Origin of the sequence: Kribbella sp. VKM Ac-2571, assembly GCF_004362255.1 — a bacterium.
Classification (GTDB): Bacteria; Actinomycetota; Actinomycetes; order Propionibacteriales; family Kribbellaceae; genus Kribbella; species Kribbella pratensis.
Map to the genome: position 1 here is coordinate 1 of NZ_SNWS01000007.1, position 113,005 is coordinate 113,005.

Consider the following 113,005-nt stretch of genomic DNA (forward strand, 5'->3'; position numbering starts at 1 on the left):
ATCCACATCGCCACAACGCACGTTCACAGCCACACCCGAGTATTTCGCACCACCCCAGCCCCACCCGCCCGACACGCGATTCATGCGACAGCCTCAAGAGCACGAGGTTGGAGGTCTTCGTCTCGCCACCGTCGATCCAGGAGCGCAGATGATGCGCGTCGCACATGATCGGCGGGGCGCCACAGATGACGCAGCCCTGGTCCCGGGCGTTCAGTGCGCGACGCATGGCCCGGGTGACCAGGCGTTCGCTGCGGCCCACGTCCAAGGGCGCGGAGTTCGTGCCGAGGACGAGCGGGATGATCCGTGCGTCGCAGGCCAGCCGTCGGACGGTGGCGGCCGACAACCCGTCACCGTACACCAGTTGTCCGCTCGCGTTCGCGCTGGCCGCCTTCAGGTCCTCGAAGTCGATGGTGACGGTCAACTGCGCCTTCGCTCCGAACCCGGGCACCCCGTCCGGCGCGGAGCCTGCGGTGGTTGAGGCGAGGTCCGTCTTCTGCGCGGTGTCGGTCGCTGCGGCGGCGATGCTGAGGGTGGCAGACAGAGCGTCGGCCTGGCGCTTCTCACGGGAGCGCGGGTCGTGTTCGCCGTCGGCGGTCTTGTGGGGGCGGGCGCCGGCGTGGATCAGGGCACGGAAGAGTTCGGCGTTCTCGTTGGCGAGGTAGCCGCGGAACTTCACTCCGCGATCCGCGGCGGTGAAGGTCAGCGACTCGCGGCCGTAGGCCTTGTCTTCTTCCGGCTCGGGACCGTCGGTGTCCAGGATGTCCCGCATCTGCTTGCCGGCCTGGCGAAGCTCGCTCGGTGAGAGGTGGGCGGCGAGCTTCACCAGCTGACGCTCAGCGGTGTCGCGATCAGCGACCGGCACGTGCGACGGAACCCGTTCGAGCGCAGCGACGATCGCATCCGCTTGCGCCGGCCGCAGCAACCACTCACTCTCATCGTCCTCAGGGCTGTCGTCGAGGGCGCTGGAGACGGCGGGGTACTTCGGCAGCGCCTGGGCGAGCCGGAGCGCTCGGCGGGCCACCGGTGCGTCCTGGCGGTACCGGAACTGCAGGAGCTCCGCGGTGTCACGAGCGCCGAGCTCGGCGGCGTACCCGGTGCTCTCGATCGCCGCGATCACCTTCAACCGGTACGTCTCCCGGCGGGCGGCCTCGGCTTCCAGCGCGTCGAGAGTCGACAGCAGTTCGCTGCCGCTCATCGACCACACCGGCCGCTCGCCCAGGAGTTCCATGGCATCGACCCTAGAACCCCCGAGCGTCGACCGGCGAGCCAGAATCCCCTTATCTTGCGGGCAATTCGTGGGCCCACACAGCCCACACCTCGTCCGCATGGAGGGACGGGAGGGAGTGGTGGGTTGCGGTTTCGAGTTGTACGACGGTTGCGGCGGGGGAGAGGGCGGTGATTCGCCGGGTCAGGTGGGCTGCGTTGTGGCTCTTGCTGCGGCCCGCGACGAAGACCAGGGGAGCGAGGTCGCGCAACTGGTCGTCCGTGGGGCGTTTGGTGCGGACGAACGGGGTTGAGGGCTGCTCTGCGGCCAGTCCGGCCAGTTCCAGGACCTGGGGATCGATCGGAAGCCCCTGCGTCTCCCAGCGCAGGAACGACACCGTGCGCTTCCGGGACGGCCGCAGTAGGCCCGGCAGAGCTCTGAGGATGTAGGGCACACGGAGGCCGACGTAGCAGTCCGTCGGGTCGAGCAGGGCCAGGCGCTCCACGCGCTCCGGATGCTCGATCGCGTACGTGAGTGCGATCCAGGCGCCGTACGAATGACCGCACAGCACTGCCCTGCTGATGCCGAGTCCGTCGAAGGTGTTCGTCAGCCACGTGTGCAGGTCGGACGGCGTCTTCGGCGTCCGGCCGCTGTTCGTACTGCGGCCCGCATCGACGATCAGGTCGATCGCGTAGACGCGGTGCCGCTCAGCAAGCAGCGGCGCGAGCGCGAACCACACCGGTGACGTCGCGCCGTGCCCCGGAAGCAGTACTACGGGTGGCCCGTCAGCGGGACCGCACGCGTTGACATGGGTCGTACCGAACTCGTCGGTCAGTGCGAGTTGCTCGACCGGCACGTCCCACCGGGCGAGGAGAGCGTCGTACGCGTCCTGAAAGCTCATGCTCCCGAGAATAACTCACTCAGTGAGGTAAATTGTCGGGCATGCGTGAAGGAGTGACACCAGCCGACCCGGAACGGGCCGCCGCACTGGACGTGGTGCACCTGCTGCGGGAGGTCGCCTTGCGGTACGACCGAGCGGTCGGGGAGTTCGCCCGTACGGCGGGCTTGCACGGGACCGACGTACGCGCGCTGGTGAGCCTCCTGGACGCCGAACGCGCTGGAGTGGAGGCCACGCCTACATGGCTCGCTCAGCAGCTTGGAATGACGTCTCAGGCGACGACAGCGGTCATCCACCGCCTGGAGGCCGCCGGGCACGTCGAACGCCTCAGAAGCCGCACAGACGGTCGCAGCGCCCGCCTCCAGGTCTCCGACACCGCTGTAGCCCTCGGCTGGCAGTTCTTCGGCCCGCTCCTGGACCGGCTGATCATCACCACCCAGGCACTCGACCCTGGTCAGCAGACGCTGGTGAAGGACTATCTCACTGCGGTCACCGACGCGCTCGGATAAACGAAAGAGCCCCGGCCGATCGGCCGGGGCACTTCAGTACGACGTCAGGAGCGGTCGCTGGTGACCTCTCGATAGGTCTCCGTGTCCTCCGTCAGCTCGTGGATCTCGTCGGCGTCGTGCGCGTGCTCGTGCGCCGCCTCGAGCTCCTGAGTGGTCGGCTTCTGTACGGCGTCGGCGTAGTAGAAGCGGGAGAGTGCGGCACGGGCCTTGTGCAGCGCCCGACGCGGGGCGCGAACGCCGTTCTCGTCGGTCTCCGGGCCGATCTCGTGTGGCACCAGCCGGTCCCGCGCGGTGATCGAGTACGCCTCGTACGTCGAGATCGGCTGGTGCTTCTCGGTGTACTTGCCCTCGGGGGAGCGCATGATCACACCGGTCTCCAGACCGTGCATCAACCGGTCGTGGTCGGCCCGCTGCAGCGAGATCGCCCAACGGCGCGCGACCCAGAAGCCCAGGATCGGACCGAGGATCACCGCGAACCGCAGGAACCAGGTCACGTGGTTCAGCGACAGGTTGAAGTGGGTGGCGATCAGGTCGTTACCGCCGCCGATCCACAGCATCGCGTAGAAGACGATGAACGCGACGCCGATACCGGTCCGGGTCGGCACGTCCCGCGGCCGGTCCAGCAGGTGGTGCTCGCGCTTGTCACCGCTGATCCAGCCCTCGATGAACGGATAGAGCGCGACCAGCGTGACGAACGCCGGTGGCACGATCAGCGCCGGGATGATCAGGTTCCAGCTGAGGGTGATGCCCCAGAAGTGCGACTCGAAGCCCGGGAATATTCGTACCGAGCCTTCCAGCCAGCCCATGTACCAGTCAGGTTGCGCACCCGCGGTCACCTCGGCCGGGTTGTACGGCCCGTACAGCCAGACCGGGTTGATCTGCATCAACGCGCCCATCAGCGCCGTGATACCGAAGACCACGAAGAAGAAGCCGCCGGCCTTGGCCGTGTACACCGGGAACAGCGGGTAGCCGACCACGTTCTTCTGCGTCCGGCCGGGACCGGCGTACTGCGTGTGCTTGTGGTACACCACCAGGAACAGGTGGGCCGTGACGAGCGCCAGGATGATGCCCGGGATCAGCAGCACGTGGACGATGAAGAATCTGGCGACGAAGTCGTCGCCGGGGAACTCACCGCCGAAGATGAAGAAGTTCATGTACGTGCCGACCACGGGTGACGCCTGGATCATGCCGTTGGTGATCCGCAGACCGGTACCGGACAGCAGGTCGTCGGGGAGGCCGTAGCCGATGAAGCCCTCGACGATGCCCAGGAACAGCATCCCGAAGCCGATCAGCCAGTTCAGCTCCCGCGGCTTGCGGAACGCGCCGGTGAAGAACATCCGCAGCAGGTGCACCATCATCGCGGCGATGAACAGCACGGCCGCCCAGTGGTGGATCTGCCGGACCAGCAGACCGCCGCGGACGTCGAACGTGATGTCCAGCGTGGAGGAGTACGCCTCCGACATGTGCAGACCCTTGAGCAGGCTGTACGAGCCCTGGTACTCGACCTCGGCCATCGACGGCTTGAACCAGAACGTCAGGAAGATCCCGGTCAGGATCAGGATGATGAAGCTGTAGAGCGCGATCTCGCCCAGCATGAAGGACCAGTGGTCCGGGAAGATCTTCCGCAGGTTCTTCTTCCCGATCTTCGCGATGCCGAGGCGATCGTCGACCCACTTGACCGGTCCAGGGAACTCTGTGCTTGTTGACACTGTTGTCACCCTCGTTCGAAGAAGCTCGGGCCGACCGGCTCGGTGAAGCCGCTCTGCGCAACCAGGTAGCCCTCACTGTCCACTGCCAACGGTAGCTGAGGCAGCGGCCGAGCAGCAGGGCCGAACACGACCTTGGCGCTGTCGGCCAGGTCGAACGTGGACTGGTGGCACGGGCAGAGCACGTGGTGCGTGGTCTGCTCGTACAGCGAGATCGGGCAGCCGACGTGGGTGCAGATCTTCGAGTAGCACAGGATGCCGTCGACGCCCCAGTTCTCCCGGCCCGGCTTGGTGCGGATCTCGCTCGGCTTGATCCGGACCACGATCACCGCGGCCTTCGCCTTGGCGTTCTGGTACTCGACCGCGCTCTGCTCCTGCAGCGGAGCCAGGTTGGCCGGCGCCGCGTTGACCAGCTGACCGACGATCAGGTCGGACGGCTTGATCGGGCGGTCGGTGACGTCGTTGACGACCCGGATGCCCTTCGCCCAGATCGTGTTGTAGAGCGCCCGGCCCGGCAGCGGGCCGAGGTCGCGGAGCAGGATGACGGCGGGCAGGCCGAGGACGCCGAGCGCGCCGATCAGCGAGTTGCGGATCATCTTGCGGCGGCCGAAGCCGGACTCCACCGTCCCTTCTTTGAAGGCCTCGGTGATCTCGGCGATCTGCTGCGGCGAGGAGTGCGCGGGGTGCCGCTCCTCGGAGATCTCCTCGTCGACCATCAGCTTCTTGGCCCACTGGATCGCGCCGGCCCCGATCAGGAACAGCGCGAGCCCGATGCACAGGCCGATGATCATGTTGTTCGCGTTGCCGGACAGCGGGCCGAACTCGAGGATCGAGTCCCGCGGTACGGCGAAGTACGCCACGCAGGCGCCCAGCACCAGCAGCGTCGCCAGGCCGAACATCCCCGACACCTGGCGCTCGACGCGGTCGGCGGCCTTCGGGTCGATGTCGGTGATCCGCGGCTCGTGCGGCTCCAGACCCGGGTCCGGGATCGGTTCGGCCACCTCGACGGCGCCGTGCTCGTCCTCCGGCTTCACCGGCAGATTCTTGTCGCTCATTCGGCCTTCGCTCCCTTGGCCTTGACGCCCTTGGCGCCGATCCAGACCGCTACCCCTACCAGCAGGCCGATGCCGACGAACCAGCCCCACAGGCCCTCGGACACCGGGCCGAGCCGGCCGAGTCCGAAGCCGCCCGGGTCCTTCTGGGTCTGCAGCGCCTTCAGGTACGCGATGATGTCGCGCTTGTCCTCCGGCTGCATGACCTGGTCGGAGAAGACCGGCATCTGCTGCGGGCCGGTCAGCATGGCCTCGTAGATGTGCTTCTCGCTGACGCCCATCAGCGACGGCGCGTACTTGCCGTTCGGCAGCGCGCCACCACGACCGGCGAAGTTGTGGCAGGCCGTGCAGTTGGTGCGGAACAGCTCGCCGCCGCGGGTGACCTGCTCGTCGGTGGCCTTGCTCACGTCGTACGACTCCGAGCCCGGGACCGAGGGGCCGGGGGCCAGCGAGGCGACGTACGCGGCCAGGGCCTCGATCTCCTCCTGCGAGTAGGCCGGGGCCTTGCGCGGGATCTGCGCGCCCGGCTGCATCGCCGGCATCCGGCCGGTGCCGACCTGGAAGTCGACCGCGGCCGCGCCGACGCCGATCAGCGACGGGCCGGCCATCTTGCCCTCGCCGTTCCCGCCGCCCTCGGCGTTCAGGCCGTGGCAGCTGGAGCAGCCGACCGCGAAGAGCTTCTTGCCCTCCTCGATCTGCTGCGACTGGGCCGAGTTGTCCGCCACCGCGTTGTCAGGGGCGAAGGCGGCGTACGCCGACCCCACTGCCAGGAGGCCGAACAGGAGCACGACGAGGCCGGCGGACCGGTGCCGTCGTCGCGCGGAGAGAAAGCGCGCCGGTGACAAGGAAGGTCTCTTCTCACTCATTTGAGCAGGTAGATGGTCGCGAACAGGGCGATCCAGACCACGTCGACGAAGTGCCAGTAGTACGACACGACGATCGCCGTCACGGCCTGTTCGTGGGTGAACTTACGAGCCATGTACGTCCTGGCCAGGACGAACACGAAAGCGATGAGGCCGCCGGTGACGTGCAGCGCGTGGAACCCGGTGGCCAGGTAGAACACCGAGCCGTAGGCGGTGGACGAGATCGTCAGGCCCTCGTGCACCAGCCCGGTGTACTCGGTCACCTGGCCGGCGACGAAGACGGCGCCCATCAGGTACGTGAGGATGAACCACTCACGCATGCCCCAGTTCCGCGGGTTCGCCAGCGAGCCGACCCGGCCCACCTTGCCGTGCTCGGCGGCGAACACACCGGCCTGGCAGGTGAACGACGACGCGACCAGGATGAACGTGTTCACCGAGGCGAACGGGACATCCAGGAGCTCCGTCGAGACCTGCCACAACGTCTCCGTGCCCGGAGCGGCTGCGGCGGTCGTCACCGACCGGATCGTGAAGTACGCCGCGAACAGGGCGGCGAAGAACATCAGTTCGCTCGAGAGCCAGACGATCGTGCCGACACTGACCATGCTGGGACGGTCGTGGTGTCCGTGTTCACGAGACGCTGGGAGCGCGGTTGCAGTGGCCACGCGGTCATTATGTCGGTCCTCGTATCAACTGACACGACCACCCCCATGCATGTCGGCAACTAATGGTTTCTACTGTGGAAGCGTGCTTCCCCTTCACGCCACGCCCGGCGACCGGATCGAGCCGCTGACGCCGGTCCGGTTGCTGACGGCATGGACGTTCGAACCGGTGTTACTCGCCGTGATCGTGGTCCTCGCCGCGGTCTATCTGTACGGCGTCCACAAGCTGCGCAAACGCGGTGACAAGTGGTCCCGCGGCCGGACGTTCACGTTCGTCGGCGTCGGGCTGGGAAGCGCCGTGATCGCCACCCAGTCGGCGATCGGCACCTACGACACGGTCCTGATCAGCGTGCACATGGTGCAGCACATGATCCTGTCGATGCTGACGCCGCTCGCGATAGCGCTCGGCGCGCCGGTCACGCTGGCGCTCCGGACGCTGCCGCGGCAGCCGCGGAAATGGTTGCTCTCCGTGTTGCACTCGCGGTTCGCGAAGGTGATCTGCTTCCCGATGATCGGCTTCACGCTGTTCGTCCTGAGCCCCTGGGTGCTCTATTTCAGCGGCTGGTACGACGCCACGCTCCGGTCGACCGTGCTCCACGACCTGCTCCACGTGCACTTCATCCTGGTCGGATCGCTGTTCTTCTGGCCGCTGCTCGGGCTCGACCCGGTGCCCGGCCGGGTGATCTACCCGTTCCGGCTGATCCTGACGTTCCTCACACTGCCGTTCCACGCGTTCCTCGGCATCACGATCATGTCCGCGGACAAGCTGATCGCCGAGGACTGGTACACCAGCTTCGGTCGCGCCTGGTCGCCGTCGCCGCTGCGTGACCAGTACATCGCGGGCGGTCTGCTGTGGGGCTCCGGCGACATCGTGGGCGTGGTGTTCTTCGCCGTACTGTTCGTCCAATGGGTGCGTGAGTCACAGCGTGAGGCGCGCCGTGAGGACCGCCGCCTGGACCGGTTGGAGGAACAGGCTCGCCGGACCGGACAGGCGCCCCGGTAGCATTCCGGGTGTCCAGTCGTCTTTTGAACAAGCTTGGGATGGATCGATGAGTTCAGAGCGTCCGCTGAAGGTCCTGGTCTACAGCGACGACCGTACGACGCGGGAGTCCGTCCGGCTGGCCCTCGGCAAGCGGCCGACGGCCGATCTGCCCGAGCTCGAGTACGTCGAGTGCGCCACCGAGCCGGCCGTCATCAAGACCATGGACAAGGGCGGGATCGACCTGGCCATCCTGGACGGCGAGGCCGTCCCGGCCGGTGGCATGGGGATCGCCCGGCAGCTGAAGGACGAGATCTTCCAGTGCCCGCCGGTGCTCGTCATCACCGGCCGTCCGCAGGACGCCTGGCTGGCGACCTGGTCGCGGGCCGAGGGCGCGGTGTCGCACCCGATCGACCCGCTCAAGCTGGCCGAGGTCACCGCGGACCTGCTCCGCCAGCGGCTTGCCAAGCTGCCTGCCACCACCGCCTGACGCGCCATGTCCGATCCAGGGGCCGCCTACAGCTGGCCCCAGGTGCTCAATCCGCTGCTGCGGCACGAGGACCTGGAGGCGTCCGCCACCGCGTGGGCGATGGAGCAGATCCTGTCCGGCGCGGCCTCGCCCGCGCAGCTCGCCGGGTTCGTGATCGCGCTGCGCTCCAAGGGCGAGACGGTGACCGAGGTCGAGGGACTGGTCGCGACGATGCGCGACTTCGCCACCCGGATCTCGGTGCCCGGCCGGACGCTCGACGTCGTCGGCACCGGCGGTGACCAAGCCCACACCGTGAACATCAGCACGATGTCCGCGATCGTCGCCGCGGGCGCCGGCGCGAAGGTGCTGAAGCACGGCAACCGCGCGGCGTCGTCGGCCTGCGGTGCGGCCGACGTGCTCGAGGAACTGGGCGTCCCGCTCGACCTGACCGCGGAACAGGTGGCCGAGGTGGGGGAGCGGGCCGGGATCACGTTCTGCTTCGCTCCGGCGTTCCACCCCGCGCTGCGGCATGCCGCCGTACCGCGCCGTGAGCTCGGGGTGCCGACCACGTTCAACTTCCTCGGTCCGCTGGCGAATCCCGGCAACCCGTCGGCGCAGGCGGTCGGCGTCGGCGACAGCCGGATCGCCGGGCTGATGGCCGGCGTACTGGCGCGGCGCGGGATCGACGCGCTGGTGTTCCACGGCGACGACGGGCTGGACGAGCTGACCACGCGTACGACGTCGCAGGTGTGGGTCGTCGGCGACGGCAAGGTCGAGGGACCGGTCACGCTGGACCCGCGGGAGCTGGGCATCGAGCCGGTCTCCGCGGACGCGTTGAAGGGCGCGGACGCGGCGTACAACGCGAAGGTCGTGCGCGCACTTGTCGACGGCGAGCCGGGGGCGGTGCGGGACGTCGTACTGCTGAATGCCGGCGCGGCGCTGGCGGCGTACACGCCGGAGGCAGGCAGTGTGACGGAGCGGATCCGGACCGGGATGGACCGTGCGGCCGCGGCGATCGACTCCGGGGCGGCGAAGGACGTGCTGGACCGGTGGATCGCTGCTTGCGCCGAGGTTCGCGGCTGAGGTTGCTACAGCAGAAGGGCCGGCGGATGATTTCTCCGCCGGCCCGTTCTACTTGCTCACCTTGATCTGGGAGACCTTGTAGCGCCAGACGTTCTGCCAGGCCGGGGTGGAGCCGGCGATGTCGGCGATCGACACCGCGGCCGTACCGTCACCGCGGTCGACCACCGCGATCATGATCGTGGAGAACGTCTCCGGCAGCTTCGGCACCTTGACGGCGACCTTCGCGACGAGCTCGTGGCCCGGGTGGCCGTTGACCGTGATCGGCTTGTGCGTGGCGCTGCCCTTGATGACCTGCGTGTCCTTGTCGTACAGGTTGTAGATCGCGCGGCCGCCGACCTGGATCGCCGCCTGCTTGAGGCCGGCCGGGGTGTTCGTGTACGTGATGTCCGGCGGGAGTTGGCCGAAGGCGACGTAGTTGCCCCAGCTCTTGCCCTTGTCGTAGTTGCTGTGCACCGTCAGCCAGATCGCGGCTCCGCCCCACAGGCCGGCGCGTTCGTAGTTGTTGCCCCAGGCCGAACTCATGATCGGCATCGTGTCGTTGTTCGCAGCAACAATTTCGGTCCCGAGGACCTTGCCGAACGGCGTCGGCGTCTTCGTCGGCTTCGCCGATGGGTCGACCGTCTCCATCGGCTTCCCCACGGTGGGCAACGGTACCGGGGAAACGGCCTCGGCCTTGGTCCAGACCCATCCCACACTCAAGCCGGTCGCAGCCAACGCCGCCACCACCAGAACCACAGCCCCAATAGCCCGAGCCCGCCCATTACCCCCCAGGGCAACCGCTCCAGCAGCAGGCCCGGCCGCGTGCGCCCCGGCCGTCCCCGCACCGTGACCACCGGCCGTACTTGCGCGGTGTCCAGCTGAATGCGCTCCTGCACCCTGTCCACTTGCTTGCCCGCCCGCCGACCAGAGCCCCTGCCCGCCGGACTGACCGGCACCGTGCACACCGGCCTGCCCACCGACCGCCCCAGCACCTTGGCCAGTGCCATGCCGGCCCGCGGAAGCACCTTGCCCACTGGGCGTTCCAGCACCTTGTCCGGCCGTTCCCGCACCCTGCCCGGCAGCTCCGGCACCCTGCCCGGCCGTTCCCGCGGCGTACGGTCCAGCCGCCCGTGAGATCACCTCGGTGAACGCCACCGGCCCACGCTGCTGAGGACCCTGTGGCCCAGCCTGCTGACCGCCCTGTGGCCCGCGCTGCTGAGGAGCCTGCGGTCCGCCTTGTGGTGGGTTCTGCTGACCGAACTGCGGCCGACCAGGCTGAGGCCCGGTCGCCTGCACCTGCCAACCACCCGGCTGCTGACCTTGCTGCTGCACACCCCACATCGGCCCCGGTTGTGCAGGACCCGGCTGACCCGGAGGTGACTGCGGTTGCTGCGGCTGCCCGGCCTGCGGTTGACCTGTCTGTGCCTGTGAGGGCGGACCCGGCTGACCCGGAGGTGACTGCGGTTGCCCGGGCTGTGGCTGCCCGGGCTGTGGTTGTCCGGCTTGCGGTTGACCTGGCTGTGCCTGTGACGGCCGAGGCGGTTGACCCGGTTGACCCGGCACCGGTCGCTGGCCGCCGTACTGCGGAGCAGCCGGAGGAGCCGCGTGCTGCGGCCGTACGTGCTGCCCACCAGCCTGCTGCGGGCCTGGCTGCTGGCCACCGGATTGCGGTGCGCCCGGCCGCGGTGCGCCGAACGGTTGCGTGCCCGGCTGCTGTGGCTGCTGGGGGTTCGCCGGTTGCGGCGGTTGGCTGGTCCAGTGCTGTTGCGGCGGGGCTGCGTGCTGCGGCCGGACCGGTGGCGGGGGAGGCGGCGCCGGGGCAGGCGACTGCCCGAACAGCGCATCCGACGAACCATCCTGTCCCGCGCGTGCGGAGCTGTCCGGCGTACCCTCCGGGGTGTCGGGGCGCGCGGAGTTCTGGTCTTCGTTCTCAGCCAACGTTGATTCCTAGGTAGGCCTGGTCCGCGGCCTTCTTCAGGTCCGGGCGGTTGTTCGGGATGCCGCTGATGTACGCGACCGCGGTCCCGTCACCGAGGTCGAAGACGGCCACCGTCAGGGTAAGCACCCGATCGGTCACCGCGGCCGTCGTCGCGGTCACGGTCTGCTGGAAGACCCAGCCCGACTTCTCCGTCCGCTTCACGGGGCCGTTGGCGATCGTCTTGAAGGTCACCGGGATGTTCCCGTACATGTTTTCGCGCAGCTTGATCGACAGCGACGCAGCGGTCGCCTTCGGGTCGCCGTTGAACCCCGACCCGGTGCCGAGCCCGCCGACGAAGATGTCCGCGCTCCAGTCGTCCCCTTCGACGACATCTTCCTTCAGCACGATGCGCTGGCCGTTCGAGTTGATCAGCTGCTCGACAAGGCGCTTGCGGTCCGACCACGGCGGGTTGCGGCGCGGGAACGAGATCGCGTCCGACGCGATCCGCCCGGCGCCTTCGTGCAGCTTCGGATCCTTCGACTGGCCGGGCTTGGTGCTGGACTGGTTCGTCGGAGAGGGCGAGCCGCTCTGCGTCGTCGTACCGGTCGGATCGGGGTTCGCCGTCGTGTCGTCGCCCTTGGTGAGCACTACGACCGCGGCGACGATCAGCAGCACGACCGCGACGCCGCCGGCGACGATCAACGGCATCTTCCCGCCGAACGGACCGCCACCGCCCGAGCTCTTGGACTTCTTCTTGCTCTTACCGTCCCGTTTGCCGACACCGGAACTCAGGTCGGTCTGGCCGCCCCAAGCCTCGCTCCCGTCGTCACCCCAAGCACGCTGCGTCTGCTGATCGCCCCACGCCTGCTGACCACCCTGCTGAACACCAGCACCCTGCTGATCGCCCCACGGCTGCTGACCGACCTGCTGCACACTGGCACCCTGCTGGGCGCCCCACTGCGGCTGGCCGGTCTGCTGCACGTTCTGCTGGATGCTGGGCTGTTCTACAGGCCAGGACTGCCCGCCCCACGACTGATCGCCGCCCTGCTGGCCCGTCTGGGCACCTGCGGTTGCTTGCGAGCCCCAAACCTGTCCCGGCTGCGCGGCGGGTGCTGCGCCGGTGCCCTGGCTGCCGGACTGCTGTCCGTTCCAGTTCTGGTCCTGAGCAGGCGTCGGCTGCTGCGGCTGGTCGCCCCAGAGCTGCACCGGCTGGTCCGGAGCAGTGTCCGGCGCTCCTGGCACGGTCCAGAGAGGAGCGGCCTGCTTCGACGTCTTCGCGTCCTCTTCGTCCGCAGTCTCGACACCCCACGAGGGGATGTCACTAGCCGCTTGGTCCTGCTCGTCGCCGGACTGGCTTCCCCAGTTCGGCTGCAGCTGACCGGCCACCTCAGCCTCGTCCGCCGCCTCCTCCGCAGCCTGCTCGTCCGCGGCCCGCTCCTCAGCCACCCGCGCCACTTGCGCATCCGCGACCTGTGCCACTTGCGCGTCTGCGGCTTGCGCGTCCGCGACCTGGGCGGCTTGCTCGTCCGCGACCTGCGCCGCTCGCTGGTCCGTTGTCTGAGCTGCTCGGTCGTCCGCGGTCTGTGCTGCTTGTGCGTTGGCCGTCTGCTGACCGGCTGCCGGTTCCGGGGCGAGCTTGAGGGTCCGGCCGCTGGACTGTTCCTCCGGCTGTACGTCGGCGTCCGCCGCGGCCTGTGCAGCTTCGAACTCCGAGATCTCGCGCTGCGTCCAGTGTTCCGGCGGCGCGGGAGCCAACTCCGGCGCACCCCAGGTCGCGCGGGCACGATCCGCCGCGCTCATTTCCTCAACAGATGCCGAGGACGCAGCCCCAGCAACAGATGCCGAGGACGCAGCCTCAGGAGCAGCCGCCGAGGGCGCAGGGTCACCAGTAGGAGCCGTGGGCGCAGCCTCAGTCTGCGTGGACGCGTCCGGCTGCGGCTGTGAGACCGCGCGCAGGCGTGGGCCGCCGGATGCGGGTGCGTCGTTGCCGGTGGAAGGTGAGTTCCACAGTTGCGGCGTGGGGGCAGGCTGCCACCATCCGCCTCCGCTCGCTTGGTCGGCCTGAGCCGCGTCGCCGGCGCCGGTCTCCTGCACCGCCCGCAACCCGGGCACCTGCGACTCACTCTGCACAGGCTCGACAGGCTGCACGGGCTGCTGCTCGGCACCCCAGTTCTGAGGGGTCGCTTGCTGCGGAGTTTGGTCCGGCGTGGGCTGGTCGTACGACGTGAACTGGTCGGCCGACCACGGCTGCTGGTCGGCTGACCACGGCTGCTGGTTCGCGGACCAGGGCTGCTGTGACTGGTCGGCGGGGGTGGACTGTTGCTCAGGCCATGGTTGTTGCGCGGACCACGGTTGCTGTTGGGTCTGCTCGTGGTCGGGCGCGCTCGGGTTGCCCTGCTGGGGCGAGGGCTGCGGCGTCGGCTCCGGTTGAGTAGGCCAGGACTGTTGCTGGGTTTGCTCGGTGTCTGGGTTGGGCTGGTCGTACGACGTGAACTGGTCGGCTGACCACGGCTGCTGGTTCGCGGACCACGGCTGCTGTGACTGGTCGGCCGGGGTGGACTGTTGCTCAGGCCATGGTTGTTGCGCGGACCACGGTTGCTGTTGGGTCTGCTCGTGGTCGGGCGCGCTCGGGTTGCCCTGGTCGTGGGGAGTGGCCGGCCACTGCTGGGTCTGCTCGGTGTCCGGGTCAGCCTGCTCGTAGGAGCTGAACTGGTCCGCCGACCACGGCTGCTGATCCGCCGACCACGGCTGCTGATCCGCCGACCAGGGCTGCTGGTTACCAGACCACGGCTGCTGCTGGGTCTGCTCGGTGTCCGGGTTGGGCTGGTCGTAGGAGCTGAACTGGTCGGCGGACCACGGCTGCTGGTTCGCGGACCACGGCTGCTGCGACTGGTCGGCAGGCCCAGACTGCTGCTCCGGCCACTGCTGTTGCCCAGACCACGACTGCTGAGCGGACTCAGGCAGCGCGTTCTGCTCCGCAGGCCAGAACTGCTGCTGGGCGGGCTCGGGGTCCGGCTGAGTCGGCCAGGACTGTTGCTGAACTGGCTCCGGCTCTGGCTGGGTTGGCCAGGACTGTTGCTGGGCCGGTTCGGGGTCTGGCTGGGTTGGCCAGGGCTGTTGTTGGGTGGGCTCGGTCGGCTGCGGAGAGGTGGGTTCCGCTGGGGGTGGGGTTGGTGTGGGGTCGGCCTTGGTCGTGGACTCTTCGGCTTCGGCGGCCAGGGCCGCGGCCTGGTCCTCCGGTGCGGTTTTGTTGGTCCACTTCTCCCCGTTCCAGAAGCGGATCGTGTGCGGCTGGCCGGTGGGGTCGGGGTACCAGCCGGCGGGCGGGTTGCTCATCCGCGTCCTCGCTTCGGCACCGGCGCGAAGGCGCGGACCTGCTCGGCAAGAAACTGACCCCGGACGTTCATGTGTTCACCGTAACTTCAGCTCGTGTCAGTCGGATCGGAAGTCCAGTCCCGGAGGACCTAGATCCCGTCCTCCTGGCCCAGGCTGAACGCGGCTTCCAGGTCGTGGCTCGAGTAGGCGCGGAACGCGATGTGCGTCTCGGTGCTCAGCACCCCCGGGACCCGGTTGACGTGCTCGGGGATGACAGTGGCCAGGTCGTCGTGCCGTGCGACCCGGACGAGGGCGATCAGGTCGAGCCCGCCGGTCACGGAGTACACCTCGCTGACGCCGTCGATGGCCGCCACCTGCTCGGCGACCTCAGGGATCCGTGCGACGTCGGCCTTGATGAACACGATCGCGGTGACCATGCCGTCCTCTCCTAACAACCCGTTCAGAACTCACACCTCAACGGCCTGAAGCATAGTGTGGCCGAGACGCCGCACCGCCCGCGCCTAACCAACTCGAGCAGGGCCCAGCGGGCGGAGGTTGCGACGGCGTTCGGTGGGGTGTTTGTGGTTGTCGGTGTGCGAGTTGTCGAGGCGCGTGAGGTGCCGCCCGGCGCCGCCGACCGGGCAGGTCCAGGTGCCGTCCATCTCGACCAGGCGGATGCCCGGGAGTTCGAGCCAGCGCAGGATCAGCTCGATCTCCTCCGGTGACGCCGCCGCGACCGGTCCGATCCCGGGCAGCACCGTCTCGGCCGAGGCGCGCAGCATCTCCAGGTGCGGCCGCGGGTCGGTCCCACGCGGGCTGAACCCGGCCGCCGCGAGTCGCCCGCGCCGGATCACGTGCAACTCCCAGCCGCCGTCGTCGGTCCGCCTGGCGGCACAGATCTCGGCGCATCCGGTGAGCGACGCCATCCGCTGCATCCGCGCCGAGCTCCGCACGAACGCGCTCAGCCGGTCCCGATGAACCGCGGCGTCCTCGAACCGCTCGTCGGCGGACAGTACGTCGATCCGCCGGTCGAGCGCGTCCACCACGGGTGTCGGGTCCACGGTCAGCGCCGACCGCAGCGCCTCGACGAACTCGCCGTACGAATCCATCGAGATCCGTCCGTCGCACGGCGCCACGCACCGCCCCATTTCCGCCAGCACACACGGCGACAACGAAGGGTGTTTCGACATCCGGGCGGTGCACTGCCGGATCGGGAACGCCTCGTGCAGTGCGGCCATCGCCCGCTCGGCCGTTTTCCGTGAGCTGAACGGCCCGAGGTACCCGGCGTCGTCGTCGCGCACCTGTTTGACCAGCGACAACCGCGGAAACGGTTCGACCGTGACCTTCAGCCAGTGCTGCCGCTCCGGGAACTTGGACCGCCTGTTGTACCGCGGTTTGTGTTCCGCGATCAGCCGCAGCTCCCGGACCTCGGCCTCCAGCGGCGTCCCGCACTCAATCCCGCGGACGGCCGTCGCGATGCCGACCATCTCGCCGATCCGGTTCCTGGTCTCGGAGGCGGTGAAGTACGAGCGGACCCGGGTGCGCAGGTCCTTGGACTTCCCGACGTACAGCACCTCGCCGCGGTCGTCGGTGAACAGGTACACACCCGGTGCGTGCGGCAACGACTCGGCCAGGTGGCGCTTGGCCCGGACAGCCGGCGCGACCCGGGACGAGAACGTCTGCAGGTCCTCCACCGTTTGCACGCCCAACGATCCGACCCGCTCGAACAGCCCGTGCAGCACGTCGACGGTGGCGCGGGCGTCGGACAGCGCGCGGTGGTTCGGCGTGGTCGTGGTCCGGAAGAGCTTGGCCAGCGTGCCGAGTTTGCAGTTGGGCGCCTCGTCCGGGGTGATCACGCGACGCGCCAGCAGTGCGGTGTCGACGACCGCGAAGTCGGGCCAGTCGTACCCGTGCACCAGACTCTCGTGTTTCAGGAAGCCCATGTCGAACGGCGCGTTGTGCGCGACCATCACGCAGCCTCGCGCGAACTCCAGGAACGCGGGCAGCACCGACTCGATCCGGGGGGACGTGGCAACCATCCCGTTGGTGATGCCGGTCAGTACGGCGATGAACGGCGGGATCGACTCCGACGGGTTCACCAGCGTCTGGAACTCGCCGATCACCTCACCGGCCCGCACCTTGACCGCGCCGATCTCGGTGATACCGCCCTCGCCGGGCGGATTGCCCGTCGTCTCCAGGTCGACGACGCAGAACGTGACGTCCCGCAACGGCGTACCCAGGTCGTCGAAGCTGTGCTGCACACCGCGGATCGGCAGCAACGGATGCTCTACGGAATCCTGGGCCGGCGCATGCCCTGGGTTGGTCATGGCCACGACGCTAAGAGCCGCCACCGACAATTCCGCAGGTGACACGCCTGCGAGTCGACTAGGCTCTCTGTATGCGTACACAGGCGATCACCGCGATTCCGGGCCGGATGCCCGTTCGCTGTGGTCTGCGTCACTGGCCCAGCAGCTGCTGCCAGCTCCTCGTTCCGGCCGGACTGCGGACCGGTGACTGAGGCCGGCACCGCCGCGAGCTCCGCCGCTACGACTTTGCCTGAACCGGTCCGGCAACGCGTCCTGACCCTCGCCGCGCACGCACTCGGCCAGCTGCCCGCGTCCGACATCCCCGCGCCGCTGCGCCGGTTCGCCAGTTTCGCGCCGGCGAAGCGGGCGAAACTGTCCGCCTCGGTGCTCGGGCCGATCCTGGAGACCGACGACCATTTCCGCCGGCTCACCGCCTTCGAGGTACGGCGGGAGCACCCGGAGCTCGGCGATGCGGTGGCAGACGGTGTCGCCGTACCGGCCGCGGATCCGGTGGAGGTCGCCGCGCTCGCGTACCTGTTGCGCCCGGACGACTGGGAGCAGCGCGTCGCCGCGGCCGCCCAGGTCCCGGTGGAGAATCCGCGCGCCGACTCCGAAACCGTCAACCGGCTCGCCGACCAGCTCGACCAGGCACGCACCGAGGCCCGGCAGGTCCGCGAACGGCTTCGTGAACAGGTCAACGAGCTCAAGGCCGAGAACGTCACGCTCCGGCGCAAGCTCAACGAGGCGCGGCAGCGGATCACCGGCCTGCAGACCGAGGTCGAGCAACGCACCAAGGAGGCCGAGAGCGCCGACGAACGTGTCGACGCGGCACGTGCCGAAGTCGAGCGTGAGCTGCGCAAGCTCCGCACACGGATCACCGAACTGGAAGCGGTCGAGCACGCGGCCCGGCGTACGGCGGGACAGGAGCGGGAGCTCGCGTCGACGCGCACCCGGCTGTTGCTCGACACGGTGCTCGAGGCAGCGAGCGGCCTGCGCCGTGAACTGGCGTTGCCGCCCGGGGGAGAGCTCCGTCCCGCGGACACCGTGGCCGGCTCCGAGCCCGACGCGGCCCCGGTCGGACGTACGGCGCCTGAGGACGACCCGGCGTTGTTCGACGAGCTGCTGGCGTTGCCGCAGGTGCACCTGATCATCGACGGCTACAACGTGACGAAGACCGCCTGGCCGAATTCACCGTTGCACTCGCAGCGTCAGCGACTCGTCACAGCTCTGGGCGCACTGGTCGCGCAACGCCGCGTCGAGGTCACTGTGGTGTTCGACGGCGCCGAATTGTCGGGGCCGGTGCAGCTGAATCCACCGCGTGGGGTGCGTGTGCGGTTCAGTCCGGCCGGGGTGATCGCCGACGAGGTGATTCGGCAACTGGTCCGCGCCGAGCCTCCCGGTCGCCCGGTGGTGGTCGTCTCCACCGACCGTGAGGTTGCCGAAAGCATCATCAAACTCGGCGCCCGCGCACTGTCCGCGAGCAGCCTGACCGCACGCATCGCACGCACGTAGGTCCTGTCCGGCAACAAAAACTGTCGGCGGGGTTCTCTAGCGTCCTTCTCAGCCGGATGCAAGTCCGGGTGCTTCCCCACTTGGAGGATGTTGTGCTGATCGACTGCGACGCTTGTGTGATGAAGGGCCCGGGCTGCCAGGACTGCGTCGTCACGGTGGTACTCGGATTCTCGGAGGAACGGTCCGGCAGCCTGCGCATCGACGACGACGAGAAGGCCGCCCTCGACGCGCTCGCGGACTCGGGCCTGGTCCCGCCGCTGCGCCTCGTGCACGCGGTCAGTAGTGTCGAGCCGGACATTGCTGCCGAATCGCCTGCCGGAGAAGACGAAACGGCCGTTGGGTCGGGGTGATCCTTCGTTAATTTTGGATCAAACCCGAGGGGCGAATTGCACTGGTCACGAAACGGTCACTACTGTTACCTCTCGTTGCCTCAGGGCGTCGGCCGCTCCGGCCGACCGGGCAGCAGCAAGCCGAGGGAGTGATCCGGCGGATCCGTGGACAGCTGTCCGCGGCAGGCCAGGTCAACGGGGACGGCGCGAGCAGAGGAAGGGACCGACCGGGCTGTGTCCATCGGACGCATCAACCGCACCAAGGGAATCGCCCTCGCCGCCATCACCAGCACCGCTGTCGTCGCGGGAGTGATCTTCATCCAGGGAGCGGCGGACGCCGACCCGAAGCCCACTCTGGAGCAGGCGAAGCAGCAGATCGCCACGCTCCAGCACCAGGCCGAAGAGGCAGGTGAGTCGGCGAACGACCTGCGCGGGCAGATCACCGCGTCGTCCGCCCGGGTGAAGGCCCTGCAGGCCGGTATCGCCAAGCAGCAGGCCCAGGTGGACGCGGTGAAGCGGCAGATCGGCTCCCTCGCGGTGGCGGGCTACCAGACCTCGGGCATCTCCACGACGGCGCAGCTGCTGCTGTCGAGCAACCCCGACCAGTTCCTCAGCCAGGCGTCCACCGCGCAGGCCTTCGCCGGCCAGCAGAACTCGGCGCTGCGTCGCTACCAGGTTGCGCAGGGCAAGCTGACCGACCTCCAGGCGAGCGCACAGACCGAGCTGGCCGCATTGCAGGCCGTGCAGGCGAAGCAGGACGCGCTCAAGGGTCAGCTCCAGTCCAAGCTCGACGCCGCCCAGAAGGTGCTCGACAAGCTCAGCGACGCCGAGCGCCAGCGGATCGAGCAAGAGAACGCCAAGGAGGCGGAGGAGGCGCGCAAGCAGCGCCCGACCCGTGACGGCGCCCGGACCGGCGACGACAAGAACCTCCCGAACGTTCCGGCCAGCGGCCGCGCGAAGATCGCGATCAACGCCGCCCTGTCCCAGCTCGGTGACTCCTACGTCTGGGGCGCCGCAGGTCCCAACTCGTACGACTGCTCGGGCCTGACCATGTACGCCTGGGGCAAGGCCGGCGTTTCCCTCTCGCACTCGTCGAAGGCGCAGGCCAGCGAGGGCCGCCGGGTCAGCAAGTCCGAGCTCATGCCGGGCGACCTGGTCTTCTTCTTCAGCCCGATCAGCCACGTCGGCATCTACCTCGGCAACGGCCGGATCGTGCACGCTCCCCGTCCGGGTAAGAGCGTGGAGATCGCCCCGCTCGACGAGAACCCGTACAACACCGCGGTCCGTCCGGGCTGACCTGCGACATTGACATACTCATCGGCTCCGGGGTTCTCCCCGGAGCCGATCCGTTTCACGGTGATGCCGTAATGTCGGAGGAGGCCGGGTGTCCCGCCTGACTGGGGCAGGTGAGCAGCGAGGGGCCGAGGTGATCGACGAGCACGGCGATACGGTTCCGCTGCCCGTGATCCCGTCGGCCAGTGACGCTGAGGAGCCGCTCGATCACCTGTCGGAGTCCTACGCCGACGGTCCGCAGCGCCCGCCGTTCCCGCCGATCCTGAAGAAGGTCGCGCTCGGTGTCGCCGTCTGCCTGGTCGCCGGTGCCGGGTACGCCGGGCTCCAGCGCATCGCCAACGCCCCGGCCGACCCGAACGGCGTCGCAGCGCACCAGCCGTCGCAGTCCTCGCCGAGCACGCCCGATCAGGCCCAGGCCGGCGTACAGCGGGCGGTCGCCGGCGAAGCGGTGCTGCAGAAAATGACCGACGCGGTCGAGAACGAGGACCGCACCGAGTTCCTGAACACCATCGACCCGAAGGCCACGGCGTTCCGGGCCAGCGCGCGGACGATCTTCGGCAACCTCAGCATGCTCCCGCTCGGCACCTTCCAGCTACGCTACGTGAGCGACGACAGCGCCGCCCTGACCCCGGACCGGCAGGCCGAGCTCGGCGGGACACAGTCCTGGCTGGCGCAGGTCGAGGTCTCCTGGCAGCTCTCCGGGTACGACGTGAAGCCCGCGCGCGAGACCCTCCCGGTGACGTTCGTCACCCGCGACGGGAAGACGTACGCCGCCTCGTTCTCGGAGCGGTTCGCGGCGGGGCAGCGTCGGCCGGTCTGGGCGCTCGGCCCGATCGCCCTGGCCAAGGGCAAGCACAGCCTGGTGATCAGCCTCGACTCGGAATCGGAGGCGAGAAGCTACGTTTCGGTCGCCGACAAGGCCGTCGAGTCGGTGACGAAGGTGTGGGGCAAGGGCTGGCGTCAGAAGGTGGTCGTCTACCTGCCCGCGAAACAGACCCAGATGGAAGGTGTCCTCGGCGCGCAGCCGAACACGTACACCCAGATCGCCGCCGTCACGATGGCCGAGCTGGACACGCCGGCCCTCGGCGCGCCGGTGCGGATCGTCGCGAACCCGAAGCTGTTCCAGGAGCTCGGCAAGCAGGGCCGGCGGATCGTGCTGACCCACGAGACCACCCATGTCGCGTCGACCGCGACCGCTTCACCGGTGCCGTTGTGGCTCGCCGAAGGCTTCGCGGATTATGTCGCGTTCACCGCCGTACCCGTGCAGGACGAGTCGGCGGCGAAGGAGTTGTTCAAGGCAGTGCGTGCCGGGAAGGTGCCGTCCACCTTGCCGACGCCGGAGGCGTTCGCGGCGTCGGCGACCGAGCTGCCGCAGGCGTACGAGTCGGCGTGGCTGGCCTGCAGGCTGATCGCTGAGCGCGAGGGACAGGACAAGTTGGTGAGGTTCTACCGGGCGGTGCACGCGTCGAAGACCTCGGCCGGGCTGCCGGACGCGTTCAAGTCGGTGCTCGGGATGACCGAGGCCGAGTTCGTCGCGGAGTGGCAGAAGTACCTCGAGCGGCTCGCCGGTGCCTGACAAAGCATCCAGTCCGTGGGCGCCGCGCGCCACGGGTGGACTGCTGGCGCTCGCGCTGGTCTTCACGATCGCGGTCACCACGCCGTGGCACCTGATCGATCTGCCGAAGCCGGACGCCGCGCTGGACTTCACGGCCGCGGAGATCGCCCGCCAGAACGCGTTCCGGCACGAGATCCTCCGCTGGTCGACGGCGTCCTGGATCATCTCGGTCGCGGTCCCGCTGGTGATCGGCTTCAGCCCGCTGGGCCGCCGGTTGTACGACGGTCTGCGCATCCGCTGGTGGTTCCTCGCCGTACCGGTCACGGTGGCCGGGATCGCCCTGATCACCAACCTGCTCACCGTCCCGACCGACGTACTCGCCCAGCGGGTCAGCCTGAAGTACGGGCTGTCCGTGGAGAACTGGCGGTTGTGGGTCTGGGACCGCGGCGTGAACTGGGCGATCACCTCGCTCGGGGTCGCGGTGCTCGCGATTGTCCTGGTGGCGTTGGCGAAACGCCTGCGCCAGCGCTGGTGGTTGCCCGGGGCAATCGCCGGAGCGCTGCTCGTGCTGGGCGTGTCGTTCGCCTACCCGGTCCTGATCGAGCCGCGGTTCAACGACTTCACGTCGATGCCGGCCGGTGCCCTGCGCAACGACTTCCTGAAGCTCGCGGTCGAGGACGGCGTACCGGTGAAGGACGTGCTGGTCGCGGACGCGTCGAAGCGGACCACCGCCCTGAATGCCTATGTGTCAGGCTTCGGCTCGACCCGTCGGCTGGTCGTCTACGACACGCTCCTGAAGGACACGCCGCCCGCGCAGGTCCGGCTCGTGGTCGCGCACGAGCTCGGTCACGCCGCCGAGGACGACGTACTGCACGGCACGTTGATCGGCGTGCTCGGTACGGCGTTCGGCATCACGGTGCTGTACTTGTTGCTCGGGGCCCGGATCGCGGACCCACGGCGTACGGCGGTCCTGGTCGCGCTGATCGTGGCCGGTACGACGCTGGCGAGCCCCGTCGAGAAACTGGTGAGCCGCAAGATCGAGGCGCGTGCCGACTACCACTCGCTCCGCCTCACGAACGACCCGCAGGACTTCGTCGCGATGCAGCACGACCTCGCCGTCCGGAACATCTCGGGACTCGACCCGAGCGCCTGGCGGTACTGGATGTTCGCCAGCCACCCGACCGCGCCGGAGCGGATCGCGATGGGCCGCGCCTGGGCCGCCGAGAACGGCGGCACGGTCCCACCCCTGGCCCGACGATGACCGTCCTGGTCGTCACCAACGACTTCCCGCCACGCCAGGGCGGGATCGAGACGTTCGTCCGCTCGTTGTGCGACGAACTGCCCGACGTCGTCGTCTACACCTCCCGCGAGCCCGGCGACGCCCAAGACATTGTGTACGACGCGACGCTGCCGTTCCCCGTGATCCGGGACCGGACGTCGATGTTGTTGCCGACGGCCCGCGTCACGAAGCGGGTCGTCGAGCTGATGCGCGAGTACGGCGCCGACCGGATCCTGTTCGGGGCGGCCGCTCCGCTCGGGTTGATGGGTCCGGCGCTGCGGCGGGCCGGTGCGCGGCGGATCGTCGCGATGACGCACGGGCATGAGACGTGGTGGGCCGGCGTACCCGGGGCCCGGCAGGCGTTGCGTCGGATCGGCGATGCGGCTGACACGGTGACGACGGTGTCGTCGTGGTGTGCCGAACGGATCGCTCCGGCGTTGTCGCCGGCGGCAGCGCAGCGGATGCGGAGGTTGACGCCAGGGGTCGACACGAGCCGGTTCGCTCCGGGCTGTGGGGGAGAGCAGATCCGCAAGGGGCTCGGGCTGGACGGTGTTCCGGTGGTTGCCTGCGTGTCGCGGCTGATTCGCCGGAAGGGGCAGGACACGCTGATCCGCGCGTGGTCGCGGGTCCAGCGGTCGGTGCCTGACGCGCGGCTGCTGCTGGTGGGCGGTGGGCCGGACCGCGAATACCTCGAGGAGCTGGCGGTGCGCGCCGGCGTGGCGGACGCGATGGTGTTCACGGGGCCGGTTCCGTGGGCCGAGATTCCGCCGTACGTCGATGCTGCCGATGTGTTCGCGATGCCGTGCCGGACGCGGCGGTTCGGGCTGGAACCGGAGGCGCTCGGCATCGTCACGCTGGAGGCGTCCGCGACCGGCAAGCCCGTGGTGGTAGGGGATTCCGGTGGCGCGGCTGACACGGTGGTGCACGGTACGACGGGGTTCCTGGTCGACCCCTACAACCCAGCTGCGGTAGGTGTCCGCCTGGTCGAACTGCTGACGAATGCCCAGGACCGTGCCGCGATGGGGGCCGCTGGGCGGAAGTGGATCGAGGACGAGTGGACCTGGGGGAGGTCGGGCGCCGTCCTGCGGGAACTGCTGGACGCCTGACCCGGGGGTGTCGGGAAAGGGTGGACAGCGGGTGGTGGAAATCGTGTACTCTGGCCGGCATGCACCGAATGTTCCGACTTGCCGCAGCCGTACGAGCTTCACGCTCTCCGGCTGCCGCGGCCTGACATTCTGAATCTTCCACCGGCGACCGGAAACGGTTCGCCGGTGTTTTGTTTGAGGTAGCCCGGTGGTCTGGTTCCGGTCCTGAATTCGACAAGGACGAGAACCATGAGCATCAGCAGGACTTTCATCGACTACTTCATCGACCGCGACCACGTCCCGACGACAGGGTCCACGCTCATTCCGCGGCTCGGCGATCCCGTGCTCTTCACGACCTCGGGGATGCATCCGCTCACGCCGTACCTGGAGGGCGAACCACATCCACTGGGACGCAGACTCGTGGGTATCCAGCGATGCCTGCGAACCACCGATCTCGACGAGGTGGGGGATCCGACCCACCTGACGGTGTTCGAGATGCTGGGCTCGTGGTCGCTGGGAGACTACGGCAGCAGCGAGACTCTCCGCTGGGGGTACGAGCTGCTCACCACCCGCTTCGGCCTGGACCCGCGGCGGATGTACGTGACCGTCTTCGGCGGCGACGATCAGGTGCCGCTCGACCAGGAGTCGCTCCGCACCTGGCAGGAGCTCGGGCTACCGATCGAGCTGACCACCGACGACAACTGGTGGTCGAACGGCCCGACCGGCCCGTGCGGTCCGGACTCGGAGATCTTCCTCTGGACCGGCGACGGTGAGCCGGAGGGTACGCCGACCACCGACGAGCGATGGGTCGAGGTCTGGAATCACGTGATGATGCGGTACCGCCGCCACGACGACGGCTCGCTCGAGGAGCTCAAGCAGCAGAACATCGACACCGGTCTCGGCCTGGAGCGGCTGACGATGCTCCTGGAGGGCCGACAGTCGGTGTTCGAGACCTCGCTGTTCGAGCCGTGGATGCGGATCATCCCGAAGCTGTGGACGCTGGACGAGCGCTCGCAGCGGATCGTCATCGATCATCTGCGGTCCAGCATCGTGATCATCGGCGACGGCGTGCACCCGTCGAACACCGGTCGCGGGTACGTGCTGCGCCGGCTGATCCGCCGATTGTTGACAATCCTCTGGCAGACCGACGAGTCGCGGTCGCTGTCGGACCTGCCGATCGAACTGTTCGAGCACACGCTCGGCCATTTCCACCAGGGCGAGACGGTGACGCTGATCCGGCGGATCCTCATCGACGAGGAGATCCGGTTCAGCAACCTGCTCGACCGCGGCCGCAAGGTGCTCAGCCACGAGCGGTTCCACAAGTCCCTCGACGACACCGACTACGAGTACCTGCACGAAACCCACGGCCTGCCGCGGGAACTCGTGGACTCGCTCAGATGACCCGATCCAGTACGTCGGTGGGGGAAGCGTCGGGAATCTCCGGAGCCGCGACCTTCCCCACCGACGACTGGGCCACGAACGCGCCGGCCAGCACGATCACGCCGCCGATGATCTGGTTGGTGCGCAGCGTCTCGCCGAGCAGGATCAGCGCGAACACGCAGGCCGCGACCACCTCGACGTACGCGACCGCACCCGCGATCGGCGCCGAGAGCCGCTGCACGGCGGCAGCGCCTGCCAGGTAGGCGACGACCGTGCTCACCAGGATCAGCCACGCGGCCATCACCCAACCGGGAGCGTGCCGCTGGCCGATCGCGATCGAGTCGACCAGCACGTGCCACGGCGTACCCCACGGAGCCGCGATCAGGGTCAGCACGACGGCGCCGACCACGCTGCCCGCCGCCGTCATCACGAGCGGATCCGCGGCGCCGGTCAGCTTGTCGATCAGGATGAAGTACGTCGCCTGGCACGCGGCGGCGCCGAGGCCGGCGAGCAGACCGATGAGGTCGATCCGCAACCCGGACCAGATCTGCGCCACCGTCGCGAGACCGACGACCGCGATACTCACCCCGATCGCGGCCGACCGCGGTACGGCGACCTTCTGGCCGAACTTCAGCCACGCGACGACCAGCACCGGCCCGGAGAACTCGAGCATCAGTGCCACGCCGACCGGCAACCGGCTGGCCGCGATGAAGAACAGCGTCTGGCAGCCGGCGATCCCGGTCAGGCCGTAGAGCACCAGCGCCTTCCAGGACGCCCGGGCCGAGCGCAGCCCGGCGCGGCCGCGGAAGACCAGCACGAGCGGAACCAGCACCGCGGCGGCGCCGAGGATCCGTAACCAGGCCGCCTGCTGCGGTGTGAAACCGGCGCCGATCAGGGCCTTCGCGAACGGGCCCGATCCGCCGAACGTGACCGCGGAGAAGACCGCGAACCCCAACCCCACCGACTTCGAGCTGTACATGGGCATAACGCTCTCATGCCCATTACACCGCTGTCGAGGGTGATCTCAGAGAACGTTCACCGCGCGGGCCGCGACGATCGCGACGGTGAGCAGCGCGATCGCCGACTGGATACCCATCAGCATCTTCGTCCGGGCCGTCAGCGGCATCGTGTCGGTCGGGCTGAACGCGGTCGCGGCGGTGAACGAGACGAACAGGTAGTCGGTGAACCCGGGCAGCCAGCCCTTCCACCCCGGCAGGTCGACGGTCATCTGCGGGAACAGCAGATCCGCGCGCTCGGTCTCACGCTCGTGCTCAGGTGCCCGGGCGAACGGGCCGCCGCGGTCGATCTCCCAGTACCAGACCGCGAACGCGACCACGTTCGTCACCCAGATCAGCAGAGCGCTCTTGACGAGGACCTTGCCGTCTCCTGCCTCTCCGTTGTTCAGGAAGAAGATCATTCCGGCGAGGTAGTACGCGTTCACCGCGACCAGGACCGCGAGGAGGACGACCTCCACCGACCGCAGCCAGGGCTCGTCGCGGCGCAGGTGGAACGGGTTCATCCACACCAGCGGCAGCAGCAGAAGTCCACCGAGCGCGGGCATGAGCCACCGCGGCAGCGCGTTGATCTGCGTCGGCACGAGCACCTGCAGCGCCAGAACCGCGACCACCGCCAGCGAGGCCGGCCAGCGCCGCGTGTGGCGGGTGCTGGGCGAAGGCACCTTCGTCGGCTTGTTCATCTCAGCATTCTCGCGCCGCGTGCCGGTTATCCGACGGAAGCGTCGATGACGGCCTGTCCCACTTCGGTACGGCGGTAGTGGACCTGGTGACCGGTACGTCGACGTGTCGCGAGACCCGCGTCGTACAACGCCGACAGGTGTTCGGCGACCGTGGCGAGGGCGAGGTTGTATTGGGCGGCGAGCGCGCTGGTCGTGGCGGGTGGGTCGAGCGCGACGAGGAGGGTCGCGCGAGTGCGGCCGAGGAGGCGGGCCAGCGGGTCCGGTGGAGCAGGAGCGTCGGACCACAGGCGGGCCGCGCCGCGGGCCGGATAGACGAGGGTCGGGTGGTACGCCGGGTCGACGACGATCACGAGGTGCGGCCAGGCGAAGACCCCGGGAACCAGGAGCAGGCCCTGTCCGGCGAGATCGCGGTCCTCGGAGCGGTACCGGGCGGCGATCAGGCGGTCGTCCTCCCAGTCCAGGGTCGGGTGCAGATCGTCGAACAGTCCGGCCAGGCCGCCCTCGGTCAGCTGCTGACCGCGGTAGGCGATGTCGTCCTCGAGAACGCGGCTGATCAACGGCCAGTCCGGCTTGATCAGGGTCTCCCAGGCAGCCTCGATCTCGTCGGCGAGTCGCGCGCGGGTGCCGGCCAGGTCGTCCAGCATCTTGTCGATCTCCGGCGCTCCGGGGTTCTTCAATTCGTCCCGAGACCGGATCAGTTCGGTGCGAACCTTCTCGAGCGGGGTACTACGGACGCGAGCGATCTCGGTGGCGAACTTCGCCCGGGAGGCCTTCGGCGGCGGGGTCAGGAAGTCCGGCGTGAACCCTACGCGGGGCTGCACCGCCTTCAGCCCGCGCAGGTCGAGTCGCGCTGCCGATTGCCGCTTCGCCGCGATCCAATCGGCGTACAACGGCCGGTGCTTCGATCCGTTCAGCACCCGCACCGCGGACATCGTCTCCCACAACGGCGACGCCCCGAACCGGCACCGCAGCGCGTCCGCCTGCGTGAACCGCAGTACCGTCACGAACCTGAACTTTCGGCCACAACCAAAACTCTACGCCGCCCGCCCCGGACGCGTGCACTCTCGCCGCGTGAGGTCCTACCGAGCTGTACTCAGCCTTCCCGGCCTGCCCGCCGTGTACGCCGCCCACACCGTCTCGATGCTGGGGACCGTGGCGGCGCAGGTCGCGTTGTCCATCCTGATCTTCGAGCGGACCGGATCGCCGTTGCTGTCGGCCCTCGTCCTGGCGTGCTCGTTCCTGCCGTACGCCGTGAGCGGCGTGCTGTTCTCGTCGATCGCGGACCGATTCCCGGCGCGCCGCGTCCTGGTCGCGTGCGACGTGGTCAGCGCTGCGGCCATTGGACTGATGCTGATACCGGGAATGCCGGTGGGCGGCCTGCTCGGACTGTTGCTGGTGACCGGGATCGTCGCGCCGATCTTCGCGGGCGCACGGGCCGCCAGTCTCGCGCAGCTGTTGCCGGCCGATCTCTTCCCGGTCGGCAGGTCCTTGCTGAGGGCAATCAGTCAGGTCGCGGTGCTGACCGGATTCGCACTCGGCGGGATCGCGGTCGCGATGGTCGGGGCGAACTGGCTGCTGGCGCTCGACGCGGTGAGTTTCGTCGCGTCGGCGGTGCTGATCGCGACGGGTACGCCGTACACGCCGCCGGGGGAGCGCACCAGCAACACGGTCCGCGACTCGTGGTCCGGGCTGCAGCTGCTGTTCGCCAACGCCAAACTCCGCAACCTGATCCTGCTGACCTGGGTGGCGCCGGCGTTCTCGTCCGTCCCGGACGGACTGGCCGTCGCGTACACCGCTCAGGTCGGCGTCGCAGCCGCTGCCGCCGGTGCGTTGTTCACCGGGTACGCCGTCGGCAGCGTGCTCGGCGAGCTCGTCGTCGCGCGGTTCACCCCTTCCGCGCGGCGACGGCTCGTCGTCCCGTTCCTGCTGACCAGCCAGCTGCCCGCGATCGCGTTCCTGACCGCACCGCCGATCCCGGTCGCCGCGGTACTCCTCGCGATCTCGGGCACCGGCTACGCCTTCAACCAGGGCATCGACCCGCTGATCCTGCAGCACGCCGAACCGTCGTACCGCGGCCGCCTGTTCACCGTCCAAACCAGCGGCCTGATGGCGATCCAGGGCGTCAGCATCGCCCTCGGCGGCGTCGTCGGCTCCTTCGTCGCCCCAAACCTCACCATGGCAGCAGCAGGCATCCTCGGCACCACGATCACCTTGCTGATCGCCCGTCAGGCGCTCACCACGGAGCCACGTCGGACAGCGACTCAGGTCCTCTGAAGGCGCCCGTCGGGCCGTCTGCTGGGAGTGTCGCGAGGGCGACCGGGACGGCTGCTCCGTCGGCCACGGTTCGCTCGCCGCGTGGTACCGATGCCTGCGAGTTCAGGTCGGTCGGCACGAGACCCGGTGTCGCGGCGTTCACCTTGATGTTGTCTGCGCGCAGGGCGCTTGCGTAGACCAGAGTCAGTGCGTTGAGTGCTGCCTTCGACGAGCTGTACGCGAGCAACCCTTGCGTCGCGAGGCGGCCGTCGAGTTCTGAGAGGAGGTTGACCGAGCCGAGTCCGCTCGACATGTTCACGATCCGCGCGTTCGGCGATTGCCGCAGCAGCGGTAAGAAGGCGTTGATCACTGCGACTACACCGAACACATTCACGTCGTACGCCGTTCGCACCTGTTCGGCCGTGATGTCTGCGACCGCCGTACCCCACTCGGACACGATGCCCGCGTTGTTCACCAGCGCATCGAGCCGGCCGGAGTCCGCCTCGACCTGCTTGGCGGCTGCCGCGACCGACTCCACGTCGGTCACGTCCAGCTGCACGAGCCGCACGTCTCCGGCCAGCTCCTCCGCTGCGCGAGCACCCAGGGCCGGGTTCCGCGCCCCCAGATACACAGTCAGGCCACGTGCCGCGAGTTGGCGCACGATCTCGTGGCCGATGCCTTTGTTCCCGCCCGTCACCAGGGCGACTTCGTTCTGATTCATGCCTCCAGTCCAGCGCGGACCCGCCCCCGCGGACCAACACCGGTCAGGTGGTCCGCCATACCCTGGAGGTATGCCGGAACCCGAGATCCGCGAACTGCGATACTTCCGCGCCGTCGCCGAGGACCTGAACATCACTCGTGCCGCCGAGCGTCTGGGTATCGCCCAGCCGCCGCTGTCCCGCGCGATGCGCCAGCTCGAGCACCGTCTCGGCGTCGACCTGTTCGACCGCACCGGCCAACGGCTCGCGTTGACGTCCGCGGGCGAGACCCTGCTCAAAGAGTCCGGGCCGGTCCTCGACGCCCTCGATTCCGCGGTACGTCGTACGCAGCGGGCCGGACTGTCGGCACGCGGGCTGATCGTGACCGCTAAGCCCGGTGTCGCGACGGAGTTGCTGCACCGGATCGTCACCGAGCTGCGGGACGAGCTGCCGGGCGTCGAGGTGGTGGTGAGCGGGTTCGGGGAGCAGGCCGACATGGTTCGGGACGGGCGGGCGGATGTTGCGCTCGTCAGTCGGCCGTTCGACGACCACGGACTGGAAACCGAGTTGCTGTACCGGGAGCCGCGGGTTGCCGCGCTTCCGGCGCGGCACGAGCTCGCGGCGCGGGAGGTGCTGGCGGCCGACGATCTGGCCGGGATTCCGGCGCCACGGTGGAGCCGGGCCAACGTTGCTGAGCGCAACTACTGGTCTGCGCGGCCGGACGATCCGGTGGACGGACCGATCGTCCAGGACTCGTCGCAGCTGCTGGAGGTGGTCGCGTTCGGGCAGGCGGTCGCGCTCGTGCCGCGGTCGATGGCCGAGCGCAACATCCGGCCGGACGTCGTCTACCGACCGGTGACCGACGTCGAGCCGTACCAGATGCTGGTGGTGTGGCCGGCCGGCAGCCGCTCCGCCGACCTCGCCAAGTTCGTCGAGGCGGCAGTCAGGCACTCAGTTGCTCCCTAGTGCTGCGGCACCTCCGCGGTGGCGGCCCAGCTGGCGAGGAGCTTGAGGCTGTCGGCGGTGGGAGTGCCGGCGGGTGCGACGTAGACCAGGAGAGTGAGCCCTGGGTGCGCGGGGAATTCCATCGCCTCGAAGGTGAGCTCCAGGTCACCGACGACCGGGTGGTGGAATTTCTTCAGGCCGGTGCGGTGGAAGCGGACGTTGTGGGCAGCCCAGCGGGTACGGAAGTCCTCGCTGCGGGTGGACAGCTCTCCGATGAGTTCGATCAGCAACTTGTCGTGCGGATTGCGCCCGGCCTCGGAGCGCAGCATCGCGGCGATGTCGTCGGCGGCGCGTTCCCAGTCCTGGTAGAAGTCGTGTGACGCCGGGTCGAGGTAGACGAGCGGGCGCTGTTCGCGGGACGCCGCGGATCCGCGAGCAGCGGAGCGTGCAGTGCGCGGGCCATCCGGTTGGCCGCGAGCATGTCGTGGCGGGCGTTACGGACCCAGGCCGGCGTATCGGTCACGGCGTCGAGCACGAGCTGGACGCTGGCCGGAATGGTCGCCGGCGCGGTCTTACGACTGCGCGCGGGAGTCGGTTCGGCGGCGCGGGCGAGATCGAACAGGTGAGCGCGCTCGGCGTCGTCCAGTTGCAGCGCGCGGGCAAGTCCTTCCAGGACGGTGTCGGAGGCCCCGGCCAGGTTCCCGCGCTCCAGCCGCACGTAGTAGTCGATGCTCATTCCCGCCAGCATGGCGACCTCTTCGCGGCGCAGCCCCTTGACCCGGCGGTTGCCGCCGTACGCCGGCAGTCCCGCCTGCTCGGGGGTGATCCGCGCTCGCCTCGAGGCGAGAAACTCGCGGATCGCAGCTCGGTTGTCCATGCCTCCACCGTAGACGGGCACCCGGACCTGAAGGAGGTACTGGCATTACCTGTAACGACAGTGACTCCCGCGGGCACGCGGCAGCCCGTTCACTGGCACACATGGAGAAACTGACGAAACCCGCGACCGCGAAAGGACCGGGGGACTGGTTCACCGGGGAGGTCTGGTTCGACCAGATCTAGCGGAGAGGAACCGTCTCGCGCCCGGGTGAACGCAGTGCACTTCGCACCCGGCGCCCACACGGCCTGGCACACCCACGCGATGGGCCAGACCCTGCACGTCACCGAGGGCGTCGGCCTGGTCGGCACCCGGGACGGCCAGGTGATCGTGATGCGTCCCGGCGACACCGTGCACACCCCACCAGGGGAGTGGCACTGGCACGGCGCGACCGCCGACAGCTTCATGACCCACCTCGCCATCTGGGACGGCACCGGCAACCCCGACGTACCGGAAACGACCTGGGCCGAGCACGTCACTGACACCGACTACGAACAGGCCCAGACCTCCTGAGTCAGAAGGATTCTGATGCGAGCCACTTACATGTACGGCGCGGGCGACGTTCGTGTTGTTGATGTGCCTGAGCCGATCATCAAGGAACCGACCGACGCGATCGTGCGCGTTGTGCGGGCCTGTGTCTGCGGGTCCGACCTGCATCCGTACCACTCGATGGCGGCGGACCCGGACGGCAGGTCCATGGGGCACGAGTTCGTCGGTGTCGTCGAAGACACCGGTAGCGATGTGACCAGCATCAAGACTGGTGACTTCGTGATCGCCCCGTTCGCCTGGTCCGACGGTACCTGCGACTTCTGCCGCGAGGGCGTGCAGACCTCCTGTCGGCACGGCGGTTTCTGGAACGCCGGCGACGTCGGCGGCGGTCAGGCCGAGGCTGTCAGGGTTCCGCTCGCGGACGGCACCCTCGTCGCCGTACCGGTCGAGGAGACCTCACCGCTGATCCCCTCGCTGCTCACGCTGTCCGACGTGTACGGAACCGGCTATCACGCGGCAATCAAGGCGAACGTCGGCCCGCGCACAAGCGTGACGGTCATCGGCGACGGAGCCGTCGGCCTACTGGCTGTCCTGTCCGCGAAGCGCCTCGGCGCCGAGCAGATCATCCTCATGGGCCGCCACACGGCCCGCACCGACCTCGGCCGCGAGTACGGCGCGACCGATGTCGTAGCCGAGCGCGGCGAAGAGGGCATCGCCCGCGTACGGGACCTCACCGGCGGCGACGGTACGCACGTCGTACTCGAAGCGGTCGGCCACCGGCCCGCCTATGACCAGGCGGTCGGCGTCGTTCGGCCCGGCGGCGTCATCAGCCGCGTCGGGGTACCGCAGTACACCGATGCTCCGGTCGGGTTCTCCAGCCTCTTCCGCCCCAACATCACCCTTACCGGCGGCCCCGCGCCTGCCCGCGCCTACATCGAAACCCTGCTCCCGGACGTCCTCGCGGGCACCGTCGACCCCGGCAAGGTCTTCGACAGCGAGGTCGCCCTCGCCGACGTGGCGGACGGATACCACGCGATGGACGAACGCACCGCGCTCAAGGTGCTCGTCAAGCCTTAGGCGCTCGAACGGATGACGAGCGGCGCCGTGACGAGCCTGCCCGGCTCGTCCGGCTCGCCGCTGATTTCGTGCAGGGCGCGGTCGAACAGGCAGGCGGCGATGTCCCGCAGCGGGATCCGGGCGGTCGTCAGCGGCGTGTCGAGCATGCTCGCGAACGGGAAGTCGTTGAATCCGGTCACGGCGACGTCCTGACCGACCGTGATCCCCCGTCGCTGCAGTGCCCGCATCGCGACCACCGCGAACGCGTCGTTGTCCGCAACGAAAACGTCCGGCGGGTCCAGCTCTTCGACGTACGCCGCTACCGCCTCGAGCGAACCGAACGACCGCGCCACCGTCGACGGGAACTCCCGGACGAACCCGTCCCGCCGCTGATGCACCCACGGCAGCGGACTGTCCGTCGCCAGGTACACCGCCCGCTCCCGGCCGGTAGCCCGCAGATGCGCGGCGACCCCGGCCATCGACGACTCGTTGTCCACGTCGACCCAGCACTGCCGATGCTCAGGCCCCGTCCGCCCGAACGCCACGAACGGGAACCGCCGGCGGCTGAGGAACTCGATCCGCTCGTCGTGCGGCATCGTCTCCGAGACGACGATCGCGTCCACCTGCCGCGCCGCGATCAGCTTGTCGTACAGCACGATCTCGGTCGCGTGGTCGACCGGGGTCTCGACAACATGGACGCCGTACCCTGAGACCGCGGCCGCCTTGACCAGACCGCCGAGCAGGCTGTGCAGGAACCCGCCCAGGGCCGGGTTGTCGTCGTCCACGAGGTCGTCCTCGAAGGACATCGGCAGGCCGATCACCTGGCTGCGTCCGGACGACAACGCGCGGGCAGCGTGGTTCGGGATGTACCCGAGTTCCTGGATCGCGGCGCGCACGGTCCGGACGGTCGGTGCCGCTACGCGGTGTGGCGCGTTGAGCACGTTCGACACCGTCATCGCCGACACCCCGGCCAATCGGGCGACGTCCGCGACAGTCGTACGCCGCGGCTTCTCGTCAGCCAACCGTTCCCCCTTAGTCCCACACGATCCGGGCCGACCCGCCCACCGGAACGTCGATCGTCCACACCTCAGGCGGAGTTGTCGTCTCTCGGTGCACCTCGCGGCCCGAACAGTCCGACACTACGAGGTCGACAAGCCGGTCGCACGCACCTTCGACGTACAGTCGCCGCTCGGCGCCACCGTTCACCACGACGGTGCACGACTCCTGTACCCGCACGACAGGATTCGTGTACACGGCAACCACCGTTTCCGTCGCACCGACCGCACGAACCTGCGTGTACCGCGCATCCGGTCGCGACGGCAGCAGTACGCCGTGCAGCAGCGCGTCGGCGTGATCGCGCAGGAACCCGAGCCAGTACCGGACCACCTGCTCGTGCCCGGGCGGCAGCGCGTCCAACTCCATCGACACCTGCGGCGTACTGAACAAGGCACCGATGAAATGCTGCGCGACGTTCTCCGCCGACGCCGACGAGTGCCACATCAGCATGTCGGAGTGCACCGCGCGGTCACCGGCGAGGAGACGGCAGTCGATCGTGCGGACACGGTTCTCCACCGCGTCGAGCGCGCAGTCGCCGGCGCGCAGGAACGTGCCGAACCGCCAGAGCCTCGGGTGCACGTAGTCCTGCCGGAACTCGATCAGCACGTCGGGCCGCAGCTTCCGCAGCTCGTCGGTGACGGCCTGCAAGAACCGCTCGACGCCTTCGTCGACTGACGAGCAGTCACCGCCCGGTGCCGGAGGGACGCCGGTCCGCGCCCAGGAATCGATGAAGTCGATTTTCAGGCCGTCGACGCCCCAGTCCCGCACTGGACGAACGCAGCACTCCAGGAGGTGTTCGCGGACCTCGGGACAGCGGGGGTCGAGGACGGCGGTCACCTCGCCGTCGGCAAAGCCGAGGGTGCGGTCCTTCAGCTTGTCCCAGGCTTTCGAGTGCACACCGATCAGCGGCGGCGCGATCCACAGCACGTACTGCTGCCCGAGCGCGTGCACGCGACGTACATGCTCGGCCATGTCGGGGAACTTGTGGCTGGTCGGCTCCCAATCGCCGCAGTACGCGTACCCGCGCCGCGTGTCGTCGGTCTGCCAGCCGTCGTCCACGATGACCGCCTGGGTGCCGTACGCCGAACCCGCGCGAGCGTGCCGCTCGACGGACCCGGCCGAGACGTGCTGGTGGTCGCTGTACCAGGTCGAATACATCGCCTGTAGCGCGACCGCCGGTACGTCGGCGATCCGGTCACCCAGCTCGGCCGCCCACTCCGCTGTCACGGCACGCAACGCCTCGGCGAAGTGCTGGGCCCGCACATCGATCCGCAGAGCGAAGCCTTCGCCCTCGAGATCCGTCACGGTCAGCTCGATCAGCTGCTCCGCGATCTCCTCGCTCACCCCGACGGCGAAGTCACACCCACGGACGTTCGACGACAAAGAGACTGTGGCGATCGCCCGGTCCTGTCCGTTGACGAGGGACGCGACCGGGGCCGAGCGGACGGAGCGGACCTCGCGGTGCGAGCCCCAGTCGGTGGGGAGGTTGCGCCGGGAATCCTGCAGCGGCCGCCAGAGCGTCACGGCGTCGTCGGCCGGCCAGGTCCAGCGCAACGTCACGGGCCCACCGGCAGCTGCGCCGGAAGTCACGTCGTACCGGAGCACACCGGGCTCGGCCGCCGGACGCGGCGTGATCGTGCCGGGGCCGGCCAGGCTCCCGGTCCGTACGGTGCGACCGTCGGGGGATTGGATCTCAAATGTCGTCACGGGCCGGACTATAGCGGTAAAACTGAATGCTCCGAAGTATTGACGGAATTGCCTGACGTCCCTAGGTTTTACCGCTAAATCCGCCTACTTCGAGGAGCCGCCGGGCCGGCTCTCAGCTCCGACCTCGCCGGTGTGGCCGTCTGCCGAAAACCGAACCAAGAGAAGGAGAACTGTCATGCCGATAAATGAAAGGCCCTTCGGGCGACCGATCACACGTCGTGGTTTCCTGGCCAGTGCGGCCCTCGCCGGAGCGGGGTCGAGCGCACTGCTCACCGCCTGCGCCGGCGGTAGCGCGGGCGGCACCTCGGCTTCGGCCGGCAAGGGCGGCGCCGGCGGTGCGGGAGGCACCGGCGGCAGCGTGACGTGGGCCTCCTGGGCGAACCCGGGCGAGGCCGAACGGTTCCGGCAGATCTCGAAGGACTACGAGGCCGCGCACGGGACCAAGGTCACCTTCCAGGTGGTCGTCGGCGACTACGGCGCCAAGCTGCTCACGCAGCTCGCCGGCAGCAGCGCTCCGGACGTCTTCTACGTGCAGGACTCCGGCATGCAACGGCTCATCCAGTCCAAGAAGGTCGCCGATTTCACCGAGTTCACGTCGAAGCCGGACTCGCCCGTCAAGATCGACGACCTGTACCCGAACCTCATGGGCTGGTGCAAACCTGCCGACGGCAGCCCGGGCACCTACGGCCTGGTCGTCGACTGCAACCCGATCGTGTTCTGGTTCAACAAGGACATGTGCGAGGCCGCCGGCATCACCAAGAACCCCGCGCAGCTGCACGAATCCGGCGGCTGGAACCGGGACGCCGTAGACGACTTCCTGACCAAGATCAAGGCCACCGGCAAGCGGGGCATGGTGCTGGAAGGCGGCTTCGGCCCCATGCTCAGCTGGATGACCGCGTTCGGAGGCAAGGTCGTCGAGGGCAACAAGATGATCTTCAACGAGGACGCGAAGTCGATGGAGACCCTCGAGTGGCTCTGGGAGGGAATGGCCAGCGGCAACATCACCTACGGCGGGTCGCTGCCGAAGGGGCAGGCCATCGACGCCCTGTTCTACAGCCAGCAACTGGCCAGCTGCCAGGTGGGACGCTGGATCCTCCCGAACCTCAAGAAGCTGAAGTTCGGCTACGACATCGCACCGTTCGCGTCCGCCGACGGGAAGACCGTGCCCCCGGCGATCGTCTACACCGCCGCCATGGCCGTGAACGCCAAGGCCAAGGATCCCGAAGCCGCGATGTACTTCGCCACCCGCTTCGTCTCCAAGGACGGCCAGAAGGCCCGGCTCTCCGGCGGAGGCAACGCCGTACCGGCCGTCGCCGGACTGGACGAGGTCGTGATGGAGAACAAGCAGCCCGAGCACTGTGCCTATTTCACGGAAGCCGCCAAGAAGGGGTACGCCATCCCGTCGGCCATCGCGTCCAAGGCCGAGGTCGGAGCCAACCTCGGCACCGAGATGGACAAGTCGATCAAGGCCGGCGACAGCGCGAAGGTGTGGGCCGACAAGATCTGCAAGTTCATCAACAACGGGAGCTGAGCCATGGCGCTCGCGCCCGATGTGAAGCGCAGACGGCGGACCGAAGCACTGTGGGGCTACGCCTTTCTCACACCTCAGCTCATCGGTCTGATCGCCTTCATGGTGGGGCCCCTGATCTTCGCCATCGTTCTGTCGTTCTCGAGCTGGGACGGCCTGGGCTCGCGCACGTTCGTCGGACTGCAGAACTTCACCGGTGTCTGGCAGAACGCCCAGCTGCGGCAGTCCTGGCTGAACACCGCGTGGTTCACCGCTCTCCAGGTCCCCGGACTGCTGATCACCGGCTTCTTCTTCGCGTTCTTCATCCAGAAGGCGGGGCGGTTGACGCCTTTCTACCGGATCTTCTTCTTCGCGCCGCAGGTCACGTCGACCGTCGCGGTGGGCGCCGTCTGGCTCTGGCTGCTGAACCCCGAGATCAGTCCCATCAACTCCCTGCTGAAGTCACTCGGGGTGCCCAACCCACCCGACTGGCTGCAGGACCCGGGGACCGCGATCCCCGCGATCGCCCTGGTGTCGATCTGGCAGGGCCTCGGCTACATGATCGTGATGTTCGTCGCCGGTCTGCAGAACATCTCGCCCACCCTGATGGAGGCCGCCGACATCGACGGCGCCTCGGAATGGCAGAAGCTGCGCAAGATCACCGTGCCGCTGCTGTCGCCGACCATCCTGTTCCTGTCGATCACCTCGATCATCGGGTCCTTCCAGGTGTTCGACTACATCTACTTCTTCTTCGACACCTCAGCACCTGCGAACGCCCACACGATCGTGTACGACATCGTGAACATCGCCTTCCGTGAGTTCAAGTTCGGGTTCGCCGCGGCCATCGCGGTTTACCTGTTCCTCGTCCTGCTGGCCCTGACCGGCCTCCAGTTTCTTGCTCAGAAGAGATGGGTGCATTACACCGAATGACTTCCTCATCAAGCGAGATCGCCGCCCGGGACCTCGAGGCGGCGCGTCGAAAGAATGCTTCTCATGGCCTGGGCGGGGGGCGGTTCAAGCCGTCCTGGATTCCGCTGCACCTGCTGCTGGTCGCGGGCTCGCTGGTGATGTTCGTGCCGTTCCTGTGGATGTTGTTCTCGGCCATGAAGCCGCTGGACGAGATCTTCGCCCAGCCGCCGAAACTGCTGCCGAAGCTCTGGCAGCCGCAGAACTTCGTCACGGCTTGGCAGGGCGCGGACTTCGCGCGCGCGTACTTCAACAGTGCCTATATCGCCGCCCTGGTCACGCTCTTCACCCTGATCACCTGCTCGATGGCGGCCTACGCCTTCGCGCGGATCCGTTTTCCGGGGCGGAAAGTGATCTTCGGCATCTTCCTGGCCACCATGATGGTTCCGTTCCAGCTGACCGTGATCCCGCTGTACGTCATCATGGGGCAGCTGCGCTGGATCGACACCCACCTGGCGCTGATCGTCCCGCCGGCGTTGTTCAACGCCTTCGGCGTCTTCCTGCTCCGCCAATATGTCCGTGGCATTCCGCTGGAGCTGGAGGAAGCCGCCTCGATCGACGGCGCGGGGCGGGTCCGGATCTTCACGACCATCATCCTGCCGCTGCTGCGTACGCCACTCGTGGCCCTCGGCATCTTCGTGTTCCTCGGGCAGTGGAACTCGTTCTTCTCTCCGCTGATCTTCCTGAACAGCGATCGGAACTTCACCATTCCGCTCGTGGTCAACCAGTTCAAGGGCGCCTACTCCTCCGACTGGACGAGCCTGATGGCGGCCACGACCATGGCGGCGCTGCCGATGCTGCTGATCTTCATCATCGCCCAGCGCCAGATCGTGCAAGGTATCGCTCTGTCCGGCTCCAAGACCTGACAGCTGTCGCACGTCCGGCATCAGCCCATCGGGCGATGCCGGACGTGCGAACTACGTGGCGGGGGAGGTGAGCCCGCTGATCGCCGGTCGGTACGCCGGGAGTGCTTCCGCCAAGGTGGGATAGTGATCGAGCGGACGGCTGGCGCCGGTGGCCCGGGTGAGGTCGGCCAGCCACTGGCCGGCTCCGGAGACGCGCAACCAGCCGCCGTGCCGGGCCGCGAGTTCGTGCGCGTCGGCGAGAACGTCGAGGCCGGTGGCCTCCATCGCCGTGACGCGCCGCAGGTCGACGACGAGGCGCGGCAGCTTGGTGGTGATGACGTGCTGGAGTTCGTGCGCGAAGGTGGGGGCGGTCCGGACGTCGACGGTGCCCGCCGCCCGGACGACCGCACAGCCGCCGACAGCACTCCAGCTACAGACGAATGGCGCGCTCACCTCTGCCGGTCGGTGGGCGGACCTGATCGCACGGGGTGGATTCATGCGTCCCAGTACCCCGCGGCTAACCTGCGCCGCGGGCACGGTGAAGTTCAAACGTTCGTCAGTCGCGACCGAGGATTCCCTGTTCGTAGCCTTTGGCAACGGCTGCGGCGCGATCGGTGACACCGAGTTTGGTGAAGACGTGGCTGAGATGGGTCTTCACCGTGGCCTCGCTGATGAACAGTTCGCGGGCGATGTCGCGGTTCGACGTACCCTTCGCGACCAGCTCCAGGACTTGCCGTTCGCGCGCGGCCAACGGGCTCGGCGCCGGCGAGCGGACTGCCGACACCAGCCGCGATGCGACCGCGGGGGAGAGCACCGTACGACCGGCAGCGGCCTGCCGGACGGCGTTGAACAACTCGTCCTGCGGCGCGTCCTTGAGCAGGTAGCCCGTGGCGCCCGCCTCGATCGCCGGCAGTGTGTCGGTGTCGGTGTCCCAGGTCGTCAGGACCAGCACCTTCGAGCGGATGCCGCGGCGGGTCAGTTCGGTGATCGCGTCGAGCCCGCCGCCGCCCGGCATCCGGAGGTCCATCAGGATCACGTCCGGGGTCAGGTCCGCGGCCAGCTCGACCGCCTCGACGCCGTTGGACGCCTCCGCGAGCACGGTGAATCCGGGCGTGGACTCGAACATGCCACGCAGACCGTTGCGAACGACAGGGTGGTCGTCGACGAGAAGGAGTGAGATCCCAGATGAATCAGCCATTGAGAACCAACGGTATGCGAGCAGACACCGCCGTACCGAACCCTGGCTCGGACTCGACCGTCAGGGAGCCGGCGATGCGTTCGGCGCGGGCCCGCATCCCGTCGAGGCCGAAGCCGCCGGTGCCGGTCCGGGCAGACAGCGCCAGCGGATCGAAACCCTTGCCGTCGTCGCGAATGTCCACCGTCACCTCGTCGTCCATGAAGCTGAGGGTCACGCCGGCGCGGGTCGCGGCGGCGTGCTTCGACACGTTCGCCAGCGCCTCCTGCGTGATCCGCAGGACGGTCGCCGAGAACTCACCGTGCAGGTGCTGCGCCGTACCGGTCAGGGTGAACTCGGCAGGTACGCCGGTCCGCTCGGACCACTGGTCGACGGTCTTGCGGAGTGCCTCGGGGAGACCGTCGGACGACAGGCCGGCCGGAGCGAGGTTCTGCACCGAGCGGCGCGCCTCGCCCAGGCTGTGCCGGGCGAGATCGGTCGCACGGCCGACATGCTCCTTGACGGTTTCCGGGTCGGACGAGTTCGCGACGACCTGGAGCTGCGCGATGATGCCGGTCAGCCCCTGCGCGATGGTGTCGTGGATCTCCGCGGCCAGCCGGCGCCGCTCGTCCGCGATGCCCGCTTCCCTTGCCTGCACAAGGAGCTGGGCCTGCAACGCGGCGTTCTCCTCGTGCGCCTGCTCGAGCTCGGCGATCGTCACGGCCCGCGCCGTCGACCGTGCCTCCTGCTGGTCGGCGAGGTGTTTCGCGACGGTCACCAAAGCGTTGTTCGCGACCAGCAGACCGGCGAAGGCCAGCCAGCCTGTGCGTCCCTCGGGAGGGAAGCTTCCGGTCTGCGCGCTGGCGATCGGGATCGAGCTGGCGAAGAATGCGAGTCGCCGCGCCTTCCGGCCGGGGATCACCTCGTCGGCGTCGTAGTATCCCGCCGCCACGTAGAACGCGAAGAAGCCGCTCAGCATCGTCAGCACGGCCGCGATCGCCCAGCGGATCACGTAGTACGTCACGGACACGGCATTCGGCCCGCGGTACAGGCGGCCGCTCCGGCTCCACCACAGCTGCAGGAGCAGAGCGGCGCCGACCAGAACGTACGCCGTGATCTGCTCCCGGCTCGACGGCATGATCTGGTCCGCGGTCGCCAGGGCCAGCAAGGAGCCGAGGCCCAGCAGGAAGTACGGAGCCCAACGATGGAACGCCGCCTCGTGCCGGTCGAGGTCGCTGTCCGCCGTTGTCACTTCTCCAGTGTGCACGAACGGGGCCTACTCCCACCGGAACCATCGTGCGGCCGCCGCCGTCAGGACTACCGCCCACGCGGTCAGCACGCCCAGATGGGACCAGTCGGGCCAGTGCCCGGCCGCGGCCTGCTCGAGCGCCTGCGAGGCGGCCCCGAAGGGCAGGAGTACGACGATCTCCCGGAGTGTGTGCGGCATCGACTGAACTGGAGCCCACAGGCCGGCGGAGAACAGGCTCGGGAAGAACACCACCATGCCGATGCCGGCGGCGAGCCGTGCGGTCGGAGCGAGCGCCGAGATCAGAGCGCCGAGGGCCAGCGCGGCGGTGACCGTGAGCAGGAACGCCAGCGCGTAGCCGACGGCCTGCTTCGGCAGCTGTACGTCGAACGCGAGCCGCCCGATCGTCAGGCAGACCAGCGCGGACAGCACGCCCGCGGCGCCGTTCAGTCCCATCTGCGCGGTGAGCAGCGCGGACGGCCGGACCGGGGTCAAGGACATCCGGCGCAGGATGCCGCGTTCGCGATAGCCGGTGATCACCGGCGGCATCGCCTGCAGGCCGGTGACGATCAGCGCGACCAGGACGAGGGTCGGAACGTACACGTCGATGACCCGCATCCCGAGCCCCTCGTCGAACTTCCGGAAGCTGCGGATCGACCCGAGGATCACCAGCAGCAGCGGCGGGAAGCCGAGCGTCCAGAACAGGCTGCCGGCCTCCCGGCGGAACAGTCGCGCCTCGGACCGCAGTACGGCGGTTCTCGGCGAAGGACGGCGTACCGCCGTGATCGTGCTCATTTGGTGGCTCCCGTGAGGTCGAGGAAGGCGTCGTCGAGGGTGGCGTCGGTGACGCGGAGCTGGTGCGCGGTGATGCGGTGCCGGGCGAGCAGCGACAGCAGCGCGGTGACGGTCTCGTCGGATCCGCCGAGGGTGATCCGGCCGTCCTTGTCCTCGACCGACGCGAGCGCCGGCAGCGCGGCCAGGTCCGCGTCGTCGAGCGGCGCCGACGGGGTGAACGAGATGATCGTGGAGCCCGCGGTCCGGCTGATCAGTCCCTGCGGCGTGTCGAGTGCGGTGATCCGGCCCTTGTCGATCAAGGCGATCCGGTCGCACAGCCGCTGCGCTTCCTCCATGAAGTGCGTGACCAGCAGGACGGTTACGCCGCCTGCGCGGACGTCCTCGACGATCTCCCAGGTGTCCCGGCGGGCACGCGGGTCGAGACCGGTGGTCAGCTCGTCCAGTACGACGACACGCGGGTTGCCGATCAGCGCGAGCGCGATGAACAGTCGTTGCTTCTGGCCACCACTGAGGGCACCGAACCGGGTGTTCAGCTTGCCGGTCAGACCGAGTCGCTCGGCGAGCGGCCGCCAGTCGGCCGGGTTCGGATACAGGGCGGCGTACAGCTCGAGCGCTTCGCGGACGGTGAGCTTGGCCTGCAGTTCGCTCTCCTGCAGCTGCGCGCCGAGCACCTGCGTGACCGCGGCATGATCGGCGACCGGGTCGAGCCCGGCGACGCGGATCCGCCCGCCGTCCGGGATGCGCAGCCCCTCGACGCACTCGACAGTGGTGGTCTTACCGGCGCCGTTCGGCCCGAGGATCCCGAAGATCTCGCCCTCGTCGACAGTGAACGACACGTCGTCGACGACAGCGCGCCCGCCGTACGCCTTGCGCAGGCTGCTGACTTCGACGATGGGAGAAGTACTGGTCATACGCCGAGCTTCGCGGACGGCGTACCGTCCGCACATCGCCCGACGAGCTGGTCCCGGCATCAGCCATTCGGGTGATGCCGGGCTACACCTACCTACTTCGCGTAGAGCGCCTCGACGTCGGCGCCGTGCTTCTCCATCACGATGTGGCGGCGCAGGGAGAGCTTCAAAGAGAGCTCGCCCGACTCCTGGGTCCAGTCGATCGGGAGGATCGAGAACTTCTTGATCGCCTCGGCGTGCGAGACCGAGGCGTTCGCGTCATCGACCGCCTTCTGCACCTCGGCGATCAGGTCGGCGTCCTGGGTCAGGGCCGCCGGGTCGGTCGGCTTCCCGCGCTCGGTCGCCCACGGAACGATGTTCTCCGGGTCGATCGTGATCAGCGCGGCGATGAACGGCTTGCCGTCGCCGACGACCATGCACTGGCTGACCAGCGGGTGCAGCCGGATCTGGTCCTCGAGCATCGTCGGCGCGACGTTCTTCCCGCCGGCGGTCACCAGGATCTCCTTCTTCCGGCCGGTGATCTTGATGAACCCGTCGACGTCGAACTCGCCCAGATCGCCGGTGTGGAACCAGCCGTCCGCGTCGATCGCGTTCGCGGTCGCCTCGTCGTTCTTCCAGTAGCCCTGCATCACCTGGCCGCCCTTGAAGAGCAGCTCACCGTCGTCCGCGACACCGACGGTCACACCAGGAAGCGGCCGGCCGACGGTGCCGATGCGGAGGTCGTCGGGCAGGTTCACCGATACGGCGGCGGTGGTCTCGGTCAGGCCGTAGCCCTCCAGGACCGGTACGCCGATACCGCGGAAGAAATGCCCTAGCCGGTCCCCGAGCGGGGCGCCGCCCGACACGGCGTACTGCACCTGGCCGCCGAGCACCGCCCGCAGCTTGCCGAAGACGAGCCGGTCGAAGAGCAGATGCTTCGCCTTCAGCCCGAACGACGCGCCGCCCTTGTCCTGTGCCTGCGAGTACGCGATCGCGGTCTCCGCGGCAGCGTCGAAGATCTTGCCCTTGCCGTCGGCGTGCGCCTTCTGGCTGGCCGAGTTGAACACCTTCTCGAACACCCGCGGCACGCTCAGGATGAACGTCGGCCGGAACGCCCCGAGGTCCTCGACCAGGTTCTTCACGTCGGCGGTGTGCCCGACCTTGACCCGCTTCATCACGCAGCCGACCTGGATGATCCGGGCGAACACGTGCGCGAGCGGCAGGAACAGCAAGGTGCTCGCGCCCGTGGTGTCGAACAGGTCGTCGAGGATCTTCACCGCGGGACCGAGCTCGTCGAGGAAGTTCGAGTGGCTGATCTTGCAGCCCTTCGGGCGTCCCGTCGTACCGGAGGTGTAGATCAGGGTCGCGAGGTCGGACGGCGCGACCGCGGAGCGGCGCTTGTCGAACTCGGCGTCCGTGACGTCCAGACCCAGCGCGGTGAGCTGGTCGACGGCGCCGGCCTCGATCTGCCAGACCTCCTGCAGCGCGGGCGCCTCGGCCCGGGACGACTCGACGACCGCGCCGTGGGTCCCGTTCTCGACGACGGCGACGACCGCCTCGGAGTCGGTCAGGATCCACTGGATCTGCGAGGTCGAGGAGGTCTCGTAGATCGGCACGGTGACCGCGCCGATGCTCCAGATCGCGTAGTCGATCAGGGTCCACTCGTACCGCGTCGCGCTCAGCAGAGCGACCCGCTCGCCGTGCTTCACGCCGGCCGCGATCAGGCCCTTCGCGACGCCCGTGACCTGCTGCGCGAACTCCGCCGCGGTGACATCGGTCCAGTCTGAATTTGCACCAGCCCCTGTACGGCGGCTGAACACCGCGGTGTCAGGATGAGAGGACGCGTTCGCCCACACCGGGTCGCTCAGGCTCCCGGTGGGCGGTTCTGTCACAGCAGGAACGGTGTACTCACGCATCCGCGTCTCCTCAGTCGGTCCCGAATTGTCGACTTCCGGCGCACGCTACAGTCACCTACCCACAAGTAGCCAGGTTTATGTGACCCACGGAACTAGGAACTAGGCATGCCATTGCTCGACATCAGTTGCGACGACCTGGTCGTTGCTGATCCAGCCTACGTCGCCGAGCGACTCGGTTCGGACACCCTGTGGCGTGAGTGGTGGCCGGACCTCACGCTGACGCCGTCCGAGCGGCGCGGTCGCGAGGGGGTCCGCTGGGTGGTCACCGGTGCCGCCATCGGTACGGCGGAATGGTGGCTGGAAGCGGTCCGGGACGGGGTCGTCGTGCACTGGTACCTGCGGGCCGATCCCGCGAAGCCGGTCCGCGGCCGCGGGGCCGAGCGCTTGAAGGAGCGGTACGTCGCGACGTACCGGGAGCGCCTGTGGGCGTTCAAGGACGAACTCGAAGCGGGCCGCGCGGCGGGCGAACGCCGTACCGGATCCGATCCCGCGATAGTCTCCGGGGAGGACACGGACCCATCGGGGGGTCCGGTCGTCCCGCAGACCCCGGGCAAAGCGAAGAGGTGAATCGATGGCGGAACAGACCACCTCGACCATCCAGGTGAACGCGACCCCCAAAGAGATCATGGCGGTGATCGCGGACTTCGCGGCCTACCCGGAATGGGCCGACTCGATGCGGGAGACCGAGGTGCTGTCCACCGACGAGGCCGGCCGGCCGAACAAGGTGCGGTTCAAGGTGGACGCCGGCGCGATCTCCGACGAGTACACGCTGGCCTACGTCTGGTCCCGCAACGAGGTGACCTGGACGCTGGTCGAGGCGAAGATGGTGAAGGGGATGGACGGCGCGTACGTCCTGAAGGATCTGGGCCCGGAAGGTGGAGTGGGGACCGAGGTGACGTACCGGCTGGCTGTGGATGTGGCGATCCCGATGATCGGCATGCTCAAGCGCAAGGCCGAGAAGGTCATCATCGACACGGCCCTCAAGGGCCTCAAGAAGCGCGTCGAGTCCTGATCCAGTGACTCGGGTACTGCTGTACACAGGTAAGGGCGGCGTCGGCAAGACGACCTCCGCCGCGGGGACGGCCACGCTCGCGGCACTGCGCGGGCTGCGGACGCTGGTGCTGTCGACGGACGCCGCGCACTCACTGTCGGACGCGTTCGACTCCGAGGTCGGACCGGAGCCGACCGAGATCGACGACCTGCTGTTCGTCCAGCAGATCAACGCACAGCGCAAGTTCGAGCGGTCCTGGGGCGACATCCAGGCGTATCTGCGGTCGGTGCTGCACATGGTCGGGGTCGACCCGGTCGAGGCCGAGGAGCTGACCGTGCTGCCCGGCGCCGAGGAAGTGCTCGCGCTGCTGGAGGTCCGCGACCACGTCCGTTCCGGCCGCTGGGACGTGATCGTCGTCGACTGCGCCCCGACCGCGGAGACGCTCCGGCTGCTGGCGCTGCCCGAGGCGCTGAACTGGTACCTCGAACGGATCTTCAACGCCGAGCGCAAGATGATGCGGACGTTCCGGCCGTTCTTGAGCCGCGGGTCGAGCATCCCGATGCCGGACGACACGGTCTTCGACGCGCTGCGGCGCCTGCAGGCCGATCTGTCCGACATCCGCACGTTGCTGGCCGGCCCGGACGCCTCGGTGCGGCTGGTGCTGACGCCGGAGGCGGTCGTGGTCGCCGAGGCGCGGCGGTCGCTCACCCGGCTGTCGCTGTACGGGTACCGCGTGGACGGTGTCGTGGCGAACCGGGTCTTCCCGGCCGCCGGGGCCGACACGTGGCGCCGGCAGTGGGTCGCGGCGCAGCGCGGGATTCTCGAGGAGGTCGCGGACTCGTTCCGGCCGTTGCCGATCTGGGAGTCGCCGTACCGCGTCTGTGAGCCGGTCGGCGTCGAGGAACTGGCCGCGTTCGCGGTGGAGATGTACGGCGGGGACGACCCGTTCGCGCGCGCCACGGACGACACGTCGCTCTGGGTGGATCGCCACATCGACACCGACGGGCGGACGTACACGCTGACGATGCCGTTGCCGTTGGCATCCGCCGACGAGCTGGAGCTGGCGCGGCACGGGGACGAGCTGATCATCACCGTCGGGTCGTACCGCCGGGTGCTGCCGCTGCCGGCCGCCCTGGCTCGTGGCGTGGTCGCGGGCGCCCGGCTGGACGAAGGCCGGTTGCAGGTGCGCTTCTCGCCGCGGGAGGTCGCGCGACCGGTCACTACCGAGGTCCCGAGCGGGTCAGGGCCGCTCGAGTCGGCCCAGGAGCTGGCACAGGGCCTCACCGCCGAGTACCACGAGCAACTCACCCGCCGCGAGGCCGCAAGGTGAGCAAGGAACCTGTCGGCTCGGTCGCTGAGGAGGCGGCGAAGCTGTTCGCCGTACTGCAGAACGCTGCCCGTGACGCGCCGCCTGCCGACGAGGCCGAGCACGACCCTGGAGAGCACGACCCTGGAGAGCACGGCACTGCAGAGCACGAGCACAAGTTGGGGCCCGACTGTGTGTGGTGTCCGGTCTGTCAGCTGATCCACCGGGTGCGGAACACCAGCCCGGAGACGATCGAGCAGCTGTCGACGGCCGCCGCGCTCGTGCTCGGCTCACTGAGATCTCTGCTGGAGGCCGCCGCGGACGCGGCCCGGCAGACGCGGGAGGACGCAGCGTCGCGCTCCTCGCCAACGGAGGAGGAAGCGGCCCAAGAATCGACCCGGTCCCGGGTGGACCGGATCGACGTGAGTGAGGACCCCGAACCATGGGACTGACGATCGGCATCGACGTCGGCGGTACGAAGATCGCGGCCGGCGTGGTCGACGAGCACGGCGCGATCATCGCCCGCACGCATCGCGACACCCCGGCCGACTCGGTCGACGCCACCGCGGCGGCGATCTGCGACGCGGCCGCCGAGCTGATCGCGAACCATGCCGTGGAAGCGGTCGGGATCGGCGCGGCCGGGTTCGTCTCCTCGGACCGGTCGACGGTGCTGTTCGCGCCGAACCTGGCCTGGCGGGACGAGCCGCTCGGTGCACGCGTCGCGGAGCAGCTGAAGGTCCCGGTCGTGGTCGAGAACGACGCGAACGCGGCGGCTTGGGGCGAGTTCGCGTTCGGCGCGGCCAAGGACGTCCAGGACATGGTCTGCATCACGGTCGGCACCGGGATCGGCGGCGGCGTGGTGATCGACGGCGAGATGCTGCGCGGTGCCCACGGAGTGGCGGCCGAGCTCGGCCACATGCGCGTCGTACCCGGTGGACACCGGTGCGGCTGCGGTTCTCGCGGCTGCCTCGAGCAGTACGCCTCCGGCAAGGCGCTGGTGCGCGAGGGCAGGGCGCAGGCCGAGTCGGGTTCGCTGGCGGCGGTGCAGATGCTGAGCGTGTGCGGGATCACCGACCCCGCCGAGCTGACCGGCCCGATGATCACCGACGCGGCGGTACAGGGGGACCCGTGCGCGGTCGAGTTGCTCGACGACCTGGGCCGTTGGCTGGGTGAGGGCGTCGCGAGCCTGGCGACGATCTTCGACCCGTCGCTGGTCGTGATCGGCGGCGGTGTGAGCGCGGCGAAGGATCTGATCATGAAGTCCGCGGTGCACGCGTTCGAGAAGGTGCTGCCCGCCAAGGCCAACCGCCCGCACGCGCCGTTCACGCTCGCCGAGCTGGGCAACGACGCCGGCCTGATCGGCGCCGCCGACCTGGCCCGCCGGCCCGTCCCGACGCTGTAGCCGTCGATGACGGTCATCACCTGGGATACTGGACCCGGGACACATCCTGGCCCGGCGGGGGTCGCGAGGAAGGTCGAACCTTGGCTCTGACGCAGGCACTGACAATCGGGATCGACATCGGCGGGACCAAGGTCGCCGCCGGAGTGGTCGACCCGGAGGCCAACATCCTCGACCGGCTGCGGCGGGACACGCCGACCACGGACCCGAAGGAGACCGAGGACGCGATCGCGGAGATCGTGCGCGACCTGGAGTCGCGGCACGACGTGATCGCGGTCGGCATCGGCGCCGCCGGGTTCGTCGACGGCACCCGGTCGTCGGTGCTGTTCGCACCGCATCTCGCCTGGCGGCACGAGCCGCTGCGGGACGCGGTCGAGCGCCGGCTCGGCCTGCCGGTCGTGGTCGAGAACGACGCGAACGCGGCCGCCTGGTCGGAGTGGCGGTTCGGCGGCGGTCAGGGCGAGAGCCACCTGGTGTGCGTCACCCTCGGCACCGGCATCGGCGGCGCGATCCTGAACGACGGCGCGTTGCAGCGCGGGAAGTTCGGGATCGCGGGCGAGTTCGGGCACATGCAGGTCGTGCCGGGCGGTCACCGCTGCGAGTGCGGGAACCGCGGCTGCTGGGAGCAGTACGCCTCCGGCAACGCGCTGACCCGCGAGGCCCGTGAGCTGGCGCTGTCCGGTTCGCCGGTCGCACACAACCTGCTGCGGGCGGCCGAGGGCGATCCGCGCAAGATCAACGGCCCGATGGTGACCGCGCTGGCCAAGGACGGCGACCCGGTCGCGGTCGAGCTGCTCGAGGACGTCGGCCGCTGGCTCGGCATCGGCCTCGCGAACCTGGCCGCCGCACTCGACCCGGGCACCTTCGTGATCGGCGGCGGCGTGTCCGACGCGGGCGAGCTGCTACTGGCGCCGGCGCGGGAGGCGTTCAAGCGGACGCTGACCGGTCGCGGGTTCCGCCCGGAGGCGCGGATCGTCCGCGCGGTGCTCGGGCCGGAGGCGGGCCTGGTCGGTGCGGCCGACCTCGCGCGTGAAGAGGCGACGTGGCTGCGCCGGGTCCGGGTGAAGACCACTGCCGTGACCGCGAAGACGGCTGCGGCGCGCGGACGGTCGACACGCCTCGAGCGGGCGGCCCGGAAGACCGCGGGACGGCGTACCGGGATGCGCGCCGCGGCGCAGGACGCCGACCTGCACCCGGCTGACCTGAACGGCGACCCTGAGGCATGAGTGACGGCGCCCTGCGGGTGCTGTCGTACAACGTGCACCGGTGGGGAGACGACCGCACGGCGCTCGCTCGCGTGGTGCGGGCGTGCGCGCCGGACGTGATGCTCGTGCAGGAGGCACCTACCTGGTTCGGCACCCGTCGCAAGCGCCGGGCCATGGCCGCCACCTTCGGCCTGCGGTACGCCGCAGGCTCCGCCCGCAACGCAATCCTGGTTGCCGAAGGCATCGACCTCGGCGAGCCCGTGCGCTGGCGCATCTGGCGGCCCTTCGTCCGCCGCAGGCTGAACTTCATCGCGACGCAGCTGCCCGGTGGAGCCGTCGGCGGTCACGTCCTCGTCGGTACCACCCGACTCGCGGTCGTCTGCTGCCACCTCGGGCTCCACATCCTCGGCCGTCAGCACGAACTCGAACAGATCCTGAACCGCTGCCGCACCTTCGGTACGCCGTACCTCCTGGCCGGCGACCTCAACGAAGAACCCGACGGACCCGTCTGGAAACGCCTGGCCGAGGAAGGCCTCGTCGACCTGGGCGCCGACACCGGCCCCACCTTCAGCTCCACCGACCCCCACAAACGGATCGACGGCGCCCTACTCTCCCCGACGGTCAACGCTCGGCTCCGCCACGTCCCCGCCACCCGCGACGACCTGGCCGCCGCCTCCGACCACCTACCGCTCCTCATCGAGCTCCAAGCCTGACCGCAGCCCGCCGCGAGGCTCCACTTTGTGCACCAGATCCGCGTGACGCGACCACCGGCGTACGGATCTCATGCACAAGGTGGAGCTCAGGCCCTGAACTCGAGGAGGGGCGTGGTGACGGCTTCACGCCAGTTCGCGCGATGCGTCGTGGTCCGGAGCCGGTAGTACAGGGTTTCCCGGCGTACGTCGTCCGCGCTGCCGGAGTGGCCGCCGATGTTGTGCGCCAGCAGATAGTGCGCGAAGAGGACGCTGCCGGCCGCTCCGGTGGTCTGGATCGGATCGCCGAGCGGGATGTCGGGGTAGGGGCCCGGATTCATCTCGTCGACCCGGGACAGCGCGTCGGCGCCACGGTCGGCAAGGTACTCGCCGAAGCGAAGGTGCGTCCCCGGCCAGAGGTAGAGATTGCCCCGGTCCAGCTCCTCGTGAGAGGTCAGCCACAATCCGGCGAGCATCGTGAACGTCCCCGGCGTGCCGTCCTCCAGGCACGGCGTGATCCCGTCGACGTGCGGTCCGCCCGGCCGGTGGGGCCACGGCGGGATCGTCGTCGCGACCTGGGCCTGGTCCGGCTCGAGAAGCTCCAGTTCCGGCCGCAGCAACTGGGCGGCCAGCTCTGCGATCCCAGCTGCGCGGTACAACGCCAGCAGCGGGTGTCCGTCGTCGAGGGCGGGCCACAGGAAGTGCGCGCCGACACCCTCCGGCGGCTGGCGTTCGAGCATCTCGCCGACAACGCGGCGAGCGGCGGCAATCTGGTCGGTGAGTACGCCGGGCACGACGACGTACCCATGGTTCCGGAACTGCGTGCGCTGTGCCTCGGTGAGCTGCCGCATGCCGCCAGTCCATCAGCGGCATGGATGTGCGGCAAACGAATTAGCTCTTCTTGCGGTTCAGGAACGCGAGCATGGCTTCTTGGGCGGCGGGGGACCCGAACAGGGATGCGGACAGCTCGGCGAGGTCTTTGCCGCGGGCATCTATGTCGGCGAGCAACTCGCGGTTGAGGAGCTTCTTGGTCTCGCGCAGGCCCTGTGGTGCGCCCTTCAGCAGCGACGTGAGCACCGTGTCGACGGCAGCGTCCAGGTCGGCGTCCGGCACCGTCAGCGTCAGCAGGCCGAGGCGTGCGGCCTCGAGGGCGTCGAAGGCGTTGCCGGTCAGGAAGGTGTACGCCGCCGCGCGGTCCGTGAGGCGGGGGAGGACCGTGAGCGAGATCGTCGCTGCCGCGAGCCCCAGCCGGACCTCGGTCAACGCGAACGTCGCGCTCTCCCCGGCGACGCTGATGTCGGCCGCCGCCACGATCCCGATGCCGCCCGCTCGCGCCGGGCCCGCGACGCGCACGACGACCGGCTTCGGGTTCGCCACGATCGCCCGCTGTACGTCGACCATCCGCTGCGCGCCGACGCCCATCCCGACGGTGGTCGCCTCGGACAGATCGGCCCCCGAGCAGAACACGTCCAGCGCCGACCGAATCACGATCACCCGCACCGCATCGTCCCCACCCGCCGCATCGAGCCGCGCCAGCAACTCGCCGGTCAACTGCTGCGACAACGCATTCTTGTTGTGCGGCGAATCGAGCGTGATCGTGGCAACGCCGCCATCGGTGTCCAGGTGCACGAGTTCCGTCATACGGCCATCCAACACGCTTCCGGTCCGGCCGTCATGTCCAGGGAAGCGGGACAGTGCGGACAGGTCGGCCCGATGACGTGAAAAGGTGCCGGGATGACGATTGACATCAGTGGCTCGAACGTCCGGCAGACGGTCCGGTTCGATCGGCCGATCAAAGGCAAGGATCTGATCGACGCGGTGCGGGCCACCTGCGCGGCGAAGGGTTCCGATTTCTCCGAGACCAAGCGGTACGACGACGGCTGGCTGCATGCCGTCGGTCAGAGCTCGCATGCGGAGCAGCAGCAGTTGCTGGTGGCACCGGATCGCGACAACGCGTTCATCAAGCCGGACAAGACCTACACGGAGGCTGTGGTCCTGCGGCACAACTTTCCGCGGGCGGGCACGAGGACCCTGGCCCGCAACGACTTCGACGTCGAGGACGAGGTCCGAGAGGTGATCGAGTTCGCCGACGCGTTGCAGCGGACGGTTCAGCACGGTCCCGACGCCGGCAAGGCAATGTCGCGCGGCCTGGACGCCGGCGGACCGGAAGTGCGGGCCGGCAACAGCCCGGAGTGGGGCCGCCGGGAGGGCAGCGGCTATCGCCCCGGCGGGCACCGCGACCTGGGCCGTTAAGGCCCCGACGGGGACGATGTCGGGTTGAGGGGGTCGGCGTGGCGGTGGGTGATCTTCCACGCGCGGTCCTCGGCCCGGAACACCATCGTCGTGCGCAGGAGGTGCGGCACCGGGGCCGGCTGGGTGACGTGCTGGACGGTGCCGCGCTCGATCGCGACCGTGTACGCCGTGTCCGCGCCGACGTGCTTGACGAGGTACTCGAACTCGATCTTCGCGCCGCTGGGGACGAACTGCGAGGACGCCCACTCGTACCGCGGCCCGATCTCGGACCAGCCGACCTCCTGCCCGCCGAACCCGCCGAAGATCGAGGTCTGTTCGCTGCGCGACACCAACGGCAACCACAACGACGGATCGCCGTTGACGAACGCGGTGTTGGCCTCCTCGAAACGCCGCAGAAACGACTCGAAGTTTTCAGTCACCAAACCAGTCTCTATGCCGACTGGGTCACTTGATGTCGGCGTACGACGGAGAGAGTTCGCGGGCCAGGTGCTCGATGAACAGGCCGACGTCGGTGACGATCCCGCGGGCCTGGGACGAGCCGCGGTCCGCGAGCTTGGTCACCGTCGCCGGGTTGATGTCCACGCAGGTCAGCGGGATCGACGCCGGCAGGATGTTGCCGGTGGCAACCGAGTGCAGCATGGTCGCGGCCATCAGGCAGTACCCGACGCCGTCCAGTTCGGCCCGCATCGCGCGCTGGCCCTCGAGGACGTCGGTGTAGACGTCCGGCAGCGGCCCGTCGTCACGCACCGACCCGACCAGCACGAAACTCTTCCCTTGCCGAACCAGCGCGTGCATCACGCCGGAGGTCAGCACGCCCTGCTCGACCGCCGCCGTGATCGACCCGGCCTTGCGGATCGTGTTGATCGCCCGGATGTGGTGCTCGTGCCCGTGCTCGACGCCCCGCCCGCGGGCGAGATCCACGCCGAGCGAGGTCCCGTACAGCGACGACTCGATGTCGTGCGTCGCGAGCGCATTGCCGGCGAACAGTACGTCGACGTACCCGGCCTCCACGATCGCCACCATCGCGGGCGCGGCGCCGGTGTGCACGATGCCGGGCCCGCCGACCCAGAGCACCTTCTGCCCGTTCGCCTTGGCCTCGCGCATCCCGTCCGCGACCTGCTTGACCAGCACCCGCTGCGGCTTCTCCGACGACACGTCCGACTCCATGAAGCCGAATCCGTCCGCGGTGCTCGTCACGATCGGGGGCGTGACCCGCACGCCCTGCGCGCTCGTGATGATCCTCATCCCGGCGCGGACCTCCGACATCGGGATGGTCCGTACGGTGCCGGATTCTGGGTCACCCTCGACGAGCAGGCCGCAGTCCATCTCCGGGTTCTGGACGGTGACCCAGTGGCCGCCGAGCCGGACGCTCGTCGGCAGGTTCGTGGTCGAGTAGAACCCGTCCGGGAACACCCCGTCCTGGCTGACCTCGGTGATCTCCGGCGTACCGGGATCGACCAGGTTCGCGCCCTTGGTCTGGATCCGCATCAGCAGCCGCTGCAGCGCCTCCTCGTCCTCCGCGCCGACCGTCATCCGGACCGTGGACGGGTCGTCCTTGTCGTAGCCGAGATCGAACTTGTCCAGCGTGTACTCGCCGCCGTACCCGCGAATGTCGTCGAGCACCCGGGACAGCAGCCCGGAGTCCATCAGGTGGCCGGTGATCTCGACAGTCTCGGTGACCTGCACGGGTGCCCTCCCAAACGAGTGATGTCGTCAGATTGTCCGACGATCCGCACTCTAACGCAGACGAAGAACCTCAGACGACCGCTCCGTCGTCACCGCCGTCGCCCGGAGGGAGCCGGTCCTTCATCCGGAAGACCAGCGTGAGGAAGCCGCCGATGAATCCGGTGACCGCGAGCGTGGTGATCCGGCCGGTGCCGAAGTCGAGCAGGGCGGCCAGGATGAGCAGCAGCGGGCCGCCCAGCAGCCCGAGCCAGGCGAGCCGGCTGATCCAGTCCAGGCGCGGGCCGCGCGGGGGCTCCGGCGGGACGTAGTGGTCGTGCGGGTCGTCGGCCTTCCTGGCGGGCGGCTCCGCGTCCTCGGTCTTCTTCTCCTCGACGGTGAGCCCGGCCGGTACGTCGATCAGCGGCTCGTACTTGTCGTCTATGTCCTCGCTCGCCGGCCAGCGCGCGACCGTCTCCTCGCCGCCGTCGTGCCCCGGCGCGGACGGCTGGTTGAACTGCTCCACCAGCGACTGCCACTCGGCGTCCTCGGTACTGCGGTCGATCACCGGGCGAGCCCGCTCCACCGCCTCGGCGTCGACGAAGATCTCGTCGTACCCGACCGGGATCCGGACCGGCTCCTCGGCCTCCTCCGGCGCCGCGACCTCACGCAGGGCCTCGCTCTGGTTCTCGCAGTACGCCGCGATACCGGCCGCCTTGAGCGCGTCGAGCACCGGCTCCGCGACCAGCGGATCGATGCCCCCGAGCGACGTGTACGACGTCGCGGTCAGTCCGTTGTCACGCATGGGTGTGCTCGCTCAGCCGGCTGATGAAGGCTGTCGAGTCCGCGAAGATCCGCGGTGCGTCGTTGTCCAGGGTTGCCACGTGGTAGCTGTCCTCGAGCAGGGTCTCGGTCACGTCGCGGGACGAGATCGAGGACAGCACTGCCCGCCCCGAGCTCGGCTCCACCACATGATCGACAGTACTGCGGAACAACAGCACCGGCTGCGTGATCTTCGCCAGATCGTCCCGGGTGATCCTCCACAGCTGCGAGAGCGAGTGCAGCGCCCGCAGCGGCATCCGGTCGTACGCGCCCTCGTCGACGCCGGGCTTCTTGATGTCGTTCGAGATGCCCGGGAACGACGGCACCAGCCTGGACAGCACCGGCAGCAGCGCGAGCCGCTTGTCGTCGGTGCGCACCGACGGGTTGATCAGGACCAGACCGGATACGTCCGCTCCGTGCTGCTCGGCAAGCCGCAGTACCAGGCAGCCGCCCATCGACAGCCCCACCAGGAAGACCCGGTCGTGCTCCTTGCGCAGCCGCTCGAACTCGTTGTCGAGTACGGCGTACCAGTCCGGCCAGCCGGTCTTGTTCATCTCCTGCCAGCTGGTCCCGTGACCGGGCAGCCGCGGTACCGCGACGCCGTACCCCTCGGCGGCCAGGTGCTCACCGAACGGCCGCATCGACTTCGGCGAGCCGGTGAATCCGTGGCTCAGCAGTACGCCGACGGCGGCGTTCTCCCCGGTGCCGGGACTGCGAAACTCCTCCGCGTGGGCTTGCACTGGCACGCTCGACTCCTCGCCGTTCACTGTCCTCACAACCGCGCTGTGAAGCGCGTGACAATCGTCGCATCTGGGCTGCGTCCAGTCTGCATCCAGGTGACAACACGGTGAGCGACACCCGCATTCCTGGCGGTGACATTGCCTGAGGGGGAAGCTGGAACGTAGTGTCCGCACCGGAGGGTGGCGCGCCGGAGTTGTCGCGTGACCGCCACCGGCGGGCACTGGTGCCGGACGCAGGTACGGGCCGACGATGGTGACGTGGGCTCTCGGTGAGTGCTGGTGAGTGTCGGGCGAGTGACGGAGGTCGAGGCGGATGCTGTACCTGTTCCTCAGACGGTTCTTGGTCGCACCACTGGTCAGGCTGTTCTTCCGGCCCAAGGTGACCGGGACGGAGCACGTGCCCACCGAGGGCCCGGCGCTGCTGGTCAGCAACCACCTCGCGTTCTGCGACTCGATCTTCCTGCCGGTCTCGATTCCGCGGCAGATCGTCTTCCCGGCCAAATCGGAGTACTTCACCGGTCCCGGCCTGAAGGGGAAGCTGGTCGCCACGTTCTTCCGGTCCGTGGGCCAGATCCCGATCGACCGCTCCGGCGGCCGCGCCTCGCTGGCCGCGCTGAACACCGGCCTGGGGATCCTGGAGAAGGGCGGCCTGTTCGGGATCTACCCCGAGGGCACCCGCTCGCCCGACGGCCGGCTGTACAAGGGCAAGACCGGCGTCGCCCGGATGGCGATCGTGGCCGGCGTCCCGGTGATCCCGGTCGCGATGATCGACACCGAGAAGCTGCAGCCGCCGGGCTCGATCCGGCCGAAGATGTTCTACCGCGAGAAGGGCCGGCTGCTGCCGCGGCTGGTGCGCCCGGGCGTGGCGTTCGGCAAGCCGCTGGACTTCTCCCGCTACGAGGGCATGGAGCGCGACCGCTTCGTCCTGCGCTCGGTCACCGACGAGATCATGTACGCCCTGATGGACCTGTCCGGTCAGGAGTACGTCGACATGTACGCCGACAAGGCCAAGGAACTGCTCAAGGCCGGCGAGTCGATCGACGAGCACGTCCGCCTCGGCGACACCAAGGCCAGCTGACCGCTTTCCGGCCGTCGTGCGGCGAGGATGGCCGTTATGGACAACGACCTGAACGTGCTCGGTGAGCCGCTCGAGGAGTGCGGCACCGATCCGGTGACCGGGTTCTACCGTGACGGCTGCTGCACGAGCGGTCCGGAGGATCTCGGCAGCCACACCGTGTGCGCGGTGATGACGTCGGAGTTCCTGGCCCACCAGGCCTCGATCGGCAACGACCTGATCACCCCGCGCCCTGAGTGGCAGTTCCCCGGACTGAACCCGGGCGACCGCTGGTGCGTCGTAGCGGCCCGCTGGCTCCAGTCGTACCACGCCGGCGCCCCAGCTCCCGTCGTACTCGCATCGACCCACGTCCGCGCGCTGGACACCATTCCGCTGACCGTCCTCCGCGCCCAAGCCGTAGACGTCCCCCAGGACCCCAGCTCCCTCACCTGAGACGCGCACGCAGCGTGCGCAGGGGGTCAACTAGGCTGAGGGCATGCAATTTGCGACGTTGACGGCGGGTGAGGTTCCCGGGGTTCCTACGCTGGACGAGTTGCGGGGGCTGAAGCCGCTGCAGCAGCCGGAGTGGCCGGATCAGGGTGTCCTCGAGCAGGTGATCAGGGAACTCCGGACGCTGCCGCCGCTGGTGTTCGCCGGTGAGTGCGACGACCTGACGACGAAGATCGGCGCGGTCGCCCGCGGTGAGGCGTTCATCCTCCAGGGCGGCGACTGCGCGGAAACGTTCGCGGGCGTGACCGCGGAGAACATCCGGGCCAAGCTGCGGGTGCTGCTGCAGATGTCCGTCGTACTGCAGTACGCCGCCAGCGTGCCGGTCGTGAAGATCGGCCGGATCGCGGGGCAGTACGCCAAGCCGCGCTCCTCCGGCGAGGAGACCCGGGAGGGCGTGGCACTGCCGTCGTACCGCGGTGACGCCGTGAACGGCTTCGACTTCACCCCCGAGTCGCGGATCCCGGATCCGCAGCGCCTGCGCGGCGTTTACAACGCGGCCGCGGCGACGCTCAACCTGACCCGCGCGTTCACCACCGGCGGGTACGCCGACCTGCACCAGGTGCACGCCTGGAACACCGACTTCGTGAAGTCTTCCCCGGTCGGCCGCCGCTACGAGCAGCTGGCCTCGGAGATCGAGCGCGCGCTCGCCTTCATGCGCGCGTGCGGCGCGACGTCGGACGAGTTCCGGACCGTCGACTTCTACGCGTCGCACGAGGCGCTCATCCTCGAGTACGAGCATGCTCTGACCCGGATCGACTCGCGGACCGAGCAGCCGTACGACGTGTCCGGCCACCTGCTGTGGGTGGGGGAGCGGACCCGGCAGCTGGACGGCGCGCACGTCGAGTTCCTCGCCTCGCTGTCGAACCCGCTCGGCGTGAAGATCGGTCCGACCACGACGCCGGAGTACATCCGGGCCCTCATCGACAAGCTGAACCCGAAGGGCATCGAGGGCCGGCTCACGTTCATCACCCGGATGGGCGCGGGCAAGATCCGCGAGGCGCTGCCGCCGCTGCTGGAGGCGGTCCGCGACCACGGCTCGCCGATCGCGTGGGTGTGCGACCCGATGCACGGGAACACCTACGAGACGCCGAACGGGTACAAGACCCGCAACTTCGACGACGTGATGGACGAGGTGCAGGGCTTCTTCGACGCCCACGAGCAGGTCGGGACCTGGCCGGGCGGAGTCCACATGGAGCTCACCGGCGACGACGTCACCGAGTGCCTCGGCGGCGGTGAGGAGCTGGTCGCGGAGGACCTCGTGAACCGGTACGAGACCGCCTGCGACCCGCGGCTGAACCGCCACCAGTCCCTCGAGCTGGCCTTCCTCGTCGCCGAACGCCTGCGCGGCGCACAGGCATGATCGATCTCCGCTCGGACACCGTCACCCGCCCGTCCGCGGACATGCTGGCCGCGATGACGTCGGCCCCGCTCGGCGACGACGTGTACGGCGAGGACCCGACCGTCAACGCCCTGGAGGAGCGGGTCGCCGGCCTGCTCGGGCACGAGGCCGGCCTGTTTACCGTCACGGGCTCGCTCGCGAACATCCTCGGCGTACGTTCCTTGGTGCCGCCCGGCGGTGAGGTGCTCTGTGAGGCGAGTGCGCACATCGCACGGGCCGAGCTCGGCGCACACGCGGCCGTGAGCGGTGTCACCACCCGTACGTGGAGCGCGCCGTCCGGGCAGATCGACCTCGAGCAGATCCGCGCGCTGATCGCGCCCGACCTCGGTCCGTACTTCGTCGTCACGTCGGCCGTCTCGGTCGAGAACACGCACAACTTCGGCGGCGGGTCGATCCAGCACGGGTACGACGTACTCGCGGACGAACTCGATGCCCGCGGTATCCCGCTGCACCTGGACGGCGCCCGACTGTGGAACGCTGCTGTCGCCACTGGACGGCCCGTCGCGTCTTTTGCCTCGCGAGCGGCCGCGGCGAGCGTTTGCCTGTCCAAGGGCCTCGGCGCGCCGGTCGGCTCCGTTCTCGTGGGCTCTGCGGAGCTGATCCGCGAGGCACGGATCTGGAGGAAGCGTCTCGGCGCCGGCTGGCGGCAGGCCGGCGTACTGGCCGCAGCCGGTCTGTACGCCGTTGAGCACAACGTCGAGCGGCTGGCCGAGGACCACGCGAACGCTCGCGCGATCGCCGAGGTGCTCGCCGACGCGGCACCCGGCTCGGTGAAGCCCGACCAGGTCGAGACCAACATCGTCGTCGCCGACCTGGCCGCGACTGGCCGCACGGTCGCCGAGGTGGTGGCCGGCGCTCGCGACGCCGGCGTACTGGTCGGTGGTGTCGGAGCGACGCAGCTGCGGGTCGTCACGCATCTCGACGCGTCGGCAGCCGACTGCCGTACGGCCGCGGAAAATCTCGCGCGGCTGATCGGTTAGGGTTCAGCTGTCGGGGTCGCAGCGTTCGGGGAGAGCCGTGCGAGAGATCGTCGTGTTCAGCGGAAGTGCCCACACCGAGTTGGCGGAGCAGATCTGCAAGGATCTCGGCGTACCGCTGTCTCCGGTCGAGATCCATCGTTTCAGCAACGACTGCCTGCAGGTCCAATTGCAGGCGAACTGCCGGCAACGAGACGTGTACATCGTGCAACCGCTGGTACCGCCGACGCAGGATCATCTGATGGAGCTACTGCTGATGATCGACGCCGCTCGCGGCGCCTCGGCGCAGCAGATCACCGCCGTCATCCCGCACTACGCGTATGCACGGTCCGACAAGAAGGACGCGTCCCGGATCTCGATCGGCGGCCGGCTCGTAGCCGACATGCTGACCACGGCCGGAGCCAACCGGGTCCTGACGATGTCCCTGCACGCGCCCCAGGTCCACGGCTTCTTCTCGGTCCCGGTCGACCACCTGACCGCGATCGGCATCCTCGCCGACCACTTCCGCGGACGCGACCTGTCCGACACCGTCGTGGTCAGCCCCGACCTCGGCAACGCGAAGACCGCAACGCAGTTCGCCCGGCTGCTGGGCCTCCCGGTCGCGGCCGGCAGCAAGCAACGGCTCGCCGACGACCGCGTGGTCATCGACACGATCGTCGGCGACGTCGCCGGCAAACGCGCGATCGTCCTCGACGACGAGATCGCCACCGGCGGCTCCATCATCGAACTCCTGGACCGCCTGAAGGACCGCGGCTGCACGTCAGCCGCCGTCGCTTGCACCCACGGCCTCTTCGCCGGCCCCGCAGTCGAGCGGTTGAAGTCGCATCCGTCCATCACCGAAGTCATCAGCACCGACACCGTCCCCCGCCCCACGGGCTTCCCCGACCTCCAGGTCACCTCAGTAGCCGGCCTCTTCGCCGAAGCCATCAAACGAATCCACGACGGCGAATCCGTCAGCAGCCTCTTCGACGGCGTAGACCCCACCCACGCCCCACCCCAACCCAAACTCCCCTTCTAGAAGTAACGAACCCCGCACGCCACGCAGGCGCCTACTTCATCGCTCCGCTCCTCAGCGCACCGGCTCCGCCCACCGCCGGCTTAGCGCCGTATTTCTGCTCGCTACCGCTCGCATGCGACTACCAATCCAACGCCCGCGACCAATCAACCCGGCCCGCCAGAGGAGCAAAGCTGGTGTCGAACGAACAAGGCCGGATCTTCCGCGAGGCGTGGATCGCAGGGGTGACGAAGCATTACCCCGGTGAACCAAAGCCCGGATACGTTGCGCCCTGGGAAGACACTCCCGACTGGGAGCGGGAGAGCGCCGCAGCCGTCTACGACCAGGTACGGGCGTTCGTCGAGATCTCCGAAGGAAACACAAGCAAGCTCACCCGAGTGCAAAAGGGCCGATTCGTCGCGCTGTGCTGGATCGCGCAGATCTACCGCCACCTCCCCGACCCCAAACCCAGCTACGTAGCCGACTGGAAAGACCTACCAGCCTGGCAACAAGAAACCGACGCGGACATCTTCGAGCGAATCGAAAGCGCGAGCTGACACCGACCAGGTCGAGCATGATGTCGTCCCCATCGGGTGGTGTGGCCACCGCCTTCACCAGCCAGTCGGCCCGCGATTCACCCAGCTCGAATGCGTCCCACTCATACTCGCCCACCACCTCTAGGCGTCCAGTCACCGTCACCCGAGACCCGGTCGGCACGTCACGGGCCCAGCCGTCGGATTGCGCCTGGTAACGGTCAGAACCGACGGTGAGGACGAACTCGGCGCCTGCGTGCCGCCCGCCCGCTCCGGTGTCCACGTCAAAGTCCTTCGGCTCACTCGCTCGGCCCGTCAGCCGGTAAATGACCTCATGTGGTTGCCCGCCCTGGGCCTCGACGATTCCATCTGGCGAGTCGGGTGTTGCAGCCGTCACGTCGCCGCGCGCTCGTAGACCAACACCGGTGAGCAGGGAGTCGACGTTTGGCAACCCAGGCTCCCCGTCGGCGATCATCCAGTGCATCAACCGAACCCACATAAGCCCATCATCGTGCGTACTGCGGATCGCCCGCACGTTGGCCGCGTGCATTGGTGGTCCTGCTCAGGTGGTCGCGAGGCTTGTAGCCCCTCGTACATCAGGTGACGGACATGTGTCGCAGATCAGTTGGCGGACCTCATGGATAGCGCACCGTTCCGGAGCACGCGGTGGCGGCCCTTGCCCACGAGACATCCCACGGTCGGGCTGCGCGCCGGAACGGCACAGATCGGTGGGGGCTGGCGTTGAGCGTCGAACGCTTTCGGCGGTGTGCCCGTGCCTCAGGGGTCACGTCGTACCAAGCTCTGCGACATTCGACGGAGGAGCGCGGGCCAGGGCTCTGTCGCCGTACTGGACGTGAACGCGAGGATGTCGAGGAGTGTCGCACTGCGCGGCGCCGCCCAGTTTCGATCCTCCGACGTGGACGGCTCCTTCAGGAGTCTGGCCAACGCCAGGTAGAGGTGGTACCAGAGCGCGTCGCGCTCGAGGGCGAGGTCACCGTCTCGGTCGTCGCCCGAGGGAGCGACCGCTTTTCGGTACCCGGACAGCAGGTCGGGCAGTTCCCGGATCGGCAGGCCGACGAGATCACGAGCCGGAGAACCCCATTCGGCACAGCCCCAGTCCAGCAGCGCCGTGACGCGCCCTTTGCGGTCGACCATCACATTGGACGGGATAACGTCGCGGTGGAGTAGCGCCGGATCCGCCTGCGACGGACCTTCGGGATGCAGGAGGGCGAATCGTTCGAGGAGCCAGTCGTGCTGGGTACTGCCGATCTCTCCCGCCTCCATGAGCCGGCCAAGCAACGCGGGTGGTGAGAACGTGAAGGGCGCCGGGATCGCGCTGACGGGCCCGACCTTGCTGAGCCGGACCTGGTGGAGTGTCACCAGGATTTCGCCGAGGGGTCCGAGCACGCGCCGTCGCCCGCTCGGATCGGGCGCCTGATACGCCAGGGTCGCGCCATGCACTCGCTGCAGGACCATGTACGGCACGCTCGCGACACGCAGGGTCGAGTCGTAGCTGACGAGTTCCGGAGTCGGCACGCCCGCGTCCTGGACCAGCGGAATGACCTCAGCCTCCTTCGAGAGCGACTCCGCTGCTCTGGTGGTGCGAGGGATGCGCAGGACGAGCTCACTGCCGAGGAAGATCGTCAGGTTCACCTGGCCCTGAGTGGGAGCCGGCACCACGTCCTTCTCCGTCACGCCATAGTGCGCAGCCACAGCGCGCACATCGTCAGCGAATGGACCTTCATTGATCACGTTCGTCGAGCTCCTCGTGGTCCGCGGGATCCTCGAGTCCCTGTACGGCGCCTGGCCGCCGTCGCGTTGTGGTCCGGTGGGTGTGTCGCGACTGAGCACGGCGATCGCGGGGCGCGCCCGACGTCGCAGCCTAATGCACGCGGCGCCACCGCCCCGACCGTCATCCAGCGTTTGCCTTCGGCAACCAATCCAGCAGCTGGCAGGAGAACTGCAGGTGAGCGGACGCTGGGGGTGGCTAGCGGGCCAGGTTGTCGACATTGATGCCGTTGGCGCTGAGGGTGGCTGTGATCCATTTGCGTTGGAGTGGGCTTGCTGTGGCTAGCAGGTATTGCATGGCGTCGGTTGCTCGGTGTTTACGGCCGTTGGCGACTGATGGGCGTAGGGAGGGTGGCAGGTTGTGGCAGGCGTCTGCGAGGGATCGGATCCATTCGGTGACGTCGACATCGATGGGGCCGATGTCTGTCGCTGACCGGACTTCGCCGAGGTAGGCGCTGCCTCGGATGGAGACGAAGGCCTCGTAGCAGAGCACGGTTACGGCTTCGGTCGCTTGGCGTTCGCGGCGGCGTCGACGGGAGAGCAGGAGCATGGCTGACATTGTGCATGGCACCGCTGCGGCGTCTTTGGCTGTAGGTGAAGGAGTTATTGTCGGGTTGTGGGTGGTTGGGACAGCTTGCGGGTGGAGTTGCGGCGGTTGCTGGCGGAAGCGCCAGGAGCGCTGGTGGAGTGGCCTGACCCGGATAGTGAGCAGCGGTACGAGAAGCGGATTTGGATTGGGCTGGCTGCTTGGGCGACGGAGATTGCGGCTTCGTTGCACGCGACGTACGGGGAACTCGTCGAGTTGCATGTTGGGGCGATGCGGTTTCCTGAGCGGGAGCTGTTGGGGAATGCGCACCTGCTCCAGGTGCACGGCGAGCCAGCTGAAGGCGCTGGGCTCGGCGTCGAACCGCTCGCTCCATTGACTGTCCGAAGTGGACGACACGCGCGCCGGGACCTGCTGATCACGAATCGCACCGAGCGCACGGAGGTGTTGATCACCAATGGCGAGTTGTCCTCCGCAGTGACCAACAGCTCTGGCGCCGTGGTCGGCCGCTTCGCCGGCCCGCACACCCTGGCACGGGTGGGCTTCGAGATCGCACCTCAGGAGACTCGTCCGGTCCCTGTCCTGATTGGGACGGCCTCGATAGTTCCTGAGCTGGGGTACGCCGTCCCGCCGGGCCAGTGGACGCTGGTCGTCGTACTGCAAACCGAGACCGGCAGCATGCTGCTGGCGCCACTGGACCTCACGGTCAGCGAATAGCCGGCTCTCTTGACGCACGGGTGGGTGATTGGGTTGCTTCGCCGCCCTTCGACCGCCGTACCGCAGTCACCCCAGCCCCTCGAGTCGTGGGTTTCGGTGGACAAACCGCAGCCGCGATCCACGACTCGCGGTTCCGGAGGCTAACCAAACGCCACGACTCGGTCAGTTCCTCCGGAAAAGGCAGTCGTTCCGAGCCGACACCCGGTCGGCCGTGCCGACGCTTGACCGCGTAGGCGTTCTGCGCGACCGCGGTTGGAGGAGCGCCGTCATAAGAGCTGGGTTATCCCTTCGGGTGCAGGGTTCTCCACTCGTGTATCAGTAGAGAACCCCCAATGAGAAGGGTTAACCCATCGTCTGCGCGCCGCGGGGGCGGGGCCGGGGTGATCGGGCGGGACGACGGTGGCGGGGCGACGGTTGGCGGGGCGACGGTGGCGGCGGTGGCGGCGGTGGCGGCGGTGGCGGCGGGGACGGCGGGGACGGCGGGGACGGCGGGGACGGGTGGAGAGTGGGGACAGGTGCTGGTGGCTGGGGACAGGCAATAGCAGGTGCCGACCCACCATTGCCTGTCCCGTGACCTCGGCTTGGGCTGATCTCCACCCACATCTCGGACAGCAGGGCCCAATAACCGGTTGCCTGGGCCCGGGTGGTCGCGCAGAGTGCGGTGGCGTGGACGATGCTGAGCTTGATGTGCTGCTGAGGAATGAGCGGTATCCGCGGGCTGCGGCGTACTCGGGGCGGTGGATGGTTGATGGGGCTATGGGGCCGAACCCGGTGTGGCAGGCGGAGGCGTTGACCGAGCTCATGCCGCTTGAGCCTGGGATGCGGGTGTTGGACTTGGGGTGTGGCACTGCGTTGAGTTCGGTCTTTTTGGCCAAGGAGTTTGGGATTGAGGTTTGGGCTGCCGATCTGTGGGTGCAGCCCGATGAGAACTTGCGGCGGGTGGTGGAGGCGGGGCTGGAGGGGCGGGTGTATCCGGTTCAGGCCGAGGCTCATGCGTTGCCATTCGCTGAGGGGTTCTTTGATGCGCTCGTCAGCATCGGCGCTTATCACTACTTCGGCACCGACGATCTTTACGTCGGTTACTTCTCACGGTTCGCGAAGCCCGGTGGGCGGATCGGCATCATTCAGCCTGGTCTCGCGGAGGAGTACGAGACGCTTCCGCCACCACACCTCGAGCCCTACTGGCAATGGGACTTCTGTGCCTGGCACAGTCCGGGCTGGTGGCGGCGCCATTGGGAGAAGACCGGTCTGGTCGCTGTCGAGGTCGCCGATCGCCTGCCCGATGGGTGGCGAGACTGGCTGCAGTGGAACGAAGCGTGCGACCTCGATAGCGGTACGCCGGGACGCGAAGAAGCCCAGATGCTCCACGCCGACGCGGGCCGGACCCTCGGCCTCACTCGAGTCATCGCCCGCCGCAACAGCTAGCTGGTAGCTTCAGCATCGTGTTGGAGGGGGCTGTTGAGCGCACTGGGTTTTCGGGTGTGGTTCGCGTGGATCGGGCGGGTGTGACTGAGTTCTGCTCGGCTTATGGGTGCGCCGACCGGGCGCATGGGATCCTCAACACGGTTGAGACGCAGTTTGCGACCGCGAGTGGGACGAAGAGCCTGACGGCGTTGGCTGTGATGAGTCTCGTCGAGCGCGGGACGTTCGGGCTCAAGACCACGGCCCGTTCGTTGCTCGGCAAGGATCTGCCGAGCATCGCCGATGACGTCACGATCGAGCAGTTGCTGGCGCACCGGTCCGGGATCGGCGACTACTTCCCTGAAGACGGCGACATCACCGACTACGTGATGCCGGTGCCGGTGCACGAGCTTGCGACGACCGAGCAGTATTTGCCCGTGCTGGACGGGCACAAGACCGTGTCCCGGGCCGGCGAGCGGTTCGCATACAACAACGGCGGCTACGTCGTCCTCGCCCTGCTGGCCGAACGGGCGAGCGGCGTCGACTTCCACCAGTTGGTTCGTACGCTGGTCTGCGAGCCGGCAGGCATGGTCGACACCGAGTTCCTGCGCTCCGACGAACTCCCGGGCCGCGCCGCCCTCGGCTATCTGTCCGTCGACGGCCTGCGAACGAACGTGTTCCACCTCCCTGTCATCGGCAGCGGCGACGGCGGCATCTACTCGACCGCTGCCGACCTCAGCGCCTTCTGGGACGCGTTGTTCGCTGGAAGGATCGTTTCCCCGGAGCACGTCGCCGAGATGGTGCGGCCGCGCAGCGACTGGCCGGAGGAGTCCAGGCGCTACGGCCTCGGGTTCCACCTCCACGCGACGGGCGACGCCGTCTGGCTGGAGGGGTACGACGCCGGCGTGTCCTTCGCCAGCCTGCACAAGCCTTCGTCATCGATCACCTACACGGTCATCTCGAACTGGTCCGACGGCGCCTGGCCGATCATCAAGATCCTCAACGACCAGCTCGGGATCACGCGCACGGCCGCGGGATCCGAGGATGACCAATAGCATTGCCGGTATGGCGGATTCTGTGCGGATCGGTGTTGTCGGCGCGGGGAGCATCTCGGTTCGCGGGCTCCTTCCGCACCTGAGCCAGCCGGATCTGGTCGGCCGGGTGTCGTTGGCAGCGGTGTGTGACCCGGTGCCGGGGCGAGCGGAGGCGGCGGCCGAGAAGTTCGGCGTCGAGCGGGCGTTCGTCGAGTACGAGGAGTTGCTGGCGCGCGGCGACCTCGACGCCGTGACAATCGCTTCTCCGATCGGATTGCACTACGAGCAGGGCAAGCTCGCGTTGCAGGCCGGGAAGCACGTGCACTTCAACAAGACGATGACGCTGACCGTCGCGGAGGCGACCGAGTTGATCGAGCTCGCGGCGGAGAACGATCTGCGAATCGTCGCGTCACCGGGGGAGATGCTGCGGCCGCATCATGTGCGGACGCGGGAGCTGATCGCCGAGGGCGCGATCGGGACGTTGTCGTGGGTGAGCTGCGGTGCGGCGTTCGGCACCTACCACGAGGACGAGTCCGTCCGCGGCGGGAACGACGTACTCACGAACATCGATCCGTCGTGGTACTTCCGCAAGCCCGGCGGCGGACCGTTGTACGACATGACGGTCTACGCGCTGCATTCCGTGACCGGGATCCTCGGCCCGGCGCAGCGGGTCGCGGCGATGTCCGGCGTACGCGTGCCTGTCCGCACGAGCGGAGGCGTCGACGTACAGACGGATGCCGACGACAACACCGTCATCCTGATCGACTTCGGCGACAACCTGTTCTGCGTTGCGACCGGGACCGCCGCGGGCGGGATGCGCGGAGGGTTCGGCGGCGCCTATTACGGTACGGCGGGAACGATCGACGGACTGCTGCTCAACGGCGAACCGTTCGACTTCCCCAACCGCGACCCGTCCGAACAGTCGCCCCGTGGGCCTGGGAACCAGGCGCTGCTTCCGCACGTGACCGGCGTACACCGGGAGATCGAGGAGCAGCACGTGTACGAGGACGTGATGCAGCTGGTCGACTGGGTGCGCGACGGCAAGCCCTCGATCGTCACCGCCGAACACGCGCGCCACGTCATCGACATCATCGAGTCCGCGTACCGCGCGGCAGCAACCGGCCAGACCCAAGACCTCACAACAACCTTCTGAGCAACCATCACCGCCCGAACCGTCACCGCAAGCCGCACAATGGCGTCCATGGGGAAATGGCACGCAGGTCTCGGCCGGCCGTCCGGCGAAGCGCTGCGTTGGGCGCTCGTCGCCATGGTGATGCTGCCGTTGGGCCTGCTGATCACCTCCCTCGATCGGGACGAGGATCGACTGCTCGCCGATGCTCCCGTCGTGAGCGGTGTCGTCGTCGCGGAGCCGGTGCCAGTGGTCGATCGCGGGCAACCACTTACGGTCTCGTTCACCACGCAACGCGGCGAACGAGTCGAGCTGAACATCGAGAAGTATTTCGAGCCGCGCCGTACCAAGGGGCAGAGCATCGCGATCCAGTACGCGTACGACGGCGACGAGGTCGTCGCACGCGAGGCAGGTTGGCGCCCGGACTTCTGGAGCCGGTACCTCTACCTGTGCATGGGCATCGTCGGTGCTCTGACCGGTACGACGATCCTGCTGGTCAGCTCGCGCCGCCGACGGGTTTGACCCCTCGCGCCTTCAGCTTTCGCAGCAGGCTCGGTGGAGCCATTCGGGTTCGTGCCACCAGTAGTCGGCGTCGTGAGCGTGGGCCTGGGAGCGGGTCAGGGGCTGCGGGGCGTTGGCGCTGTGGACGGTCGGCTGAAGGTTGTGCGTGGACGTGTACGGCGCCAGTAGGTCGTCGACGGTGTAGTGGTTGCCGGCGATCATCACCTGTTGTACGGCGGCGGCCGCGCGGATGTCGGCCAACGGATCTCCGCTGACGAAGGACAGGTCCGCTTGGGCGCCAGGTTTTACGACACCGAGCTTGTCCTCGAGGTTGAGCCACTTCGCCGGGTTGCGCGTCGCCGTCGTGAGTGCCTCGTACGGCGTGAAGCCGCCCGCGACCATCGAACGGAGGTTGGCGTGCAGCGACACGGCCATGTTGTCGAGCGGAGTGTCGGTGCCGGAGATGACCAGCCCGCCGCCGCGATGGATGCGGAGCACCATGTCGACGTTGCCGCGCAGCAGTTGGCGGGTGGTGACCCCGGCAGGCCCGCGAGCGGTGTTCACCTCGGCGATCAACGCGTTGTATTCCCAGGACGGGTACAGCGTCGTCGTACGTCGGTCCGTGAGCAGGGACGGATCGTCGACATGCGCCATGGTCGAGTTGAAGAGCGTCGGCGTGACGGACAGGCCGGCGTGCGTGAACAGCGTCACCACGTCGGCGTACGCGCGTCCCAGCCGGCTGACCGTGTGCGAGTACCCGAGCCGGTTCGTCGCGCCGGTGTGCTCCATCCCGTCCATCCCGAGATGCTCCGCGGGGTAGAGGTAATGCGACGACAGCTGCAGCCCGAGTTGGTGCACGTAAGCGATCGCCCGCCGCTGGTACTCGATCGGCAACCGCACGTACGTCTTCACCAGGTCGTACGCGAGCCCCTCGACCCGATCGAGCTCCAGACCGAGCTGCCGCAACGACAACGTCGGCCGCATGAAGTTGTAGTACACGCGCGACCCGTCGATCGCCTCACCGGTCGCGAAGTACCGCGGTCCGCGCAAGGACCCGCTGACGAGCGCCTCCCGGGTCTCCTGCATCTGGTACGCCGGATCGCCCGGAGAGCGCGTACTCGTGATCCCGTACGCGAGCCACAGGTTCCCCTGCCGCGCGCCCCACGCCCGTCCGCGCAGATGCCAGTGGTTGTGGGCGTCGATCAGCCCGGGCATCACGGTCAACGCCGACGCGTCGATGTCGGCGCGGCCGCTGTGCGGTCGTACGGCGGCGATGCGGGCCCCGTCGACGATCACGTCGACGTTCCGGCGGAGCGTGGTCGCACGTCCGTCCCACAATGCACCGGCGTGGATGGTGACGTGCTGGTTGACGGTCGCGCGCCGATACTGCAGATCGAGCTTGATCGTCTCACCAGTTGTCGTGCGCAACCGTCCGTTGTTCAGGTAGGCCAAGGTGTCGTTGTTCAGCCACACGGGGGAGTCCGTGACTTCGTTGGTCACTGCGCGCGGCTGGCCGGTGAAGCGGCCTCGTGCATCGACCGGTACGACGTACAGCAGGCTCTCCACGACGAAGGCCAACTGCTTGCCGTCGGGTGAGAACACTGGGCCGTCATCGCCGCGGGTGGCGAGCGAGCGGAACGGCATCGGCTCGACGTACTCGAGTGCGGTCGACGCGACATCGACGTACAGCAGTTGGCTGGTGCCTTCGCGGAAACGTTTGGAGAATGGCTTCACCGCGGCCAGGACGAGCGTCTTGCCGTCGCGTGACCAGCTGACCCGCCCCGGCTGGAACAGTGTCGGCGTCAGCTGCCGGACCTCGCCCGAGGTTAGGTCGAGCACCCAGGCGATGCCGTCCTGGTCCTGGTAGGCGATCCGCTGGCCGTCGGGTGCGAAACGCGGCGCGGTCTGGGCGCCCGGGAGACCCGACAGCTTGGTGTCGGTGCCGGTCGCCAGGTCGTGCAGCCACAGGTCCGCCGTGCCGTCGCGATCGCTTGCGTAGAGCAACTTCTTGCCGTCCGGCGAGAAGTCCGGGTCCGAATTGAAGTAGCCGTCGGCAACCACCTTGCGGGGTTGCGTCCTGCCGTCGGTCGACGCCACCCAAAGTGCGTTCAACGCACGGAACGCGAGCCACTTCCCGTCCGGCGATGCGGTCGGGCTCGCGATCCCGCGTACCGCCCGCTTGCTCGTCGACTCGAGATCAGGAGCCTTCGGCCGCGGCCGCCGTGACGTCACGGGGACGGTGGCGGCAAACGGTACGACGCTGTGCCCGTCAGTGTCGGCGCTGTACCGATGGACCGTGCCGTCGGCTGTGTAGAAGAGGTTCGTCGATGCCCACGACGGCGGGACCGCGAAGACATCCTGTCCATTGGTGACCTGCTGATTGTCGACAATCAGATCGCAGGCCGGACCGGACAGGCGAACGTACGCGAGCTGGCCCGCCGGCGAGTACGACGGCCCGAACAGGCTGATCCCGGTCTGATTGTTGACAATCGTCGTGCGGACACCGGAGGCGAGGTCGAGTTCGACGATCGAACTCGTGTCGACGGTGAAGGCGATCTTCCGGCCGTCGGCGGAGACGGTCGGCTCGGCCTCCTCGCTCGTGGTGTCGGTCAGTGCGACAATCGCGCCGCTTGCGAGGTCGAGCCGGTGGATGCCGTAGCTGCCCGCGGTGTTGCCCCCGTTGCCGAAGCCGCCGCGGTCGGAGGAGAAGACGATCGATCGGCCGTCGGGTGTGAAGTGCGGCTCGCGATGGTCGTACCGCCCGCTGGTCAGCTGCCGCAGACCGCTGCCATCGGGCCGGATCGACCAGAGGTGGAAGTTCCCGTCGCGGTACGACTGGAACACGATCGACCGCCCGTCCGGCGACCAGCGCGGGCGGGTCGCGTCCTGCAGGTCGTCGGTGAGCCGGCGCGACGTACCGCCTGCGGCCGGGGTGACCCAGATCGCCGTCACCAGGTCGAACGCCAGCCACTTCCCGTCCGGCGACACGGACGCCATGAGGTTGGTGCCTTCACTCAGCACGGCCTGTCGGCCAGTTGAGGCGTCGGCGGCCTCGGTCGGCAGGGCCGGAAGTTGTACGGCGCCGACGGCGGCGGCACCTCCGCCGAGCTGCAGCGCGCGCCGCCGCGAAATGCTCCAGGAACCAGGGTTCTCGGTCACGTCATCGGATCCAATCCCTCGGGGGCGGTGGGACTCCTCCGAATCTGCCAGCACCGTCGACGTCACATGACCCTGACCGGCGCGCCCCGCGCCCAACGGCCCGGAAAGTGCGACAAGCGGCAAGGCAGGCCCTGATCCGCGCCGTCGGGGCAGCCAGGGCTCGTGACTGGGAACAAGCCCCGGTATGTGGAGACAGGCAATAGCCTGTTCCCAGTCACCGTAGGTTGTCCCCAGTCGCAGCGGGCGGTGCCTTGCGGCGAGCGACCGCCGTCTATCGTCGCGTCATGCAATCTGTGTCTCCGCCGGCTCGGTCTCCGTGGGCGGCAATGTCTCCGCGGGCTCGGGCGCTGGGTGTGGCCGGGCTCTGTTTGTTGATCGCCGTCGTGGCCGGGCTCGCGGTCGACAGCAGGCTCGATCGGCACTGGATCCTCCGCGGCCTCACCGCCCTGCTGGCGGTCTGTTGCGCCGCGCTACTGCTCACCGATCAGACCCGGCGGCTGCGGCAGATCGTGACGGGTGTCGGGCTGGGGATGTTCGGGCTGATCATCCCGGTATCACAGACAATCTGGTCGAAGCCGCCGGAGATCGACTTCGCGCTCCAGGTCGCCACCGACGCGAAGAACGCGGCACAGAAGGACGCCCGGAGCACGGTGTCAGTCGCAGACGTGAAGGCCGCGGCCGAAGCACGCGGGGGAGCGGTCGGCTCACTCCCGACCGAGAAGACCCCGAGGGTCCGCGGTGCGGACGCCTACCCCCTCATCGTCCGCGCCAAGCGCGACCAGGGCCGCCCCTGGGCCTGCCTCTCCTTCCCTCACGGCCTCGACGCAAGGGTCCGCCCCTGCTGAACCGCCCGACTCGGACTGCCCGGGCTCGGATCGCTCCGGACACAGATCGCGCGGTTACTCGTAGCTGGCGGCCAGTTCCTCGGCCCGGTTCAGCGGGTCCCACGTGATGGGCGTGCCATCGAGTTGAGCCTCGACAACCTCCAGCCCTGCCTCCCAGCCCGCCGTGGCCGGCCCGGCGGCGTCCGGCTCGGTGAGGACGTTGGTGAACACCAGCAGACTGCCGGTCGCAGTACGAGTGATCTCCCAGGTGAGGACCTCACCGGACCACTCGTACTCGAGCATTTCCGGCGGCTCGCTCCGCAGCAGCCGCCCGTTCGGCGTGCGGTCCGGGTCGTCCGCCATCCCGTACCGCCGCTGCTGCTCCTCCGTCACCGCGAAGAACAGCTCACTCCCGACCGGACGATCCAGATCCACCACGGCGGGAAACCACGCGGACAGCCGCGCAGGATCCGTGATCGCCCGCCAAACCTCCTCCGGCGGATGCGGCAGCACCCGCTCGAACCGGATCGCCGTCCGTCCGTCGTCCGTTGTGAACACCGTCCCACGCCGCCTGTCCATGCCGACAATATAACCGATCATGAATATAAGCGCTCACGGAATCGAGGTCGCGGCGTCGAACCAGTTGGCCGGGTTGTTCGGGCTGTTGGTGAGCTCCATCGAGCTCGCGATTCGGATCAGCTCATCCTTGGTCGGGTGTGCGGTGTAGCTGACGATCACGACTGCGACCCCGTTCGCTTCGAGGCGAAGGGTGTTCAGCGGTCCCGACAGCGTCACCTTCGACGGGTCCTTCTTCGAGTACGTGATCGTCTGATCGGTGAAGTAGGCCTTCATGCCGTGGATGACGGCGTCCGGTTTGTTTCCGCGGATCCGGGTCAGCTGGTCCCAGGACTTGCTGGTGTCGTACCTGATCGACAGGTCGTCGCCATGGTCCGGTTCCCAGAGAGTGCTCCTGACGACCTGGCTCGGCTTCGGCGGCAGATAGCCCGTGCCCGGGTTGGCGTCGCCCAGCAGCACGGTGAAGCCCGGCCCGGGCCCCTGGATTCCTTCAGGCCCTGGCTGGTACCTGACCTCTCGTGGTGTGAGTCCCTCGGGGAGATAGCCCAGCTTGAGCGGAGACCGGAGGCTGCCGGCCACCGGTGAAATGGGACTGGCGAGCCTGGTCTCCAGCCCGAGGTCAGCCTCGATGGGAGCTGCTCCCGGGGGCCGCGCCGCCTCGCAGGCGAGCAGCGCCCACATCCCGTCGACCGGCTCCCACACCAAGGTCTTGCTGACCTTGGCGGTCAAGGAGAAGAAGGAGGTTCGCGGCTCCGGCAGGAACGGCTTCGCAGCGGTTGACGTGACCACGCGCGCCTGGTGCCCGGAGATGTCGATCGTCGGGCTGCCGGCGGGGATCGTCGCCGGATCGAAGTCGCCGTTGCGGTGCAGCTGAAGCTGGCAGTACGTCGGATAGAGCCGCTCGCCGGCGTCGAAAAGTTCGTAGTCCTGGCGGTTCGCGCTGAACTTCTGCCCGACCGCATGGAAGTCGTTCGGCAGATTCAGGTCGACCCAGTGCGACCATGCCGAGCCCGCCGTCCGCCGGTCGGCCACGGAGCTGTCCGACGAGATGACGTGCGGTACGACGACGGCGGCGACCGCTGCGGTCGCGGTGGCGAGCGCGGTGCCGGCGATCAGCGCCGTACGGCGGGATGCCGGAGGTCCGTCCTCGAGCGCCGCGCGAACGGTGCCGGGGTGGGGTGCATGGTCGGCCAGTTGCTGGAAGGCTTCGTGGAGATCTTGCTCAGTACGCATGGCGGACGTCCTCCGTGAGGCGGTTGCTGGTGGATTCGATGCGTAAGGTGGCCAGAGCCCGGGACGCGTGGGCGCGCACGGTGCCTGACGAGCAGCCGATGGTCTGCGCGATCTCGTTGTCGGTGAGGCCACCGAAGTACCGCAGTACCAAAACGGCTCGTTGCCGCCGGGGGAGTTTTTCCAGCTCGCCGAGCAACTGGGAGCGGTCGGCGATCCGGTCGGCGTGGTCGGCGACGGTTTCGTCGGGGACGATCTCCGCGCGCGGCACGTACCGGGACCACTTGCGGCGCCAGGACAGGTACTCGTTGACGACCATCCGGCGCAGGTACGCCTCCGGGTGGTCCAGTCCGCCGATCCGGTCCCATCTGCGCTGGGCCTTGATCGCCACGTCCTGTACGACGTCCTCGCCAGGTGCGGCGTACCGCACAGGACGGTCGCAAAGCGCAGCAGCGGCGGCAGACCGGACTGGAGCCATTCGTCGAACGTCACTATGTCCCTCCCCTCGGTAGCGGCCTACACCAGTACAAACGACATCCAGGGCCGATCTGCTGAGTCCACGGCGTGGGCAATCGATTTCTCGGAAGCTTGTGGACCGCTAGGGTCGCGGGTATGACTCTTGGGAACCTCAGCGGCATCAGCGCGCTCGCCGACGTCGAGTCGCGCTCTATCAGTGCGGAGAACCCCACCGGCGAGCCCGGTCAGGGTGGACGGCGGACCGAGGGGACCGGCGCGCACGCGGCGCGGGACCTCGGCCAGGGGTGGAAGGTCTCGCCGTCGATCGAGATCGGGCCTGGGGAGACCGTGACGCTGGCCGACATTGCCGGGTCCGGCTGCATCACGCACATCTGGCTGACCACGCACGTCGACCACTGGCGCCGGTTGGTACTGCGGGCGTTCTGGGACGGCGACGCCGCGCCCGCGATCGAGACGCCGGTCGGCGACTTCTTCTGCTCCGGCTGGGGCAAGTTCGCGCAGGTGAGCTCGCTGCCGGTCGCGGTGAACCCCAATGGCGGGTTCAACTGCTACTGGGAAATGCCGTTCCAGTCCCAGGCGCAGCTGACCATCGAGAACACGCACGACGAGGCAGTGGTCGTGTACTTCCAGGTGGACTACTGGCTGGGCGCTGTGCCGGACAAGTCGGCGTACCTGCACGCGCAGTGGCGCCGGAGCAACCCGCTGCCTTCCAAGACCGTGCACACGTTGCTGGACGGTGTGGAAGGGCCCGGGCACTACGTCGGCACCTACCTGGCCTGGGGCGTCAACAGCACCGGCTGGTGGGGTGAGGGCGAGGTGAAGTTCTACCTGGACGGTGACGACGAGTTCCCGACCATCTGCGGCACAGGTACCGAGGACTACTTCGGTGGCGCGTGGAACTTCGACGTCCCCCACCTGGGCGGCTACACCGAGTTCAGTACGCCGTACCTCGGTATGCCGCAGGTGATCCGGCCGGACGGGCAGTACCAGAGCCAGCAGCGCTTCGGGATGTACCGCTTCCACCTGCCAGACCCGATCCGCTTCAAGGAGCGGCTGCGCGTCGACGTACAGGCGCTCGGCTGGCGCTCCGGTGGACGGTACCTGCCGCTGCAGGACGACATCTCGTCCACGGCGTTCTTCTACTCGGGCAAGACGAGTACGGCGCGTCCGGACGCGCCAACGCACGACGTGATGGAGATCTGCTAGCCAAAAGAACTACGGGACCGGCAGCGGGTTCTGGAGAGCTGTGTCGGCGAGAACCACTAGTGCGGCAGTCCACGCCAGTGGGGCCTCGCCGGCCGGCTCCAGGTCCCGGTTGACCTTCTCGGGCAGCGCACCGGTGCTGGTCCGGTGCTGGTCGAGCCAGGAGAGCAGTGCCTCGGCTCCGGAGCGATCCCCGCGCGCTGCGGCGCTCAACGCGAACAACGCGGTCTGAGGCGTCCAGGACACACCATCAGCACGCCACGACTCGCCAGGCGTCACGCCACCGTTGGGCTGCGTGAGTGCGGCGTGCGCCTGGTCGATCGCCGTGGACACGACGGGCCGATCGGGAGCGAACGGCGGCCCCAGTACGGCAACGAATGCGTCGGCACCGCCGCCGAGGCTGATCGGTTCGACACCTGGCTCGACGAAGCTCGTGGCTCGGGCCGGTGTCCGCGGATAGTCCGGCCCAAAGCCCCGGTCGGTTGCCGCCGACAACTTGTCGAGGCCTTCCCGCCAACGTTTCGCCTCGGCCGGGCGCTCTTCCTCGGTGGCGATCCGCACGGCCGACCGCAGGCCCGTCAGCAAGGGGGCGACTGTTCCGAGCGTCAGCTCCTTCTCGGAGCGCTCCCAGTAGTCAGAGGAAGGCGCAGGCAGCCCGTCGGGCCCCAGTTCGCTGAGAATCTGGTCGGCCGACTCCTCGACGAGGTCCCAGTACCGCTTGCCGAAGCGGCAGAACCAGGTGGCCCACAGCACCCACCCGGAGGCGTCCAGCTGCGGCTCGCGACCGTCGTCGACGTGACGGCCGGCATCGGTGTAGCGGGCCTGCCAGCGACCGGTCGACGGCCGGACGCGGTCCAGGAACGACAGTACGTCGAGCGCCTCGTCGTACTGGCCGATCGCGCAGCGGGCGACGGCGACGAACGACGCGTCCCGCGGCCAGACGTACCGCCACGGGCCGTCCCAGCCGGCCAGGGTCGCGCCGTTCGGGAGGGTGAGCGCGTCGAGGTCGGCCAGCGCGTGCCGGACCAGCTCGTTGTACTTGTCGCTCGTGAGCGACGAACTGGTGTGTGCGGGCGCAGCGTCGCCGGGGACGCCGTCGGCGACCAGGCGGGGTTGCGGGTTGCGGACCAGGTTGGTGGCGGTCCCGGCGGCCAGTATCGCGAGCAGGAAGGCGATCACGACGTACGGGAACCACCGGTCCCGCCGACGACTCTCCCGCATGGTCCCCCCAATCTTTTGCGCCGAATCTACTGCGCCAGGTGCTGCACTTCCGCCTCGAACTTACGCCGTGGGGCCAGCTCGACCAGGTACATGGCCGACAGGACCAGTGCGCCGCCGACCAGCATCCGCCAGGTGAGGCTGTCGGAGCCGAACAGCACCGCGAACGCCGAGGCGAACACTGGCTCCATTGTCATCGCAATCGCCGCGCGAGTGGGAGTCAGGTGTGCCTGCGCCCAGGTTTGGACGATCAGCGCGAGGGCTCCGGCGACCAGCGCCATGTAGATCACGCTGACCCAGTCGCCGCCGGTGCTCGGCACCGAGAACCCGCCGGGCAGGGCGCCGATCGCGCAGACGCAGGTGATCACGATCATCTGCAGCGACGACAGACCGAACGCGTTCCTCGAGGTCGACCAGGCGCCGAGGCCGATGATGTGCAGCGCGTAGAGGCCCGCGGACGCCAGGGTCAGCAGCTCGCCCTGGCCCAGGCTGAATCCGCGCAGGGACAGTACGCCGAGACCGGTCGTGGCGAGGACCACCGCGACCCAGGCCCAGCGGCCGATCTTGTGCCGCAGGATCACGGCGCCGAGCAGCGGGGTGAAGACGACGTACATGCCGGTGACGAAGCCGGAGACGCTCGCCGAGGTGTGCCGCAGGCCCTCGGTCTGGAGGAGCTGGGCGATGCCGTACGTGATGCCGAGGGCAACGGCGCGACCGCGGTCCAGGCGGCTCAGCCGCGCGATCGCGGGCGGGTGGACCAGCACCAGCGCGACCGACGCGATCAGGAACCGCAACGCCAGGTAGTCGGCGACGTCCATCCTGGTGAGCAGGTCCTTGGTCAGGAAGAACGTCGACCCCCACGCGGCCGCAACCGACAGCAGGGCCAGTACGGCGAGACGCGGGTGGTTCACGCCGGACATCAGATCAGATCGCTTGCGGATAGACCAAAATCAGAGCACGGTGATCACGATCGTGCTGCCGGGTTTGACTTTCCGGCCGGCGCCGGGGCTCTGGGCCGCGACGATGTTGAGGCCCAGGTTGAAGGGCGCCTTCTGCACCGTCACCTGGAAGCCCGCGTCGCCGAGGATCTTCTGCGCGTCGGCGGTGGTCTTCCGCTTCACGTCCGGGACCTCGACCAGCGGCGGGCCGAGCGATACGACCAGCGAGACCTTGTCCTTGGCGAACAGCGTGCCGTTGTTCGGGCTCTGGCTGATCACGCTGCCCTCGGCGACCTTCTCGTCGTACTGCGTGGTGCGCCCGACGACGAAGCCGAGCTTGGTCAGCGTCTTCTTCGCGTCCTTGTACGACTTGCCGGTCAGGTCCGGCACGGTGATCGGCCGTTTGCCCTTGCTGACCGCGAAGTTCACCGCCGTCCCCGGCTTCACGACCGTGTTGAACTTCGGGCTGATCGCGATCACCTTGCCCTGCGGCACGGTCTCGTTGTACTGCTCGATGATCTGCCCGGTGATCAGCTTGATCGGCGACAGCGCCTGCTGCGCCGCGTCCAGTTGCAGACCGACGAGCTGCGGCACCCGGTACCGCTCCGGTCCCTTGGAAACAGTGAGCCCGATGTCACCGTTCTTCCGGATCCGGTCACCTGCCTTCGGGTCGGTGCGGATGACCTCACCCTTCTTCACGTCCTCGGAGTAGTCCTGGTTGTCGAGGCTCGTCCGCAGGCCCGACTCCGCCGCCTTCGCGTTCGCGGCGGCGGGCTCCATGTTCACCAGGTCGGGCGTGGTGGTGTACCGGTGGATGCCGTAGTACCAGGCCGCCGTACCGATGCCGATCGCGGCCGCCAGGATCAGGATCAGTGCGATCGGCCCCCGTGACCTGCGCCGTCGCGGTGCCGCTAGAGGTGCCGGTGGAGGTGTGTTGGCCGGAGCGCCGGTCGGCCGACCGTGGTCCACCGGTACGACGATCGTGTCGTGGCGAATCGGCTGGCTGTCCGGGGGCGTTTGGCCGCGCGTGTAACCGTCGTCGTACCCGCTGTCCTGCCGGATCTGGTGAATCGGCACCGTCAGGTCACCGGTCAGCTCGGGGTCGTCCGGCAGCCCCTCGTCGAGCGCGATGCGCACCCGGTGCACCTGCCGACTGAACACCCGCGCATCGGTCGGTCGCAGGTCGCGGTCACGCGCGGTCGCGCGCTGCACGAGCGCATCGACGTACGGCGGGATGCTCGGCTGCTCCAGCGACGGTGGGGGTACGTCGGCGTGCACGTGGGCGTAGGCGACCTGGATGGGGGTGTCACCGGAGTGCGGCTTGTTGCCGGTGAGCATCTCGTAGAGGAGGATGCCGGCCGAGTACACGTCCGATCGGGCGTCCGCGCTACCGTCCGTGACCAACTCCGGCGCCAGGTACGACACCGTGCCCATCAGGAGCCCCTGGGTGGCGGTGTTGCCGCTGGCACTCACCGCGCGGGCCAGACCGAAGTCGGCGACCTTCACCGCGCCCTTGTCGGAGATCAGGACGTTCTCGGGCTTGATGTCGCGGTGCACGATGCCGGCGTCGTGCGCGGCCGACAGTGCGGACAGGATCGGTGTCAGCAGGTCCAGCGCACGGGCAGGGGACAGCGGCGCCTCCTCGCGGATGACGTCACGCAGGGTGCGGCCGCGCACGTACTCCATCGCCAGGAACAGCGTGCCGTTGTCGTCGCCCTGGTCGAAGACGGCAACCACGTTCGGGTTCGAGAGCCGGGCGGCGGCGCGGGCCTCGGCCACGAACCGGCGGGTGAACTGGGCGTCGTCACCGAGCCCGTCGTGCATCACCTTGAGCGCGACGGTCCGGTCCAGCCGCATGTCCAGCGCCTCGTAGACGGTGGCCATGCCGCCCTTCGCGACACGCGCGCCCACGCGGTACCGACCGTCGAGCACGCGCCCGACGAGGCGGTCGCTGACCTGCGTGTCCACGTCGTCCGTCACTTGCGGTGAGCCGCCTCTCCCCAAACCGTCTGCTCAGAGAGTGTAGATAACGTCTCAGCCTGACAGCGCCAGGCTCACCGCAGGGGGTCCCACCCGCGTTCCAGCTGGGCCTTGATGCGCAGGACGTTCGTCACGTACAGCTTCGTGTCGGCGTACATGCCGTTCTTCTTCACGCCGCCCAGGCCCTGGTAGTAGCCGGCGACCGCGATATCGAGCTTGGCGGCGGCTGTCAGGCGGCTCAGCAGAACGACGCCGGCGGTGACGTTGTCGCGTGGCTTCAGCAGGTCCAGTTCGCGACCGACGATCCGGGAGGCGAACCGGCCGGTCGACGGGATGACCTGCATCGCACCGATCGCGTTCGCCGGAGACACGACCCGCTGCTTCCAGCCGGACTCCTGCCAGCTGACCGCGAGCGCGAGCTCCGGGTCGACGCCGTACCGTTTCGCGGTGCTCACGATCAGTGAGCGCATCTGGGTCCGGGTCGGCAGCTTGCGCTTCTTCAGGGTGGCCCGGTTGCGGTTGGCCGCTGCGACGACGTGGTCGGCGTACGTGCGCCCCGCGAACGTGTTGTCGGTCCGGGCCGCGGAGCGTAGCTTCACCGGCACCTGCAGCGGCTTGCCGGCGTAGATGCGGGCGCCGGCCTTAAGTCCGTTCGCGGCGAGCAGGTTGGCCTGCGAGCACTTGAAGCGCTTGGCGATCCCGGAAACAGTGTCGCCGGGCTTCACGACGTACGTCACCCGTCCGAGCTTCGAGCGCGTCTTGGTCGTGGTGGTCGTTGCCCCCTTGCCGGGGACCTTGAGCACCTCGCCGGCGTAGATCGCGTTGCCGTTGCCGGGCAGCTTGTTGAGCGCGACCAGTGTCGAGACCGTCGTGCCGTAGCGGCCGGCGATGTGGCTGAGGGTGTCGCCCTCCTTGACCTTGTACGCGCCGAAGCCGGGCGAGCCGGCGGTGATCACCGCCGCGGTCAGCACCGGTACCGCCAGGCCGCTCAAGATCCGTATGACGTTGCGCATCGCAACCAACTCCCCGTGTGAACGTCACTTGACCGTATGTGCTGGTACTGATGTGACAACAGGGGCCACTGGGGTTGGTGTTACGCCTGTAACGCAAAGGTTACAATTCAAGGCTGAACTACATTGTTGTCGTTCACAATCTTTCCGGTTGCTGCGGGCAACGGTGAGTCAGTGCCCGAAGCGGCTCGCGAGGAAGGGTTTGCCGAGGTCGGGGAGCGTGCCGGTGCGCACGGTCTCCGCGAGGATCTGTGCGGTGACGGGCGTCAGCAGTACGCCGTTGCGGTAGTGGCCGGTTGCCCACAGCAACCGATCCAGGCCGGACGGGCCGAGGATCGGTGCGTTGTCCGGTGTCGCCGGGCGGAGGCCCGCGATCGACTCCACGAATTCGAGCTCGTCGATGACCGGGAGCACGGTGCGCGCGTCGCGGAGCAGGGCGAACACACCACCTGCCAGCACCCGGGTGTCGTAGCCGAGCTCGGTGCTGGTCGCGCCGACCACCAGCTCACCACCTGGTCGCGGGACGAGATAGACGGAGAAGCCACGGGCTGTGGCGCGCACAGTGTGCTGGAGCGCCGGGCGGTACGCCTCCGGGACCCGCAACCGCAGTACCTCACCCTTCACCGGACGCACCGGCGGACGAAGCTCCTCGGGTACGCCGTCCAGCTGCGACGACCAAGGCCCCGCTGCCGCGATCACATGACCTGCGTGCACCGTGTCGCCGTTCTCCAGCTGTACGCCGAGTGCCGTCGTACCGGATGTGATGACTCGGGTAACACGTTGGCGGATGAGCTGTACGCCGGAGAGCTCGAGGGCGCGGAGCAGAGTCGCTAACGCCTGCCTGTTGTCGACGGAATGGTCGCCTGGGACCCAGACGCCACCGGAGACACCTGTGGCGAGCATGGGCTCGCGGCGGCGGGCGTCGCGACCGGACAGCTCTTCTACCTCGAGGCCGAGGCGTCGCTGGTATTCGGCGAGCCTGCGGAGCGCTGCTGCGTCGTCCACGTCGTACGCGACGGACAGTGTGCCGGTCTGGTGGAGGCCTGCGGGCTGTCCGGTGAGTTCTTCGAGCTCGGCGGCGAAGGCGGGCCAGGCGTTCACGGAGGCCAGGTTGAGCGCCAGCAGGTCGTCCTCGCCGTACTCCACCTCGGTGACCGGGGCGAGCATGCCGGCCGCGACGTTCGACGTCTGTGCGCCGGGTGTGGGGTCACATACCGTCACCTGGATACCGTCTGCGGCCAGCCGCCACGCGGTCGCCAGACCGATGAGTCCGCCGCCGATAACAACCACGTCGGTCACGGGGCCTCCCGGTCTGGACTGAGGAGCGGCGGGAGCGAAGCGACCAGAGCGACGAGGGAAGACCGGGAGTCACAGCCCCGTGACCCGCCGCGCCGGAGGCGTGGCATCCAACACAGCATGCCCTCAACCCTACGTGGGGTGGGACATGGCAGGCTTTGGGGTGTGACTGACCACACCGACCGTCTCGCGGATGCCCGGCTCTACCTGTGCACGGATGCGCGCGAGAAGCAGGGCGACCTCGAACAGTTCCTGGACGCCGCGCTGGCCGGCGGCGTGGACATGGTGCAGCTCCGGCAGAAGGAGATGGAGGCCGCCGACGAGCTGGCCGCGCTGGAGGTGTTCGCGGACGCGTGCCGGCGGCACGGCAAGCTGCTGGCCGTCAACGACCGCGCTGACATCGCATTTGCCGCGGGTGCCGACGTACTGCATCTGGGACAGCGTGATCTGCCGGTGCATGCCGCTCGCGCGATCGTCGGGCCCGGTCCGGTCGTCGGGCGCTCGACGCACACGTTCAGCCAGGTGAACGCCGCGGCCGACGAGGTGGGCTCGGACTACTTCTGTGTCGGGCCGACCTGGGCGACGCCGACCAAGCCGGGGCGCCAGGCCGCCGGACTGGACCTGGTGTCGTACGCGGCAGGCCGTAAACAGTCGAAGCCGTGGTTCGCGATCGGTGGCATCGATCTGGAGCGGCTGGACGAGGTACTGGAAGCAGGAGCCACGCGAGTGGTCGTCGTACGGGCGATCACCGAGGCGGACGACCCGGGGGAGGCGGCCGCCGAGTTCAGTCGGAGGCTGCGGTGATCAACAACCCGAAGGCCGCACGGATCGTTGCGGTCGTGGTGATCGCCATGCTGGTGGTCACTCTGGCGGCGTCGCTGTTCGGCTGTTCGGCCGACAAGAAGGCCTCGTCAGGTGGAGTCGATCCGACGAGCGGTCTCAAGTACGTCGCAGTGGCGGACCTGCCGAAGGAGGGGCAGGACACGCTGAAGCTGATCGATCAGGGCGGGCCGTACCCGTACAGCCGCGACGGTGTGGTGTTCGGCAACCTGGAGAAGATCCTGCCGAAGCGCGACCGCGGCTACTACCACGAGTACACGGTGAAGACGCCGGGGGAGAACGACCGAGGCGCGCGCCGGATCGTGACCGGGAATGCCGGCGAGCGTTATTACACGGACGACCACTACAAGTCCTTCCGCCGAATCGCGGAAGACGGGGGAACTTCATGACCTCGCTGAGCACGCTGCTGGCCGAAGGGTTGCGGCCGGGTGTCTACCGTTGGCCGTCCGCTTCGGGTGTTGCCGACGTACGGCGGGATGCTGCCGCCGCCGGGTTCGGGTTCGTGCTCCTCGACACCGCCGAGATCCACGACAAGACCGGGTTCCTCGACCTGTGCGCGACCGCGTTCGACCTGCCGCGCTGGTTCGGCCGGAACTGGGACGCACTCGCCGACTCGCTGAGCGACCGGTCGACGGGCGCGCCCGAGGTCGTGCTGTGGACCGGGCTGCTGCACCTGCTCGAACACGACCACGACACGGTCGACGTCGCACTCCAGATCTTCGCCGAGGACACCACGAACTCCGGCCAGCTCCGGGTGCTCATCGCCGAGACGGAAACACCTGACCTGCTGAGCTCACTGCCGGTCCTGTAGCTGCTCCTCCAGTTCCCCGAGGTCCGCCGCGAACAGCAGATTGCGGCCGCGGTTGCTCTCCCGTACCCAGTCCGCGAGCGGCTTGCTCGCCGCGACCCGCTTCGAGATGTCACCGACGACCGCCAAGCCCATCCGGTACATCACGAACTTCTGCGTGATCGCGCCCGCGAGCCCGGTACTCAGCTCGAAGAACGCGTCGCCCAACTGCTCCGGCGTAAAGGCGATCCACTCGGCCTGATGCGCGTAATGCGCGTCGACGATCAGCTGTACGGCGTCGCTCTCGTTGTCGAGCGACGTGTCACTCACGTGGACCCGCACCCCAGCCAGTAACTCCATGTACCTCAAAATACCGTAAATGCCGGGAATCAGCTATTTATAGGGAATTCTAAGGAACGTGCCGTACGCTGAGAAGATGGCCCAGGAGCTGTATTCGGTGGAGCAGGTGGCGAACCAGCTGGGCCTGCACGTTCGGACCATCCGGAACTACGTCCGCGACGGGCGCCTGAAGGCGGTGCGGATCGGGAAGCAGTACCGCATCACCCGCGAGGACCTCGAGGAATTCACCGGTACGCCGGCTGCCGTGGTCGACGTCGACCGCTCCGCGCGGCACGTCGAGGCGTCCAGCATCGTCCACATCGACGCGGTCGACCGCGCCACCGCGGATCGACTCAGCACGCACATCCACGGCGCGCTCAACCAGCCCGAAGCGGTCAACCTCAAGGCCGAGACGATCTACGACGAGGAGCGCGCCGTCCTCAAGGTCATCATCCTCGGCAACCTCCCCGCCACCGCGGATCTCCTCCGCCTGATCAACATGCTGGCGGAGCAATAGGTAGGACCTAGACGACGCGTGAGGTCGCCGCGACGGCCAGGTCCGTGAGGGCCTTGCGGGCGATGTCGTCGGCCAGGGGAGCGCGATCGAGGGCGTCGAGGGCGTCCTCGGTGCGGTCGGTGATGAGGTCTTCGCAGGCCTGTACGGCGCGGGAGTCCTGGAGGATCTCGCGGAGCAGCTGGATCTCGTCGTCGTCGAGGTCCGGGCGCCCGAAGAGCCGGTCGAACTCGGTCAGCTGGATCTCCGACGCGTGGTCGACGGCGTACGCGATCAGGACCGTCCGCTTGCCCTCGCGCAGATCGTCCCCCGCCGGCTTGCCTGTCACGGCGGGATCGCCGAACACCCCGAGCAGGTCGTCCCGCAGCTGGAACGCCTCGCCCAGCGGCAGCCCGTACCCGGACAGCGACGAGATCAGTTGCGCGTCCCCGCCGGCCAACGCGGCACCGACGTGCAGCGGACGCTCGATCGTGTACGTCGCCGACTTGTACCGCAGCACGCGCAACGCCAGGTCCATGTCCGACTCGCCACTCGCCTGCGCGAGCAGATCGAGGTACTGCCCGGCCGTCACCTCGACCCGTACGGCGTCGAAGTACTGCTCCGCCCGGGCCAATGCCGACGCGTCGAATCCCGACGTGTGCAGCAGCTCGTCGGCCCAGATCAGGCACAGGTCGCCGAGCAGGATCGCGGCGCCGACGCCGAATCCGACCGGATCCGCACCGTGTCCGGACTTCGCGGACCGTGCCCGCTGCAGCGCCTCGAACCGGCGATGCGCGGCCGGCGCACTCCGTCGTACGTCGGAGGAATCCATCACGTCGTCGTGCACCAGCGCGCTGACGTGCAGCATCTCCAGGCTCGCCGCGGCGGTCAGGATCGGTTCGGCCGGATCGCCGCCCGCGGCCCGGAAACCCCAGTAGCAGAAGGACGGACGCAACCGCTTGCCGCCACTGGTCGCGTCCCGAGCGGCCTGCACCTGCTCGGCCAGCTCCGGGCCGATGGCCGTCAGCCGCTCCTCCTGACGGTCGAGGAACCCGCTCAGTGCACGCTGGATCTCGGCCGGGATGTCCACATCGCCATACACGTCTCGGAGCGTAGTCGGTGGGCAGACGCGACGGGCCACCGCGGGTAACCTGGCGTCATGGCGAACGGTCTTCCCTCGACGCGTCCCGGCGGTGCGCCGACGATTCGCGAGCTGCTGGCGTCCGGAGACCGGTCCTTCTCGTTCGAGTTCTTCCCACCGAAGACCCCTGAGGCGGAGGAGGTGCTGTGGCGGTCGATCCGCGAGATCGAGCAGCTGCGCCCGACCTTCGTCTCGATCACGTACGGCGCCGGCGGGACGACGCGTGACGGCACCATCCGGGTCACCGAGCGGGTCGCGCAGGACACGTCGCTGACGCCGCTCGGGCACCTGACCTGCGTCGCGCACTCCCGCGACGAGCTCCGCTCCGTGATCGGCGCGTACGCCGGATCCGGGGTCCGCAACATGCTCGCGCTCCGCGGCGACCCGCCGGGCGGACCGAACCAGCCGTGGGTCGCGCACCCCGAAGGCCTCAACCACGCCACCGAGCTGGTCGAGCTGATCCGTTCGCTGGGCGACTTCTGCGTCGGCGTCGCTGCCTTCCCGGACAAGCATCCGGAGGCGGCCTCGCTCGAGGCGGACGCGCAGGTGCTTGCCGCGAAGGCCCAGGCCGGTGCCGACTACGCCATCACCCAGATGTTCTTCGGCGCCGACGACTACTTCCGGCTCGTCGACCGGGCCGCCGCGCTCGGCTGTGAGATTCCGGTGCTGCCGGGCATCATGCCGGTCACCAACATCAAGCAGATCCAGCGGATGGCCGACCTGACCGGCATGGCGCTGCCGACCGCCGTCACCGACCGGCTGCTCGCCGTCGAGGACGACCCGGCCGCCGTGCGCGAGGTCGGTGTCGAGATCGCCACCGAGTTGTGCGAACGCTTGCTGGCCGGCGGCGCGCCAGGCATCCACTTCATCACCCTGAACAGGTCCACCGCAACGCGTCAGGTGTTCCGCAACCTCACGGCAGCCGTCGTATCCTGACCCAATGGCTGACCCGTCGGACCTGTTGATCGACCGCACTCTCGTCCTGCTCCGGCATGCCAAGGCGGTGCCGCCGGAGACCATGCCTGATCTCGAGCGCCCGCTGGCCGACCGCGGCCGCGCCGACGCGAGTGCCGCCGGGCGGCACCTCGTTGCCCAAGGCATCGAAGCGGACCTGGTCCTGTGCTCGCCGTCGAAGCGCACCCGCGAGACCTGGAAGTACGTCGCCGAGGCCGGCGTCGGCGCCAAGGACGTCTGGTACGACAAGCGCCTCTACAACGCCGACACCGACGGCATCCTGGACGTCGTCCACGAGACCCCGGCCGAGGCCCGCACCGTCATCGTCGTCGGCCACGCGCCGGGCATCCCGTGGCTGGCCGACGAGCTCGCACTCGACGGCACCAGCCCCGAGCGCGTCGAGCTCACCCAGAAGTACCCGACAACCGGCCTCGCGATCCTGCACCTCACCACCCGCTGGGCCGACCTCGCGGCCAACGACGCCGACCTCGTGTCGTACGTCGTACCGCGCGCCTGAAAGCGCCTGACAGAGCCTAGGAGGGCAGCCAGCGGGTCGTGTTGTTGACGGTGATGAGCCGTTGGGTGGCGCGGGTGAGGACCACGTAGAGAGCTCGTACGCCGCCCAGTGTGTCGCTGACGATCCGGTCCGGTTCGACGACGACCACGGCGTCGTACTCGAGACCCTTGGAATCCAGCGGGCTGACCGCGACCACCCGCGGGTCGTTCAGCTCCGCGAGGACCGGGTCGACGACCGGGCGGAGCGCCGGCGGCACGATGACGCCGACAGTGCCCTCGACCACCTGGAGCAGCTCGACCGCCGCGTCACCAGCGGCCTCGGCGACCTTGCCGGCGTCGAAGATCCGGTGCTCCGGCTCCACTCCGGTACTGCGGACCGCGTTCGGCAGGTCCGCATCCGGGATGGACTGCCGGATCACCTCACCGGCGAACGAGTAGATCTCGGCCGAGTTCCGGTAGTTGGTGGACAGCCGGAACGCGTGCCGCTGCAGGTGCGACAGCATCGAGTCCATCGCGGCCCGCGCCTCGTCCGGGTCGGGCCAGGAGCTCTGCGCCGGGTCGCCGACGATCGTCCAGCTGGCCTGCGGTCCGCGCCGCGTCACCATCCGCCACTGCATGGGGGAGAGGTCCTGCGCCTCGTCCACCAACACGTGCGCGTACTCGTCCGGCTCCTCGGCCTCCCGGGCCGCAGCAGCCCGGACGCGGCGCTCTGAGGTGGTGAGTACTTCGTTGACGCCGTCCGACAACCCTTCGAGCCAGTCGAACTCCTCGTCGTTGTTCTCCACGATCGGAGGACGTCCCAGGAACGTGCTCAGCTCGTCCAGCAACGCGACGTCGGCAATGGTGAACTCGTCGGTCGTACGGATCGCCGTAGCGAGTGCCTCCACCTCAGCGGGGGTCAGGTCGTTGCGGGCCCATCGCTGGAGGCGGCGGGGGTCACCGAGCCACCGCAGTACCGCTTCTGGGGTCAGCACCGGCCACCACTGGCTGAAGAACGTGCGGAACGCCGGGGTGTCGGCAACACGGTCGCCGAACGCCTCGCGGTCGCCGAGGGGCCCGTTGCGCAGGTCCTCCGGGAACCGCTGCCACAGCGCGGCGATCAGGCCCTTCCGTGCCTCGGCGGCGGCCCGGTTGCGGGCCGTGCGGCGCAGCGCGTTCCGTCGTACGTTGTCGAGCTGGTTGGCGTCCAGCTCGACGGTGGCGCCGCCGAGGAACACGCGCAGGTTAGTCGGCGCGTTCGGCACCCGGTCGCGGGCGGCACGTGCCAGCACCGCGCGCATCCGCAGCGAGCCCTTGACGGCGGCCGCTGCGGCGTCGTCGACCGCAGTGGCCTTCACACCGTCGACCAGCTCGCCGACGGCACGCAGCGAGACAGCGTTCTCGCCGAGGCTCGGCAGCACCCGCTCGATGTAGGCCATGAACGCGGCCGACGGTCCGACGACCAGTACGCCGCCACGCTCGAAACGCCGGCGGTCGCTGTACAGCAGGTACGCCGCGCGGTGCAGAGCGACCACCGTCTTGCCGGTGCCCGGCCCACCGCCGATGACAGTGACGCCGCGGGCTGGTGCCCGGATCGCCTCGTCCTGCTCGGCCTGGATGGTGGCGACGATGTCGCGCATGGTGTGCCCACGGGCCCGGGACAGCGACGCCATCAGCGCGCCCTCACCCATCACCGGCAGGTCCTCCGGCGCCCGCTCCGGCGCCAGCAGGTCGTCCTCGAGACCGACGATCCGCGCACCCTTGTTCCGCAGCACGCGGCGCCGGACGACCTTCTGCCGGTCCGTCGGGGTCGCGCGGTAGAACGGCTCGGCCGCGGGCGCGCGCCAGTCGATCACCAGCGGTTCGTACTCGGCGTCGCGGACACCGATGCGCCCGACGTACAGCTTGTCGAGCCCGTCCGCGGTCGTGGCGGCCGGCTCGTCGTCGCCGTTGTCGGAGTCCAGCCGGCCGAACACCAGGCCCTCGTGCTCGGCATCCAGCTCGGCGATCCGGCGCGCGGCGGCGAACACCAGCACGTCGCGCTCGTACAGACCGGTCTGCTCCTCGTCGCGGACACGCCCGACGTTCTGCGCCTGGCCGCGCTGGTGGCCGTCGACCGCGATCCGGGACGCCGACCGCGCGGCCTCCTCGACCCGGCCGTAGACCCGGTCGACATGCTGTTGCTCCGCCGCCAGCTCAGCACGCTCCACACCATCAGCGCCGTCAAGGCCGCCATGGTTGTCGTGATCGGCCGATGTGGGGGTTTGATCCACCGAGGTCCTCTCTACGGCCGGGACCCGCCCCGACTCAGAACACAGGAACAACCAATCTTAGTTGGCTTCCCTGTCCAACCACACAGCGGTCTCAGGCCTTCCCGATGGCGTCCGCCACGATGGCCGCGCCGAGTGTGGTGGCGGGCACACCGGAGCCTGGGTGCGCGCCCGCTCCGACGCAGTACAGGCCCTTCACCGGGGAGACGTTCGCGGCCCGGCGACGGGCGGTCTTGTAGCCCTCCCAGGCCACACCGGTCCACCAGGACGGCGAGGTCTGCCGCGACACCACGTTCTCCCGGACAGGCAGGCCCCGGGCGACCAAGAGGTCCAGTACGTCGTCCGTCGGGTAGCCGTGGACCAGCACGGACCAGGCCTGGTGCCCGGCGGGTGCTGTGCCACCTGTGCGGACGACTACGGTCGGCGTCCCGTGCAGCACGGTCTCGAACGGCAACTGCGGCACCGGGTCCTTCAGACCGAGATGTACGACGTACGCCGCCTGCGCCTGGTGTGTGGACAGGATTCGCTTGCGGGTCTTCTTGACGACCGGATCGTCGACTAGCGACTCGTACAGGATCCGCGGGTCGACGTCGCTCACCACGATGTCTGCGAGCAGCTCCTCGCCGTCAGCGAGCCGTACGCGGGTCACTGCGCCACCTGCCGTCGAGACAGCGACCACCTCTGCGCTGGTGCGCACAGTGATCTTCCGCTCGCTGGCGCGCTGCACCAGGGCATCGGCGAGTGCGCCGAACCCACCTGCGATCGTCCAACGGCCGAAGGTGCGCTCCAGGTAGGACCAGACGCCGACGTACCCCGGTGTGAGGCTGGCGTCCGATCCGCTCTGGGCTGCGAAGTGCCGTAGTACTGCACGGGCGCGGTCGTCGGTCAGCTCGCGCTGGGCGACCTTCTCCAGTGACTGCCAGGGCTTGAGGGCGCGAATGGTCTTGATCGGCAGCTTGTCCTCGAGCGGTGGCTCCAGGGAGGTCTTGCGGAGGATCTGCCACGTATCGCCGTACCCGTCGACCAGTGCGGTCCACTGCGCGGCCACAGGTGCACCCGCCAGGTCGGTCCACGCTTCTTCCTGTGCACCGCGGTCGCTGACGGGCAGGTCGAGTACGGAGCCGTCGGTGAACATGTGGCGACGTGGCTCGGACACAGGGTCCAGCTGCACCAGGCTCTCGATCGGACGGCCGCTCTTGCGGAACAGGTCGCGCAGTGCGGCCGGCAGCGTCGTACTGGCGGCTCCGGCATCCCAGGTGAACCCGTCCGCCTCCACCCGGCCGAGCGCGCCGCCCAGGTGCTCGTCGCGCTCGCAGATGGTCACCTGGTGGCCGAGCTTGGCCAGCCGCACAGCACTCGCGAGACCGGCCAGCCCGGCCCCCACGACAATCACCTTCGCCATCAGACAGCACTGCTCCCACTCGCAGGGGCACCACGTTTCTCGCGCCACGCCTTGAACCTGACATAACCGCGCCGGATGAACCTGAACGCGAAGTACACCCCGATCAGTCCGAGGATCAGCAGCACACCCGCGATGACGAGCGCGATCTCCGGATGAAACGCGGCCAACGACATCACACCGGCGACAGCGACGTCCTCACCGGATGACGCGGCGATGTTGGTGACCGGCTCGGGGGAGGTGTTGATCGCGAGCCGCAGACTCGACTTCACCGCGTGCGAGAGCAGCGCCACCACGCCACCGGTGGTCGCGATCAGGGCCTGCTGCAGCGTGCTGGCCTGACCGGACATCAGCGCGGCGAGGACCGCGCCGATCGCCGGCCGGACGACGGTCGAGATCGCGTCCCATGCGGAGTCGACGTACGGGATCTTGTCGGCGACGAACTCGACCGCGAAGAGGACACCCGCGACGATCAGGACCGGGGCCGTGGTCAGCGGGTGCGGTACGTCGTCCGCGCCCGCGAACCGGCCGAGCAGACCGAGAATCAGCACGCAGGCATAGGCGTTCACCCCACTGGCCCAGCCTGTCGTCACCGCCAACGGCAGCGCTTCCATCGTCGTACTCCGTAACCCTCGGCACCGGCATGATTTCGTCAGTATCGAACTCGACGACGTGAGTTTTGGTTAACCGTTGACATCCGCGTCGCCTCGACCCACAGTGACTAGGCTGCCAGTCTGAGTGACCGGCACCCGCCCACGGGTTCAGGAGAACATCATGCTGCGTCGTCCGAAGATTCTTGCCGCTCTCGCTGCGGTAGCGCTGCCGGCCGCTCTGGTCGGCGTGTCGTTGGGAGGTCCACCAGCCCAGGCGTCGACCCCGGCGCCCGCACCGTCCACTGTCGCCGCGTCGGCGTACAGCGCGGCCGCCGCTCAGTACGGCGTACCGGAGTCGGTCCTGCTGGCCGTGTCCTACGCCGAGTCCCGCTGGGACGACCATGCCGGCGCGCCCAGCACGTCCGGTGGCTACGGCCCGATGCACCTCACCGCACTCGGTGCGTCCGAGGTGGCGGACCTGTCCGGAAAGCAGAAGGTCGCCACGGCCGAGTCGCTGCAGACGCTGCAGAAGGCGTCGGAGCTGACGGGCCTCGACCAGAGCGCATTGCGCAATGACGTGACCGCCAACATCAACGGTGGCGCCGCCGTGCTGGCGTCGTACCAGAAGTCGCTCGGCCTGCCGGTCGGCGCGGAGACCTCCCCGGCGCAGTGGTACGGCGCGGTGGCGTCGTACGCCGAGGCAGGGGACAAGGTCGGCGCGGCCGGGTTCGCCGACGACGTCTACTCGATCATGGCCAAGGGCGCGGCCCGTACGACGAACACGGGCCAGCAGATCGTGATGCCGCCCGTCGCCGTGACACCGGACAAGTCGCAGATCGGCAAGCTGTCGCTGCCTGCTGGTGTGCAGCCGTCCACGTCCGACGTGGAGTGCCCGCCGTCGCTCGGTTGCGAGTGGCTGCCCGCGCCGTACTCGGAGTTCGGAGACGGCGACTACGGGAACCACGACCTCGCCAACCGGCCGAAGACCGGCAAGATCGACTACATCGTCATCCACGACACCGAGGGCGGCTGGCAGGGTGTGCTGAACCTGGTCCAGGACCCGACGTACGTGAGCTGGCAGTACACGATGCGCTCGTCGGACGGCCACATCTGGCAGCACGTGAAGGCCAAGGACGTCGCGTGGCACGCCGGCAACTGGTACGTGAACATGCACAGCATCGGCATCGAGCACGAGGGCTTCGCCGCCCAGGGCGCGACCTGGTACACCGAAGCGCTGTACCGCAACTCGGCCAAGCTCGTGACCTACCTGGCCGCCAAGAACAACATCCCGCTCGACCGCGCGCACATCATCGGCCACGACCAGGTGCCGGGCACCGTCCCGTCCACGGTCCGCGGCATGCACTGGGACCCGGGACCGTACTGGGACTGGGAGCACTACATGGACCTGATGGGCGCGCCGATCTGGGGCAAGTCGGTGTTCCCGGTGCGCGCGGGGTCGATCGTCACGATCAAGCCGGGCTTCGCGGACAACGTCCAGGTGATCACCAACTGCGACGCCCCCGGTACGACGTGCAAGCCGCAGGGCACCAACTTCGTCTACCTGCGCCAAGCGCCTGACGACAACGCTCCGCTGGTCAAGGACCTCGGTCTGCATCCTGACGGCTCCAACGGCACCACTGTCGTCTCCGACATGGGTTCCCGGGCCGCTGCGGGTTCCAAGTACGTCGTCGCACAGCGCCAGGGCGACTGGGTAGCCGTCTGGTACCTGGGTGCGCTGGCCTGGTTCAAGAGCCCGGCGTCGGCTCCGGACGCGTTCGCGAAGCCGGGTCTGGTCGTGAAGCCGAAGGCCGGTCTCACGTCGGTGCCGGTGTACGGGCGTGCCTATCCGGAGCAGTCGGCGTACCCGGCCGGGATTCCCTACCAGACGGTGACACCGCTGCAGTACTCGATCGGTGCGGGGCAGGCCTACCCGGTGGGTGACCTGGACATCGAGACCGACTACTACCGCGCGGTGACGTTCGCCGGGGAACCGCCGACGGACCACGTGCAGGTGCTCGGGAACGACGAGTACTACCAGATCTGGTTCGGCCACCGGATGGCCTACGTACGGGCCGCCGACGTGGACGTGCGACCAGCCGTCTAGTCTGTCTGCCGTGATCGACGAAGCCGTCCAGCCTTTGCTGGACGGCTTTGTCACGTCCGTCCGTGAAGTCGCTGCTGTAGAAGCGATCTGGCTGCACGGCTCACTGGCGCTGGGGGACTACCAGCCGGGGCGAAGCGACCTTGACGTGGTCGCCGTCGTCTCCTCGCCGCCGACCCAGGCTGTGGCCGACCTGCACCGGAAGCTGATCAGCTCGGACCCGCTGGCGGCCAAGCTGCACTGCTCCTACATGCTCAAGTCTCAGCTGGCCGACGCCTCGGTGCGGCATCCGACGTTTGCGCAGGGCCGGTACTTCGACCGCCCGGTCACGCCGGTGACCCGCCGGGAGCTTGCCATCGGCAACCGAACGCTCTACGGCCCGGCCCCGGCCGAGTTGCTGCCGGCGACCACCGACGAGGAACTGTTCGCGTTCATCCGCCGCGACCTGCGAGAGTTCTGGCTGCCGGCCACCCGGAAGCGGAGCAACTGGTACGCCGACATCTGGGTCGACCTCAGCCTGCTCACGATCGCCCGCGCGCACGTCACGCTGGCCACCGGCGATCTGATCACCAAGCGCGCCGCCTTCGACGTCCTACCGCGTCTCGGGGCGCCCGCGGACGTCGTCGAGGACATCAGGCGCCGCCGCTACGGGACGGATGTCCGGACCGGGCCGTGGTGGCGGCACACCCGCGCCGGGCTCGCCAGGCGCTTCGTGCGGACCGCTGTTCCCGCCGTACTCGGTCGGTAGTGCTCAGTTGACCGTTATCGGCGTGCCGTCGGTCAGCTCGAGGAGTTCGGCGTACGTCGTGGGGAACACCGAGTGCGGGATGCCCGCGGCGGCCCAGATCACCGGGTACTGCTCGAGCGCGGTGTCGACGTACGTCGGAACGCGGCCCGGGTGCCCGACCGGGGCGACGCCGCCGATCGACTGACCGGTGTGCTCCTTGACGAACTCCGGCGTGGCCCGCTTCAGCTTCGCGATCCCGAGCTCGGCCGCGACCTTGGCGGTGTCCACCCGGTGCGCGCCCGAGGTGAGGATCAGCACCGGGGCGCCGTCGCCGTCGAAGATCAGGCTGTTCGCGATCGCGCCGACCTCGCACCCGAGCTCCGCCGCCGCGGCCGCCGCGGTCGGCACCGCCTCGTCCAGGATCACGATCTCGCCCGTGGCCCCCGCCGCCGCCAGCGCGTCCGCCACCTTCTGCACATTCGGATGACTACTCACGCACCTGAGCTTATGCGGCACTTCTGCCCCCCGTGGTTCCGGGCCGTCCAAACGCCACGACTCGGCGCGATCCCGGGCAAGGCCGCGCCCACCCGTCAAGTTTCCGGGGTTCTGGACACCTAAGCCCGAGGAGCGCCGTCAGGACAGCCGGGGTTCTCCGGTTCTTGTGACTGATCCGCGGGTGGTGGTTTGCGGAACAAAAGTGCCAGCATGCGGCGAAAATGTTCCGGAGAGCGGCGAGTCCTTACGTCGCGGCGAGGCATGCGGCCAGCCGATCACGCCCTACCACGACCACCCACTGATCCACACACGAGCGGATAACCCCACGTGTGCGGGGTTCTCCCCTCGCGTACCAGCAGAGAACCCCACATCCGAGGGGATAACCCGTCGTTTGCTCAACGGGGCGGCGGCTGGCTGGCGGGGCCAGCGGGGACTGGGGAGTGGGAACAGGTGCTGGTGACGGAGGACAGGTGCTGGTGACGGAGGACAGGTGCTGGTGACGGAGGACAGGTGCTGGTGACGGAGGACAGGCAATAGCAGGTTCCGGGCCACGATTCCCTGTCGCACGATCCGGGATCGGGCCGAGCAGCCACCCAGACATCGGTCGGGGAGTTGCTTATGTGAGGGCGGCGGCGCCGAAGGAAACGTTGAAGCGGTCGCACCAGATTGCGACGCTGCGGTAGGTGTCCAGGTTCAGGTCGCGGGGGATCGCGTAGTTCTGGTTGCCGTGGTTGCCCTTGAGGCTGCCCAGACTGCGGTACTTGCCGTCGTCGAAGACATGCCAGCCTGCGCGGCCCGGGACGACCTGGGCGTCGCTCAGCCAGACCTTGAGGTCGGGGCCGTCGGAGGTGTCGAGGTTCTCGATCCGGAGGATGCGGCTGCCGTCGGGAAGCGCGAGCACGGAGACCGTGCCGGACGTCCGGTGTTCGTGCGTGATCAGCTTCCCGGTCAGGAGCAACCGCGGTTGCGGCGTCCGTTGCAGTGTCGGTTGTTTCGGCTCGACGGAAACTGTCGGTGGCGTCGTCGACGATGAAGTCGTGGAGATCGGAACAGCGCCGGGCACCGCCTCGTCGACGACCTTGTCGGTGGCGAGCCGCCACGGCTGGAAGAGCGGCAGCGCGACCGCTGCCACCACGACGGCGACCGCCGCCGCGGCGATTCCGGCTGTCCGTTTCCGCATCGTGCGTCCCTTCGCCTCGATGCGTCCAGTCTGGCGGCCGGATCCCGGCCGCGGCGACGCGCCGGGGTCGGGGCGTGTCGGTCCACGGACCGTTGACGACTGTCGGCGGGCGGCGTTACGCTTCCATTGTTCGAACAGATGTTCGATTGCCTCGATCCCGGTTTCGTCGGGAGGCCGGACCGAGGTGAGCCGGACAGCTGAACGGCTCCGGTGCGGAGTTGCGGCCGCATCGGAATCCGGTGGTCCCGGCGGGCCGGGCACCGGGGTGGTCCTCGACCCCCACCCCGTGTCCACCCGCCGGGCCGCCGGCTCGGGGCCCGGTCCTCGACGCAGAGCCAGATCTGAAGCAGCGCCGGGGATGAACAGGAGGCGATGGAGCATGTGGGAGTTCGACGACGCCGTCGAGGTGCACACGGTGCCCGTGGACGGTGTGCAGACCCCCGACCAGTTCCTCTGGCGCGGCCGGCTCTGGCGGGTCCGCACGCTCAGGTCCCAGTGGACCGAGACCGCCGCCTGGTGGGAGCGCGGCGTCATCGGCACCGGCCAGATTCACGACCCCCGCGCCCACGCCGGTTCGCTCGCGCGGATCGATGCGGCCACCGTCGCCGAAGCGTGCTCGGCGGCCCGTACGAGGTCTCGTCCGGCCCGGACGCACACAGCCGGCGTGGCAGCGGCGGCCAACCCCCGCTCGCGCCCCGCTGCCACGCTCCCCGCACCGGACGTCAGGACCCCGGCAGCGGTCGGAGTGCTGGACGCGGAGTGGGGACCGGAGCGAGCGGTCTTCCGCGTCGAGGCCGGCTGCGGAAGGTACGGACGGCAGGAGATGTTCGATCTCGCCCACGACCCGGTCTCGGGTCGTTGGCAACTGGAAAGGGTGACCGACCGATGACTGTTTCACCGGTATCGCCGGCCGCGGCCGGCGCGGCCAGCCGAGAGCTGTCCCGTGCCCGCGCCGCCCTGGCCGAGGCCACGGAAACCAGCGACCACCTGATCCGCTACTCGAGCGCGCATGTCGCGGCGCTCCGGGTCGCGGCCGCGGTGCTCGCCGTCCGCGCCCGTCCGGTCCGCTCGAGCAGCCGCCGCAGGATCCAGCGCAACGCCTGGGTGCTGCTGGCCGAGGTCGCGCCCGAGTTCGGCGAATGGGCCACGTTCTTCGCCGCCGGCGCCGCCCAGCGCGCCGCCGCCGAGGCCGGCCTGGTGCGCGCCGTCAGCACCCGCGAGGCGGACGACCTGGTGCGTGCCGTCGACACGTTCTACACCCAGGTGGAAGCCAGCCTGCGCCTGTCCACCACCCCGGTGCTCACCGCGACCACCGACCCCCAGTCCGTCCTGACCCAGCCCTGGATGCAAGCCAGCTAGATCCCACCCATGCTGTGAGGAGATCCCGACCGTGAGCGAACCATCGAGAGGTCTGGGCAAGGACCTGTGTGGTCGCGTCCACGCCCTCACCGGCGCCGAGTGCTACCTGCCGGACACGCACTACCCGCGACCTCACCAGGCGCTGTCCGGCGACTCCTGGCACGACGGCCTGTGCACGCAGTGCGCCGGCTCCGGCATCCAGTCCGAGGTTCGGTCCGGCATCCGATCGGACTTCCTGTGCCCCACCTGCAACGGCACCGCCTTCGAACCCCTGACCCTCCCCGAGACCTACCAACCCGGCTGAGTCACCCAGGCTGTTCAGCAAGGTGTTGAGAAAGGTGTTCAGAAAGGTGTTCAAAGGTCGGCCGGACAGCGTCTAAGGTCGGCGGGGTGAGCGGACTTCCGGTGTTGGACGTCGAGGAGCAGCGGGTTCTCGGGAGCTTGCTGGAGAAGCAGACCACGGTGCCGGCGTCGTACCCGTTGACGGCGAACGCGTTGCGGACGGCCTGCAATCAGACCAGCAACCGGGATCCGGTCGTCGACTACGACCAGGGCACCGTGGAGCGGACCGCGCGGGCGCTGCGCGATCGGGAGCTGTTGCGGATCGTCTGGGCCGACGTCGGCCGCCGGACCTTGAAGTACCACCAGATCCTCGACGAGAAGCTCGAACTCGAGGAGGACGAGCGGGCACTCATCACGGTGTTGCTGCTGCGCGGCGCCCAGGCGCCGGGCGAACTGCGGACGCGGACCGAGCGGCTGTACAAGTTCGAGGACCGGAGCGACGTCGAAGCGTGCCTGCGACGAATGGCAGCGCGCCCGGACCCGCTGGTACGCGAGCTGGAACGTCGCGTCGGGCAACACGATCGCCGCTGGATCCATCTCCTCGGCCCCGTTCCCGAGGCGGAGGCGGCCGCTGCTGTCGTGGAGAGCGTCGACCGGGACACGGTGATAGCCGACGGTGCGGACGAGCGTGACGCCCGCGTGCGTTCGGCGTACGACGCTGTTGCTACGACGTACGCCGACGAGCTGCTGGACGAGCTCGACGCGTTGCCGTTCGAACGCTGGCTGCTCGACCGGGTGATTGCCCACGCCAACGGTCGCCCGGTCGTCGAGGTCGGCTCGGGTCCGGGGCACGTCACGGCGTACCTCGCCGACCGGGACGCGGACGCCACTGGCGTCGACCTGTCGCCGGAGATGGTTGCCGAGGCTCGTCGGCGCTTTCCGCACCTGAGGTTCGAGGTCGGCGACCTGCGACGCCTCGGCCGTCCACCGGCGAGCTCCGGCTGGGCAGCGGTCCTCGGCTGGTACTCGCTCATCCACCTGGCCGCGTCCGAGCTCCCCGACGCGATCTCCGCGCTGACACGGCCGCTCGACCCGGGCGGCTGGCTGGTGCTCGCGCTGCATGCCGGCGACGAGATCAGTCACGTCGACGAGCTGCTCGGTCACGAGGTCAATCTCGACTACGTCCTGCACGACCCGGCGTACATCGTGAGTGTTGTCGAAGGCGCCGGGCTCATCGACACCGAGTGGTACCTGCGCGGCCCGATCACCACGCGCGCCGAAACCACCCGCCGCCTGTACGTCATCGCCCGCACCCCGTCCTGAGGCAGCAGCTCCCTCCCGTTGCTGCCTCAGCCGGATCGGGCCGGCGGGGTCAGGCCTTGGCGTACGTCTCCGCCGCGAGTGACTCGAACTCCAGGCTGACCGCCGGATCGTTGCCGACGACCCAGGCGTCGTGTCCTGGTTCGATCACGTAGGCGACGCCCGGTACCAGGTTCGCCTTGGTGCCGTCGTCGTGGACAACCTCCATCTCGCCCGATAGCAGGGTTCCGACGTGGCGGACCTGGCACGAGTCGCCGCCGATCACCGGACGGATGCACTCGGACCAGCGCCAGCCGGGCTGGAAGGTGAGCCGGGCGACACTCGCACCCGGCAGTTTCACGACGTCGACGCTCGTCTTGTCCGGTGAACGTTGCTCGTCCGGCTCGTCGAACGACTTGCTGAAGATGGCCATGATCCCTCCCTGGTGATCGGCTGTCCCCTTGAGCCGAGAGTGCGCCGATCGCGCCTCCGGGGACAGATCCCGGGACTTATGGACTGCTTACGACGGTCGGCGGGATGGGCCGGGTGGAAGGGAAGTAGGGTGTGGCGCGGTGGGTAGTGATGGGGGACCGGCTGGAGGGTTGATGGTGGATCGGCGGCGGCGCAGCGTGCGGACGGCGTTGGTGGGCGAGGCGCTGCGGGTCGCGCTGGCGGCACGCGAACGGACCGACCCTGCCGCCGGAGCAGACCGTGCCGGAGCAGACCGCCCTCGATCGGACCGCGTTGGATCGGACCGCGTTGGATCGGACCGCGTTGGATCGGACCGTGGTGGACTGGACATCGTCGACCTGGGTGGCGGCACCGGCGGGTTCGCGGTGCCGTTGGCGGTCGAGGGGCATCGGGTGACGGTGGTCGACCCGAGCCCGGACGCGCTGGCCTCACTGGAGCGCCGCGCCCGCGACGAAGGCGTTAGCGAGCTGGTCCGCGGCGTCCAGGGCGATGCGGCCGAGCTCCCCGGGCTGGCGGGGGAGTCGAGCGCGGACGCCGTCCTGTGCCATGGGGTGCTCGAGGTCGTCGACGACCCGGTCCAGGCGCTGCAGGCGATGGCGTCGGTGCTGCGCGAAGGCGGCGTACTGAGTCTGCTGGTTGCCCAGCGCAACGCGGTCGTCCTGGCCCGGGCGCTGGCCGGGCACCTGGCCGAGGCGCGGATCGCACTGCAGGATCCGGACGGGCGCTGGGGTGCGACCGACCCGATGCCGCGGCGGTTCGACGAGACCGGGATCACGGCGCAGTTGGCGGATGCCGGGTTCCTGGTCCATACCGTGCACGGCGTGCGGACCTTCGCCGATCTGGTGCCGTCCGCGTTCGTCGACTCCGAACCGGGGGCCGCCGATTCGCTGGCCGAGCTCGAGCGGGCCGCCAGCCGGCACCCGGCGTTCCGCGCGCTGGCAACGCAGCTGCACATTCTCGCGACGCGCTGAGCCGTCGGCCGTTGCGCCGACTGAGGCTTCGCGACGGAGGGTGACGAGCGGGCTACCTTCGGCACGGTCAGCGGGGTGGTTGCTGGCCACCGGCTGTGAGCGACACGCCGAAGGACACAGGTTTGGGACCGGTCTGGCCGGGGCAGTTGCCGGACCGTGACGCGCTGGACAGCCGGTCAGGGTTTCGTGTGACGCGGGCGCGGCCTAGACTGGAGGCGGCCTATCGAGATCGCGCTCATCATGGAGGGATCGACGGTGCCCCTCTCGGAAGAAGAGCAGCGCCAGTTCGAGCAGCTCGAACGTGCCCTTGCTGCGGAAGACCCGAAGTTCGTTTCCGCGATGCGTGGGACCAATGTGCGCTTGTACTACAAGCGCCGGGCAGTGCTTGCCGGCGTTGGATTCGTGCTGGGCATCGTGGTGCTGATGACCGGTGCGATCATCCCCAACACCATCATCGGGGTCATCGGCTTCGTGATGATGGTGGCTTGCCTGTACATCGCGGCGCTGAGCATGAAGCGGATCAGCAACGCGGGGGAGTCCGACGACATCCCGCCGCCTCCGCCGACCAAACGGCACCGGACGAAACACGACTCGTCCGGCAGCTTCATGGAGCGCATGGAAGACCGCTGGCGCCGCCGCCGCGACGAGGACCTCTGAGCGCGCGACCCTGATCTTCGACCACACCCGTGCCTGGTGGAGCGGGTGTGGTTCTTTTTGACTCATCGCCGCACCCCGGCCCGTGAGCGTGGCACTGTTCTCCCATGCTCACCATCGGACGCCTCGAGCAGGCTGACCGCGACGTCTGGCAGACCTTGTTCGCCGGCTACAACGAGTTCTACGGCCGCACGATGCCGGACGAGTTCTTCGAGCACGCGTGGACCAGGTTCGAGCGGGACGAGGAGGTGCACGCGCTCGGGGCACGCCTGGACGGAAAGCTGGTCGGGATCGCGCACTTCCTGACGCACGCGAGTACGACGGCGCCCGACTCCTGCTACCTGCAAGATCTGTTCACGGCGCCGGAGGCTCGCGGTCGCGGTGCGGCGCGAGCGCTCATCGAAGCCGTCACCGAGTGGGCCCGCGAGCGTGCGTGCGGACGCGTCTACTGGTCGACGCACGAGTCCAACGCCACGGCCCGCCGGCTCTACGACCAGGTGGCCGAGAACCGGGGGTTCATCCTCTACCAGATCCCGCTCGGCTAGTTGGTGCGCGCCCGCTTCGGGAGGAGTCCGGAGCGGATACGGGCCAGGAGCAGGTCGAACTCGTCCAGGAGATCGGACGCCTCGTTGGTGCCTCGGCTGAGGTACCAACGCCAGGACGGCGGCAGCAGCCGCGCCCGCCAGCGGCGACGGGCACGGGCCCGCGACCAGAGCGCTTGCCGTACGGCGGTTGCGTCGTCGCGAAGGTCCAGCTCGAGATCCGTGTCCCCGGCGTACCGCATCGCCTCGATCCCTCGGGCCAGGCGGCGCGCGGCCGGATGGGTCTCCTCGGGCAGCTGGGACATCAGCCACTGGCCGGTCTGCCGTGGCGTCGAGATGTCGGACCAGTCGAGGCCCAGATCCCGTGACGTGTCCCGGATCTCCGCCCACAACCCTTCGGCTCCGGTACGTCCCGGCGGCCGCAGGAAGCGCCGTCGGCGGGTCAGTGTGCGGACCAGCCAGGGGATGCACAGCAGCAGGACCACACCGAGCCCGGCGGCGATCGCCTTGCCGCCGCCGTTGGTGAACCAGTTGCCGGAGTCAACGATCGCGGTCCCGCTGTCGTTCGGCAGGTTCGGGTCGTTCTTCGGATGGTTGATCCCGGGGGTCTCCCGGTCGCCCGGCGTCGTCGGCACGTTGGTCGGCGCGGTCGTCGGGCTGGTCGGGTTCTCGGTCGAGGCGACCGTCCAGTTCGGTGTGGCCGCGACCCGCGCCGACGGCGTCGGCTCGAACCGGACCCAGCCGACGCCCTGGAAGTACAGCTCCGGCCAGGCGTGCATGTCGTGCATCTTGACCGTGAACTGACCGTCCTTGCCGGCCGTTCCGGGCAGGAAGCCGATACCGACCCGGGACGGGATCCCGATGATCCGCGCCATCAGCGCCATCCCGGTGGCGAACTGCTCGCAGTACCCCTGCTTGTTGTTCAGCAGGAAGTCCTCGAGCGCGGCCATCCCGCTGCCCTTGGAGTTCTGCGTGCTGTAGGTGAAGCCGCCGCCGCTGCGGAACCAGTTCTGGATCAGCACCGCCGCCTCGAACTTGTTGTCCTTGGCCGCGGCGGTGATCTCGGCCGTCTTCTGCTTGATGTCCAGCGGCGTCTTCTCCGGTACGACGCTCGTGTACTGGTCCGGGGCGCCGGTGGTGATCGCGTCGTGCAGCTGGTCCGGGGTCGGGGTCAGGTCGTACGACGTCAGCTTGTACTTCTTGCCGCCGACGATCGACCCGTTCGACGAGACGACGTCCAGCGCGCCGGCGTCGTACCGCCAGTCACGCTTCAGCGAGATCGAGTGCAGCGGGTACGGGACCGGGACGAACTGGGAGCGGAACGTCCGGGTGACGTCGATCTCCATCGTGGACTGCTGGACCTTCGTCAGGTCGCCGGTGTAGCCCGGCGGCGGTGTCAGTTCGCCGCCGTTCAGCTTGTGTCCGGGGGAACGTGGCGCGATCCGCCAGGTGTTGCCGTCGAACAGGTCGAGCGCGGTCAGGCGCAGGTACGAGCCGCCGGTCGGGCCGCCCTTGTAGGTCAGTGCGACGACGTTCTCGCCGCGTTTCAGGTTCTTGCCCATGTCCAGCATCGGGTCGGTCGACGAGATGCTCGCGCCGATCCCGCTGCCCGTCCCGCCGCCGGCCAGGCCGTTGCCGATGACACCTTCCGGCAGCGTCGGCAGCAACGCGGGCAGCAGCGCGGCGATCGCGACCACGGTCAGCCCGATCCGGCGGCCGGCCTGACCGAGCGCTGACGCCTCGACCGGCTCGGACGCGTCGAGGTGCGAGACGCCCGAGATCCGGCGGCCCCAGCGGCTGAGCCGGCTGCGGCCTTCCGCGGACAGCAGCACGATGTAGCCGATCGCCGGCGGGACGAACAGCAGCCACGGGAGTCCGCCGTGCACCGTCGCGGCCGGCACCGTGTACATGATCAGCAGCAGCAACCCGGACCATGCGGCCTGGCGCAGCTGTACGGCGATGATGTGGATCAGGAACCCGGTCGCCGAGATCACGGACACGGCGAACAGCGTGAGGTGCGAGTCCTGCGGCAGGGGCGCGCTGAACCGGTTGATCGAGTCCATCGCGTCGACCACCTGCGCGTTGAACTCGATCGCCGTCGCCTTCAGCGGGAACAGCCCGAACTTCATCGTGCTGTGCAGGAAGAACAGGGACAGCAGCTCGATCAGCACGAGCAGCTGGACGATCGGTACGACGATCCGTGGGGTCCGCAGGTTCTGCAACAGGACGCCTACACCGGTCACCAGCGCACACAGGAACGCGCTGATGAACAGGAACGGCCCGGAGAACACCGGCGTGAGCACGAGCGACCCGAGCACGGTCGCTCCCCAAGCAGCAATAGAAATCCGCGCGTGACCGGTCATGCGATCCTTCCGCTTCTGAGTCCGAGGCCGGACCAAACGGTCGGTAGGTGGTCGCCGCGGCGGACTCTGGCTACTCGCCAGCCGTTCCGGCGCAGCTCGTTCTCGGTGGCGTCCGTGGCGGCGGTCATGCGGGCCGCCTTCTCGGTCGCCTCGGCGCCGACCGCCCAGCTGGCAGCGTCCAGGACCAGCGCGACACCGGTCGCCTGGCTGGTTCGCCACCGGTTCAGGGCGGTGATGTCCTCGGTCCCGCAGGCGCCGACGATCGCGATCACGAGGCTCGGCTCCTGCGCGTGCCGGTCGACGGTCAGCAGCGGACCGAGCTCGGCGTACTTGTGCTCCTCGACAGTCGCGCACTCGGTCAGCAGTTGCTGCTGCGTGAGCGGCTGATGCACCGCCGCGGAAGTGCGGTGGGTGATCGCGGACAGCGTGGTCGGCCCGCCGAGCAGCGTCGTGACGTAGCCGCGCCGCATGCGGTCGATACCGATCGAGGCGGCCGCGCTGACCGCCCACTCCAGGCTCGACGACGGACCGTGCCCGTGATGCGAAATCGTCCGCGCGTCCAGGAACAGCGAGCACCGGCTCTGCCAGGGCTGCTCCTCGCGGCGGACCATCAGCTCGCCGCGGCGCGCGGTCGACCTCCAGTGCACCCTGCGCAGGTCGTCGCCGTCGCGGTACTCGCGGACCGTCGCGTCCTCTTCGCCGGCGGCCGCGATCGCCCGCGGCCGGTTCTCGCCCGATCCGGCCCGGTCAGCGCCCAGCCGGATCTCGGGAAGCTTGTAGACCCGCGGCGTGACCAGCAGGTGCTGGCTCCGCGTGAACGTCCGGCTGGTCTCCACCAGCCCGAACGGGTCGGCCACCGTCAGCATCAACGGCCCGACCTGGAACAATCCCCGTACGTCGGACTTGACCGGATAGGTGACCGTACGACGCCAGTTCGGGCTCACCCGGTCGACGACGAACCGCGGCCGATGACCCAGTACATAAGGAATACGGTCCTCGAGCAGCAGCAGCCCCGCGGGCATCCGGCCCTGGTTGCTCAGCGTCAGCTCCACGGTCGCCTGTGTCCCGACCGGCACCTGGTCCGGAGCGAGACTGCGCCGTACCTGGAGCCGCAGCCGGGTCCGGCCGACGACCAGCGCCGCCACGACCGGCAGCGCGGCCAGGAGAATGCCGACGCGCAGCAGGTCCTTCTGGCCGAGCAGCAGCGCGCACAGTGAAGCAGTGAGACCGGCCGCGACGAACGCTCGACCTCTGGTGGTCAGTCCGCGCAATGCCTGCCGCATGTCTCAGTCCCGGCGGGTGCGGGGGAGCGGCACGCTGGCGACCAGCCCGGAGATGATGTCGGCCGCACCGCGCCCACCGAGATGCGCTTCGGCCGCCGGCAGCACACGGTGCGCGAGCACCGGTACCGCGAGCTCCTGGATGTCGTCCGGCAGCACGAACTCCCGTGCGTCCAGAGCGGCGGCCGCACGGGCCGCCCGGATCAGGTGCAACGTCGACCGCGGGCTGGCGCCGAGCCGCAGCTCCTGCGAGCGGCGGGTCGCGCCGACCAGCGCAACGGCGTACTCCTTCACCGACTCGGACACGTGCACCGACTGCACCGTCTTCACCAGCCGGAGGATCTGCTGGCCGTCGGTGACCGGCTGGAGGTTCGCCAGCGGGTCGTCGGCCGCGTGCCCGTCCAGCATCCGCAGCTCGGCGGCCGGCTCCGGGTAGCCCATCGAGACGCGGGCCATGAAGCGGTCGCGCTGCGCCTCGGGCAGCGGGTACGTGCCTTCCATCTCGATCGGGTTCTGCGTCGCGATGACCATGAACGGCGACTCGAGGTGGTACGTCGTGGTGTCGACGGTGACCTGGCGCTCCTCCATGGACTCCAGCAGCGCGGCCTGGGTCTTCGGCGAGGCCCGGTTGATCTCGTCGCCGACGACGATGTTCGCGAACACGGCGCCGGGCTTGAACTCGAAGTCGCGGATCTCCTGGTTGAAGACCGAGACGCCGGTGATGTCCGACGGCAGCAGGTCCGGGGTGAACTGGATCCGGCGCACGGTGCAGTCGATCGACTTCGCCAGCGCCTTGGCCAGCATCGTCTTGCCGACGCCCGGCACGTCCTCGATCAGCAGATGCCCCTCGGCCAGCAGGACCGTGATGGCGACCTCGACGACGTCGGGTTTGCCCTCGATCACGGTCTCCATGGCCCGGCGGACACGGCCCGCCACCTCGGACAGCTCGTCGAAGTCCCCGGCTCCTGCCAGCGGCGAGCTGGTCGCGGTGGTGCTCACTCGGTGTCCTCCCCATTCGTTGGATGCCGACACATTCTCACCCGCTGTAGGGGTCGGGCCTAGAGCCGCGGGAGTTTCGTTACCTGGCGTTTCGGTGTTCATGTCGGGGTTCATCGGCGCACGCCCTCACGGCGGGGTCGGAAACAAGTTCCCTCCAAGCGTACGGGCGGCAAAAGCGGTGCGTGCGGCGTACGACGTTCCGACCGCCCGGAAGGTTCACGCAGATCTGCCCCGAGTGGTTCAGCCCGGTGGAGCGAAGTGGCGGAAACGCGGTGGAGCGAAGTGGAGGAACGCGGTGGAGGGAAGTGGAGGAGGCAACGGTTGAGGCGGCAGCGACACGCGGGATTTCAGCCTCGGATTCAGGCGGCGCGGGGGCGGAATGGGGCGGAAGTTGGTTGACGGTGGTGGAAAGTGGAGTAAGGTGGAGCGCAGTGGAACTGAAGTGGTGGAAGCACCCGCCTGAGTCGGAGAGTCCGCAACGGGGAGGTGGAGCGTGTTCCTCGGAACGCACTTCCCCAAGCTCGACGACAAGGGACGGCTGTTCCTGCCGGCGAAGTTCCGGGACGAGCTGGCCGACGGTCTGGTGATCACCCGTGGACAGGAGCGATCGCTGTCCGTGTGGCCGGAGCGCGAGTTCGTCCAGCTGACCGAGCAGTTGAAGCAGGCTCCGATCACCAACAAGGGTGCGCGGGACTACCTACGGATGTTGTTCGCCGGCGCCTCCAACGAGATGCCGGACAAGCAGGGCCGGGTCACCATTCCGCCGATGCTGCGCGACTACGCGTCACTGGATCGCGACTGCGTCGTCATCGGGGCGATGAACCGGGTGGAGATCTGGAACACGGAGAACTGGAACCGGTACTCGCAGGAGCAGGAGCAGGCGTTCGCCGACCTGTCCGAGGAAGTACTGCCCGGCATCTTCTGAACTTCAAGCTGAACAGTGTGCGAGGACCGCGAGACACCGACCGTCCGGTGAGATCACGGGTCCGACTTCCGACCTGGAGTGTTGGCGTCACTTCCCCGGCGCCAAGCCCAGCAGGTACTTCCCCGGAAGGCGTACCCGCGATCTGACCGGACGGTGCTGTCTATCGCCTGTCCGCGCACCACACATGACCTGCGGGGGCAGGGTCGCTCCCGCAGGGGCAGGGAAGTGACGGGAAGGGTCGAGATGGACGCTGCGGAGCGGCATGTGCCGGTGATGCTGGAGCGCGTGGTCGCGCTGCTGGCGCCGGCGCTCGCGCGTCCCGGTGCCGTCGTCGTCGACGCCACCCTCGGCCTCGGCGGTCATTCCGAGGCGTTCCTGCGGCAGTTCCCCGAGGTCCGGCTGATCGGCCTCGACCGGGACCCCGCTGCGCTGCGCCTGGCCGGCGACCGGCTCGCGCCGTACGCGGAGCGGATCACCCTCGTGCACGCGGTGTACGACGAGTTGCCGCGGGTGCTCGAGGACCTCGACGTACCGGCCGTCGACGGCATCCTGTTCGACCTGGGTGTCTCGTCGATGCAGCTGGACGAGGCCGACCGCGGTTTCGCCTACGCGCAGGACGCGCCACTGGACATGCGGATGGACCCGACCGGCCCGACCACGGCGGCCGACATCCTCAACACCTACAGCGCGGCCGACCTGGCCCGGATCCTGTTCCAGTACGGCGAGGAGAAGTTCGCCCGCCGGATCGCGGACCGGATCGTCCGCGAGCGCGAGACCGAGCCGTTCACGAACAGCGCGCGACTGTCCGAGCTGGTCCGCAACGCGATCCCGCAGGCGGCCCGCCGGACCGGGGGACACCCGGCCAAGCGGACCTTCCAGGCGTTGCGGATCGAGGTGAACGGCGAGCTCGACGTACTGCGTCGCGCGCTGCCGGCCGCGCTCGGGTCGCTGGCGTTGCACGGCCGGATCGTGGTGATGAGCTACCACTCCCTCGAGGACCGGATCACCAAGCAGGCGTTCGCGCCGGGCACCAAGTCCGACGTACCGGACGACCTGCCGGTGATCCCGGCCGGGCACGAACCGTATCTGAAGCTACTGACCCGGGGCGCCGAACGGCCGACCGAGGAAGAGGTCGCGGTGAACCCGCGCGCCGCCTCGGCTCGCGTGCGGGCGGCCGAGCGGATCCGGGAGAAGGGACTGGTCGCCTGATGAGTACTGTCTTCAGCCCGCAGAAGGCGCGGGTGACGCCGGTCGCCGGTAGCACAGGGAAGAAGCCGCAGCCGCGGCTGCGCGTGGTGTACGGCGCGCCGTTCCGGCCGCCCCGGATGCCGTTCGTCATCTTCGTGGTGTCGCTGCTGGCCGCCGGACTGGTCGGTCTGCTGCTGCTGAACACGGAGCTGCAGGGCGGCACGTTCAACATCACCAAGCTGAGCTCGCAGGCCGACCAGCTGCGGGACCAGCAGGAACAGCTGGAGAAGCAGGTCCGGACGCTGGAGTCGCCGCAGAACCTGTCCGACCGCGCGCTGCGGCTCGGCATGGTGCCGAATCCGAACCCGGTGTTCCTGCGGCTGTCCGACGGCCGTGTGCTCGGCGTACCGGCCGAAGGCAAGGCCGGGGCCGGTACGGCGATGTTCGGCCCGGGCACGCCGACCGGCAAGGCGACCACCAAGCCGGTGACGCCCGTGAAGCCGGTAACACCGGTCAAGCCGGTCACTCCGGTGAAGCCGCAGACCAGCACCAAGCCGCCCACGAGCACGACCAAGCCGCCGACCGGCACCACCAAGCCGCCGGCCACGACGAAGAAGCCCGCCACGACCACACGGGGATGATCGGATGACGGACCGACGGGGAAACGAGCCGCCACGCAAGCGTGGTGCCGCACCGGGCCGGGGGAACCCGCCCAGCAAGGCTCAGCCCCGTCGTCCATCCGCTACGGACAGTGGCCGCACCGCCCCGCAACGGCCCGAGTCCACCCGCGAACGCCTCCTCCGCAAAGCCCGCGAGGAGCAGGAGCGTGCACAGGCGGCGGCAGCACCACGCCCGGTCAGGAAGGCCGCCGCGAAACGGCCGCCGGCTCCTCGCAAGCAGGCACCCGCTGCCAAGAAGACTGCCGTCAAGAAGGCTGCCGCAAAGAAGACCGGTGAGCGGCCGGTCAAGAAGGTCGCGGCCAAGCGGCCGGTCAAGAAGACCTCCGGGAAGAAGCGGCCTCCGCAGAACAGGCCCGCGCCGCGGCCGAAGAAGCGGAAGGTGAAGAAGGCGCCGCGGATGCTGCGGCTCGGCCGGCCGGCGCTGCGGCTGCGGATGACGTTCGGAGTGATGGCGTTCGTCCTGTCGTTGTTCGCCGGGCGCCTCGTGCTGCTCCAGGGCGTTGACCCGGACAGCTACGCGCAGGCGGCGACCAAGGAGAACGCCCGGTCGTACATCCTGCACGCGAACCGCGGCACCATCGAGGACCGTAACGGCGTCGAGCTGGCGGTCACAGAGGACGCGGTCGCGATCACCGCGGACCCACAGCAGACCAAGCCCGTGGCGCAGCAGCTGGCCGCGATCCTGGCCCCGAAGCTGACCGGTACGACGACCGCGAAGCTGGTCGCCGCGATGTCGGGCCCCGGCCGCTTCACGTACCTCGCGCGTCAGGTGAGCCCGACGGTCTGGAGCACGATCCAGGCCGAGATCAAGGCCGCGAACGTGCCCATCGCCGAGCAGAACAAGGGCAAGCCCAAGGACCAGCAGGCCCCGATGTTGGCCGGGCTGTACACCGAGGAAGACCCGATCCGCAGCCACCCGAACGGCAGCATCGCCGCCACCCTGGTCGGCGTGACCGGCTCCGACGGCAAGGGCCAATCGGGTCTCGAGTACGGACTGAACGACAAGCTGTCCGGCAAGGACGGCCAGGCGATGTACGAGGTCGATGCCAAGGGCAACAAGATCCCGAACGCGAACCACACGGTGCAGGAGCCGAAGCCCGGTCTCGGTGTCCAGCTGACCCTGGACACCGACCTGCAGTACTTCGCGGAGAAGCGGATCCAGGAGGCGGTCGAGCAGTACAAGGCCAGCGCCGGCACGGTGGTCGTGATGGACGTGAAGTCCGGGGAGCTGATGGCGATGGCCAACTACCCCAGCTTCGATCCGAACAAGAAGTACACGTCGAGAGACCTGAACAACCCGGCCCTGGAGCGCAGCTACGAACCGGGCAGTGTGCAGAAGGTGGTCACGATGGCGGCCCTGGCCGACGCCGGGATCATCGACCTGAACACCAAGCTGCAGGTGCCCGGCAGCATCGAGGTGCAGCGCCGGATCATCAAGGACCACTGGTCGCACGACACGATGAACCTGACGATCTCCGGAGTGATCGCGAAGTCGTCGAACGTCGGCACGATCATGGCCGCGCAGAAGATGCCGATCGCGCAGTTCGTGAAGTACCTGCACGACTTCGGCTTCGGCGAGCCGACCGGGCTGAACTTCCCGGGCGAGACGAAGGGCCGGTTGGCGCCGGGCGACGAGTGGCCCGAGATCACCCGCTCGAACGTCGCGTTCGGCCAGGGGCTGTCGGTGAACGCCGTCCAGGAGGCCGCCGCGGTGAACGCGGTCGCGAACGGCGGTGTCTACGTGCCGCCCAAGGTGGTCCGCAACTACATCGACGCGAACGGCTCCCTGGTCCCGAACCAGACCGCGCCGGCCCGCCGCGTGGTCAGCGAGAAGGCCGCCAAGGAGGTCACGACGATGATGGAAGCGGTGACCGCGAAGAAGGGCACCGCTCCGCAGGCCGCGATCGACGGCTACCTGGTGGCCGGCAAGACCGGTACCGCGCAGCAGGTCGTTCCGGGGACCGGCAAGTACGGCGCCTGGGCGACTTCTTTCGCCGGATTCGCTCCTGCGGACAACCCACGGTTCGTGACGTACGTCGTACTGCACGATCCCCAGGGTGCCCGGGGTGGTGGTCTCCAAGGAGGACCGGTGTTCCGAGACGTGATGAGCTACGCGCTGCAGAAGTACGTCGTCCCGCCGACCGGGGCGCAGCAGCCGAACATCCCGCTGACGTGGACCTCATCGAAGCGGTGACGCCCAGCCTGGTGACGAAGGGTCAGATAGGAGTCACGGGGTCCGGAGCGGTAGCCTCAGGGCCCGTGTCCACCCCTACCGCCGCCGGCGGCGCGGTCGCAGCGATCAGGCCTCGGCACGTCGTGCCGGTCAGCCTCGCCGACCTCGCGAGCGTCGCCCATGTTCCGGTCCCGGCGCAGAGCTCGATTCTTGGGCTGCCGGCGACCGTGACCGGCGTTTCCCTCGACTCGCGTTCGATCCTTCCCGGCGACCTGTACGCCGCGCTGCCCGGTGCGGTCACGCACGGTGCGGAGTTCGTCGCGAAAGCCCAGCAGGCGGGTGCGGTCGCCGTACTGACCGACCCGGCCGGCGCGGACCGCGCTGCGGCAACAGGTCTTCCGGTGCTGGTCGCCGACCGGCCGCGGAGCGTGCTCGGCGCGATCGCGTCCCGCATCTACGGTGAGCCGACCAGTGCGCTCCGGCTGCTCGGCGTGACCGGCACGAACGGGAAGACCACCACCAGTTTCCTGCTGGACTCCGTACTGCGGGGGCTCGGTCCGACGGCGCTCATCGGCACGATCCAGACCCGCATCGGCGACGAGGTCGTGAAGAGCGTCCGGACCACTCCGGAGGCCACCGACCTGCAGGCGCTGTTCGCGGTAATGCGGGAACGGGCGGTGGCGTGGTGCTCGATGGAGGTGTCGAGCCACGCGCTGGCGCTGGGCCGCGTCGACGGGGCGCGGTTCGCGGTTGCCGGGTTCCTGAACCTCACGCAGGATCATCTGGATTTCCACAAGACGTTCGAGGACTACTTCCAGGCGAAGGCCTCGTTGTTCACCCCGGAGCGGTGCGATGTCGCGGTGGTGACGATCGACGACGAGTACGGGCGCCGGCTCGCCGCGCAGACCGTCGTACCGCTGGTCACGGTGTCGGCGAAGGGTGACGCCGACTGGACGGTCGCCA

The 113,005-nt window shown here is 68.7% G+C and carries 110 protein-coding genes and 1 pseudogene (1 of these 111 cut by a window edge); 60 read left to right on the plus strand and 51 right to left on the minus strand.

What is annotated here, in order from left to right; genetic code table 11:
* Both EV651_RS16675 and EV651_RS16680 read right to left on the minus strand, forming a co-directional pair.
* A partial coding sequence (locus EV651_RS16675; RefSeq protein WP_166658631.1) for an HNH endonuclease signature motif containing protein occupies positions 1-1,228 on the minus strand: 1,228 nt, incomplete at its 3' end.
* A gap of 49 nt (positions 1,229-1,277) precedes the next feature.
* Complete coding sequence (locus tag EV651_RS16680) at positions 1,278-2,105, minus strand: alpha/beta fold hydrolase (protein WP_133786121.1); 828 nt, start codon at positions 2,103-2,105, stop codon at positions 1,278-1,280.
* 41 nt (positions 2,106-2,146) lie between these two features.
* On the opposite strand from EV651_RS16680, the gene EV651_RS16685 reads away from it, so the two are divergent.
* Positions 2,147-2,611, plus strand: a complete 465-nt coding sequence (locus tag EV651_RS16685; RefSeq protein ID WP_133786122.1) for a MarR family winged helix-turn-helix transcriptional regulator — start codon at positions 2,147-2,149, stop codon at positions 2,609-2,611.
* A 44-nt stretch (positions 2,612-2,655) separates the two neighbouring features.
* Here EV651_RS16685 and EV651_RS16690 read toward each other — a convergent pair whose 3' ends face one another.
* The 4 genes from EV651_RS16690 to EV651_RS16705 are packed head-to-tail and all read right to left on the minus strand — an operon-like array spanning position 2,656 to position 6,894.
* The gene (locus EV651_RS16690; RefSeq protein ID WP_133786123.1) at positions 2,656-4,329 is read right to left on the minus strand and encodes a cytochrome bc complex cytochrome b subunit; all 1,674 of its coding nucleotides are present in this window, start codon (positions 4,327-4,329) and stop codon (positions 2,656-2,658) included.
* Entirely contained in the window at positions 4,326-5,372 is a 1,047-nt protein-coding gene (locus EV651_RS16695) for a ubiquinol-cytochrome c reductase iron-sulfur subunit (RefSeq protein WP_133786124.1), read from the minus strand. The genes EV651_RS16690 and EV651_RS16695 overlap by 4 nt, the downstream gene beginning before the upstream one ends.
* Positions 5,369-6,235: a c-type cytochrome gene (locus EV651_RS16700; protein WP_133786125.1), complete on the minus strand. Its 867-nt coding sequence runs from the start codon at positions 6,233-6,235 to the stop codon at positions 5,369-5,371. The genes EV651_RS16695 and EV651_RS16700 overlap by 4 nt, the downstream gene beginning before the upstream one ends.
* Positions 6,232-6,894, minus strand: a complete 663-nt coding sequence (locus EV651_RS16705) for a heme-copper oxidase subunit III (RefSeq protein ID WP_133786126.1) — start codon at positions 6,892-6,894, stop codon at positions 6,232-6,234. The genes EV651_RS16700 and EV651_RS16705 overlap by 4 nt, the downstream gene beginning before the upstream one ends.
* Positions 6,895-6,976: 82 nt before the next feature.
* Here EV651_RS16705 and EV651_RS16710 point away from each other — a divergent pair, with 82 nt between their 5' ends.
* Genes EV651_RS16710 through trpD form a run of 3 tightly spaced genes read left to right on the plus strand, consistent with a single transcriptional unit; the run spans position 6,977 to position 9,422 of the window.
* The gene (locus EV651_RS16710) at positions 6,977-7,894 is read left to right on the plus strand and encodes a cytochrome c oxidase assembly protein (protein ID WP_133786127.1); all 918 of its coding nucleotides are present in this window, start codon (positions 6,977-6,979) and stop codon (positions 7,892-7,894) included.
* Between the two features lie 46 nt (positions 7,895-7,940).
* The gene (locus EV651_RS16715; RefSeq protein WP_133786128.1) at positions 7,941-8,360 is read left to right on the plus strand and encodes a response regulator transcription factor; all 420 of its coding nucleotides are present in this window, start codon (positions 7,941-7,943) and stop codon (positions 8,358-8,360) included.
* Between the two features lie 6 nt (positions 8,361-8,366).
* Entirely contained in the window at positions 8,367-9,422 is a 1,056-nt protein-coding gene (trpD, locus tag EV651_RS16720; RefSeq protein ID WP_133786129.1) for an anthranilate phosphoribosyltransferase, read from the plus strand.
* A gap of 48 nt (positions 9,423-9,470) precedes the next feature.
* Here trpD and EV651_RS16725 read toward each other — a convergent pair whose 3' ends face one another.
* Entirely contained in the window at positions 9,471-10,061 is a 591-nt protein-coding gene (locus EV651_RS16725; RefSeq protein ID WP_238156948.1) for a hypothetical protein, read from the minus strand.
* A gap of 882 nt (positions 10,062-10,943) precedes the next feature.
* On the opposite strand from EV651_RS16725, the gene EV651_RS16730 reads away from it, so the two are divergent.
* Entirely contained in the window at positions 10,944-11,345 is a 402-nt protein-coding gene (locus tag EV651_RS16730) for a hypothetical protein (RefSeq protein WP_238156949.1), read from the plus strand.
* Here EV651_RS16730 and EV651_RS16735 read toward each other — a convergent pair.
* From EV651_RS16735 to EV651_RS16745, 3 genes are all read right to left on the minus strand, one after another.
* Positions 11,332-14,655 carry a hypothetical protein gene (locus tag EV651_RS16735; RefSeq protein WP_133786132.1) on the minus strand — a complete coding sequence of 1,108 codons (3,324 nt, stop codon included), beginning with the start codon at positions 14,653-14,655 and terminating at the stop codon, positions 11,332-11,334. The two genes, EV651_RS16730 and EV651_RS16735, sit on opposite strands and share 14 nt — an antisense overlap.
* Positions 14,656-14,783: 128 nt before the next feature.
* Entirely contained in the window at positions 14,784-15,071 is a 288-nt protein-coding gene (locus EV651_RS16740) for an Lrp/AsnC family transcriptional regulator (RefSeq protein ID WP_133786133.1), read from the minus strand.
* Between the two features lie 84 nt (positions 15,072-15,155).
* Complete coding sequence (locus EV651_RS16745) at positions 15,156-16,961, minus strand: DEDD exonuclease domain-containing protein (RefSeq protein ID WP_133786134.1); 1,806 nt, start codon at positions 16,959-16,961, stop codon at positions 15,156-15,158.
* Positions 16,962-17,144: 183 nt separating this feature from the next.
* Between EV651_RS16745 and EV651_RS16750 the strand changes: the two genes are divergently transcribed.
* From EV651_RS16750 to EV651_RS16780, 7 genes are all read left to right on the plus strand, one after another.
* Positions 17,145-18,452, plus strand: coding sequence for an NYN domain-containing protein (locus EV651_RS16750; protein WP_133786135.1), 1,308 nt, complete (start codon positions 17,145-17,147; stop codon positions 18,450-18,452).
* 92 nt (positions 18,453-18,544) lie between these two features.
* Positions 18,545-18,802 carry a hypothetical protein gene (locus EV651_RS16755; protein WP_198682272.1) on the plus strand — a complete coding sequence of 86 codons (258 nt, stop codon included), beginning with the start codon at positions 18,545-18,547 and terminating at the stop codon, positions 18,800-18,802.
* Between the two features lie 213 nt (positions 18,803-19,015).
* Positions 19,016-20,077 (plus strand): C40 family peptidase, encoded by a 1,062-nt coding sequence (locus tag EV651_RS16760; RefSeq protein WP_133786136.1) that lies wholly within the window; start codon positions 19,016-19,018, stop codon positions 20,075-20,077.
* An 88-nt stretch (positions 20,078-20,165) separates the two neighbouring features.
* Complete coding sequence (locus EV651_RS16765) at positions 20,166-21,650, plus strand: hypothetical protein (protein WP_133786137.1); 1,485 nt, start codon at positions 20,166-20,168, stop codon at positions 21,648-21,650.
* The gene (locus tag EV651_RS16770; protein WP_133786138.1) at positions 21,643-22,890 is read left to right on the plus strand and encodes a M48 family metallopeptidase; all 1,248 of its coding nucleotides are present in this window, start codon (positions 21,643-21,645) and stop codon (positions 22,888-22,890) included. The genes EV651_RS16765 and EV651_RS16770 overlap by 8 nt, the downstream gene beginning before the upstream one ends.
* Positions 22,887-24,014: a glycosyltransferase family 4 protein gene (locus EV651_RS16775; protein WP_133786139.1), complete on the plus strand. Its 1,128-nt coding sequence runs from the start codon at positions 22,887-22,889 to the stop codon at positions 24,012-24,014. Before EV651_RS16770 ends, EV651_RS16775 begins: the two co-directional genes overlap by 4 nt.
* A gap of 228 nt (positions 24,015-24,242) precedes the next feature.
* Positions 24,243-25,394 (plus strand): alanine--tRNA ligase-related protein, encoded by a 1,152-nt coding sequence (locus tag EV651_RS16780; RefSeq protein ID WP_133786140.1) that lies wholly within the window; start codon positions 24,243-24,245, stop codon positions 25,392-25,394.
* On the opposite strand, the gene EV651_RS16785 is transcribed toward EV651_RS16780, so the two are convergent.
* The 3 genes from EV651_RS16785 to EV651_RS42385 are packed head-to-tail and all read right to left on the minus strand — an operon-like array spanning position 25,387 to position 28,073.
* Complete coding sequence (locus EV651_RS16785) at positions 25,387-26,352, minus strand: DMT family transporter (RefSeq protein ID WP_238156951.1); 966 nt, start codon at positions 26,350-26,352, stop codon at positions 25,387-25,389. The two genes, EV651_RS16780 and EV651_RS16785, sit on opposite strands and share 8 nt — an antisense overlap.
* 45 nt (positions 26,353-26,397) lie before the next feature.
* Complete coding sequence (locus tag EV651_RS16790; RefSeq protein ID WP_202870362.1) at positions 26,398-27,069, minus strand: DUF1345 domain-containing protein; 672 nt, start codon at positions 27,067-27,069, stop codon at positions 26,398-26,400.
* Between the two features lie 26 nt (positions 27,070-27,095).
* Positions 27,096-28,073 carry a DUF5937 family protein gene (locus EV651_RS42385; protein ID WP_238156952.1) on the minus strand — a complete coding sequence of 326 codons (978 nt, stop codon included), beginning with the start codon at positions 28,071-28,073 and terminating at the stop codon, positions 27,096-27,098.
* A gap of 67 nt (positions 28,074-28,140) precedes the next feature.
* Here EV651_RS42385 and EV651_RS16800 point away from each other — a divergent pair, with 67 nt between their 5' ends.
* Complete coding sequence (locus EV651_RS16800; RefSeq protein WP_238156954.1) at positions 28,141-29,343, plus strand: MFS transporter; 1,203 nt, start codon at positions 28,141-28,143, stop codon at positions 29,341-29,343.
* On the opposite strand, the gene EV651_RS16805 is transcribed toward EV651_RS16800, so the two are convergent.
* On the minus strand, positions 29,303-30,043 hold the full coding sequence (locus EV651_RS16805; RefSeq protein ID WP_133786144.1) for an SDR family oxidoreductase: 741 nt from the start codon (positions 30,041-30,043) through the stop codon (positions 29,303-29,305). The genes EV651_RS16800 and EV651_RS16805 overlap by 41 nt on opposite strands.
* Before the next feature lie 70 nt (positions 30,044-30,113).
* Here EV651_RS16805 and EV651_RS16810 point away from each other — a divergent pair, with 70 nt between their 5' ends.
* Positions 30,114-30,986: a LysR family transcriptional regulator gene (locus EV651_RS16810; protein WP_133786145.1), complete on the plus strand. Its 873-nt coding sequence runs from the start codon at positions 30,114-30,116 to the stop codon at positions 30,984-30,986.
* On the opposite strand, the pseudogene EV651_RS16815 reads toward EV651_RS16810, so the two are convergent.
* Positions 30,983-31,842: pseudogene (locus EV651_RS16815) on the minus strand (helix-turn-helix transcriptional regulator). The gene EV651_RS16810 and the pseudogene EV651_RS16815 sit on opposite strands and share 4 nt — an antisense overlap.
* A gap of 216 nt (positions 31,843-32,058) precedes the next feature.
* Between EV651_RS16815 and EV651_RS16820 the strand changes: the two are divergent.
* Together EV651_RS16820 and EV651_RS16825 are read left to right on the plus strand one after the other, a co-directional pair.
* On the plus strand, positions 32,059-32,352 hold the full coding sequence (locus tag EV651_RS16820; RefSeq protein ID WP_238156956.1) for a cupin domain-containing protein: 294 nt from the start codon (positions 32,059-32,061) through the stop codon (positions 32,350-32,352).
* Positions 32,353-32,367: 15 nt separating this feature from the next.
* Positions 32,368-33,405, plus strand: a complete 1,038-nt coding sequence (locus EV651_RS16825; RefSeq protein ID WP_133786146.1) for an alcohol dehydrogenase catalytic domain-containing protein — start codon at positions 32,368-32,370, stop codon at positions 33,403-33,405.
* Here EV651_RS16825 and EV651_RS16830 read toward each other — a convergent pair.
* Positions 33,402-34,406 (minus strand): LacI family DNA-binding transcriptional regulator, encoded by a 1,005-nt coding sequence (locus tag EV651_RS16830; RefSeq protein WP_133786147.1) that lies wholly within the window; start codon positions 34,404-34,406, stop codon positions 33,402-33,404. The two genes, EV651_RS16825 and EV651_RS16830, sit on opposite strands and share 4 nt — an antisense overlap.
* 10 nt (positions 34,407-34,416) lie before the next feature.
* Positions 34,417-36,147, minus strand: a complete 1,731-nt coding sequence (locus EV651_RS16835) for a glycoside hydrolase family 36 protein (protein ID WP_133786148.1) — start codon at positions 36,145-36,147, stop codon at positions 34,417-34,419.
* Positions 36,148-36,322: 175 nt separating this feature from the next.
* Between EV651_RS16835 and EV651_RS16840 the strand changes: the two genes are divergently transcribed.
* From EV651_RS16840 to EV651_RS16850, 3 genes are read left to right on the plus strand one after another with little or no spacing between them, the layout of a single operon-like run.
* Positions 36,323-37,678: an extracellular solute-binding protein gene (locus EV651_RS16840; RefSeq protein WP_133786149.1), complete on the plus strand. Its 1,356-nt coding sequence runs from the start codon at positions 36,323-36,325 to the stop codon at positions 37,676-37,678.
* Between the two features lie 3 nt (positions 37,679-37,681).
* Positions 37,682-38,584, plus strand: a complete 903-nt coding sequence (locus tag EV651_RS16845; protein ID WP_133786150.1) for a carbohydrate ABC transporter permease — start codon at positions 37,682-37,684, stop codon at positions 38,582-38,584.
* A complete protein-coding gene (locus EV651_RS16850) occupies positions 38,581-39,486 on the plus strand; it encodes a carbohydrate ABC transporter permease (protein ID WP_133786151.1) in 906 nt (301 codons plus the stop codon). The genes EV651_RS16845 and EV651_RS16850 overlap by 4 nt, the downstream gene beginning before the upstream one ends.
* A 51-nt stretch (positions 39,487-39,537) precedes the next feature.
* Here the strand turns inward: EV651_RS16850 and EV651_RS16855 are convergent, their stop codons facing one another.
* The 6 genes from EV651_RS16855 to EV651_RS16880 all read right to left on the minus strand — a co-directional run bounded on the left by EV651_RS16855 (position 39,538) and on the right by EV651_RS16880 (position 45,483).
* Positions 39,538-39,918: an STAS domain-containing protein gene (locus EV651_RS16855; RefSeq protein ID WP_166658632.1), complete on the minus strand. Its 381-nt coding sequence runs from the start codon at positions 39,916-39,918 to the stop codon at positions 39,538-39,540.
* A 103-nt stretch (positions 39,919-40,021) separates the two neighbouring features.
* Complete coding sequence (locus EV651_RS16860) at positions 40,022-40,663, minus strand: response regulator transcription factor (RefSeq protein ID WP_133786153.1); 642 nt, start codon at positions 40,661-40,663, stop codon at positions 40,022-40,024.
* Positions 40,656-41,891 carry a histidine kinase gene (locus EV651_RS16865; RefSeq protein WP_133786154.1) on the minus strand — a complete coding sequence of 412 codons (1,236 nt, stop codon included), beginning with the start codon at positions 41,889-41,891 and terminating at the stop codon, positions 40,656-40,658. Before EV651_RS16865 ends, EV651_RS16860 begins: the two co-directional genes overlap by 8 nt.
* Before the next feature lie 24 nt (positions 41,892-41,915).
* Positions 41,916-42,680, minus strand: a complete 765-nt coding sequence (locus EV651_RS16870) for an ABC transporter permease (protein ID WP_133786155.1) — start codon at positions 42,678-42,680, stop codon at positions 41,916-41,918.
* On the minus strand, positions 42,677-43,591 hold the full coding sequence (locus EV651_RS16875) for an ABC transporter ATP-binding protein (RefSeq protein ID WP_202870363.1): 915 nt from the start codon (positions 43,589-43,591) through the stop codon (positions 42,677-42,679). The genes EV651_RS16870 and EV651_RS16875 overlap by 4 nt, the downstream gene beginning before the upstream one ends.
* Positions 43,592-43,683: 92 nt before the next feature.
* Positions 43,684-45,483, minus strand: coding sequence for a long-chain fatty acid--CoA ligase (locus tag EV651_RS16880; protein WP_133786156.1), 1,800 nt, complete (start codon positions 45,481-45,483; stop codon positions 43,684-43,686).
* Between the two features lie 105 nt (positions 45,484-45,588).
* On the opposite strand from EV651_RS16880, the gene EV651_RS16885 reads away from it, so the two are divergent.
* The 7 genes from EV651_RS16885 (at position 45,589) to EV651_RS16915 (ending at position 51,097) form a co-directional block, all read left to right on the plus strand.
* Positions 45,589-46,050, plus strand: coding sequence for a polyketide cyclase / dehydrase and lipid transport (locus EV651_RS16885; protein ID WP_133786157.1), 462 nt, complete (start codon positions 45,589-45,591; stop codon positions 46,048-46,050).
* A 4-nt stretch (positions 46,051-46,054) separates the two neighbouring features.
* Complete coding sequence (locus EV651_RS16890; protein ID WP_133786158.1) at positions 46,055-46,495, plus strand: SRPBCC family protein; 441 nt, start codon at positions 46,055-46,057, stop codon at positions 46,493-46,495.
* Positions 46,496-46,499: 4 nt separating this feature from the next.
* Positions 46,500-47,804: an ArsA family ATPase gene (locus EV651_RS16895; protein WP_133786159.1), complete on the plus strand. Its 1,305-nt coding sequence runs from the start codon at positions 46,500-46,502 to the stop codon at positions 47,802-47,804.
* Positions 47,801-48,232 (plus strand): hypothetical protein, encoded by a 432-nt coding sequence (locus EV651_RS16900; protein WP_133786160.1) that lies wholly within the window; start codon positions 47,801-47,803, stop codon positions 48,230-48,232. Before EV651_RS16895 ends, EV651_RS16900 begins: the two co-directional genes overlap by 4 nt.
* Positions 48,223-49,182, plus strand: coding sequence for an ROK family glucokinase (locus EV651_RS16905; protein WP_133786161.1), 960 nt, complete (start codon positions 48,223-48,225; stop codon positions 49,180-49,182). Before EV651_RS16900 ends, EV651_RS16905 begins: the two co-directional genes overlap by 10 nt.
* Before the next feature lie 80 nt (positions 49,183-49,262).
* Complete coding sequence (locus EV651_RS16910; RefSeq protein ID WP_133786162.1) at positions 49,263-50,405, plus strand: ROK family glucokinase; 1,143 nt, start codon at positions 49,263-49,265, stop codon at positions 50,403-50,405.
* On the plus strand, positions 50,402-51,097 hold the full coding sequence (locus EV651_RS16915; protein WP_133786163.1) for an endonuclease/exonuclease/phosphatase family protein: 696 nt from the start codon (positions 50,402-50,404) through the stop codon (positions 51,095-51,097). Before EV651_RS16910 ends, EV651_RS16915 begins: the two co-directional genes overlap by 4 nt.
* Before the next feature lie 86 nt (positions 51,098-51,183).
* Here EV651_RS16915 and EV651_RS16920 read toward each other — a convergent pair whose 3' ends face one another.
* Together EV651_RS16920 and EV651_RS16925 are read right to left on the minus strand one after the other, a co-directional pair.
* Entirely contained in the window at positions 51,184-51,924 is a 741-nt protein-coding gene (locus tag EV651_RS16920) for a phytanoyl-CoA dioxygenase (RefSeq protein ID WP_133786164.1), read from the minus strand.
* Between the two features lie 40 nt (positions 51,925-51,964).
* Positions 51,965-52,714, minus strand: a complete 750-nt coding sequence (locus tag EV651_RS16925; protein ID WP_133786165.1) for an enoyl-CoA hydratase-related protein — start codon at positions 52,712-52,714, stop codon at positions 51,965-51,967.
* A gap of 93 nt (positions 52,715-52,807) precedes the next feature.
* On the opposite strand from EV651_RS16925, the gene EV651_RS16930 reads away from it, so the two are divergent.
* A complete protein-coding gene (locus tag EV651_RS16930; RefSeq protein WP_133786166.1) occupies positions 52,808-53,326 on the plus strand; it encodes a hypothetical protein in 519 nt (172 codons plus the stop codon).
* On the opposite strand, the gene EV651_RS16935 is transcribed toward EV651_RS16930, so the two are convergent.
* The 4 genes from EV651_RS16935 to EV651_RS16950 all read right to left on the minus strand — a co-directional run bounded on the left by EV651_RS16935 (position 53,323) and on the right by EV651_RS16950 (position 56,556).
* The gene (locus tag EV651_RS16935) at positions 53,323-53,745 is read right to left on the minus strand and encodes a nuclear transport factor 2 family protein (RefSeq protein WP_166658633.1); all 423 of its coding nucleotides are present in this window, start codon (positions 53,743-53,745) and stop codon (positions 53,323-53,325) included. The genes EV651_RS16930 and EV651_RS16935 overlap by 4 nt on opposite strands.
* A 25-nt stretch (positions 53,746-53,770) precedes the next feature.
* Positions 53,771-55,012 (minus strand): TIGR00300 family protein, encoded by a 1,242-nt coding sequence (locus EV651_RS16940; protein WP_133786168.1) that lies wholly within the window; start codon positions 55,010-55,012, stop codon positions 53,771-53,773.
* Between the two features lie 70 nt (positions 55,013-55,082).
* Positions 55,083-55,793 (minus strand): hypothetical protein, encoded by a 711-nt coding sequence (locus tag EV651_RS16945; protein WP_133786169.1) that lies wholly within the window; start codon positions 55,791-55,793, stop codon positions 55,083-55,085.
* Positions 55,786-56,556: a carboxylesterase gene (locus tag EV651_RS16950; RefSeq protein ID WP_133786170.1), complete on the minus strand. Its 771-nt coding sequence runs from the start codon at positions 56,554-56,556 to the stop codon at positions 55,786-55,788. Before EV651_RS16950 ends, EV651_RS16945 begins: the two co-directional genes overlap by 8 nt.
* Positions 56,557-56,863: 307 nt before the next feature.
* Here EV651_RS16950 and EV651_RS16955 point away from each other — a divergent pair, with 307 nt between their 5' ends.
* The 6 genes from EV651_RS16955 (at position 56,864) to EV651_RS16980 (ending at position 62,041) form a co-directional block, all read left to right on the plus strand.
* Positions 56,864-57,628 (plus strand): 1-acyl-sn-glycerol-3-phosphate acyltransferase, encoded by a 765-nt coding sequence (locus EV651_RS16955; RefSeq protein ID WP_133786171.1) that lies wholly within the window; start codon positions 56,864-56,866, stop codon positions 57,626-57,628.
* Positions 57,629-57,664: 36 nt separating this feature from the next.
* Positions 57,665-58,057: a DUF2237 family protein gene (locus EV651_RS16960; protein WP_133786172.1), complete on the plus strand. Its 393-nt coding sequence runs from the start codon at positions 57,665-57,667 to the stop codon at positions 58,055-58,057.
* A 43-nt stretch (positions 58,058-58,100) separates the two neighbouring features.
* The gene (locus EV651_RS16965; protein ID WP_238156958.1) at positions 58,101-59,474 is read left to right on the plus strand and encodes a class II 3-deoxy-7-phosphoheptulonate synthase; all 1,374 of its coding nucleotides are present in this window, start codon (positions 58,101-58,103) and stop codon (positions 59,472-59,474) included.
* Positions 59,471-60,493: a low specificity L-threonine aldolase gene (locus tag EV651_RS16970; RefSeq protein ID WP_133786173.1), complete on the plus strand. Its 1,023-nt coding sequence runs from the start codon at positions 59,471-59,473 to the stop codon at positions 60,491-60,493. Before EV651_RS16965 ends, EV651_RS16970 begins: the two co-directional genes overlap by 4 nt.
* A 37-nt stretch (positions 60,494-60,530) precedes the next feature.
* Positions 60,531-61,508 (plus strand): ribose-phosphate pyrophosphokinase, encoded by a 978-nt coding sequence (locus EV651_RS16975; protein WP_133786174.1) that lies wholly within the window; start codon positions 60,531-60,533, stop codon positions 61,506-61,508.
* Between the two features lie 173 nt (positions 61,509-61,681).
* Positions 61,682-62,041, plus strand: coding sequence for a hypothetical protein (locus EV651_RS16980; RefSeq protein ID WP_133786175.1), 360 nt, complete (start codon positions 61,682-61,684; stop codon positions 62,039-62,041).
* A 753-nt stretch (positions 62,042-62,794) separates the two neighbouring features.
* On the opposite strand, the gene EV651_RS16985 is transcribed toward EV651_RS16980, so the two are convergent.
* A complete protein-coding gene (locus tag EV651_RS16985; protein WP_166658634.1) occupies positions 62,795-63,730 on the minus strand; it encodes a phosphotransferase family protein in 936 nt (311 codons plus the stop codon).
* 274 nt (positions 63,731-64,004) lie between these two features.
* Positions 64,005-64,355, minus strand: a complete 351-nt coding sequence (locus EV651_RS16990; RefSeq protein ID WP_133786177.1) for a hypothetical protein — start codon at positions 64,353-64,355, stop codon at positions 64,005-64,007.
* A gap of 267 nt (positions 64,356-64,622) precedes the next feature.
* Here EV651_RS16990 and EV651_RS16995 point away from each other — a divergent pair, with 267 nt between their 5' ends.
* The 5 genes from EV651_RS16995 (at position 64,623) to EV651_RS17020 (ending at position 69,152) form a co-directional block, all read left to right on the plus strand.
* Positions 64,623-65,066 (plus strand): hypothetical protein, encoded by a 444-nt coding sequence (locus EV651_RS16995; RefSeq protein WP_133786178.1) that lies wholly within the window; start codon positions 64,623-64,625, stop codon positions 65,064-65,066.
* Positions 65,067-65,732: 666 nt separating this feature from the next.
* Entirely contained in the window at positions 65,733-66,491 is a 759-nt protein-coding gene (locus EV651_RS17005) for a cyclopropane-fatty-acyl-phospholipid synthase family protein (RefSeq protein WP_202870364.1), read from the plus strand.
* Between the two features lie 17 nt (positions 66,492-66,508).
* Positions 66,509-67,522: a serine hydrolase gene (locus tag EV651_RS17010; protein ID WP_255512195.1), complete on the plus strand. Its 1,014-nt coding sequence runs from the start codon at positions 66,509-66,511 to the stop codon at positions 67,520-67,522.
* Positions 67,523-67,532: 10 nt separating this feature from the next.
* Positions 67,533-68,654: a Gfo/Idh/MocA family protein gene (locus tag EV651_RS17015; RefSeq protein ID WP_133786180.1), complete on the plus strand. Its 1,122-nt coding sequence runs from the start codon at positions 67,533-67,535 to the stop codon at positions 68,652-68,654.
* A gap of 48 nt (positions 68,655-68,702) precedes the next feature.
* Positions 68,703-69,152, plus strand: coding sequence for a hypothetical protein (locus EV651_RS17020; RefSeq protein WP_133786181.1), 450 nt, complete (start codon positions 68,703-68,705; stop codon positions 69,150-69,152).
* A gap of 12 nt (positions 69,153-69,164) precedes the next feature.
* Here the strand turns inward: EV651_RS17020 and EV651_RS17025 are convergent, their stop codons facing one another.
* Positions 69,165-72,290 (minus strand): amidohydrolase family protein, encoded by a 3,126-nt coding sequence (locus EV651_RS17025; protein WP_238156963.1) that lies wholly within the window; start codon positions 72,288-72,290, stop codon positions 69,165-69,167.
* A gap of 326 nt (positions 72,291-72,616) precedes the next feature.
* Between EV651_RS17025 and EV651_RS17030 the strand changes: the two genes are divergently transcribed.
* Complete coding sequence (locus tag EV651_RS17030) at positions 72,617-73,135, plus strand: hypothetical protein (RefSeq protein ID WP_133786182.1); 519 nt, start codon at positions 72,617-72,619, stop codon at positions 73,133-73,135.
* Positions 73,136-73,189: 54 nt separating this feature from the next.
* Here the strand turns inward: EV651_RS17030 and EV651_RS17035 are convergent, their stop codons facing one another.
* The 3 genes from EV651_RS17035 to EV651_RS17045 are packed head-to-tail and all read right to left on the minus strand — an operon-like array spanning position 73,190 to position 75,398.
* The gene (locus EV651_RS17035; RefSeq protein WP_166658635.1) at positions 73,190-73,693 is read right to left on the minus strand and encodes an SRPBCC domain-containing protein; all 504 of its coding nucleotides are present in this window, start codon (positions 73,691-73,693) and stop codon (positions 73,190-73,192) included.
* Positions 73,694-73,726: 33 nt separating this feature from the next.
* Positions 73,727-74,923, minus strand: coding sequence for a hypothetical protein (locus EV651_RS17040; protein WP_133786184.1), 1,197 nt, complete (start codon positions 74,921-74,923; stop codon positions 73,727-73,729).
* Entirely contained in the window at positions 74,913-75,398 is a 486-nt protein-coding gene (locus EV651_RS17045; protein WP_238156964.1) for a SigE family RNA polymerase sigma factor, read from the minus strand. Before EV651_RS17045 ends, EV651_RS17040 begins: the two co-directional genes overlap by 11 nt.
* A gap of 134 nt (positions 75,399-75,532) precedes the next feature.
* On the opposite strand from EV651_RS17045, the gene EV651_RS17050 reads away from it, so the two are divergent.
* Positions 75,533-76,603, plus strand: coding sequence for a glycoside hydrolase family 172 protein (locus EV651_RS17050; protein WP_133786185.1), 1,071 nt, complete (start codon positions 75,533-75,535; stop codon positions 76,601-76,603).
* 9 nt (positions 76,604-76,612) lie between these two features.
* On the opposite strand, the gene EV651_RS17055 is transcribed toward EV651_RS17050, so the two are convergent.
* The 5 genes from EV651_RS17055 to thiO all read right to left on the minus strand — a co-directional run bounded on the left by EV651_RS17055 (position 76,613) and on the right by thiO (position 83,045).
* A complete protein-coding gene (locus EV651_RS17055; RefSeq protein WP_133786186.1) occupies positions 76,613-77,821 on the minus strand; it encodes a glucoamylase in 1,209 nt (402 codons plus the stop codon).
* Between the two features lie 26 nt (positions 77,822-77,847).
* Positions 77,848-78,729 (minus strand): DMT family transporter, encoded by an 882-nt coding sequence (locus tag EV651_RS17060; protein WP_238156966.1) that lies wholly within the window; start codon positions 78,727-78,729, stop codon positions 77,848-77,850.
* 39 nt (positions 78,730-78,768) lie between these two features.
* On the minus strand, positions 78,769-80,736 hold the full coding sequence (gene pknB, locus EV651_RS17065) for a Stk1 family PASTA domain-containing Ser/Thr kinase (RefSeq protein ID WP_133786188.1): 1,968 nt from the start codon (positions 80,734-80,736) through the stop codon (positions 78,769-78,771).
* A gap of 74 nt (positions 80,737-80,810) precedes the next feature.
* Positions 80,811-81,749, minus strand: coding sequence for a LysM peptidoglycan-binding domain-containing protein (locus EV651_RS17070; RefSeq protein WP_133786189.1), 939 nt, complete (start codon positions 81,747-81,749; stop codon positions 80,811-80,813).
* A 168-nt stretch (positions 81,750-81,917) separates the two neighbouring features.
* A complete protein-coding gene (thiO, locus tag EV651_RS17075) occupies positions 81,918-83,045 on the minus strand; it encodes a glycine oxidase ThiO (RefSeq protein ID WP_133786190.1) in 1,128 nt (375 codons plus the stop codon).
* A gap of 162 nt (positions 83,046-83,207) precedes the next feature.
* On the opposite strand from thiO, the gene thiE reads away from it, so the two are divergent.
* Genes thiE through EV651_RS17090 form a run of 3 tightly spaced genes read left to right on the plus strand, consistent with a single transcriptional unit; the run spans position 83,208 to position 84,693 of the window.
* On the plus strand, positions 83,208-83,846 hold the full coding sequence (thiE, locus tag EV651_RS17080) for a thiamine phosphate synthase (protein ID WP_238156973.1): 639 nt from the start codon (positions 83,208-83,210) through the stop codon (positions 83,844-83,846).
* Positions 83,843-84,271 (plus strand): ribonuclease domain-containing protein, encoded by a 429-nt coding sequence (locus tag EV651_RS17085; RefSeq protein WP_202870365.1) that lies wholly within the window; start codon positions 83,843-83,845, stop codon positions 84,269-84,271. Before thiE ends, EV651_RS17085 begins: the two co-directional genes overlap by 4 nt.
* Complete coding sequence (locus EV651_RS17090; RefSeq protein WP_133786192.1) at positions 84,268-84,693, plus strand: barstar family protein; 426 nt, start codon at positions 84,268-84,270, stop codon at positions 84,691-84,693. The genes EV651_RS17085 and EV651_RS17090 overlap by 4 nt, the downstream gene beginning before the upstream one ends.
* Here the strand turns inward: EV651_RS17090 and EV651_RS17095 are convergent.
* Complete coding sequence (locus EV651_RS17095) at positions 84,676-85,029, minus strand: DUF4180 domain-containing protein (RefSeq protein WP_133786193.1); 354 nt, start codon at positions 85,027-85,029, stop codon at positions 84,676-84,678. The two genes, EV651_RS17090 and EV651_RS17095, sit on opposite strands and share 18 nt — an antisense overlap.
* Before the next feature lie 76 nt (positions 85,030-85,105).
* Between EV651_RS17095 and EV651_RS17100 the strand changes: the two genes are divergently transcribed.
* On the plus strand, positions 85,106-85,525 hold the full coding sequence (locus EV651_RS17100) for a helix-turn-helix domain-containing protein (protein WP_133786194.1): 420 nt from the start codon (positions 85,106-85,108) through the stop codon (positions 85,523-85,525).
* Between the two features lie 7 nt (positions 85,526-85,532).
* Here EV651_RS17100 and EV651_RS17105 read toward each other — a convergent pair whose 3' ends face one another.
* Positions 85,533-86,603 carry a polyprenyl synthetase family protein gene (locus tag EV651_RS17105; RefSeq protein ID WP_133786195.1) on the minus strand — a complete coding sequence of 357 codons (1,071 nt, stop codon included), beginning with the start codon at positions 86,601-86,603 and terminating at the stop codon, positions 85,533-85,535.
* A gap of 57 nt (positions 86,604-86,660) precedes the next feature.
* Here EV651_RS17105 and metF point away from each other — a divergent pair, with 57 nt between their 5' ends.
* Both metF and EV651_RS17115 read left to right on the plus strand, forming a co-directional pair.
* Positions 86,661-87,578: a methylenetetrahydrofolate reductase [NAD(P)H] gene (metF, locus tag EV651_RS17110; RefSeq protein WP_133786196.1), complete on the plus strand. Its 918-nt coding sequence runs from the start codon at positions 86,661-86,663 to the stop codon at positions 87,576-87,578.
* 4 nt (positions 87,579-87,582) lie between these two features.
* On the plus strand, positions 87,583-88,113 hold the full coding sequence (locus EV651_RS17115) for a histidine phosphatase family protein (protein WP_133786197.1): 531 nt from the start codon (positions 87,583-87,585) through the stop codon (positions 88,111-88,113).
* 16 nt (positions 88,114-88,129) lie between these two features.
* On the opposite strand, the gene EV651_RS17120 is transcribed toward EV651_RS17115, so the two are convergent.
* The 3 genes from EV651_RS17120 to EV651_RS17130 all read right to left on the minus strand — a co-directional run bounded on the left by EV651_RS17120 (position 88,130) and on the right by EV651_RS17130 (position 92,374).
* On the minus strand, positions 88,130-90,301 hold the full coding sequence (locus EV651_RS17120) for a UvrD-helicase domain-containing protein (RefSeq protein WP_133786198.1): 2,172 nt from the start codon (positions 90,299-90,301) through the stop codon (positions 88,130-88,132).
* Between the two features lie 154 nt (positions 90,302-90,455).
* Complete coding sequence (locus EV651_RS17125; protein ID WP_133786199.1) at positions 90,456-91,763, minus strand: NAD(P)/FAD-dependent oxidoreductase; 1,308 nt, start codon at positions 91,761-91,763, stop codon at positions 90,456-90,458.
* Positions 91,763-92,374: a DUF4126 domain-containing protein gene (locus EV651_RS17130; RefSeq protein ID WP_133786200.1), complete on the minus strand. Its 612-nt coding sequence runs from the start codon at positions 92,372-92,374 to the stop codon at positions 91,763-91,765. Before EV651_RS17130 ends, EV651_RS17125 begins: the two co-directional genes overlap by 1 nt.
* A 160-nt stretch (positions 92,375-92,534) precedes the next feature.
* On the opposite strand from EV651_RS17130, the gene EV651_RS17135 reads away from it, so the two are divergent.
* Together EV651_RS17135 and EV651_RS17140 are read left to right on the plus strand one after the other, a co-directional pair.
* Positions 92,535-94,457, plus strand: coding sequence for an N-acetylmuramoyl-L-alanine amidase (locus tag EV651_RS17135; RefSeq protein WP_133786201.1), 1,923 nt, complete (start codon positions 92,535-92,537; stop codon positions 94,455-94,457).
* Positions 94,458-94,467: 10 nt separating this feature from the next.
* A complete protein-coding gene (locus EV651_RS17140) occupies positions 94,468-95,202 on the plus strand; it encodes a nucleotidyltransferase domain-containing protein (protein WP_133786202.1) in 735 nt (244 codons plus the stop codon).
* A 3-nt stretch (positions 95,203-95,205) separates the two neighbouring features.
* Here the strand turns inward: EV651_RS17140 and EV651_RS17145 are convergent, their stop codons facing one another.
* Both EV651_RS17145 and EV651_RS17150 read right to left on the minus strand, forming a co-directional pair.
* On the minus strand, positions 95,206-95,676 hold the full coding sequence (locus EV651_RS17145) for a YbaK/EbsC family protein (protein ID WP_133786203.1): 471 nt from the start codon (positions 95,674-95,676) through the stop codon (positions 95,206-95,208).
* A 616-nt stretch (positions 95,677-96,292) separates the two neighbouring features.
* A complete protein-coding gene (locus EV651_RS17150) occupies positions 96,293-96,856 on the minus strand; it encodes a DM13 domain-containing protein (protein WP_133786204.1) in 564 nt (187 codons plus the stop codon).
* Positions 96,857-97,214: 358 nt separating this feature from the next.
* Between EV651_RS17150 and EV651_RS17155 the strand changes: the two genes are divergently transcribed.
* The 4 genes from EV651_RS17155 (at position 97,215) to EV651_RS17170 (ending at position 99,820) form a co-directional block, all read left to right on the plus strand.
* Positions 97,215-97,745, plus strand: a complete 531-nt coding sequence (locus EV651_RS17155; protein WP_133786205.1) for a DUF6504 family protein — start codon at positions 97,215-97,217, stop codon at positions 97,743-97,745.
* Positions 97,742-98,215, plus strand: a complete 474-nt coding sequence (locus tag EV651_RS17160) for an SAV_6107 family HEPN domain-containing protein (protein ID WP_133786206.1) — start codon at positions 97,742-97,744, stop codon at positions 98,213-98,215. Before EV651_RS17155 ends, EV651_RS17160 begins: the two co-directional genes overlap by 4 nt.
* A gap of 31 nt (positions 98,216-98,246) precedes the next feature.
* Positions 98,247-98,519: a hypothetical protein gene (locus EV651_RS17165; protein ID WP_133786207.1), complete on the plus strand. Its 273-nt coding sequence runs from the start codon at positions 98,247-98,249 to the stop codon at positions 98,517-98,519.
* A gap of 86 nt (positions 98,520-98,605) precedes the next feature.
* Entirely contained in the window at positions 98,606-99,820 is a 1,215-nt protein-coding gene (locus EV651_RS17170; protein ID WP_202870366.1) for a DUF480 domain-containing protein, read from the plus strand.
* A gap of 49 nt (positions 99,821-99,869) precedes the next feature.
* On the opposite strand, the gene EV651_RS17175 is transcribed toward EV651_RS17170, so the two are convergent.
* The gene (locus EV651_RS17175) at positions 99,870-100,229 is read right to left on the minus strand and encodes a cupin domain-containing protein (RefSeq protein ID WP_133786208.1); all 360 of its coding nucleotides are present in this window, start codon (positions 100,227-100,229) and stop codon (positions 99,870-99,872) included.
* 172 nt (positions 100,230-100,401) lie between these two features.
* Between EV651_RS17175 and EV651_RS17180 the strand changes: the two genes are divergently transcribed.
* The 3 genes from EV651_RS17180 to EV651_RS17190 all read left to right on the plus strand — a co-directional run bounded on the left by EV651_RS17180 (position 100,402) and on the right by EV651_RS17190 (position 102,437).
* Entirely contained in the window at positions 100,402-101,238 is an 837-nt protein-coding gene (locus EV651_RS17180; protein ID WP_202870367.1) for a methyltransferase domain-containing protein, read from the plus strand.
* A gap of 240 nt (positions 101,239-101,478) precedes the next feature.
* Positions 101,479-101,895: a DUF3040 domain-containing protein gene (locus tag EV651_RS17185; protein WP_238156975.1), complete on the plus strand. Its 417-nt coding sequence runs from the start codon at positions 101,479-101,481 to the stop codon at positions 101,893-101,895.
* A gap of 104 nt (positions 101,896-101,999) precedes the next feature.
* Entirely contained in the window at positions 102,000-102,437 is a 438-nt protein-coding gene (locus EV651_RS17190; RefSeq protein WP_133786209.1) for a GNAT family N-acetyltransferase, read from the plus strand.
* Here EV651_RS17190 and EV651_RS17195 read toward each other — a convergent pair.
* The 3 genes from EV651_RS17195 to EV651_RS17205 are packed head-to-tail and all read right to left on the minus strand — an operon-like array spanning position 102,434 to position 107,076.
* The gene (locus EV651_RS17195) at positions 102,434-104,797 is read right to left on the minus strand and encodes a DUF3488 and transglutaminase-like domain-containing protein (protein ID WP_133786210.1); all 2,364 of its coding nucleotides are present in this window, start codon (positions 104,795-104,797) and stop codon (positions 102,434-102,436) included. The two genes, EV651_RS17190 and EV651_RS17195, sit on opposite strands and share 4 nt — an antisense overlap.
* On the minus strand, positions 104,794-106,080 hold the full coding sequence (locus EV651_RS17200; RefSeq protein WP_133786211.1) for a DUF58 domain-containing protein: 1,287 nt from the start codon (positions 106,078-106,080) through the stop codon (positions 104,794-104,796). The genes EV651_RS17195 and EV651_RS17200 overlap by 4 nt, the downstream gene beginning before the upstream one ends.
* A 3-nt stretch (positions 106,081-106,083) precedes the next feature.
* Positions 106,084-107,076, minus strand: coding sequence for a MoxR family ATPase (locus tag EV651_RS17205; protein ID WP_198682266.1), 993 nt, complete (start codon positions 107,074-107,076; stop codon positions 106,084-106,086).
* A gap of 493 nt (positions 107,077-107,569) precedes the next feature.
* On the opposite strand from EV651_RS17205, the gene mraZ reads away from it, so the two are divergent.
* The 5 genes from mraZ to EV651_RS17230 all read left to right on the plus strand — a co-directional run.
* Complete coding sequence (mraZ, locus tag EV651_RS17210) at positions 107,570-108,001, plus strand: division/cell wall cluster transcriptional repressor MraZ (protein ID WP_131341982.1); 432 nt, start codon at positions 107,570-107,572, stop codon at positions 107,999-108,001.
* Positions 108,002-108,244: 243 nt separating this feature from the next.
* Positions 108,245-109,210, plus strand: a complete 966-nt coding sequence (rsmH, locus tag EV651_RS17215) for a 16S rRNA (cytosine(1402)-N(4))-methyltransferase RsmH (protein ID WP_133786212.1) — start codon at positions 108,245-108,247, stop codon at positions 109,208-109,210.
* Complete coding sequence (locus EV651_RS17220; protein ID WP_133786213.1) at positions 109,210-109,830, plus strand: hypothetical protein; 621 nt, start codon at positions 109,210-109,212, stop codon at positions 109,828-109,830. The genes rsmH and EV651_RS17220 overlap by 1 nt, the downstream gene beginning before the upstream one ends.
* Positions 109,831-109,834: 4 nt before the next feature.
* Entirely contained in the window at positions 109,835-112,063 is a 2,229-nt protein-coding gene (locus tag EV651_RS17225; RefSeq protein ID WP_238156976.1) for a penicillin-binding protein 2, read from the plus strand.
* A gap of 65 nt (positions 112,064-112,128) precedes the next feature.
* Positions 112,129-113,005, plus strand: the 5' portion of a protein-coding gene (locus tag EV651_RS17230) for a UDP-N-acetylmuramoyl-L-alanyl-D-glutamate--2,6-diaminopimelate ligase (protein ID WP_238156977.1). It continues 665 nt past the right edge of the window; the window shows 877 of its 1,542 coding nt (coding positions 1-877); the start codon lies at positions 112,129-112,131; the stop codon falls past the right edge of the window.

Excerpts from the sequence above, each read along its gene's own strand:
- EV651_RS16680 (WP_133786121.1), bottom strand. The coding sequence starts at position 2,105 with ATGAGCTTTCAGGACGCGTACGACGCTCTCCTCGCCCGGTGGGACGTG.
- EV651_RS16685 (WP_133786122.1), top strand. The coding sequence starts at position 2,147 with ATGCGTGAAGGAGTGACACCAGCCGACCCGGAACGGGCCGCCGCACTG.
- EV651_RS16695 (WP_133786124.1), bottom strand. The coding sequence starts at position 5,372 with ATGAGCGACAAGAATCTGCCGGTGAAGCCGGAGGACGAGCACGGCGCC.
- EV651_RS16700 (WP_133786125.1), bottom strand. The coding sequence starts at position 6,235 with ATGAGTGAGAAGAGACCTTCCTTGTCACCGGCGCGCTTTCTCTCCGCG.
- EV651_RS16715 (WP_133786128.1), top strand. The coding sequence starts at position 7,941 with ATGAGTTCAGAGCGTCCGCTGAAGGTCCTGGTCTACAGCGACGACCGT.
- trpD (WP_133786129.1), top strand. The coding sequence starts at position 8,367 with ATGTCCGATCCAGGGGCCGCCTACAGCTGGCCCCAGGTGCTCAATCCG.
- EV651_RS16735 (WP_133786132.1), bottom strand. The coding sequence starts at position 14,655 with ATGAGCAACCCGCCCGCCGGCTGGTACCCCGACCCCACCGGCCAGCCG.
- EV651_RS16740 (WP_133786133.1), bottom strand. The coding sequence starts at position 15,071 with ATGGTCACCGCGATCGTGTTCATCAAGGCCGACGTCGCACGGATCCCT.
- EV651_RS16745 (WP_133786134.1), bottom strand. The coding sequence starts at position 16,961 with ATGACCAACCCAGGGCATGCGCCGGCCCAGGATTCCGTAGAGCATCCG.
- EV651_RS16775 (WP_133786139.1), top strand. The coding sequence starts at position 22,887 with ATGACCGTCCTGGTCGTCACCAACGACTTCCCGCCACGCCAGGGCGGG.
- EV651_RS16780 (WP_133786140.1), top strand. The coding sequence starts at position 24,243 with ATGAGCATCAGCAGGACTTTCATCGACTACTTCATCGACCGCGACCAC.
- EV651_RS16785 (WP_238156951.1), bottom strand. The coding sequence starts at position 26,352 with ATGTACAGCTCGAAGTCGGTGGGGTTGGGGTTCGCGGTCTTCTCCGCG.
- EV651_RS16790 (WP_202870362.1), bottom strand. The coding sequence starts at position 27,069 with ATGAACAAGCCGACGAAGGTGCCTTCGCCCAGCACCCGCCACACGCGG.
- EV651_RS16805 (WP_133786144.1), bottom strand. The coding sequence starts at position 30,043 with ATGAATCAGAACGAAGTCGCCCTGGTGACGGGCGGGAACAAAGGCATC.
- EV651_RS16810 (WP_133786145.1), top strand. The coding sequence starts at position 30,114 with ATGCCGGAACCCGAGATCCGCGAACTGCGATACTTCCGCGCCGTCGCC.
- EV651_RS16825 (WP_133786146.1), top strand. The coding sequence starts at position 32,368 with ATGCGAGCCACTTACATGTACGGCGCGGGCGACGTTCGTGTTGTTGAT.
- EV651_RS16840 (WP_133786149.1), top strand. The coding sequence starts at position 36,323 with ATGCCGATAAATGAAAGGCCCTTCGGGCGACCGATCACACGTCGTGGT.
- EV651_RS16845 (WP_133786150.1), top strand. The coding sequence starts at position 37,682 with ATGGCGCTCGCGCCCGATGTGAAGCGCAGACGGCGGACCGAAGCACTG.
- EV651_RS16850 (WP_133786151.1), top strand. The coding sequence starts at position 38,581 with ATGACTTCCTCATCAAGCGAGATCGCCGCCCGGGACCTCGAGGCGGCG.
- EV651_RS16860 (WP_133786153.1), bottom strand. The coding sequence starts at position 40,663 with ATGGCTGATTCATCTGGGATCTCACTCCTTCTCGTCGACGACCACCCT.
- EV651_RS16870 (WP_133786155.1), bottom strand. The coding sequence starts at position 42,680 with ATGAGCACGATCACGGCGGTACGCCGTCCTTCGCCGAGAACCGCCGTA.
- EV651_RS16875 (WP_202870363.1), bottom strand. The coding sequence starts at position 43,591 with ATGACCAGTACTTCTCCCATCGTCGAAGTCAGCAGCCTGCGCAAGGCG.
- EV651_RS16880 (WP_133786156.1), bottom strand. The coding sequence starts at position 45,483 with ATGCGTGAGTACACCGTTCCTGCTGTGACAGAACCGCCCACCGGGAGC.
- EV651_RS16885 (WP_133786157.1), top strand. The coding sequence starts at position 45,589 with ATGCCATTGCTCGACATCAGTTGCGACGACCTGGTCGTTGCTGATCCA.
- EV651_RS16890 (WP_133786158.1), top strand. The coding sequence starts at position 46,055 with ATGGCGGAACAGACCACCTCGACCATCCAGGTGAACGCGACCCCCAAA.
- EV651_RS16905 (WP_133786161.1), top strand. The coding sequence starts at position 48,223 with ATGGGACTGACGATCGGCATCGACGTCGGCGGTACGAAGATCGCGGCC.
- EV651_RS16915 (WP_133786163.1), top strand. The coding sequence starts at position 50,402 with ATGAGTGACGGCGCCCTGCGGGTGCTGTCGTACAACGTGCACCGGTGG.
- EV651_RS16920 (WP_133786164.1), bottom strand. The coding sequence starts at position 51,924 with ATGCGGCAGCTCACCGAGGCACAGCGCACGCAGTTCCGGAACCATGGG.
- EV651_RS16925 (WP_133786165.1), bottom strand. The coding sequence starts at position 52,714 with ATGACGGAACTCGTGCACCTGGACACCGATGGCGGCGTTGCCACGATC.
- EV651_RS16930 (WP_133786166.1), top strand. The coding sequence starts at position 52,808 with ATGACGATTGACATCAGTGGCTCGAACGTCCGGCAGACGGTCCGGTTC.
- EV651_RS16945 (WP_133786169.1), bottom strand. The coding sequence starts at position 55,793 with ATGCGTGACAACGGACTGACCGCGACGTCGTACACGTCGCTCGGGGGC.
- EV651_RS16955 (WP_133786171.1), top strand. The coding sequence starts at position 56,864 with ATGCTGTACCTGTTCCTCAGACGGTTCTTGGTCGCACCACTGGTCAGG.
- EV651_RS16960 (WP_133786172.1), top strand. The coding sequence starts at position 57,665 with ATGGACAACGACCTGAACGTGCTCGGTGAGCCGCTCGAGGAGTGCGGC.
- EV651_RS16965 (WP_238156958.1), top strand. The coding sequence starts at position 58,101 with ATGCAATTTGCGACGTTGACGGCGGGTGAGGTTCCCGGGGTTCCTACG.
- EV651_RS16970 (WP_133786173.1), top strand. The coding sequence starts at position 59,471 with ATGATCGATCTCCGCTCGGACACCGTCACCCGCCCGTCCGCGGACATG.
- EV651_RS16990 (WP_133786177.1), bottom strand. The coding sequence starts at position 64,355 with ATGCTCCTGCTCTCCCGTCGACGCCGCCGCGAACGCCAAGCGACCGAA.
- EV651_RS16995 (WP_133786178.1), top strand. The coding sequence starts at position 64,623 with ATGCGGTTTCCTGAGCGGGAGCTGTTGGGGAATGCGCACCTGCTCCAG.
- EV651_RS17015 (WP_133786180.1), top strand. The coding sequence starts at position 67,533 with ATGGCGGATTCTGTGCGGATCGGTGTTGTCGGCGCGGGGAGCATCTCG.
- EV651_RS17020 (WP_133786181.1), top strand. The coding sequence starts at position 68,703 with ATGGGGAAATGGCACGCAGGTCTCGGCCGGCCGTCCGGCGAAGCGCTG.
- EV651_RS17030 (WP_133786182.1), top strand. The coding sequence starts at position 72,617 with ATGTCTCCGCGGGCTCGGGCGCTGGGTGTGGCCGGGCTCTGTTTGTTG.
- EV651_RS17035 (WP_166658635.1), bottom strand. The coding sequence starts at position 73,693 with ATGGACAGGCGGCGTGGGACGGTGTTCACAACGGACGACGGACGGACG.
- EV651_RS17040 (WP_133786184.1), bottom strand. The coding sequence starts at position 74,923 with ATGCGTACTGAGCAAGATCTCCACGAAGCCTTCCAGCAACTGGCCGAC.
- EV651_RS17045 (WP_238156964.1), bottom strand. The coding sequence starts at position 75,398 with ATGGCTCCAGTCCGGTCTGCCGCCGCTGCTGCGCTTTGCGACCGTCCT.
- EV651_RS17050 (WP_133786185.1), top strand. The coding sequence starts at position 75,533 with ATGACTCTTGGGAACCTCAGCGGCATCAGCGCGCTCGCCGACGTCGAG.
- EV651_RS17055 (WP_133786186.1), bottom strand. The coding sequence starts at position 77,821 with ATGCGGGAGAGTCGTCGGCGGGACCGGTGGTTCCCGTACGTCGTGATC.
- EV651_RS17070 (WP_133786189.1), bottom strand. The coding sequence starts at position 81,749 with ATGCGCAACGTCATACGGATCTTGAGCGGCCTGGCGGTACCGGTGCTG.
- EV651_RS17090 (WP_133786192.1), top strand. The coding sequence starts at position 84,268 with ATGACCTCGCTGAGCACGCTGCTGGCCGAAGGGTTGCGGCCGGGTGTC.
- EV651_RS17095 (WP_133786193.1), bottom strand. The coding sequence starts at position 85,029 with ATGGAGTTACTGGCTGGGGTGCGGGTCCACGTGAGTGACACGTCGCTC.
- EV651_RS17100 (WP_133786194.1), top strand. The coding sequence starts at position 85,106 with ATGGCCCAGGAGCTGTATTCGGTGGAGCAGGTGGCGAACCAGCTGGGC.
- metF (WP_133786196.1), top strand. The coding sequence starts at position 86,661 with ATGGCGAACGGTCTTCCCTCGACGCGTCCCGGCGGTGCGCCGACGATT.
- EV651_RS17115 (WP_133786197.1), top strand. The coding sequence starts at position 87,583 with ATGGCTGACCCGTCGGACCTGTTGATCGACCGCACTCTCGTCCTGCTC.
- EV651_RS17125 (WP_133786199.1), bottom strand. The coding sequence starts at position 91,763 with ATGGCGAAGGTGATTGTCGTGGGGGCCGGGCTGGCCGGTCTCGCGAGT.
- EV651_RS17130 (WP_133786200.1), bottom strand. The coding sequence starts at position 92,374 with ATGGAAGCGCTGCCGTTGGCGGTGACGACAGGCTGGGCCAGTGGGGTG.
- EV651_RS17135 (WP_133786201.1), top strand. The coding sequence starts at position 92,535 with ATGCTGCGTCGTCCGAAGATTCTTGCCGCTCTCGCTGCGGTAGCGCTG.
- EV651_RS17150 (WP_133786204.1), bottom strand. The coding sequence starts at position 96,856 with ATGCGGAAACGGACAGCCGGAATCGCCGCGGCGGCGGTCGCCGTCGTG.
- EV651_RS17155 (WP_133786205.1), top strand. The coding sequence starts at position 97,215 with ATGAACAGGAGGCGATGGAGCATGTGGGAGTTCGACGACGCCGTCGAG.
- EV651_RS17160 (WP_133786206.1), top strand. The coding sequence starts at position 97,742 with ATGACTGTTTCACCGGTATCGCCGGCCGCGGCCGGCGCGGCCAGCCGA.
- EV651_RS17175 (WP_133786208.1), bottom strand. The coding sequence starts at position 100,229 with ATGGCCATCTTCAGCAAGTCGTTCGACGAGCCGGACGAGCAACGTTCA.
- EV651_RS17180 (WP_202870367.1), top strand. The coding sequence starts at position 100,402 with ATGGTGGATCGGCGGCGGCGCAGCGTGCGGACGGCGTTGGTGGGCGAG.
- EV651_RS17185 (WP_238156975.1), top strand. The coding sequence starts at position 101,479 with ATGGAGGGATCGACGGTGCCCCTCTCGGAAGAAGAGCAGCGCCAGTTC.
- EV651_RS17190 (WP_133786209.1), top strand. The coding sequence starts at position 102,000 with ATGCTCACCATCGGACGCCTCGAGCAGGCTGACCGCGACGTCTGGCAG.
- EV651_RS17195 (WP_133786210.1), bottom strand. The coding sequence starts at position 104,797 with ATGACCGGTCACGCGCGGATTTCTATTGCTGCTTGGGGAGCGACCGTG.
- EV651_RS17200 (WP_133786211.1), bottom strand. The coding sequence starts at position 106,080 with ATGCGGCAGGCATTGCGCGGACTGACCACCAGAGGTCGAGCGTTCGTC.
- rsmH (WP_133786212.1), top strand. The coding sequence starts at position 108,245 with ATGGACGCTGCGGAGCGGCATGTGCCGGTGATGCTGGAGCGCGTGGTC.
- EV651_RS17220 (WP_133786213.1), top strand. The coding sequence starts at position 109,210 with ATGAGTACTGTCTTCAGCCCGCAGAAGGCGCGGGTGACGCCGGTCGCC.
- EV651_RS17225 (WP_238156976.1), top strand. The coding sequence starts at position 109,835 with ATGACGGACCGACGGGGAAACGAGCCGCCACGCAAGCGTGGTGCCGCA.